The organism is Xenorhabdus miraniensis (assembly GCF_002632615.1).
Window position 1 is genome coordinate 113,747 of record NZ_NITZ01000008.1, and the last position, 88,832, is coordinate 202,578.

Here is an 88,832-nt window from a genome sequence, read left to right on the forward strand (position 1 = left end):
ACGTGGATAGGCTGGGTGTGTAAGCGTTGCGAGACGTTGAGCTAACCAGTACTAATGAACCGTGCGGCTTAACCTGACAACACCGAAGGTGTTTTGGGTGAGGGTGAGAGAGATAACCGTTTCAGAGAAAGAAAAGCAGCTTGTTCGGGATTGAATACAGGATTTGTCTGGCGGCAACAGCGCGGTGGTCCCACCTGACCCCATGCCGAACTCAGCAGTGAAACGCCGTAGCGCCGATGGTAGTGTGGGGCCTCCCCATGCGAGAGTAGGACACTGCCAGACATTCAATTAGCCAGAGAAGCCATCCTTAACCGGGTGGCTTTTTTGCATTTGGGGAAAATTATTTCAGTGCCTGATATAATTTTCCTTCTGTATTTCTGCATTAACCGATTTATGATCCTTGGCTGTTTTTGCGTGTATAAGCAGCAAGTATCGTCCTTTCTGATAATTCTAAATATTCTTTCATCTTATTAGCCGCGAGTTCATTCTGCCCGGCATTAAACAGTTCCAGAATATGGGCATTTTTATCGATATAGGGCGCATACAAAAGCTCAGGATTGTTCAAGATGCCAAAAGCCAGACGAAGTTCTGCGGAGATATTGCGATAGAAAGCGATTAACCTTTCACTGTCAGTTAATTCCACAATTGCGGTATGAAAACGCATATTTTCCGTTCCGGCACCAATCCAATCTTGTTTTTCACGGCATTGCTGAGCTATTTCAACGGCTTGTTTCATTTTTGCAACGCTGGGGTGCATTGGATAAGCCTGAGCTAGAGCCTGACATTCAATCAATTGCCGAATTCGATAAATATCAATAATTGATGCAATATCGGGGATTGCAACAAACACACCACGGTTAGTCTCATGTTTCAGCAGCCCTTCTTGGGTGAGAAGGCGAAACACTTCACGTAACGTATTTCGTGAAATCTCAAGTTGTTCACTCAGTGCAGCCTCTGATAGCCGTTGCCCCGGTAATAACTCCCCAATAACCAGCTTATTTCTTATCGTTTCGGCGATTCTTTTACTCAAAATTTGGGGAGAATGGTCTTTTTTCATAGTTATCCATTAGATCAGTTGCTGATAACAAATACTTTCGAAGCGAATAAAAGAGAATCTTCACATATTCCCTGATAACCAGCAAGTTATCGACATTGAACCAATATAGGGCAATTTCATGGTGTGTTTTGCACCTGAAATGTGCATTTCGATAATAAATTCAACAGAAAATGTTAATAAAGTGATCTCTATTGGATTTCTGCAATTGATAACACAATTCTGTTTGCTTATTTCCTCAGCAGATCTTATTTATTGTTCAACAATGTACTTGCTGTTATTAAACAATTTTCTATTTTAGTTCCACAATGGTATGGATATTGCTTAGAAAATAATAAATACAATAACGATGACAGGGGAAAATAGCTTATGGTTATGCAGGAGACAGCAAACCAAGAAACGGAAAATTTTGTATCGAATCGACGTTCGTCTTTGATTGCAGCAATTTTTCTGATGGCGACATCAGCGATTGGGCCAGGGTTTATCACCCAAACAGCGACATTTACTGCGACGATGGGAGCAGCTTTTGCCTTTGGTATTTTGGCCTCCATCCTGATTGATTTTGTTGTACAGCAAAACATTTGGCGAATTGTCACATTAACCAGAATGCAATCAGCTGATATTGCGAATGCGGCTATTCCAGGAAGTGGCTATTTACTGGCTATCTTGGTGATTTTTGGTGGATTGGTGTTTAACGTCGGTAATATTGCGGGAGCTGGATTAGGGCTTAATGCTTTGATGGGGCTGGATCCCAAATGGGGTGGGTTATTCAGTGCCTTGATGGCGATTTATATTTTTACTTCCCGTAAAGCAGGTGTCGCCATTGATCGTATTATCGTGATATTGGGACTAATCATGATAGGAATGACATTGTTTGTGGCGATAGTCTCAAACCCGCCAGTGGGAGAAGCTTTACGACAAACGGTACTGCCTGATGAAATCAATTTTGCGACGATAACAACTATTGTTGGTGGAACGGTTGGTGGTTACATTTGTTATGCCGGAGCACATCGTTTACTGGATAAGGGCGCGGTAGGCATAGAAAACATTAAAATTGTTTCCAGTGCAGCAACCAAAGGGATCTTAGTGGTTGGCTTGATGCGATACCTGTTGTTTCTTGCCATATTGGGTGTGGTTGCCAGTGGAGTGACACTTGATGTTGCAAGTGAAACCGCAGATCCAGCCTCGCAAGCTTTTCAGGCAGCCGCTGGAGAATTCGGTTTACGTATTTTTGGTTTAATCATTTGGGCCGCATCAATTACAAGTATTATCGGCGCTGCTTATACTTCCATCTCTTTCTGTAGTGTATTTCGAAAACAATTTACCGAGCGTCAGCGTAATATTGCGACTTTATTGTTTATTGCCGTATCGCTGGCGATTTATCTATTAATAGGAACACCGCCAGCCGCTTTGCTGGTTTTCGCAGGTGGCTTCAATGGGCTTATTCTTCCTCTCGGTTTGACCATTTTTGTTTATGTTGGCTGGAAACGTGCTGATTTGATGGCGGGGTATGCGTATCCCCGCTGGTTGTTGTGGTTGGGCGCGATGACTTGTGTGTTGACATGGTACATGGGAGCCATGTCTATCGATTCAATCTTTGAGTTTTTGAAATCAGCTTAAGGGAATCATCATGATAAAAACAATCGATTTAAATAGTGATCTCGGTGAAAGTTTTGGTCAATGGCACATGGGAAACGATAAAGAAATCTTGGGAATTGTCAGTAGTGCTAATGTTGCCTGTGGCTTTCATGCGGGTGATCCGGTAGGGATTTTGCAGACCTTGAAATCCGCACAGGAAAACAATGTCGCGATAGGTGCCCATGTTTCTTATCCCGATTTGGTCGGTTTTGGGCGGCGCAAAATGGATCTTGCCAGCCATGAACTTACCGCTGATGTTATTTACCAGATTGGCGCTTTGCAAGGACTGGCTGTGGCAGCAGGCACAAAGGTGAGTTACGTCAAACCTCATGGCGCGCTTTATAACACAATCGCGAATGACAAATACCAAGCGATTGCAGTTATTGAAGGTATTTTGGCGATTAATGCCAATCTGGCATTGGTTGGTTTGGCGGGCTCAAACATTCTCAAATTAGCCCAGGAAAGAGGATTAAAAACCGTCGCAGAAGCATTTGCTGATCGTGCTTATACCTCTCAGGGCGAATTAGTCTCCCGCCGTGAAGCAGGTTCTGTGCTACATGATGCGGATCTTGTTGCCCAACGTATGTTGCAACTGGTGACAGAAGGCGGTGTTGAATCGATTGACGGCAAATTTACACCTATTCAAGCGGATTCTATTTGCGTACATGGTGATAGCCCCGGTGCGGTAGAGATGGCAAAACAGGTCAAAACCGTTTTGCAGCAGGCAGGCATTACCATCCGATCATTTATTCATCCATAAATATAGATCGCACTGGCGTGGTTAATGATTTAGGGAGATAGTTTTGCGTTTTTTACCTGTTAATTTCAATACCATCATGGTTGAACTGAGTGGACTGGCAGAAACATTGGCGCTGCTTGATTCACTGAATATTGTCCCTGTTCTGGGGGTTGAAGAAATTATTCCGGCGGCGAGAACGTTGATGATCCGTTTTCGGCCGGCAAAAATATCAGTTCAACTATTGGTGGCAGAAATCAGTAGCCGCGATTTGCGGGCACGTGGTCACACAACGGGAAAACAGATAGAAATCCCGGTGCATTATAATGGTGATGATCTCGCGACAGTTGCTGACATTCTGGGAGTTACTGTTTCGGAAGTTATCCGCCAACATACGGAAAATGAATATACCGTGGCTTTTACAGGGTTCGCTCCTGGTTTTGCTTATATGGTATCAGAGACTTTACAGTGGAATATTCCTCGTCGTAACACGCCTAGAACACGCATTCCTGCTGGTGCTGTTGCTCTGGCGGGAGAATTCAGCAGTGTTTATCCGCAAGCAAGCCCCGGTGGGTGGCAGATCATCGGTATTACAACTGAACGTATGTGGGATCTTTCCCGCTCTTTTCCCGCCTTATTGCAACCGGGTTATCGCGTTAACTTCCGGGATGTTGGGCACACCCCTGCAACGGTCAGTTTGCCGGAAGTTGCGATTAAAAATACGTTTTCTACGCCAGAGACTGACCGCCATTTGGAAATCTTGTCTGTGGGCTTGCAAACTTTATTTCAAGATTTGGGGCGTGTTGGTCAATCAGGATTAGGGATCTCAGAATCCGGTGCAATGGATAAAAGCGCTCTGCGTTGTGCAAACCGTGTTGTTGGTAATTCCTCCGATCAAGTCTGTCTGGAGATAGTGCAGGGTGGGTTTAAGGCTATCGTTCATGGGCAGATGCTGATTGCGATTACGGGAGCATCGTGTCCGATAGAGGTCAAAACGCCATCGGGTGAAATCTTCAATGTGAATACTTACCAACCGATTGATTTAAATGATGGTGATGAAATTTCGTTAGGAATTCCTACGGCTGGTATGCGTTCTTATTTGGCGGTGAGGGGAAGTTTTGCTGTTTCTGCTGTCTTGTCCAGCCACTCATTTGATACGTTGTCCAATATTGGGCCTGCGCCGTTGAAAGTGTCTGATAAATTGGCCATCGGGGAAACATCTCGCTGTGCCGCGGTATCTTTTTCTGAAACGCCGACTTTTAACATGCCAGATAAAAATGAGGTTGTCGTATTAGATATCATACTCGGCCCTCGTACGGATTGGTTTACTCAAGAGGCCGTTGAATTATTGAGTAAGCAGGATTGGCAGGTTACCCCTCAATCTAACCGGATTGGCCTAAGATTAAGTGGTGAGTGCTTACTATCACGTATTCAGCAGCAAGAACTCCCCAGTGAAGGCACATGTGCGGGAGCGATTCAAATTCCCGCCAGTGGACAACCCGTATTGTTCTTGGCTGATCACCCACTGACAGGAGGATATCCGGTTATTGCTTCAGTGGCTGATTATCACCTTGATCTCGCTGGTCAGATCCCCGTCAACGCCAAAATCCGATTTAACCCCATCAGCCAATTCCATGAAATCCAAGGGAGTAAAGATTTGCTATGAACGCTAAAAAAGTGCTGATTGCCAACCGTGGTGAGATTGCAGTCCGTATTATCCGTGCTTGCCGTGATTATGGCGTACAAGCTATTGCCGTCTATGCGGATGCAGATATTAATGCACAGCATGTGCAATTGGCCGATGAAGCTTATGCTTTGGGGGGCAATCGCCCTACAGAAACTTACCTGAATATTCCTCGCTTACTGGCGGTAGCGAAGCAATCGGGAGCAACAATGGTGCATCCGGGCTACGGTTTCTTGTCTGAACGGGCGGAGTTTGCCCGGGCAGTGATAGACGCAGGCTTGATTTGGATTGGTCCTAACCCTGAAACGATTGACGAGCTGGGTGATAAGGTCAGGGCGCGTAAGATTGCTCAGAAAGTGGGAGCACCATTGGTTGTTGGAACCTCAGAGCCAGTCAAAGATGCTCAGGAAGTTATTGCTTTTGCAGAACAGCATGGTTTACCGATTGCTATTAAAGCGGCATTTGGTGGTGGTGGCCGCGGGTTGAAAGTGGCTTGGCGAATGGATGAAGTTGCAGAACTTTATCATTCAGCAGTGCGTGAAGCGACAGCCGCATTTGGGCGAGGCGAATGTTTTATTGAGCAATTCTTGGATAAACCTCGTCATATAGAAGCGCAGGTGATTGCGGATAAACAAGGCAATGTTGTTGTACTTGGCACCCGTGACTGTTCTTTGCAGCGTCGGAACCAGAAGCTGGTGGAAGAAGCGCCTGCACCGTTCCTGAGCCAAGAACAAAGGGAACGTATACATCAATCAGCAAAAGCTATTTGCGCGGAAGCCAATTATGTTGGCGCTGGAACGGTAGAATTCTTGTTAAGTGCAGATGGTACGCTCTCTTTTTTAGAAGTGAATACTCGCTTACAAGTAGAGCATCCCGTGACAGAAGAAACAACAGGTATCGATCTGGTTATTGAACAGTTACGAGTGGCTGAAGGTCATCCGTTGAGCATTCAGGAAACGCCAGTTCCAAGAGGGCACTCATTTGAATTTCGCATTAATGCGGAAGATGCCGGAAAAGGCTTCTTACCAACATCCGGAACGGTCATTGAATTCACCCCGCCTTCTGGCCCCGGTATTCGTTTGGATTCTGGCGTGGTGAATGGTTCAACCATTCCTGCTACTTTTGATTCACTGATGGCAAAATTGATTGTCACAGGAGCAACACGAGAACAAGCGATTGTTCGGGCACGCCGGGCATTGAAAGAGTTTAAGATCCGTGGCGTAGCCTCCGTTTTACCTTTCCATCAAGCGGTGATGGAGCATCCTGATTTTGTTTCTGGTGATAAATTCAATGTCCATACTCGCTGGATTGAAACTGGTTTTGTGAATGAACTAGAGGCTTCGCTGCGTCAGCTTCCTATCGAGGATAAAAATATTACCCGTACGTTTATTGAAATTGATGGCCGCAGGCATGAACTGGGGTTGCCGGCGGATTTATTGGCGGGATTGGCACATTTAGCTCCTGTAGGCGAACAGCAATTTTCCCCGTCTGCCATAACGGAAAAACTGCCGGAAGATCCCTGTCAGGTCAAAGCCCCTATTTCAGGTATCCTGCATTCCTGGATGGTTAAAGAAGGCGCTCAAGTTAAGGAAGGCGATGTGATTGCCGTTATGGAAGCCATGAAAATGGAAGTACAAATCAATGCTCATCGTTCAGGAAAAATCACCTTCTTGGCTCAAGCTGGAGATTATCAGGATGCAGAGAGCGTGCTGGCTCGTATTGAGTAGTGAGATTCATAGAAAAATTGTTCTTAAGTACTCAACAAGATCTCACTAAGGTACTTTATCGCCATCAAATTCTTCACGTTATCTAATAAATAAAGCCCACTTTCGGAGTGGGCTTAGACTGCCGATAAACCTTATTGAAAATAACGGATCTTGAAAGTTATTTACATTTCTATGAGAAATGTAAATAATAACGATTCTCAATAGTATATTTATCTGAAAATCAATGTCTAAAATTACCAAAATTTACGCTGGCCTGGCTAAAAGCGGCTTGTGTGTTCCTCTGATGTCCGCATCTATGCTGACAGTCGCTATTTCTACCAACGCATTCGCAAGTGCTGAAGACACGAATAAAAAATCGCCTAACACTGGCGATACACTTGTTGTTATTGCCGATAATAATGCGCAAGATGCACCAGAAGATAGAAAAATTAACCGTAATGAAATCAAGGTCAAACAAGCACAAAGTGTTGCCGAGATTTTAAAGAATGTACCAGGGGTACAAGCGGGCCACCCTAGTGCTTTAGGGCAACGTTTCAAAATCCGTGGCATGGATGATCAATTCATCAACGTGACGATTGATGGCGCAAGGCAAGAAGGGTATCACTTCCACCATGCAGGAAACTACGGTATCGATCCTGAAATGTTAAAACAAGTTGACATCAAGGTCGGTAGTAACAGTATTACCTACGATACTGGTGCCATTGGTGGCGCATTAAAATTTGAGACTGTTGATGCCGGTGATCTGTTGGCACCCGGTCAATTATTTGGCGCCAAAGGGAAATTAAATTACTCAAGCAATGGTGATGAATTCCAACAATCTTTGGCGACTTATGGCAGATTGGGCGCTGTTGATTTATTAGGTTACTTTACCCATCGCAATATGCACGACTCTAAATCTGGCAGAGATAATATAGGGAGAGATTCAATCCCGACAGATGGAAAGTTATTCAACTACTTATTAAAAGCTAAATTTAATCTGACTGATGAGCAGTATATTAATGTATCGAAAGAACATTATAAAAATGATGCAGTAACTAATCATAGGTTAAATTTTGGTAATGATCTCGGCCCTAAAATAAATAATGGGAATAAAGCGAAGTATGTTATCGATCGCGATACCCATAATATTACTTACGGGTATGCACCCGTTGATAACGACCTTATTGATTTAAAAGTATCCGCTTATCATACGGAACAAACCTCTACCCATATGAAATCTGTAAGCGGAAATGGGAAAGGGTTCGATAGTATTGTTGAAACTCAAGGTATTAAAGTTCGTAATACCTCTAGTTTTGATACTCAGAATCTATCCCATGCTTTAACCTATGGATATGAGTATTTTGATACCAGAATGAGGTACACTAAGGCAGAAAAGAATATTCATAAAAAAGAAGTAGAAAAAGCAAATTCATCATCTGTTTATTTAGAGGATGATATTCGACTTGCAGATTTTCATGTCATACCGGGTATCAGATGGGATCACTATAAATACCATACGATTAATAAACAGGATGAAGCGTTTGAGAGAACCTATTCTCACGTCTCAAAAGCACTCGGTTTGAAGTACGAGCTTGGGGCATCCACAACATTATTTGCCAATTATACCGAACTCTTTAGAGGTCCATTGGGCAAAGAGCTGATGGGATTCTCCAACCATAGCAATAACCTGAAAGCCACAACCGGTTACAACCTGGAAACAGGATTGGCAGGTTCTTACCCTAATGTTTTTGCTGACAATGACTCGCTGGCAGTATCAGGTAAAGTATTCCAGACGAATTTTAAAAACCTGTCTACAACTTTAGCTAAAAATGAACTGCATAATATCCCGAAATCCAGACTGGAAGGGTTTGAATTAGCAACCGGCTATAAACTGGGTAATTTGTCCTTAAAAACGACTTACGCTAAGGTCGATAACAAGATTACTCAAGGTAATGAACTGATTAACAAAGCATTTACCAACGGATTAGAGTTTACGCCATCAGTCGGTGACTCTATCACTGTGGGTGGTAGCTACTTATTTGATAAAACTGATGTTGAACTCGGTTGGAATACTCGCTTTGTTCTGTCAAAAAATTCAAAAGGTAAGACCCAAAACGATAAGAAAGAAGACATTATTGTTGATGTACATAAATCTGGATATGGCGTAAGTAATATGTATATTTCTTGGGCACCAAAATCAGGTGTAATGAAAAATGCAGAACTCCAGTTTGGTATCGATAATGTCTTTGATAAACGTTACAACGAACACTCTTACTATTTGAATACTACACGAGGACAAGAAGAGAAAGGCCGCACATATAAAGCGACAATCTCTTATAAGTTCTGATGAAAACGTCTTAAGGGTATTCAAAAATATCCCTTGTAATAAGTCTGCGGTTTATCCGCAGACTTATCCTGAGATTGCTCTCCAATTATCGCCATGAGAATTACAACGTAAAAACCCCAATCAAAGCGACAACAGTCAAAATAGCTGCTGCACCATAAAATACCCATTTACTGGCAGGGACATGAATTTTCAGATCATGCATTCCGTGGTGAATACGGTGCATTCCGCACCAGATCGGCAGGCTGATCATCAGCAGCAAAAAGATGCGACCAATAAAACTCTGGCAAAATGTCAGGATACGCTCATAAGAAAGCGCTTCTGGTGCCAAACCGAATGGTATCAGTATGCCCAGCAGCAGAATAATTGACGGTCCAACAATAGCGCTCCACATCCCGCCGGCACCAAATAAGCCCCAGAAAATCGGTTCATCGGAACGCTTAGGTACTTGATTCATCAGATCCTCCTTGGGGTCAGAAAAGTAATGCCACGCCGAGAATCACGGCAGTCGCAATAATCGTGGTTGCCCACAGCAATTTGACAATTGGCCCCGGGGGCATTTTCTCATTTTTGACGATGAGATTGAGTGCCTTTGGCGCCAGTTCAAACCAAGTTTTCGTATGTAACAAGGCTGCCAGCAGGGTGATGATATTAATCAGCAACACGATCGGATGTTGCAGGAAAGAGACAAAATCTGCCCAGCTTTCCGGGCCGTTTTTCAAGGCAAACAAACCATAAAGCACCAGTAAACTGAACCACGTGGCAGGAACTGATGTTCCTTCCCGCAGCATGTAAAAACGGTAAAATCCGAGTTTGCGCCACCAATTCGCTTCCATGCCGCGCACATAAGGTTTACGTTTCGTTGTCATTATTCTCTCCTTCCTTATTGTGGTTTCAGCATAGAGATAATGAAATCTTTGGCACTTTCAGCCTTGCTCTGCTGAATGGCACCTGCCGGATCAACATGTTTCGGACAAACTTCAGAGCAGTAGCCTACGAAAGTACAAGACCAGACACCGTTGTCGCTGTTGATGTGTGGCATACGCTCTTTCTTGCCACTATCGCGGTTATCAAGATTGTAACGATGTGCCAATGTGACCGCAGCAGGCCCGATGAACTCAGGATTCAGGCCAAATTGAGGGCAGGCGGCATAGCACAGGCCACAGTTGATACAACCTGAAAATTGATGGTATTTTGCCATTTGGGCCGGCGTCTGCACGTTCGGCCCATCTTCAGGTTTACGATTATTGCCGATGATATAGGGCTTGATCGCTTCCAGACTCTCAATAAAGTGGGTCATGTCCACAACCAAATCCCGTTCAATCGGGAAATTACCCAGCGCTTCGACTTTCATTCCTTGTGTGTACTCACGCAGGAACGTTTTACATGCCAGTTTTGGCACGCGGTTTACCATCATGCCGCAGGAGCCGCAGATTGCCATGCGGCAAGACCAGCGGTAAGAGAGGTCGGGAGCCAGATTGTCTTTAATATAACCTAACGCATCCAGCAGTGAGGTTTGCTCATCGTAAGGCACTTCATAAATGACAAAATGAGGTTCACTGTCAATTTCCGGGTTATAGCGCATGACCTCCATTTTCAGCGTTTGCATCTCAGCCATTCGCCTGCTCCTTCTGTTTTTTCTCTTGTGCCGCCGCTTCGCCACCATATACACGCTTAGCTGGTTGAGATTTGGTGATCTTCACATCACTGTATTCCAGACGAGGGGCACCTTCAGGGTTATAGAAAGCCAACGTATGCTTCAAGAAATGGGTATCGTCACGTTCGGTACAACCTTCATCGAGGCGCTGATGGGCACCACGTGACTCTTTACGGTTCATGGCGGAATGAGCCATACACTCAGCAACCTCTAAACTGAATCCCAATTCGATGGTATAGAGCAGATCCGTATTGAATACGCTGGAACGATCGCTAATTTGGATATGTTTGAAGCGTTCTTTTAATTCAGCAATTTTGTCGATGGTTTTCTGCATTAGCTCTGGTGTACGGTAAATACCGCATCCTTCTTCCATTGACGTCCCCATTTCATCGCGGATTTTCGCCCAGTTTTCACCGCCTTTCTGGTTTAGCAGCTTATTGAGTTTATCTTCGACATCACGGGCTTGAGCATTCAGTACGTTGTCGTTGGCGGGTTTGACGCCCTGAATATGTTTGACTGCCTCTTCACCTGCCAGACGGCCAAAAACAACCAATTCTGCCAAAGAGTTAGAACCGAGGCGGTTTGCCCCATGTAAGCCAACAGAAGAACATTCGCCGATGGCAAACAATCCCTTGATTCGGGTTTCACATTGCTGATTGGTTTCGATCCCTCCCATCGTGTAATGCGCAGTTGGACGAACGGGAATGGGGTCTTTGACAGGATCAACGCCAACATAGGCTTTCGCCAGCTCACAAATAAACGGCAGGCGTTCAAGCAGTTTTTTCTCCCCCAAATGACGCAAATCCAAATGCACCACATCACCGCGTGGCGTGGCGATGGTGCGCCCTGCCCGCCATTCATGCCAGAATGCCTGAGACACTTTGTCACGTGGGCCTAATTCCATATATTTGTTTTCAGGTTGCCCAAGTGGTGTCTCTGGCCCCAGACCATAATCCTGTAGATAACGATAGCCGTCTTTGTTCACCAGAATGCCACCTTCACCGCGACAGCCTTCGGTCATCAGAATACCGGAACCAGGCAGACCTGTCGGGTGATATTGCACAAATTCCATATCGCGCAATGGGATGCCGTGACGGAATGCGATTCCCATTCCATCACCGGTAACAATGCCGCCATTGGTATTGTAGCGGTATACGCGCCCCGCACCGCCTGTCGCCATAATGACCGCATTAGCACGGATCTGAACTTTGGTTCCTTCCATCATGTTCAGTGCAACCAAACCGCGTACCTGCCCGTCATCCACCAGAATATCGAGAACAAAATGTTCATCAAAGCGCTGGATTTGAGGGTACTTAAGGGAAGTTTGGAACAGGGTATGAAGCATATGGAAGCCGGTTTTATCAGCGGCAAACCATGTGCGTTCAATTTTCATGCCTCCGAAACGACGAACATTAATAGAACCATCTTCCTTACGGCTCCACGGGCAACCCCATTGTTCCAGTTGGATCATTTCGGTCGGGCAATGTTTGACGAAATATTCAACCACATCTTGTTCACACAGCCAATCGCCACCGGATACCGTGTCATTGAAATGAAAGTCATAGGAATCATGTGATTGAGTGACTGCGGCTGAGCCACCTTCTGCTGCCACAGTGTGGCTGCGCATGGGGTACACTTTTGAAATCAGGGCGATCTTGAGTTGAGGATTGGCTTCAGCAGCAGCAATGGCTGCTCTTAGCCCTGCACCACCGGCTCCGATAATTGCGAGGTCGACATTGATGGTTTGCACTGCGCTTCTCCATTGTTCAAGTATTGTTCAAGTGAAACAATTTTTCTTTTTTAACGAAGTATTGAAGATAATTTTCTATACCTTAACGAGTCAGGGGCGATAACTATTACTCTTTATAAGGTTTAATTATAACGAATTATCCAGGAAGTAAATTTGACATGAATGCGGGTTTTGCAGGATTTTGCTGACAAAACGTGATCTATCGCATATTTTTTGCTCAAGTGGATTGAGCCATCGACAGCATTTTCTACAAATGAATAAGAGCTTATATAAAAATAAATGATGAATATAACGATTTAATAATATTTATTGATTTATGGATGGGTTTAATTTATTTATACTGCAAATAAATCATGATCTTTCTAAATTTATTTTTATGTTATTAGCATGAGGAAGACATATTCAAGGAAGAAAATATTGTTATATTTATCTCTTGGTATACATTTTGTTTATAACTCACTTCGTTATAAGATGTAGTCTATTTTCAGTTAAATGTTTATTGTTCTTCTTAATCAATTATGATCGCATATGTAAGAACCCTACCATAGGGCAAACATGGCTATCCTTTGTTTTCTGTGTCTGTCCTATTAACGCAGGATTATTTTTTTCCTGTCAGAAATTAAAACGATAAGTCACCAGTAACAAGTTTCAAGTTTAATGCAATACAGACAATGATTTGTCTGGCAGGCTTGATGCGGGTAAACTGCGCGTTTTGTTTTATTTTGGAGTCATCGAAACATGAACGAAGTCGCGAATTGGCAGCCAAGTGCCCCTATCGCCAATTTATTGAAAAGGGCGGAGATTTTAGCAGAAATACGGCGCTTTTTCGCAGATCGTGGGGTGTTGGAAGTTGAAACACCTGCCATGAGTCAGGCGACTGTGACTGACGTCCATCTGGTCCCCTTCCAGACCCAATTTGTTGGGCCGGGTGCAGCAGATGGTTTGACTCTATACCTGATGACCAGCCCTGAATACCACATGAAGCGTCTTCTGGCGGCAGGAAGTGGCTCCATTTATCAGATGGGGAAAAGTTTCCGTAATGAGGAAGCGGGTCGTCATCATAACCCAGAGTTCACCATGCTGGAGTGGTATCGTCCACATTATGATATGTATCACTTAATGAATGAAGTGGATGATTTATTGCAGCAAATCTTGGATTGTGAAAGTGCAGAATCACTTTCTTACCAACAGGCATTTATTCGATATCTGGATATCGATCCTCTTACTGCAAGTAAGGAGAAATTGCGTGAAGTGGCGGCAAAACTCGATCTCAGCAATATCGCTGATCAAGAAGAAGATCGTGATACTTTGCTGCAATTGCTTTTTGTGATGGGCGTGGAAACACAGATTGGTATTGAAAAACCGACATTCATCTATCACTTCCCTGCATCTCAGGCGGCGTTGGCAGAGATCAGTAAAGAAGATCATCGGGTTGCACAGCGTTTTGAAGTTTATTTCAAGGGCATGGAATTAGCGAATGGTTTCCGTGAGCTAACTGACAGTCATGAACAGCGTTTGCGTTTTGAGCAGGATAACCGTAAGCGTGAAGCAATGGGGTTGCCTGTTCAGCCGATTGATGAATATTTGCTTGCGGCGCTTGCTCATGGAATGCCAGATTGTTCTGGTGTTGCATTGGGCGTTGATCGTCTGATTATGCTGGCATTGGGTGCTGAGCGGATGAGTGAAGTTATTGCTTTCCCGGTAGGGATCTCGTAATTGTGATTGTGGGGCAGTTCTGGACTGCCCTCATATTATCTACGTCCGTCGATTAAAGTTCGTAAATTATTTGTGTTCATGATGCTTTTTCAGAAACTTCACTGCTAAATCAGGGAAGTCAGTGAATGCGCCATCAACATTCGCTTTATCGAAAACGATATCAAATAATTGATTGCCGCTGGTGGCATATTTTGGCAGTTGATCGATACGGATAGTATATGGATGAACTGCCAAATGGCTGGCGTGAGCCTCTTTCACCATACCGGTCAACTTAATGTGATTTGGCGTAGAATCATTGTCGATAATCATGTGGTAATCAGGGCCAATACCGTCGGCATATTTTGCCACTTCTTTCATCGCACCCGGCTTAAACATCCATTCATAACTATAGTTTTGCCATGAACCATCTGACTTTTGCTCGTAGGTTTCGTTCCAGTCGGTGTAAGCGATTAGCTGAATCAGTTTCAGATCCATCCCCAATGTCGGTTCCAGCTCATTTTTGATGCGTTTCAGTTCATTGGCATCAAAACATTGCAGGTACACCTTATCGCTTTTCTTGGTGTAGCCATATTGTTTCAGCACTTCCAGCACCTTGGTCGTGATATCCTTGCCCTCTTGGCGATGGAACCACGGTGCTTTGATTTCAGGATAAATACCAATGTCTTTGCCGGTGGATTTATTCAGGCCTTGGATAAATTCCAACTCTTCCTGAAAGGTATGAATGTGGAAATTTGATTTCCCCATAGGGAAACGTCCCGGATAGCTTTGGATTTTTTTGCCATCTTTGATATCAAAACCTTCGGTGAATTTCAGGGATTTAATTTCTGGTAAGGTAAAATCTATCGCATAATAGCGGCCATCGGCACGGGCACGGTTTGGAAAACGTTCTGCAACATCGGTTACTCGATCTAAATAATGGTCGTGTAGCACAATGAGCTGGTCATCTTTAGTCATTACTAGATCTTGCTCAAGATAATCAGCACCTTGTGCATAAGCCATTGCTTTAGCGGGCAGGGTATGCTCAGGTAGATAACCACTGGCCCCACGGTGGGCGATAACAATCTTATCTGCTGCATGTGCAATGCCTGACATTGATGATGCTAACAGAATACCTGCCATGATTGCCTTAATAGGGGTCTGCATTGGGATTCTCCATTTATTTGTAATAAAAATCTTAAACAAAAATTATGTTACTTATTGTGTAGCTTTGTGTAGCTGATTTTTAGCCAACAGCCAGAAGAAATAAGGTGAATATCCAAACCGCTTTTTATATAAAATACTGACATAACACAATCCTGCATATTGATTTTAGTGGCAGTACATCACAGTTTTATGACAGAAAAATGGTTATTTAGGTTCTGTTTATCTCTCACCTTATTTAGTCATGTCATTAAATGAACAAATTTATTAAATCGTCTGGAGCATTTTGAATTTAATTAAGAATAAAATGGTAAATGTAAATGATATAAGTGAATCAAAATAAAGCATGAGTTTTTTAAAATTAAGGTCTTGCTACCGATGAAAGACTTACAAGAAGGGCATTGGTTTGCAAGATATAAAAATAGAATTCTTCATTCAGGAGAGTTTGGAAAATTTTTGAAGTCAGAAGGTTACTAATAAAGTATGGAAATAAAGAATATACCTGTGAAGTAAAAGGAAATAGCATATTCAAAAGTGAGCGACAGACTTCATTGTCCTTATTTTTAAGGGGTTATATAGAATAGTGATAATTTATTCTATGAGAAAAATTTTAGATATTTTTCATAAAATCGCAGTACAACTTGGTGTTGTACTGCGATTGACATCGTGACTAATCAGCGTCTTTAGTTAATGTTATTTACTCTGACTCGCTATTTCCTGCTTGTGTTTCTTTTCACTCAACATGACAAACAAAAGCAGAATGACAGAGAGTGCGCTGCCGCCGATCATCACCATAAAGCCACCGTCCCAACCGAAGAAGTCAACGGTGTAACCAACGATGGCGCTGGCTGCGACTGAACCACCCAGATAGCCAAACAAACCGGTAAAGCCTGCTGCTGTTCCCGCTGCTTTTTTCGGTGCCAGCTCAAGCGCGTGCAGACCAATCAGCATGACAGGGCCATAAATCAGGAAGCCGATAACCAGCATACAGATCATATCAATATTTGGGTTTCCTGCCGGGTTCATCCAGAATACAACGGTGGCGATAGTCACTAATGCCATAAAGAATACACCGGTTGCACCACGGTTGCCTTTGAACACTTTGTCAGACATCCAGCCGCACAATAGCGTACCCGGAATACCTGCGTACTCATACAGGAAATAAGCCCAGGAAGATTTATCTAACGCAAAATGCTTCACTTCTTTCAAATAAGTTGGTGACCAGTCGAGAATACCGTAACGCAACAGATAAACGAACACGTTGGCAATCGCGATCATCCACAGCAATTTATTAGGCAGGACATACTGCATGAAGATCTCTTTTGCAGTCAGTTCTTTTTCATCTTTCTCGGTGTAATCGAGTGGATAATCATTTTTGTACTCTTCGATTGGCGGTAAACCACAAGATTGTGGGGTATCACGCATCAAAGTGAAAGCGATTATCGCCACGAGGATAGCGGCAAATGCAGGCATATAAAGCGCTGCTTTCCAGTCATTGAACCAAGCCATACCCAGCAGGAACAACAATGGAGGCAAACCCCCACCAACGTTATGGGCACAGTTCCAGACTGAAACAATCCCGCCACGTTCTTTTTGTGACCACCAATGAACCATGGTGCGTCCGCAAGGAGGCCAGCCCATACCCTGGAACCAGCCGCAGAGGAACAGCAGAACAAACATGATAGCAATGCTGGATGTTGCCCATGGTACGAAGCCCATAAACAGCATGACAGCCGCAGCCAGTATTAGACCGGCAGGCAAGAAAACACGCGGATTCGAGCGGTCGGAAACGGAACCCATGATGAATTTTGAGAATCCGTATGCAATTGAAATTCCCGACAGGGCAAACCCAAGATCTCCTCTGGAGAAGCCTTGCTCTACTAAAAAAGGCATTGCCAGGGCAAAGTTTTTCCTTACCAGATAGTAGGCTGCATAGCCAAAGAAAATCCCCATAAAAATTTGCCAGCGCAAGCGGCGATAGAGTGGATCTATTTCTTGCGCAGGCAACCGGGCTTTATGGGGAGCCGGCTTGAAAATACTTAACATGTTTGTCTCCACATGACTTTTGTATGAGCGCTTTATCACCGCTGGACAGTGATAGTGTTAAACGAGCATAATTATGTTAAACGAAAAATTTGGACTAAATTATTTTCTATATCGAAGAGAATATTAGCTAAAACAACCTAATATATCTATGAGGTATCACTAATATATAGATATAATTTCGTAAGATGGCGATTTTGAGTGATTTTCTGTTTTTTTTAAATGCAATTTATTTATATTATCGTGATGAATATCACAATAAATAACTTTTCTGGTTATTTTTGTACGTTTAAAGTTCGTTTATGTTCCTTATCACACAAAGGCTCATTATTTTCAGGGGAATTTTTCTGGTGCAGTAATCATAAAGTCATACGAATATAATCCGCATAAATATAACGCCATATAAACGTAATTTAATAAATTAACGGTCACATTACTCCGCCCAAACTTTAGCTAAAGTTGCTATTTAATTGATAATATGATTTAAATGGCGTTTTTATTTATTTATGGAATCTGCTCTTTATTTACCTGTTTGGCGTTTTTTATAACAGGATTACAAATAAAATGTTTGAAATTAAAATTCAAAATAATAGATATTACTACAAATAGTTATTCATGCTCATGATAGTGGTTTTCATGCGGTGCCGAATAACTGTTTATGATGTAAAATATAATAATATCAATGTGTTAAATGGTCTTGGTGCAGCGTGTATAGGCGTAATACATTCTGTCCCACTATGAAGACCGGATGTTTATAAGTTGATTATTTAATTAATCAAAGATTACAAAATAATACTAATTAATATATTTATTAAATTCGCACGAAATTTTTTGCAATTTATTTTTATTATTCAGTTAAAGTCTACATAAGGTATTTGTAAATGCTGAATGTAGGCCAAAACTGCAAAATAACGACTACCAGCATTGATGCCTCCATTCATCATGAAAAATGATGATACAAGTGGAGCTCAGAATGAGAACATCATTATGAATACTTACACACACAAGGCAATATTACACACAGCATTTACTGGGCAAAAATCTTCTCCTGCTGATGATACTGAAATAGATAGTAATATCAGTCACATGATATCCACTCTAGAACCGTGGTTTAAAAATGTCCCTTCTCAGTTGGCTGAATTGGCAAAAGTTGTACCGGATGACATCGCAGTTTCAGACCCACATGAAACGTTGACATTTGGTGAACTCAATCAGCGCATTGATAATGCAGCACATATTTTGCGTCACCACGGCGTCAAAATGGGAAGCAATGTTGCCATTGCGGCCCAGCGGGGTATTTCATGGTTTGTTACTATGCAGGCAATTTGGCGGATAGGGGCAGTATATATCCCCTTGAACACCATGATGCCGGAAAAACGCCTGAATGATATTCTCGCCAGTCTGCCGGACAGTATCTTGATATCTGATGATACGGTGTCGGCCGGGCTTAAGGCGTCAACATTAATTCCCATGAAGGCTATCTTAAGTAATATCAATGAGATATCTGAAATGGCTGAAGGTATCGGGATCCCTGAGCTAGGCGATCATCCTGCTTATGTGATGTTTACCTCTGGCTCTACGGGGTTGCCAAAAGCAGTACAAGTACAACATGACAATCTGGCTGCTTGCTTATGTAGCTTTGGTAAGCTGCTGTCAATCAGTCAGCGTGACCACATGTTGGCACTGACGACGTTCTCCTTTGATATTTCAGTTCTGGAATTGCTGCTGACCGTGGTTCATGGTGGCAGTATCTACATTACTTCAATTGATACCCAACGTGATGCGATAGCATTGTCCGAAACGTTGTCAGATCCGCGGTTTACTTTTGCCCAAGCCACACCTGTTACCTGGTCAATGGCTTTGAATGCGGGCTGGAAACCGCGTTCTGAAATGGGCATGCTTTGCGGTGGGGAAGCGCTGTCACAGGATCTTGCGGATCAATTGACAGACACGGGAGGAACGTTATGGAACGTTTATGGCCCGACAGAAACAACTATCTGGTCAACTGCGTTCCGCATGAAAAAAGGCGATAAAGTTCAATTGGGCGGGCCTATTCCGGGCACCAGTATCACTATTGTGGATAAATATCTGCGTCCTGTTCCTAAAGGAACAGTGGGAGAGATACTCATCGGTGGGCTGGGCGTGACCGCGGGTTATCGCAATAACCCGACTGAAACCGCGAAAAGATATGTTCCCGATATGACACAGAGAGGTAACAGGGCATATTTGACGGGGGATATGGCACGCATGCTTGACGATGGTTCTCTCATTTACATGGGCAGACAGGACGATCAGGTCAAAGTGCGTGGATATCGAATCGAGTTGGGTGAGATAGAAATTGCTCTAAGAAAACAAAATGGCATACAGGATGCCATTATCCGGGTGGCTGGCAGTGGCGACTTTGCCAAGATCCAGGCATTTGTGCTGTTCAATCCAAATATGGTTGTGTCGGAAGACTGGGTGCGTGCAACACAAATATCGCTCAGAGAAGTATTGCACGAAGCCTGGATACCGACTGAATATTATCGTATCCCTTATATTCCGCTGACAAGCAGTGGCAAAAGAGACAGAAAGCGGTTAGAAGAAGTTGCAGAACGATTGAATGCCAGTTATGACGTGGTACAGCCACAAACAGAAACGGAAAAACGCGTTTATGCCATCTGGCGTGATTTATTGGAGACGGACGCATTTGGAATTACTGATGATTTCTTCCAGATCGGGGGACACTCCATCCTTGTTGCCCGTATGGTAGAAAATATTGAGAAAGCATTTTCACTGCGGGTACCGATTTCCGGCATCTATGTTGAACCGACAGTTGCCAGAATCGCTGCCATTTTGGATGAAATGCAAGCTGTATATCAGGCAAATCCTGTTCAGAATATGGGAAATTATCATAGCGAAGCACTAATCCGTCAGCATGCTGAAACGCTCAAAAATGATGTTTATCTGAAAGAAAGTATTCGTCCCGATGGATTGCCCCGGGCGAACTGGTATCAACCAGAGACGGTATTGCTGACAGGCGCGACCGGATATCTTGGTCTGCATTTACTGGAGCAATTATTGAAACAAACTTCGGCCAGAGTCATCTGCTTATGCCGAGCATCTGATGAAAAACATGCCCGTGACAGAATCAAGGCCGGCTTCAAACATTACCAGATTGATGTAGGTAATGGTCTTGACCGTGTGGATTTCATTACCGGTGATTTGGGGCAGCCACGTTTTGGTTTGCTACCGGAGACATGGACACAGGTTGCAGAAAGTGTTGATGTTATTTATCACAACGGGGCGTTGGTTAATTTCATTTACCCCTATAGTGCACTGAAGGGGATCAATGTCGATGGTACCAGAACGGCATTGGAACTCGCCTGCACTGCGCGCTTGAAACACTTCCATTATGTTTCCTCCGTGAATGCACTGTTTGCGACAGAATCACCCCGTCCTTATCTGGAAGATGATCGTGCCATGAGTGAATCGGTGCGTGATCCTTCTGGCTATTCGGGGAGTAAGTGGGTATCAGAAGGGATCATCAATATTGCTCGCAAACGGGGCGTACCCGTGAGTATTTACCGGCCTGGCCTGATTCTTGGACACACCCGCACGGGAGCTGCACAGGGCAATGATTATCTGATTGCATCTTTGAAAGGCTATCTGGCAATGGGTTTTTATCCTGACCATGCTCTGTTGCTTGATATTGTACCGGTGGATTATGTGGCGGCATCGTTAGTCCATATCTCCAAAAAACCAGAATCCAATGGAAAATTCTTCAACTTGTTCAACCCAGAACAAGTTTCTATCCGGCAATTTTTCGACTGGGTGAAGGAATTCGGCTACATCCTCAACCCCGTACCGTTTAATGAGGGTAAAGAGAAGATCCTTGCGTTGGATGATACGCACCCGCTGTATCCGCTTATCCCCCTGATCAGGGATATGACGAAGAGACCTTATCGTGCTCTGGACCCCGCTTATGTTGATGAAATTCATCCTGAATTGGAGTTGAAAAATACGCTGTCAGGGTTAGCAGGAAGTGACATTCGCTGCCCGGCGATTACGGCTGAATACGTTCATCAAGTATTACGTTATCTGATTGGCACTGGATTTTTACCGGCCATCTTGGCAGAAAGTTTCAAAAAGGAGGCTGTAGCATGAAACAGTCAACAGGAAATGATGCTATGAATTGGATGGTCGTCATCAATGCCAAAAAACGGTATTCAGTCTGGCCTGCTGAGTATGATATCCCAATGGGATGGATGACAATTGGCAGGATGGGATCAAAAGAAGAGTGCCTGAGCCACATTGCTGCCATTTGGCCAGAGCCGACAAAATAGATTACTGGCTTATTATCAATCTTTATTAATCACTGTCATGGGTATGCTTCTGCGGGAGCATGCCCATTTTTTTACTTCCATTTTTCATTTTGTCTGCGCCCTTATCTGATTATCAAAGCGTGATATTTATCACGATACGTATTTTTTTTACGCTATTCCATGAGCGTTTCTCGCTCGTTATTGTTCCTTATCAAACAAAAAACACGGGTGTTGTATATATTTTATCTATCCCAACAAGACATTGACTAGCCGGATATGTGACTGGCATAGAAGCGAAAGAGGAGCATCTTCAATGAACGGCTCTCCTGTAACAGAAACCGATGTCATTATTATCGGCGGAGGCGCGACAGGTGCAGGAATTGCAAGGGATTGTGCCCGCCGCGGTTTACGCTGCATTTTACTGGAGCGTCATGATATCGCCACGGGGGCGACAGGACGCAATCATGGTCTGCTGCATAGCGGGGCGCGTTATGCCGTAACGGACAGTGAATCGGCAAAAGAGTGTATCAAGGAAAATAAGATCCTCAAGCGCATTGCCCGCCACTGTATTGAAAAAACGAATGGCTTGTTTATTACCTTGCCGGAAGATTCTCTGGAATATCAGCAAACTTTCATCACCGCGTGTGAAAAGGCGGGGATTGATGTACAAGCGATGGAACCTGAAGAAGCCCTGCATCTGGAGCCTTCTGTTAATCCTGATTTAATTGGCGCGGTGATGGTGCCGGATGGCACAGTCGATCCATTCAGGTTGACCGCTGCCAATATGCTGGATGCTAAAGAACACGGCGCGCAAGTACTGACCTATCACGAAGTCATGGGATTGATTCGGCAGGGAAGCAAAATTACCGGCGTTCATGTCTATGATCATCAACGTGCGCGCCTGTATGACATTCATGCTCCGATCGTTGTAAATGCGGGAGGCATTTGGGGACAAAGGATCGCGGAATATGCCGATTTGAAGGTACGGATGCTTCCGGCAAAAGGGGCTTTGCTGATCCTTGGTCACCGGATCAACAATATGGTTATCAACCGTTGTCGCAAGCCTGCTGATGCCGATATTCTCGTACCTGGTGACACCATTTCATTGATTGGCACAACCTCCACACGTATTGAATATGATCAGATCGACAAGATGTTCGTGACACCGGAGGAAGTCGATATTCTGATCCGTGAAGGCTCGCAACTCTCTCCTCAACTTGCGAAAACGCGCATTTTACGCGCTTATGCCGGTGTACGTCCTTTGGTGGCAAGTGATGATGATCCTTCTGGCCGCAATATCAGCCGGGGGATCGTGCTGCTCGATCATGCCCAGCGTGATGGTCTGGAAGGGTTCATTACCATTACTGGCGGTAAATTGATGACTTATCGGCTCATGGCTGAAAGGGCGACAGATAAAGTCTGTGAAAAACTGGGTGTGACAGAACGTTGTACGACAGCACAGGAGCCTCTGCCCGGTTCATGGGATACTGCTGAACAAACGTTGCGCACGGCGGTTGGCGTCCCTGCACCGATCCGCGGGTCGGCCGTATATCGTCATGGTGATCGTGCGGCCAAGTTGTTGAGTACAGAACGGTTGGACAAAAGTTTAGTGTGTGAATGTGAAGCGGTAACAGCAGGGGAAGTACGTTACGCGACAGAATCTTTAACGGTCAATAACCTGCTGGACTTACGTCGCCGGACGCGCGTTGGCATGGGAACCTGTCAGGGAGAACTGTGTGCTTGCCGTGCCGCAGGGTTACTCAATCGCCTCGGTGTCACAACGGAGCAGGAAACTGAACAGCAACTGGCCCATTTTCTGAACGAGCGCTGGAAAGGCATTCGCCCAATCGCTTGGGGAGATGCCTTGCGGGAAAGTGAATTTACCCGTTGGATTTATCAAGGACTGTGCGGTTTGGATGAAGAAATCATCAAGAACCCACCAACCGCGGAGGTTAACGATGAAATTTGATGTGGTGATTATTGGCAGTGGATTGGCAGGGCTGACGTGTGGTATCCGGCTGGCAGAGGCAGGGAAGTCCTGTGCGATCGTCAGTGCTGGTCAAAACTCACTCTATTTTTCATCGGGTTCAATGGATTTTCTTTCCCATTTACCTGATGGCCGTGAAGTTGCACATCCTTTGGCAGCTTTATCTGAACTGGCTGAACAAGCACCGGCACATCCTTATAGCCGCATGGGCGAAAAAAATGTGGCTTCGTTGATTTATCGTGCTGAAAGCCTGCTTAAGGAAAGCGGATTAGCCATGAAAGGATCGGCTTCCCAGAATCACTATCGCATGACACCGATTGGTCGTCGGCGCATGGCATGGTTAAGTCCGGCACGTGTTCCTACCCACGAATTGGAACGGTCGTTTCTTTGTGAAAAATCGTCTTGGGAAAATGTGGCTGTCATCGGCATTGAAGGTTTTCTGGATTTTCAACCCAAAATGGTTGCCGGCGCATTACAAAAGCAGGGGATAAAAGCACAAGCAACAGAAGTTCATCTGTCTGTGTTGGACAAATTACGCGATAATTCCAGTGAGTTTCGTGCGGTTAATATCGCCCGACTGCTGGATTTGTCAGAAAATTTATCTCTGCTGGCAGAAGAAATTAACCGACTATCGACAGGGCATGACGTCATTATTTTACCGGCTTGTATCGGGCTGGCGTCTGATGAAGTTGTCGGAAACTTACAGATACAGGTGGGAAAACCGATTTATTTACTGCCGACATTGCCACCTTCCTTGCCTGGTATCCGTGTTAATCAGGCAATGAATGCCCGGTTCCGCCAGTTTGGCGGTATTGTGATGGCGGGTGATAAGGTGAATCGCGTCGAGATAGAAAATAACTGCATCACCGGCGTTTATACCCGCAATCATGGTGACATTCCTCTGCGCGCTTCTCATGTGGTTTTGGCAACAGGCAGCTTTTTTAATAACGGCCTGAAAACCGAATTTAATCGTGTCTATGAACCATTGCTGAATCTGGATTTGCTGGGGGATCCTGAGCGTGGGCAATGGACACGAAAAAACCTCTTTGCTCCACAGCCTTACCTGAAATTCGGGGTTAACACGGATGAATATTTGCGGCCACTGAAAGAGGGCAAAGCGCTTAAGAATCTCTATGCAGCAGGAGCGGTATTAGGAGGATATGATCCGCTGGCGGAAGGTTGCGGTGCAGGGGTTTCTTTGCTGAGTGCACTGTTTGTTGCTGAACAGATCGAAGCGGATCAGACCATCAAACCATCGATGATATCCGGGCAAATTGAGGCAAGGGAGGTGACGCAATGAGTCTTCTCGACAACAGTTTCGAAAGTTGTATTAAGTGTACGGTGTGTACGACTTATTGCCCGGTTGCTAAGGTAAACCCGCTATATCCGGGACCAAAACAGGCCGGCCCGGATGGAGAACGTCTGCGCCTCAAAGATCCTGCGCTCTATGATGAAGCGTTGAAATACTGCACTAATTGCAAACGGTGTGAAGTGGCCTGCCCATCTGATGTAAAAATTGGTGATATCATCCAGCGGGCAAAAGCCCATTACAGTCCACATCGTCCTAAACTGCGGGATGCCATCCTCAGTCATACGGATCTGATGGGAACCTTATCCACGCCGTTTGCGCCTGTCGTCAACGCCGTCACCCGCCTGAAACCGATGCGTCATCTGCTGGATAAGGCCTTAAAAATTGACCATCGGCGTGAACTGCCAAAATATTCCTTCGGGACATTTCGCCGTTGGTATCGTAAGCAGGCTGAAATTCAACAGCAATTTAAGGAACAAGTGGCCTATTTTCACGGCTGTTTCGTCAATTACAACCATCCGCAATTGGGAAAAGATCTGCTGAAAGTCTTTAATGCGATGGGGATTGGCGTTCAATTGCTGACACGGGAAAAATGCTGTGGCGTGCCATTGATTGCTAACGGTTTTATTGAACAGGCAAAGCGCCAGGCGCGCGTTAATCTGGCTTCTTTAACAGAAAGCGTCATTGAGCGTCAAATCCCTGTGGTGGCGACTTCATCCAGTTGCACCTTCACCCTGCGAGATGAATATCCACATATTTTAGATGTTGATACCCGGCTGGTACGTGATCACGTGGAATTGGCAACGCGCTATCTCTATCGTCTGCTGGATAAAGGGTGTACTTTGCCCTTGAAGCATACACCGCTGAAAGTGGCCTATCACACGCCATGCCATATGGAAAAAATGGGCTGGGCTGCCTATTCTATTGAATTGATCAAGCGTATTCCGGGTGTTGAATTGATAATCCTTGATTCCCAATGTTGCGGCATTGCAGGTACGTATGGCTTTAAGGCGGAAAACTATGATGTTTCCCAAGGGATCGGCGCGAATTTATTCCGCCAGATTGAAGTGAGTGGTGTCGATTTGGTGATTACGGATTGCGAAACCTGCAAATGGCAGATTGAGATGTCTACCAGCAAGAAATGCGAGCATCCGATAAGTTTATTGGCGCAGGGGGTGGATTCAGGGGTATAGGTTTCGCTTGATGAGTCAATTAGGTGAGCTATTCGCCTCATTTCGTGAGGCGAATAGCGTTGTTATTCGCCTCACAAGATGAGTAGAATGGTCCGATAGTTGGCATCATAAGGTGAAATTTAATGTGGATATGGGAACAAGAAAATTGGCCTGACTTTAAATGGAATGAGCATGTTCTGACGCCCATATTGCGGGAAATTCATTTTAATCAGGGATTGTTGCTGGGAAGAGCAAGTGCTGAAAACACAGAGCAATCAACATTGGATAATCTTCTTGCCAGTATTCTCTATTCTTGCGAAATCGAAGGTGAAAAGCTGAATGCGGCATCAGTTCGTTCTTCATTAGCAAATCGACTAGGCATCAGTGAAACGAAGCCTTATCCAACAAGCGAACAATCGGATGGCATGGCTGAAATAGCCTTTGATGTGGTGGAAAGGTATAACGAACCATTGACGCTTGAACGCATTTTGAAATGGCATGAGTTGATGTTTCCCGGGGGTTATACCTTGTTTAACCCTATCCAAGGAGGGAAGTTGAGGCATGGAGGAATGGAAGTTATCTCTGGCAGAATAGACAAACCGATTATTCATTTTGAAGCGCCACCTGCCAAAAGGTTACAGGAGGAGATAACAAAACTTATTGCTTGGTTCAATCAATCTCGTTATGAATTCAATCTTGATCCCATCTTGCGGGCAGCCATCATACATTTATGGTTTGTTACACTGCATCCAATGGAAGATGGTAATGGGCGTATTACCCGTTTCCTGACCGATTTGGTATTGGCGCAAGGAGAAAACCGCTCAATCCGGTTTTATGCCATGTCAGTGAGTATTTGTGAACGCCGTAAACAATATTATGAAATATTGGAACAGACACAGCGTAATGGCTTGGATATTACCGATTGGATGCTATGGTTTCTGCAAACATTGAATGACACGCTGATTGCTAAATTGAAGCAAATTGATAATACGGTGAAAAAGACCCGGTTCTGGCGTTGTATCGATCAAAGTCAGTTGGGTGGGGAACAGATCAAAGTCCTGAATAGAATGTTGGATGGTGATTTTCAGCAAGGCATTAACAGTAGCCAATATCAGAAAGTTGCTAAAGTAAGCCGCGCAACAGCGACCCGGCATTTAAACCATCTGGTGGGACTTGGCTGTCTGGAAAAAACGGAGGCTGGTGGCCGTAGCACGCGTTATATTATTCATCATATTTGAATTGATTTTGAGAAAAGTGCCTCACTATGATTGATACACCTATCACTGTATATACAATGATAGGTGGTTTAATATCATACAAATAACATTATTTGGCTGTCCTGTGGGGAAAGATCTCACGTTAATTATTATCGCAATCACTTAATACAACCAATCCTGCCCCATTCGGTCTGCGGCCAAAATCGCGGCGTAAACCTGCTCTGGTGTCACAGTAAATGGCATATTGTGAATGGTTTCCCCTTCCGCACAACTCGCTATGGCAACCTGCATGATTTTCTGATTCAGTTTTTCATTATCACGCAGACCCAATTGTTCCAGCGTGACTGGCAAACCTACCTGTACACAAAAATCGAGCACGGTTTCCAGCTCTTCACTTGAACTGTTTTCCAAGATCAATTGTGTCAGAGTACCAAATGCCACTTTTTCTCCGTGATAGAGATGATGACACTCTTCCAACACCGTAAAGCCATTGTGGATGGCGTGAGCGGCAGCCAGACCCGCACTTTCAAAACCGATGCCGCTGAGGTAGGTATTCGCTTCAACAATATTTTCAACCGCAGGCGTGCTGACACCCGCTTCCACTGCCAGTTTTGCCTTGTAACCTTCTGCCAGCAAGGTTTCATAACACAGTTTTGCCAGGGCCAGACCTGTGGTGGATGTTGCACCGCCAGCCATAGTGGGTTTGTGGGCTGCACTGTTGGCTCGTGCCTCAAAATAGGTCGCGAGCGCATCCCCCATTCCTGCCACAAACAGACGAATTGGCGCTTTGGCAATAATATTGGTGTCCATCAACACGACATTCGGGTTTTGTGGGTAGATCAGGTAGCTGTCAAACTCACCCAGTTCGGTATACAGGACAGAAAGGGCACTGGTCGGCGCGTCGGTTGAAGCAAGGGTAGGAGAAATAATCACCGGTATTTTGGATTCGTGTGCAATGGCTTTGGCTGTATCAAGAGTTTTTCCACCCCCTAGCCCAACCACAGCCTGACACTGATTACTGACTAGAATGGCAGACAGGCGCTGGATTTCACTACGGCTGCACTCACCGTTAAAAATTTCGAAGTGGCTGGTGACTTCGTGTTCCTCCAGGCTTTTACCGACGGTATCCCCAATAAGGCTCATCACGAAATTATCGGCAATCACGAAGACGTGGTCAGCAAGCATTTTGGTGTATCGACCAATGTGAGATAACGCACCTGGCCCCTGAATATATTTGGATGGAGACTGGATCACTTTCAGCATAAGAAATATTCCTTCTTCACTGGAAACTAGGCATAGAGTGTCACAATACTGGCATGGAGCAGGTTATAAACAGTGTTATGTCAAAGTCTGTGTTTACCCGCCCATCAACACGATACATCAACACTATACGGCAAAATATACAGAGGGGTTATGAGTAAAAGCAGGAAATGTGTGATTCGGTAGGAAAAACGGGAAGAGGATTGATGCAGGGTATGGCGATGCGAGACACAGTTAAGAAGAGCCTATCCTTTGTAGACTCTTCGGATTGTTCGGCGGCGGTGTTCACGAGAATGCTCTGTATTTCACGGTGATCACTGAGCGTTAATCCTTTAACTGGTCATGATTTTCTCAGCATTGTTACGTATGTATTCTGTGCGTCTTTCCTCTGTTTTTTAGTGGAATTTAACCAGTGTCTTACTTGCGGTTTGATTGAAAAAAAATTTCAGAATTAAATTCAACAGAATGCCATACGCCGGTAGGAAAAAAAGCATACAGATAAATAGCTTGAAAGCATAATCCACTAAGGCAATTTCCACCCAATTCGTTGCCATAAAAGCATCGGTACTGCGATAAAACGCGATAAAGAAAAAGGCCAGTGTATCGAGCATATTACCGAAAAACATAGCGGCAGCCGGGGCTATCCACCAGCGGCTTTTTTGGCGCAGGCGATTAAAGACGCCGACATCCAATATCTGACCAAGCACATAGGCCATAAAACTAGCGGCCGCAATGCGGGCAACAAACAAGTTAAAGGTTCCCAAGGTTTCGAATCCTTGCCATGTGCCCTGAAAAAACAGAGCTGAAATCAGGTAAGAGATCAACAAGGCGGGAAGCATGACGGAGATAATGATCCGGCGCGCTAATGGAGCACCATAAATACGCACAGTCAGATCGGTCGCCAAAAAGATAAAGGGAAATGTAAATGCTCCCCAAGTGGTATGGAAACCAAAAATGGAGATGGGGAGTTGCACCAGATAGTTACTGGAAGTAATGATCAGAATATGGAAGAGCGAAAGCCAGGCCAAAGCCGTGGCTCGCTGCTGCGCAGTCAATTGGAACATATTGTACCTTTTTGGTGAATGGGGTGAGGGAACCCAAAAAATAAATGTGCCTGAAAAATCAGGAGAAGTTGATCATACGCGTGTTGCGCAATAAAAGTAAAGTACGGCAGTTGGCGATATTTTGTAATATAATCCACGGCCATAGATTGTTTGAACCTACAGAGATTGTTATGTCCGATGTTTTTGCCAATCCCGATAAAACGCTTGATACGCTAGGATTACGCTGCCCGGAACCCGTCATGATGGTACGTAAGACTGTCCGCCATATGAGCGCCGGCCAGACGTTATTAATCATTGCAGATGATCCGGCAACAACCCGTGATATTCCCGGTTTCTGTCGTTTTATGGAACATGTATTGATTGCGCAGGAGACAGAAGAAACCCCTTATCGCTATCTTCTCAGAAAAAGTGAAAATGCTTGATTGAAAAATATCGCGTAATTGACTGGCAGAAAAAAGGAGCCGTGCTAGGCTTTAAGTATGGTGTTTAGTCACAACTTATCACCTCACTGAATACCATATTTTCTTTTTCCTTAATAGCAATCTTGAGTAATTGTAATTTTGAAAAGGTGCGTAGTATGCACCTTTTCAGTTTGTTGTTTTTATCTCACCCGGTTTATCACTTTTGCAGCTTTACTCTCAGCAGCCGGATGGCGTTTGCAGTGACGAGTGCAGTAGCGCCTGAATCGGCCAGAACCGCCATCCATAGTCCTGTGATACCCAATAGGCTGGTGATAAGGAATATCGCCTTTAAGCCTAATGCAATAGTGATATTTTGGCGGATGTTGTAATGGGTTGTGCGAGACAGGGCGATAATTTCAGCTAAACCGGTCAGCCGATTGTGTGTCAGTGCAGCATCAGCCGTTTCCAATGCAACATCAGTTCCGCTGCCCATGGCAACGCCGATACTGGCGGCTTTCATTGCCGGAGCGTCATTGATTCCATCACCAACCATCATGGTGTGGTGATTTTTATTCAACTCAGTCACTGCCTTCACTTTATCTTCCGGTAATAATCCTGCGCGATAATCAATGCCCAACTGACCTGCAATAGCGGCCGCAGCACGAGGATTGTCTCCCGTAAGCATGATTGCCTGAACACCTTGTTTTTTCAGGAGACGGATGGTGTCTATGGCATCCTGACGCAAGGTATCCTGCATGGCAATCAAACCCATGAATTGCTTGTCCTGCATAACTGCAACCGCAGTTTTGCCACTACTTTCCAGATCGGCGACTCTTTGCTTCCAGTCTGCGGACAACGTATTTTCCGGTAATCGTTCAGGGGCGGAGACAAGAATTCTTTGTCCTGACAATTGCCCTTCAACGCCAATTCCTGCTAGCGCTTTACGCTGTTCAGCCTCAACAATGGTCACGCCTTTCCTTTCAGCGGCTTCAAGAATGGACTTTGCCAATGGATGATGAGAGCCGCTTTCTACAGCCCCTGCCAGTGCCAGTACAGTTTCTGTGGTGATGTTTTCTGCTGGTTCAATATCAGTAACTTGTGGTTTGCCTTCGGTCAGTGTGCCGGTTTTATCCAATGCTATTGTGGTCACTGCTCCAAGTTGCTCCAGTGCTGCTCCACCTTTGATTAGGGAGCCACGACGAGTCGCTGCTGCCAAGGCGGAAGTAATTGCGGCAGGTGTGGAGATAACCAGTGCACAAGGACAGCCAATTAACAATAGTGTCAGGCCGCGGTAGATCCAGTTTTCCCACGATCCGGCAAAGAACAAAGGCGGGATCAGTACCACGAGTGCGGAGAACAAGATAATCAGCGGCGTATAGATACGGCTGAACCGGTCAATGAAACGTTCAATGGGAGCGCGACGTTCTTCTGCCTCTTCGATCAATTGAAGAATGCGGTCAATGGCGTTGTGCCCCGGCTCAGAGATCACCCTCATCTGCACGGCGCTATCGACAGAAAGGCAACCCGCCGCGACCTTTTCTCCTTGTTGCCGCTCAACAGGAACAGACTCACCTGTCAGGGCGCTTTCATCGAAGCTGGCAAATGGACTGAGTAATTCGGCATCGGTGGGTAAACGGGCTCCCGGAGCAACCTCAATAATATCACCGGGACGCAGTTCGGCTGCCGATACGGTTTTCTTTTTCCCATCCTTAACTAATAAAGCCTGATCAGGGACTAATGCCATCAAGGCGCTGACACCACGGCGAGCACGTCCGGCGGCATAGGACTCCAGAATCTCGCCTAATTTGAACAGCAGAATGACCATAGCGGCTTCCGCGGTCGCATCAATGAACAAGGCACCGATGGCGGCAACACTCATCAGTGTTTCAATGGCAAAAGGAGTACCTGAACGAATCAATTTGATGGCTTTGGTTGCGACCGGATATAACCCAATCAGCGTGGTAATGATGAAAGCAATTTGCCCGGCGGGTGCATTGATGCTTGATATTCCCCAGCTGGCGAACATCAGGGCAGCGAGAATCAGGATCGGGGAAAATGTTTTCCAGTGATTGGTTGCCGGAGGCAGTTTGGGTGACGAATCCGTTTCCTTGATTTCAAAACCCGCTTGTTTTACTGCTTTTTCGACAGCGGCGCGAATATCAACATCAGAATCAACCACCAATTTTTCTGTCGTAAACAGAACCTTGACCTGTTTGGCTTCCGGGAGTTTTTTTACAGCATTCTCGATTTTCCCGGCACAGCTTGGGCAATCCATACCGTGGATGATCCAATTAAAGCGCTGGTTTGCTGTTAATTCGAGGGGGGAGGTTTCCTGTACAACATGGTCATGATCGTGTGAGCAATGTGCTCCGTTATGTTTATGAGTATGCTCATGTTCATGGGAATGCTTATGGGAATGTATCTTGTCATGATTTTCATGAGCGTGACTATGGCCTGTCTCATGGGGATCATGTTGTGATTGCTTATGTTTTGTGTCGGTGGAGAACATAGGCGCCCTCTTAGAATAGAGTTAATCCGGGTTAATTAAGAACAACTCTACACTCTGGAGTTAACTCCAGAGTCAAACTTAATAAGAGGAATTTTTTTGATGATTAGTGCCATCCAAAATAGATTTTCACCATCAATGTCCTTCCTCTTAAGTGTGTGTTCAATAAAACCTATGTTCAATAAAGCGGAGGCATTACAAGAATAGTGAACGAATAATCAAAAAGTGCCCGATAAAACCACAGGCAGCAACAATCGCTTTTGATAGTTTAAAAGAGAAGCGATACCGATCAATGAGGTTGATAATATGTGCAAGGAGTAACAGGATGGCGCCTGCCATAACAGAAAAACGGCTTTCATTACTGAGTGAAAAATATTGTTCTCCGGCGATCCAAACCATCAGCAGTGCTATCACGAAGCTATCAACGACCCGCCAACGCATATTATCCAGACGAGTCCAAATAACGACCATAACCACAATGCCAACAGCCAATAAAATCAAAGGTAACGGGAAGAAGAGGCTGAAACTCATGTGCCAGGCAAAACTGATGGTATATAGCAAGTAACTCAGGAACAGCGCGATAAATGAGAAAAGTAAATATTTACCGGGGAGCATACGGATCGCATCAGAGAGCAAAGCAGTCACTAGACCCGCAATGATGAGATAGCCAGAAACCTCAAGATTAGGTGCCTGACATGCCCACAATAACAAAAGCAGCATCGTGACCGGACGAAAAACCCATTGCTGCCATTGGGTGCCACGGTAGGCGGCATCAATATATAACCATCCGGAGAAAAACACAGCAAGAAATGGCCAACTCATATTTTTCTTTTCCTTAATGTTCAACGCCCGTTTTATCAGGCATTACTATTCATGATGGGGGTTGTGTGGAGAGTATACTGATTTATCAACGTTAATTCGTTATTAACGAATGGATAACGTTTTATTATCAAAAATGGAGCTCGTCAATGAGTAATTAACGGGATTACTCATTAACGACATTTTCTTTTAATAAGAAGAAAACAAAACGGTGAAATGGCAGTGACTGAGCGCTCTACTGCTTTTTATTCTGCTGTTGCTTTTTCTGCCAAGCCAACAGCTCAAAAACACCGAAAAAGAAGATCTTGGTTTGGAGAAAAGCAGAGAGTTTTTGATCTTTAGGCTGGGAATTTTTCAGCAGTAATAGTTGAAATGCGTGCATTACCACGGTGAATGCCATGGCGATATCCATAAAATATTTCAATGGCTTAGGGAAAGGGTGAATGAAATTGAAGATCATGACTCCCCAGACTAAGATCATGATAACTCTTCCTAATTGAACAAACATCATCGACTCCAAAATCGTGTTTTAAGCAGGTCTGACACCAGATTACTGGTGACGGATATATAATCGATAAGCCACTTGTCCGGCAACCTTTTCCCTATGTAACCGCCAGTTTGCAGGAACTTCTGTCGCAGCGGACTCTGATTCTGCTTCAACATAAATCCAGCTTTCTTCTGCCAGCCAGCCATTGGCTTCTAATAAACGGATCGCTTCCGTGAGCATATCCTTGCGGAATGGTGGATCGAGAAAAACGACATTAAATGGTGTTCCCGCTTCATTGAGGTATTGTAGCGCATCCCCTTGTACCACATTGGCATTTTCAGCTTTCAGCAAGGCTAAATTAGCCGATAACTGTTTCGCTACATTGCGATCATACTCAATTAAGGTTGCGTAGCCTGCATAACGTGATAACGCTTCAAACCCGAGAGCACCGCTACCTGAAAAACAATCCAAACAACGGGCTCCCTGAATCGTTGGCATAAGCCAGTTAAAGAGTGTCTCACGGACACGATCAGTGGTTGGACGCAGCCCATCACTATCAGGAACGGGTAATTTTCTCCCGCGCCATTTTCCGCCAATAATGCGAATTTGTCCTAAAGACGTGCGCTGTGGTTTTTTAGCCATAATTTACATAACTTAATTGTTTGTCATCTGGTGCCATTAAATCACATCTGGCAAAGACAAAAAGTGAGTGAAAATGAAGAAACCTATTGATTAATTTACCATGAAATCCGCGATAGATATGTGTTGTGGTGTGATGAAAATGTTAGACTGGATTTTATCACCGTTAGAACCTATCTCAGTGGGCATATTTATTGATAACGCCATAATTAACCGCGAGGAGTGTAGTGGCCGATGGCAAAAGAGAAAAAAAAAGGTTTCTTCTCTTGGTTTGGACTTGGTCGTCAAGATAAGAAACAGCAAGAAGAACAAGCTGAACAAGAAAAATTAATTGCTGAGGAAGCGGCCCGTCGCGCAGCAGCAGAAGAGGCAGAACAGCAACGTTTGGCGGAAGAAGCCGCCCGTCGTGCAGCAGCAGAAGCAGAACAGCAACGTTTGGCGGAAGACGCGGCCCATCGCGCAGCAGCAGAAGAGGCAGAACAGCAACGTTTGGCGGAAGACGCGGCCCGTCGCGCAGCAGCAGAAGAAGCAGAGCAGCAGCGTTTGGCAGAAGAAGCGGCCCGTCGCGCAGCAGAAGAGGCAGAACAGCAACGTTTGGCGGAAGACGCGGCCCGTCGCGCAGCAGCAGAAGAAGCAGAGCAGCAGCGCTTGGCGGAAGAAGCCACCCGCCGTGCAGCAGCAGAAGCAGAGCAGCAGCGCTTGGCGGAAGAAGCGGCCCGTCGTGCAGCAGCAGAAGCAGAGCAGCAGCGCTTGGCAGAAGAAGCGGCCCGCCGTGCAGCAGAAGAAGCAGAGCAGCAGCGCTTGGCGGAAGAAGCCGCCCGCCGTGCAGCAGAAGAGGCAGAACAGCAACGTTTGGCGGAAGAAGTGGCCCGCCGTGCAGCGGAAGAAGCAGAACAGCAACGTTTGGCGGAAGAAGCGGCCCGCCGTGCAGCAGAAGAGGCAGAACAGCAGCGTTTGGCGGAAGAAGCGGCCCGTCAGGCCGAGGAACAAGTGGCATTGCCTAAGGAACAAGAACGCCCGACCAAAGAAGGGTTTTTTGCCCGCTTGAAACGCAGTCTGGTAAAAACTCGCCAGAATCTTGGTTCCGGTTTTTTGAGTTTGTTCCGTGGCAAGAAAATTGATGATGATCTGTTTGAAGAACTGGAAGAACAGTTATTGATCGCGGACGTGGGCGTTGAAACGACGCGCAAGATCATTACCAGTCTGACAGCTCATGCCAGCCGCAAGGAACTGAAAGATGCGGAAGCGCTTTACGCTAAACTGAAAGAAGAGATGTCAGGCATTCTGACAAAAGTTGATAAGCCGTTGGAGATTGAAGGTAAATCTCCTTACGTCATCTTGATGGTGGGGGTGAATGGTGTCGGCAAAACCACCACGATTGGTAAATTAGCACGCCAATACCAGTCTCAGGGCAAATCTGTCATGTTAGCGGCAGGGGATACTTTCCGTGCAGCGGCAGTGGAACAGTTACAAGTTTGGGGCGAACGCAACAAAATCCCTGTAGTTGCTCAACATACGGGGGCCGATCCTGCCTCAGTGATCTTTGATGCCATTCAGTCAGCCAAGGCCAAAGGTGTTGATATCCTGATTGCGGATACCGCAGGGCGTTTGCAGAATAAATCCCATTTGATGGAAGAGCTGAAAAAAATCGTTCGGGTGATGAAAAAACTGGATGAAAACGCACCCCATGAAATTATGCTGACACTGGATGCCAGCACAGGCCAAAACGCAGTAAGTCAGGCTAAACTATTCCATGAGGCTGTGGGATTGACGGGTATTTCACTGACCAAACTAGATGGTACTGCAAAAGGTGGTGTTATCTTCGCCATTGCCGACCAATTTGAGATCCCGATTCGCTACATTGGCGTTGGGGAAGGCATTGAAGATCTCCGTCCATTTAAGGCAGACGATTTTATTGAGGCTCTTTTTGCCCGAGAGGATTAACTATTAATGATTCGCTTTGAACAGGTTAGTAAAGCCTATCTGGGAGGGCGGCAGGCGCTGCAAGGGGTGGATTTTCATCTCCTTCCAGGAGAAATGGCATTTTTAACAGGTCATTCAGGGGCGGGTAAAAGTACGCTTTTGAAACTTATCTGTGGTATTGAACGTCCCAGCGCGGGTCATATCTGGTTTTCCGGTCATGACATCAGCCGATTAAAATCGCGGGAGATCCCTTTTCTGCGTCGCCAGATCGGCATGATTTTTCAGGATCATCACTTGCTGCTGGATCGCACAGTATATGAGAACGTCGCCATGCCGTTGATTATCTCAGGGGCCAGTGCTGAAGACATTCGCCGGCGGGTATCTGCGGCGCTGGATAAGGTCGGCCTGTTGGACAAAGCGAAAAATTTCCCTATTCAACTTTCCGGTGGAGAACAGCAGCGCGTTGGCATTGCCCGCGCTGTGGTAAACAAGCCAACCGTTCTGTTGGCGGATGAGCCGACAGGCAATCTGGATGGAGAATTATCCGAGGGGATCATGCGGTTGTTTGAAGAATTTAACCGGGTCGGGGTGACAGTTCTGATGGCGACCCATGATATTGCCCTCATTGAACGAAGAAATTACCGCATCCTGACCCTGAATCAGGGGCGTATGCAAGGAGGGCATCATGGCTAAGAATGTCCGCCATTCAACTAAAAAAGCACTGTCCCCAAAGTCGAAATCCAAGTCATTGAAAGGAGGATGGCGTGTACAGTGGCGTTATGCGTGGAAAAGCACTCTGTCAGATATGTTGCGTCAGCCATTGGCAACACTGCTGACCATTATGGTCATTGCCATTTCCCTGACCCTGCCGAGCGTGTTCTATATCGTTTGGAAAAACGTCAATCAGGCGGCGGTACAGTGGTATCCCATTCCACAGCTTACGGTTTATTTGGATAAGTCGTTGAATGACAACAGTGCCAGACAGGTGATCGATCAGCTGAAAGATCTGGACGGCGTAAAATCGGTGAATTACCTTTCCCGCGAAGAAGCTGTGAGTGAATTTCGTGTCTGGTCAGGATTTGCCAGTGCTTTGGATATGCTGGAAGAAAATCCTCTGCCAGCGGTTGCCATTGTCTCTCCCAAACTGAATTTCCAAGACCCACAAGCACTAACGACATTGCGTGATCAAGTTTCTCAGATTGCAGGCATTGAAGAAGTCAGAATGGATGAGAGCTGGTTTTCCCGCCTGACAGCGCTGACCGCACTGATTGGCCGGATTGCTGCCGTGATAGGCGTCTTGATGGTGGTTGCCCTGCTTTTGGTTATTGGCAATAGCGTCCGGTTGAGCATCTTCAGCCGCCGTGAAACCATTAACGTGATGAAACTGATTGGGGCAACAGACGGCTTTATTCTGCGACCTTTCCTCAATGGTGGCGCTTTGCTGGGGATGTTAGGCGCGATTTTTTCTTTAATCCTCTCATCCCTGCTGGTGTGGAAACTTGCTGATGTCGTCACAGAAGTGGCGAGTGTCTTTGGAACGAGTTTTAAACTGCATGGATTGGGATGGGATGAATCACTATTGTTGGTGCTCATTTCGGGTATGATCGGTTGGATTGCCGCGTGGTTTGCGACAATTCAGCATTTGCGTCGCTTCAGGCCAGAATAAAGTGATTTTCGGGTTTTGAGGTGAACTTTTGGGCTGAATTGCTGTCGAAATCACAGTTACAGATTTGTATTGATATCCATACAATCGAGACAATTTGAATATGATCTCTATGATGGTAAAATAGACGTATCTTTGGCTTGAAAAAACCTTATAGGTAGATTCGGGCAAACTTCAAAAACCATCAATTTGAATCTGATTTTGAGAGAATTTGAATGACAAAAGAAATGCAAACTTTGGCACTAGTTCCACAAGGTAGTTTGGAAGGATACATCCGTGCCTCCAATGCTTATCCTATGCTCTCCGCAGAGGAAGAGAAGGAACTGGCAGAAAGGCTGCATTACCAGGGGGATCTGGATGCAGCGAAAAAGCTGATTCTTTCTCACCTGCGCTTCGTTGTTCATGTTGCTCGCAGCTATGCTGGTTATGGCCTGCCACAGGCGGATTTAATTCAGGAAGGCAATATTGGCCTGATGAAAGCGGTCCGTCGATTTAATCCAGAAGTGGGTGTGCGTCTGGTCTCTTTTGCTGTTCACTGGATTAAGGCAGAAATCCATGAATATGTATTGCGTAACTGGCGTATTGTGAAAGTCGCAACGACAAAAGCCCAGCGCAAGCTGTTCTTTAATTTGCGCAAGGCGAAACAACGTTTGGGATGGTTCAATCAGGATGAAGTTGATCTGGTCGCCAAAGAACTGGGTGTGACCAGCAAAGACGTCCGAGAGATGGAATCCCGTATGTCAGCGCAGGATATGGCATTTGATATGTCTTCTGATGATGACAATCACGATAGCCAACCCGTGGCTCCGGTGCTGTATTTGCAGGACAAAGCTTCTGACTTTGCTGATGGCATTGAAGAAGATAACTGGGAAAACCACGCTGCGGATAAACTTTCTGTAGCAATGGAAGGACTGGATGAGCGTAGCCAAGGCATCATTCGGGCTCGTTGGCTGGATGATGACAACAAAACTACCTTGCAGGAACTGGCAGATAAATACGGTGTATCTGCTGAGCGTGTTCGACAGCTAGAAAAAAACGCAATGAAGAAATTGCGGTTGGCTATCGAAGCGTAACTACACATACTTTTAGTGAAAAAAGCGATAATCAATTTATCGCTTTTTTTATGCGCTCAATTTGTCTGGATGAGGAGGCTGTTGGTTTTTTCATGTGGGTCCCCGATGCTGATCAAAGAATAACAATTTGGCGGTTTATAGGGGATAAAAACCATCAAAACAAGGGGATTGCGGGTCTGTTCATAATATGTGTAAAATGCGGGCGTAGTAAAATAACTGCAACGGACTCCCCCTTGATTATGGATGAGGATTATACCGGGAAACCTGCCGCCCCGGTAACGATAGAGTGTTACTTTTCTGATACCCAGATTTTCTGCTATCTCGTTTACACTTAGCTCACCTTTTGCATACAAGGCCTTAGCTGCAATAAATAGCCTTCTTTTTCGCTGTTTCGTTTAGCCCCTGAGCATTCGTTGTGTCCACAGGATTCTGAAAGTTTTTCAGACCAACACAACATCTTTTTCCATCAACTAACTACCATCAACTAACTAACTTATCTACCGGCCGTGAGATAGCTAACATTGGTCAATAAAACAGCCGGCTTCTAACAAAAACAGGTAAAGGATCACCGCAATGACTTCTATGTCCAAAGACTTCACTCATTTGCTCAATACTCTGATCGATCGACAAATCATGGCGTCGGGTCGTCAGACCGAATGGTTCAACATGAGCCCCGACGAACGGTCCGACTACATCAGGCAGGTAGACGAGCGGTTGCAGGAAATGCAACAAAGCACCCTGAGTGTGCTGGCTGCCCAGTATTTTCAGATGCAGGATACTCCCGTTTCTGTCGACGACCAGTTGCAGATGCTGCAACAAAGACGGCAGCAGATGAACAATAAGTCCAACACACCAGCGATCAACGCCTACAAGCAGCAATTGGACCGCGACATCCGGTTATACCAGCGCCAGCAGGCGGCCATGCAGCACTTTGAAAGTACCTGGGACAAAGCGTTAACCATGCTCAGCCCCGGCAAACCCCTAAATGCGCAGACCTTGAGTGAGGGAGTGGCGGACAAGCAGGCCAAACTGGATACCAATATCCAGCGTCTGGAACAGCAACTGGCCACACAGGTGGCCGATTCCACGTTTACCCCAAAATACGTGACACTGTTTTCCGAGCTACAAGCCTATAAGGACGTTAATGCCCGCTACAATACCTGGCTCAATGTACCCGCTGCGCAAAAGGCTGCCGCCCTCAGCGCGCTGACTACAGTGCCTCGGGCCTCCGATGATCTGCCGGTCAATATTTCACTGCTGATGATGGAAGAGCGTCCTGGCTACATCCGCATGAACGTTGCGCTGGTCAATGCCAGCACTGATGGCCGCTTCAAGGACTTCTTCCTGGAGAACGGTAGGTTGGTCGTGCCGACGAATGGGGTACTCAACTTCTCCTTCGGTACTGCCGCCCGCTCCTTGGCTTGGCAACAACAATATCGGCTCAAAAGTGAGCCGCCATCCTTCCGTTCGCCGACCTATGCGCCAATTCGCTCGGTGCTGGTCAAAACTGAATTCGTTGAGAAGTGCTTTGCCAGTTACTTGGTTTCGGAAAGTACCTTGCGCGAAGGTTTCAAAGCACAGTTGCTGAGTGACGGTCACAAGATGTTGCTGACCAACGTTGACCGCAAGGTGCCGAACCAGATTGGGGTACAGGTGTCTGGTCAATCTCTGAATACCACTATCACCCGTGAAGTGCCATTGCCAGGTGCCTTAAGTGACCTAATCAACCAGAATGCTGATATCTCCAGCTTCCAGACTATCGGCTTGGAGGGATTTCGCCAGAACAGTTACCATCCAGACCGTGACGGGCTTTTCGTCAATATCCATGAGCTGGAACGCTCGGTCGGTTTTGCTGGTCGCCAGTACTTGCTGGAAATGCCACAGGGCAAAACCCCGAGTAAAACTTACCTGTCTGCAACGCCCTTTGTCGTGATGAGCGTTGACGGCGACAAGATGAGCAGTAGTCACTTGAGCAAGGCACAGACCGCCGAATTGTATCAATACAACGCCGCATTTTTTGAGAAGCTGGATCAATTGCGAGATGATGGTGCGAAGGCCAGTCGTTTGTTTAAAGGCAGCAGTGAACGCACAGCGTTCGAGCAGCAATTGGTGCGTTTGCTCGAACGCAACCACATTACCCCCGCAGGAGTGCTGGAGTCGGAGTACACTTATGACAGAATGCGCGATATCAAGGGCAATAATCTGAACAAGGTGTTGTGGGAACAGGCGTTCGCCGCTTCGGTCTGGCAGAGCGTCGATAACGACCCGCTGCTGTTTGAGTTAGCGGCGAGCCTGGTGAAAAACCCGGCTGTGGACAAGATCCTACAAGGTGGCTATGTACAAAATGATATTGCCCAAGCCAAGAAGTTGTTGGTGCCACTGTACGAACAGTGGCGCATTCAGGCTATCGAAGCGGAGACCCAGCGGGTCGCCAGTGCCAATGCAGCACAGCATCCAAGTAACCCGAAAAAACAGGTTTTCGATCAGGTGGCCGTTGAGCGTTCATTGGATGGCAAGTTGCTCACCCTGTTATTGGCCGGTCCCAAGGGCCTTGAAAGCGACGATGTACAACTGCGTCTGACGGTTAAAAAGGCGTTGTTGAGTCATGAGGGCAGGAGTCTGCGCAAACAGGCCTTGTTCCATGTTTTGCGTCCGGTAGCCGATGGCCTTTCCAAAACCGCAGTCCCGGTCAATCCCCACGCCGAGCTGGGTGCCGGTAAGGTTATGATCAATAACCGATTGAATCAGCCTGACCCGTATCTGATCCTCAATACCAGCCCTGAGGAGCTGGCGTATCACGATGGTTCGTACTTGATTAAGGACGATAAGTACCGCAGTTACAACCAGTTCCGTTCAGACGTCAAGCATGACGCCACACGCTACATGAATGACTTGGATACCCCGTTCATGGGGGGAATTTCTGGGACTACCCAGACTGTTAGCAATGTCTTGCCGGAATTGTTCGGTGGTACGTTGAGCGTCAAACAGTACTGGCAGTTCCAGATGGCCAATGCAGCCTTCATGATTCGTAACGGCTATCACTCGTTCTTCGAAACCTTCTACGTCGCTGCGCGTTACGAACCGGAGGGTGCGGACAGTATCGGCAAGGATATATTGCGGATGTTCGACAAGTACCGCGCTGAAGGCAGCAAAAGGGCGTTGCAAGGTGAACTGTATGATGGGGTGATGGCACGAGTCTTACCCATCGTCAATCAGGGTTTGTCGGCGGCAGACGAGTTCCATCCACCGCGCTTTACCCAAATTGGCCCTATGCCGGCGTTGCTGGGGCAGGCAGTGAAAGACTTGCAGCTCAAGACCGGGTTGCCATCTCTGGGAGCTGGATTCGAGTTCCGCGAGGGCAGCGCCAATATTCAGCAGTTTGCCAACAATCCTAAATTATTCGCTAAATCCAATACGATCAGTGCCGAAGCATTGGTTGGAGCAGGGCAACTCCCGGCAGAGGGGCGGGCCCAGTTGGTGAAGATTAAGGCGGGTTTATATGAGGTCGAATACTCTGCTCAAAGCACGAATGATGTTGTTGAAAAGGAAACTAACAGCGTGCCCGCATATTTCCTCGGCTACAACGGGGCAAATCAGGACAATACCTTGCCAGCTTATATCGATATTCCTAAACATGCGGCTCCGGGAAGTTTTCTGTTCACGGGGTCGTTGTCGGGAAGTTCGGTTGTAGTGACCAACCTTGATGAGAACACTTACCGAGTTTACCACGACGGCCGCGTCAACAGCTCGCTGCTGTACGACAACGTGGTCATGGCCGTGGACTATAAGGATTATCAAGTAGCTGGCACCGTTGAAGGCTTTGCAACGACATACATGCAATATATCAATGACGAATGGCAACTGGTATCCCAGCGTCAGGAGTATCAGCGTGACGGTCAGATGCTCTGGCCGAGGTTACGCAATGGTGAAGAGCCAATCTTGATCCAGATTGCTGACAATCAAAGGGCTAAGCATAACCAGATCCAATTCGCAACTTACCGTGAAAGTATTCATCAAAAACTCAAAAAGATCGCTACTCAGTTCGGAATAACCAGCGAAGGCGTCTCTGATAAGGCATATGAAGCGGGAGAATTTTCTCCTCATCATCCGGCGATTGCAGCGTGGATTGAGCTGTGTGATGAGATTCAAGCCAAGATCACAACAGACACTCAGAAGTTAGTGGACAAGCGAGACGAACTCTATAAGACCTGGAGTAGCACCAGAGACGAGCAGATAAAACAGCTCAATATCACGTTGGAATTCTACAAGGAACAATACGATTCCGTCTTACGTGAAGTACTCTCTGTCGAACAAAGCTGGTTATGGCAGCAGATTAAGTCCAAGAACGGTATAGATGCGGTGTTGCAGATTAATGATACATCTATTCAAGGTGGCGGTCGGGAACGCAAGAATAGCTTGGGCGAGCGTTATGCTATTGCTGAAGCTTATCAACAAAGATGGCCGAGTCCCGGGTTTATTGATGGCCTGAGCAACTTCCAGGATATTAGTATCCCAGGGTTTAACGATAAAATGTCGGTTCTGGAGATGAAAAGCCTGTTTTTAGACAGTCAGCTTACTCCTAAACAACGGGGTGCCTTGAGTGGTCGTATCGCTGAAACCAGCCAAGCCGAATACATCGACAAGGTACTGAAACAGACGGCGGTATTCAGTGAGAATTTTCAGCGTGCCGGTAGCAGTTTCAGTCAACTTGCGCCACAAGATTTTTATCTGTCATTAGTCGGTGATGTTTCCGGTGGTCGTTGCTATCCCTTAGTCAGAGCGATGGCGGTGGCAGTAGCCAACTCTGGCAAAGCAGGGATCAACCGTCTGGTGGAAAAACTCTTTTTGGCTGCGGCTTCTCCTCAGGAAGGCAGTTCCATATTGTTAAAAAACAGTCTGGCAAAACTACACTCTAATGTTGAGGCTGTGCAGGCATTGACGGCTCGAGGGAAGTTTACGTTACAGAATGTTGTGTCTCTGTTGAAGGAAAAGACCGGGACTTCGATGTTTGCCCTCAACACCCGGAATCACGCGATGATGGTAGGGGTCACTATCGGAGATGAAGGGCGTCGTTACTATTTTTATGATCCAAATGTCGGAATTTTTGCATTTAACAATTCAGACAATTTCTTTCAAGCCATCAATAAGCATCTGGTGAAGCGCAAGATGGCGGTTTATTACGGTTCGCTTGGCAGTGAGTCGAATCCTGAATTTAACTTGATGGAAATCGATCCGGATAAGATGGCAAGAGTGTCGTTGGGTAACGGGTTGGACGTCGCTGACTTGAGCAGTACCGATGAACTAGCTACTGTCATAGAGCAACGGCAATGGGTCAAGCAAACAGTCATTGCCCAAGAGAAAATTACCAAGGATGCCCAGTTACGTACTGCATTGGTGACTCTTGATGCTGAGCAGTGGGGGGCAAAATTCGATGAATCTATTACAAGGCTGGCTCAGGAAAATAAACTCGACCAGCATTGGATGCCAATAATCGGCAATACCGAGGAAACGAAAGAAGGTCATTATCGCGTCCAATTCATCAATCGTGATCGGCCTGAAGAAATTCGTTGGGTAAATAGCAACGATGCCACCTTTGTGGAGTTCCGCCGCTTCGTTGATGAACATATGTCCACTTTGGGCCAGCATTTCACACTGAAAAATGGCCAGATACAGCCTAAGGGCGGTGTCAGTGAGGGAGCTCCGATTGATGGGTTGAATGCCGGGTTTGCAGTACAAACATTGATCCAGTGGTTTGCCGACAAGAATCGCCACGATGCAGCACATGGGATTGCTTCGCCTGATCTGGCTACCGCCCTCAAGATCCACAGTTACTTGAATTATGCTCAGATGGTTCACAGTGGTTTAAATGATGTTGCTAAAGTGACCGAGCTGGTGACCACTGCATTGCGCGGTGGAGTGGTAGGTGCTAAGACTTCGCTTAATGAATTTTCTTCTGCTCTGGCTCACACCGCCAATGAAGGGGTAGGTTTACTTTTGGGTGGGGCTTTTGTTGGGTTGGACGCTTATGAATTGGCCCATGCTGAAACAGATACGCAGAAAGCGGTATATGGAACTCAGTTAGCTTTCGATTCGGCCAGCTTCGTCACGGGTGCTGCCGGAGTCGGTGCTGGATTGGTTGGTGCCTCGACAACAGCGGCTGTACTCGGTGGAGCTGGCGTGATCCTAGGGGGGCTTGCGGTGGGTTTTACAGCGCTGGCTCAAGCTTTTGGTGCTGTCGCCGAGGATGCGAAGGCAGTAGGCTGTTACTTCGATATGCTCGACAAGGCTTACAAGGATCATGGCTATCGGTATGACAATGAGAAGGGAGTATTGATTCCTCTGCCTGGCGCTGTGATCAAAACCCTGGATCTGCGTAATGGTCAGATAGGCTTCGACAGTCAGTACATTTATCGCACCCATTCTGGTTCTACTGGCTCAGGGGAAATCAATTATTTCTTCTGGGTCGGCGATTTTCCAAAGATGGTTCATGACCGTAAACAAGCAATCGAAGTGCGCAGCGGGATCGGTTACAAGGAAACGGCCCATAAACTCGACCACAGTGATAGCAATGTGCTGATCCTGCCGGGTACACCGAAATCTTACATCAGGTACGAATACATGATACTCCCTGGCGCAACTACGCGTCATGATACGGGTTTCGATGTGATTCGCAGGCTCGAAAAGGACAAGCGCTTTGACTACGACTTCTACATTTTTCCGAGTGAACAAACGATCCGTAGGATACATCAGGAGTATGTGAAAACATCGATCGAAGTGATACTCGATCAGAATGACAGGAAACTGATAGTGCCTAAGCTACCCAAGGAACTGCATGGTTACCTGAATTACGAGATCAAAGGTGCCGGCGGGAGGTACTTGATCGGGCTGAACAAAGGCACCAAAGTGAAGCTTACGAGCGATGATTCCAAGACGGATGGCAGTGGTAATATGCCATCGCGCTGGATTATCGATAGCAGCCAGCTTACCGATAAAGATAAAGATATTATCAAGGTCTCGAAAAACCAATTGGAAGTCGGTGGCGTGGTCGTTGAACTCGATTCATCCCAGAACGGGCAGATACTGGTGGTTAACGGCGATAACGAAGTGCGCGAAGTCGACTTCTCCAAATTGACAACCACAGTAGTAAGCGAAGATGCGAGCAAATGGAAAGTATCCGGTCAGCAAATTGAGCAGCACCTGAATGATTTGGCTGATGCGCATCAGTTGCATGGGCAGTATGTGGTCGTGGAGAACTACAAGTACAACGAGCGTGATGTTGGTCGGGCTTTTTACGATGTAACCAAGAAACGGATGCTGTTTACCGATACGACTATCGAACAGGCCAAACATGCCCAATTGGGGGCGGTGGTTGGTGATTATGCCTATTTCTATGATGCTGACAATGCAGTCGCGTGGCGGGTAGATATTGCCACTGGACAGGTCAATGCCCAGTTTGAACCATGGTTCAATGACAATGAAGGCAAGATCAGCCATCTATGGCAAGAAGGGAATGACGTCTATCTGGCGCGCCGTTACCGACTGAAAGAGAAAGAAGCGGAATTAAGCTATCGGATTATCGGTGATCGAATGGAGTTAGTCAGTGCAGTCGGGGATGATGATCTGCTCCAGCTTTCGGCGCGTACTGCCCAGCATAGTCGTGATCTTAAGTACGTATTCCGAGGCTATGAGAGTAATCGTACTCCGCGTGAAACTCTGAAATATACGTTAGGTACACGGATAATCCAGCCAACTAGAGAGGGTGCAGAGTTGGTCACCGTATTCGGCAAGGATGCGGCCGGTGTAGCGCACCGTTACTGGATACGTACCAGCGATGGCACGCTGATCAAGCCAAATCTGGCACCACCGAAAGAACAGACCCTGGACTTTACAGGAGTCGAACAGAACCGCAGTGCATGGCAGATCCCTGCCGATCTCGTATTAGCAGGCAGTATTTCCCGGCCTTCTGACACGGAAGTGTTCTTCTTCTACAGTAGGAAGGAAAAGGCTCTATTCCGTCAAGAAGGCTCAGGTCAGGTAATGCTTAATGCTAACCGTCCTACAGCATTGCGCGTCAGCACTCCACCATTGGCGAATGTGGTCAACCTGGAGGGTAACTTGATTGCTGTCACCGAGGATGGTCGTGTGGCTCAGCTTAATGATCAAGGGAGGCTGAGTTATGAAGCGGTCAACGAGCATTGGCTTAAGGGACGAACACACTGGTGGAAGGCGTTGAGCAACGTCACCGATGGCAGCGCTACTCTGGCTGTGTTTGGGGTCAAAGGTTCTGATGGCAAAAGCCTGCTTCCGGTGTGGTACCACACCGGGCAGGTGGTGGTGGCTTCGGCGGAACTGCAAGGCAAATCACTGCAATTTCTGGGATTTGAAGCGAATGGTACCTCCGCCCGGCTTTTCGAGCCTGAAAGCGGTCAGTTGTATCTTCAGCCCGTCATGACTGACGATGCGTTGGCCGCCGCCTTTGGGACTGACCAAGTGCTTAACATCTCGGCGCAACTTCCCACTGCCCGCGAATTAATGTCTGGAGTGCATTTCAAAGCGGTGCAACAGGTCGATGTCGGCATACGCCTGACCACGGACAAAGGCGAAATCTTGTTGCGAACCAATAATGGTGAATTGCGGTTAGTTGGTGTTGATGAAAGCTGGAAGCAGAGCAATATGCCCCATTTGTCACAAGCACTGACTAAACTTGCGAATCAGTGGCAGCAGGATAAAGGCGTACTGACCTTGCAGGACAGCAATATGCGAAGTTGGTTCGATATTGACAGTGGTCAGATATTTTCAGGTAATGGAATCCCTGCCTCGAACAATCTGCGCTTTATAGGCACCAATGTAAAAAATCAGACGGCATATGTGTATAACCAGACTTCTCAGAAGTTATATGAAATCAATGGCAGCAGGGTAAAAGGGCTCAATAGTTTCACTGGAATGGAACGCATCAATTCGTCCCTGATACTTCAAGGAGGGAAGAAGTCTGATGACAATCTGACGCTACCGCTCATTGATGGTGTTGATAGTCTGGTGCTACATGGTGGGGCGGGTGGAGATACCTATCGACTCAATAAGGAGATGTGGAACCACTACCGTGCGGTAATCATCGATAATGACGATCCGAATCAAACCTTGGATCGCTTGTGTTTACCGATAGCCAATCCGGAGAGCATCTTGGTGAACCGATACGATGATGATCTGATGTTGACTGATACCAGTAATGGTACGGCATTGATAGTGCGTCAGGTATTTGGCAGCAAAGCTGAGGAACATCAGCATCTGCACATCAATCTGGAAGGCGCTTCGTCGTTCATCAATGTGGAGCACTTAGTTAAGAGCATAAGTAAACAGGATAATATCAATGGAGCGTTGATGGATTTGTCCTGGGCCAGCGGGCAATCAGCCATAACGGCTAACGCAGTGACCACTGATTCAGAAGCTCAAAATCGGAGTCTGGCGAATTTGATTGGGGCTATGGCCTCATTCCCTGATGTCGGCAGTTCCCACGAAAACCTGCTGCAAGGTTTTAAGCCTGCCAAGGCCGAACAGCAGTTTTTTTCGCCTGATTTCAATTCAGTTATAATATAAGGACGAAAATAACAAGAGAGGTTAATTGCCTCTCTTGTTTCAAATTGCTGACAAAGTGCTGGTGTTCTGCTCATGAAAAACCGGGCACTTTTTTTTGGACGGTTCCAGATTACAGCTCCATCTTTGGCGTATTCGGTTTTGCTGGCCAGAGATGTCAGAGGATATTCACCCAAGCGATAGAGGTACTTGTCATGAAAATTGTGATTGCTCCTGATTCATTTAAGGAAAGCCTGAGCGCTTTACAAGTGGCGCAAGCAATAGAGCAGGGATTTCAGGAAATTTTCCCGCAGGCGGATTACATCAAGTTACCGATGGCGGATGGTGGGGAAGGAACAGTGGAATCACTGGTTGCGGCAACAGGGGGAAAATATATTACATGTACCGTTACCGATCCGTTGGGGCAACCTGTTGAAGCATTTTTCGGTCTATTGGGTGATGGAAAGACGGCGGTGATTGAAATGGCTGCTGCTTCGGGTTTGCATTTGGTGCCGGCAGAACAGCGTAACCCTTTGATAACGACAAGCTATGGCACGGGCGAGCTTATTCTGGCTGCATTGGATCATGGGGCACAGAAACTGATTTTAGGCATTGGCGGCAGTGCGACCAACGATGGTGGTGCAGGTATGATGCAGGCACTTGGGGCAAATCTATTGGATGGGGATGGCCGAACCCTGCCATTTGGCGGTGCAGCGTTAACTCGCCTGGAAAGAATCGATTTAACAGATCTTGACCCTCGCCTTAGTCAAATTGAATTCACCGTGGCTTGTGATGTGAATAATCCGCTATGTGGAGAATCAGGCGCCTCAGCGGTGTTTGGCCCACAAAAAGGGGCAACGCCGGAGATGGTGAAAGCGTTGGATTCTGCATTGCTTCATTATGGGATGAAGATTGAATCGCTAACAGGCAAAAACGTGATTGATGAAGCAGGCGCGGGAGCGGCTGGAGGCATGGGGGCTTCTTTGCTGGGTTGCCTTGGAGCGAAATTGCAGTCAGGTATTGAGATTGTTGTCGATACCCTGAAATTGGAAGAGGCAGTTCAGGGGGCAGATTTGGTCATTACGGGAGAAGGTCGTATAGATAAGCAGACGATACAGGGTAAGACGCCGATTGGCGTTGCTAAAGTTGCCAAAAAATTTGGTATTCCGACGATCGCTCTAGTGGGTGGAATGAGCCAAGATTACTCTGTCGTGCATCAACATGGGTTGGATGCAGTATTTTCCATCGTACCGGGAGCTTGCTCTCTGTCAGATGCTCTTACCAATGGTGCCGATAACTTGCAGGTAACGGCACGTAATGTTGCGGCGGTTTGGGCTATATCTCATCAAAAGGCATAAAAATCAGTTTAAAATAGTGTATTGAATGTTGTCCTTTATAAAGGAGAGATTGCTGGATTATTCCTTTAATAAAGTAAATCAAGTTGAGTTGGTTCATCAGTTATTTCTATAACCCCTGAACTCATTTTTTCAAATTCAACTCGATATTTTGCTACGTTAATTCCCGTAACAATATTATCCAAATAAGAATATGCAACTCTGACTGATTTATTTTTAGCCCATTCAGGCAATGACTCTATATAATAATTAAAAATAATAAATCCTTTTTTTTCGTCTATATGAGTAATACTTTCAATATTTTTCACTATGATTCTACCATAACAGAAATCACCACTCCTTTTAAATTCCTTTGAACCTAACAGGGTTAAAAACCATACTTTATTATGGCCTTCAATACTGGATTTCACTAATCCTGCATCAACAAGAGATTCCATCTTTGCATTAATCCAGACAGAACTGCCATTTTTAACTGAAACAGGCCACTGGGTTTCACCAAGACATAAAGGTGTTTGATTATCAAGTTTTTTTTGTATTTTATCCATATATTCATAGTTATTAATAGCATAACAAAGAACAGATGAAAACGATAATAAAATAAAAATAATAAACCTCATAAGCCTCCCTCCAAATTAAATTCCATAAAAGCTTCATCGACACTTTTATATTTATTTTTAGTAATATAAGAACTGGTATAATCCCAGTAAAAAATAGAAACACCTGGTACTTCATGATTAGTTTTTATATCATATCTGCTAAATTTAACAGGTAACTCATCAAAAACGTTATCATTTGTTAATTTATCATATATTTTATGGGCAATAACTATATAGTAATATCCTTTTTCTTTACGTAACTCGTAATCAGTTATTTTTATGGGCGATGCCGATAAACGGAAATCAAACCAAGTAAAACCTACATCATGTGGAATAGGAACAATATTATAATTCCCATTTTTATTTTTTATGAAAATAGTTAAAGTATTACTAGGGTGAGAAGTATTATTATCAAATTCGGCATGAAAAATGACATCTTTTATGCCATCACCATTCAAATCTATAAAATTTACACCATCCTTAAGCGCAACCTTAGAGCTACCATGAGCAAAAAAGTTGAATGATAAAAAGATTAATAGTATAAAAAATATTTTAATTTTCAATTATATGGCTCCTGGCTAACCTAAATCCGATATCAGGCATAAAAAATCCTGCGCTATGGTTATCACAACTTACCAAAGTAGTTGAGTGAGAAAGATAACTTCCTCCACAGAAATAATACATTTTAACTTTTCCTAAATTATAACTATCATAAACCCATTCAGAAACATTACCACTCATGTCATATAACCCTAAAGCATTGGGTGATAGTTTACCAACAATATTCGTGCCAAAATTATTAGTATTCAATTCAGGATACCACGCAACTTTTTTGGCATTATCACTACCAGAATGACGGTATCCATATGTACCAGATTTTAATGCTGGTTTTCCACCTCGTGCAGCGACATGCCATTCATTTAGGGTAGGTAAGCGATATCCATTCGCCTGTTTATTTATGAGTATATCTATATCTTTAGCACTTTTTCGGATGGGGGCATTGTTTTTTTGTAAATATACTGGTGTTAAGTTTGACTTTTCACTTAACGCATTGGCGAAAATAACAGCATCCAACCACTCAATATTTGTCACAGGATGTTGACCTTCATCCCATTCAGGAGGAAGGCAGTCTTCATAAGTTGCGCCATTGCAGCCATCATGAAATTCATAACCATTCAAAATTGCCCATTCATATACTTCTTGATACAGAGAATAAGTGACTTCATTTTTCAGAATGTAAAAAGAATTTAATTCTACATTTGAATGTGATATGTAATCTTGATTCCCAAAAACAGTGCCAACATAAAAATGCCCACCTTCAACAAAACTTTCACTAATATTATTATTTGAATACGCTTGAAACGACATAATAAAATATAAAAATGAAATTATATATCGCATATTATCCTCATGAAATTTCAATATTCCCTTTAGGAAATGAGCAGCATGCCAGAATATACCCTAATGAAATATCTTCTCGAGATATTCCTCCAGAATGGTCAAGATGAACCTCACCAGAAATAAGTTTTATTTTACATTTTCCACAATGCCCAGAAGCACAATGGTATTTTAAATTAATATTGTTTTTGTATGCGCATTGTAAAATTGATTCATGTGACTCGATGTCAAATGTATTCTCACCAATTTTTAATTTAAAAATCTCATCTTTCATTTAATGCTCCTTCTAATTCTTGATATTATCTCCTTTCTTATGATTGTATTTTCTCTCATAAAGGTATCTATAGATACAGCATTTTCATTTATTCTTCTTAACAAATAGGGTAATGATTTATTAAATGGCCCATATGGTAAATATTTACATACTTTAGCGCCGCTGTTTACTAAATTAGATGAGATGTGATCTCCAATACCGTATAATTGCCCCATCCAACATGGCTTATGTTTCAACATATCTTCGTTCAATATGTTTGATATACTTACTTCATTATGAGTGGCAAAGAAAGGAGAGAAAAAACCGATATTTTCGGCAATGTATTTTACTGCAACATTATAGTTATAATCTGTTTCTTCTTTTTTTGAAAAGACAGATCCAATTGCTCTTTCATGATTTATAATCTCTTCTTCTAAATATGCACCTCTCACAAGTTTTACTCCTACCTTAATTTTGTTACCAACTGCAATAACGTGGAGATCTTTTAAAATGCTAAGCGATTCCTTTTTATAACATTGTATGGTTAATGTTATAATTGGTTCTTTTTTATTATAGTTAATCATGCTATTTATTGCAATTGTATCAACGGCGGATTGTACCCAAGATTGTTCTGCATCAATCATTATACGAACAGACTTCTTATACGCATAAGAAAATATTTTCTCATAGCGAGCCAACACCCGTTCCCAAGCATCTGAATTTTCTTCTAAAAATGTCCGGCTTTTTGTTCTTTCTTCATAAATATGAATGGCTCCTAATGACGATGGTTTAATAACAACATAAGGTATCTTTTTTTCATTACTGGAAAAGTTAATTAATTTTAGTGTTGACTCAACTGCATCATCAAAAAATTGTTCATTATTTTCTCCTTCTATTGCGTAATCCAGTACACTGTAAATATTATTTTTACCTAAAAAATTGACAATTTCCTTAGCTTCGGTGAGGGTTTCACCTCCAAAATAGACGTTGTTTAAAAATTTTGTTATGAATTTTACTTTTCTATTAATTGTGAAATTAACTAACTTTAAAGATATATTCTTTGTGAATTTATTTGTAAGTAATAATGTTGCAATGAATTTAAGTAAAAGTGTTAGAGTACTATATCTTGAATATAGTGATATTTTTTCTTGATATTTCAATAAATGCTCCATTTTTAATTTTAGCCGAGCTCATGCCCGGCTTTTTATTGATGAAATTAGATATCTGCGGTTTGCCCACGGTAAAGACGACGAATAATCTTGTCATCGTCAAACTCTTCCCTTTCATGAATAACTCTTCTGTTATCCATGATAATTAAATCTCCTGCTTCCCAATAGTGTTTATAATAGTAACGGGGTTTTTTCATAAATGAGGTAAGTTCTGTGAAGAATCTCTTTGTTTCCTCTGTTGTAAACCCAACAATCCTAGGTTCCCAACTAGCGGGCTGATTTTCATCGAATGGGAAATATATCAACATTTTTCTTACCCACCCAAGATCAGTGAATACAGGAACTTTAAACCATCCGGCAGGAGAAACATCTACATAATAACCACGTTCCAATACCCTGACTTCAAAAATTTCATTCTCTAGTACCTTCAATAAGTGTTCAGGCATCTCCTTGCACGCGAGAACATGGTCACATACAGTAGTTGCACCACGGAATTTCATATTTTTTATTTCTGCTGCGTATAAAAAAACTTGGTCTACTTGAGACAACAATAAACCACCATCGGCGTGAAATGGCAGTTGCCCACGTCCAGTAACAATTTTTCCCTTCTCTCCTTCAAGTTTTAGTGTGTCACGATAACCAAAACCAACCTCGATCTTTTCATCAACATATTCAACTATTGTTCCATACTTGCTGTATATATCACGGAATTCATTAGCATCGATATTAAGTTGATTGACTATGACAAAACCTTGGCGCATAAGAAGGTTTTTGATTACTTCAGTGTCTGTTTTTAGAAAATTATCCGCATTAATTTTGGCACCAAAACCCGATTTCATTATTGGTGACCATTGTAAATTATTATTCATATAATTCCTTTGATTAATATTTTTCACCAAGTACTTTTTGGAAATGCTTTTGTGCATCTCTAGCACCAAACGAATTTTTATGGACTAGTTTCGATTCCTGCCTGCATTTTTCCAATGCGTCAATGAACCGCTTATTCATGAATTTCTTTGTATTTGAGTATGAAGCTTCTGGATACGTTGTAAGTAAATGGGCTCGCTCTATTGCTGCCTCTAAAAGTACTTCTTTATCTGTTACTTGATTTACTATATTGTATTTAAGGCATAATTCAGATGAAAGTTCTTCGCACTCGAATACAATTTTCCTCATTAAATTATAACCATGTGTGAAGTTAAGAATAGTCGCACCAACAGAACAACCAATACCATGTTTTAGCTCAGGCATTACGAAGCGGGCTTCATTTGACATAATCCTCTGGTCAAACATCATAGCAAATTGAAATCCCATTCCTATCGCATAACCATCCACTGCTGCTATTGTTGGTTTTTTTATGTTTAATACTGCATTATATAGATCAATAACTCGATCTATCCAATGTTCTACATTTTCCCCTATTAATTTCTTAACTTCATTGAAATCACCTCCAGAAGAGAAGGAGCGATTTTTACCACCATAAACAACGATAGCCTTAATATTAGTATCTAAATCAGCTTTATTGAGTATATCCTTAGTTACATTTTCTAGCTTTTCATTGAATGGATTATGTTTGTTTTCATGATTCAGAATCAAGACTCTGACTGAACCAAAATCTCTTTCTATAATCATGCTTAATTTCCTTTTACAATTTTACGTAATTTAGTCGTGCTGGCTTCTTCAAGTGCTAATCTGCCAGTTAAAAATTCTCTGTATATCGCATAACTAAACCTTGTTTTTTCTTGATAATTACTTACTTTTGTTCCTATTATTTTTGCAAAAGATTTATTCATAGATGAACCTTCATGAATACCTATTTTCTTTCGCCAGACAATGTTTTCAGGAAGAACATTTAAACTATCTGCGTACTCACGCAAAATATTCTTCACTTCATTATTTCTAATTTTAAAGGTTGGATCTAAATTATGACATAAAGATATCAGATTGTTATTCCAAAATGGATGATATACATTCAACCCGTAACTCCTAGCGCCATGAGTAGAAAACTCACCTGTCCATTTAGTGCGGTAGAGTTGCTCAGATAATATTTTATTTGGATTGTTATAAGACTTTAATGGATCCAATATGCCACCAAATAATAGATCAGAGCCATATCCTGTTATTAACGAATTCACCTTTCCTTTTGCTAATTCATAAACATTGAATAGTCCTGATTGAATCTCTGAAGATAACCCATCAAAGATCTCATTGTGATAAATCGCTTTTACTACACCTGAAATAATTTCATCTTCGCTCAGGATTTTAACTTCATGCTCAGTCCCTAATGCGTCTGAAACAATTTGAGAAAATTCAAACTCATTGCTTAATTCTGTACCTATAGACCATGTCTTTACTTTTTTGAAATATTGACATGCCAAAGCAGTTACTAGACTTGAATCTAGCCCACCGGATAGTGGAATCCCTATAGACTCATTATTACTGGCTAGTCTAGAAATTGAATACCTCAAATCCATATCAATGATTTCTAAAATAAGACTTTCTTTTATTTTTAAGACATTATTTTCTATCGGTGAGGTAAATTTTTTACTTTCTATATAAGGATAATTCTGCTCGTCAAAATTTAGTGTGTTTATTGTTCCTGGTTTTAATCTTAATACATTTTTTATTGGAGAAAAGTCATCGGATTTTAGGGTGTCTCTAATAACTTCTTCTTCGGAACGGAAATCAAAAGAATTCTCATTCTCAATACTACCAACAATTTTCAAGCTATTCGTAATCCAAAGTGTGTCAGTTTTCACTAGGCTTACTAGATTTAAACCTCGAGACTCCGTTATTATCTCTATCTTACCTTTCTTATCCTCAATAAATAAGCAAAAATCACCTTCAGCCAGAGAAAGAGAAGCGTTTCCTAATCTTTCTCGCATTAATAAAAGTACTTCGGCAGCATTTAATGCCCAAGCATTTCCTTCTATTTTCCCTAAAGTAGATCTCAAAATAGAGATGTTATAGATATCACCAATTAAAAACACGGTATATTGGTCATTCTTACTTTTGGATATATCGGAACTATTTCTAAAGAAAATAGTTCCTTTTAATAATTCCTCTGCATTGAATGAATTCGTTAATTTACTAAGTTTTTTATCATGGCTGTGTTTAACAAAACAAAACTCGGTACTCAATTTTTAGATCCTCGTTACAGTAGTGTTATATGGAATTACATAATAAAATTATTAGCCTTATAAATATTGAAATAACCTAAGTCACGAAAAAAATAACAAATAAAATTAATATGATCAATATAAAATTATTGCATTTTTTAATAAAAAATTGTTTTTTAAATCAATTTAGCAAAATTAAATATTGCAATTAATTAAATAAACGTTAAAAACAACGAGTTATATTTCATTGCAACTGTTGAAGGTTGAATTTACTTATAAGAATAATTGATATGTCATATTGCATAATGAAAATAATTCATTATTTAAATAAAATAGAAATACATTGAATAATGTTACTTTTATTATTAATTTATTAGTGAAAGAGTAAGTATATGAATATTTTTTCCATTGCAATCATATTAGAGGTACTCTTTACTGATCAAACATAAATCGCCTCATCAAAGGTGCTTTATGGTTTATCGCGCCAGTGAGTCATAATGGCAGTAACACCAATAGACAAGGCAAATAACAAGGCCCCCACTAAAAATATCCATTCATAGCGATTATTAAATAACAAGAAACTACCAACCATTGGGCCAACAGCCATGCCTGTGTACCTGATAAAATTATAAAGCCCAATCACAGTTGCTCGCTCTTCCACAAACTTTGCCAACAGTAAGGTGGCATGTGTAGGTGTTGATAGTCCCAAAGTAAAACCGTAAAAAGCCGTGACAATGATTAAAGTGGGAATACCCAATTGGTATGTTATGGAAAAAAGCAGGATTAAGAGCAAATTTAGCAAGCTGCTGATAATAAGCCCATTTTCTTTAGAAAATCGATGATTAATCAAGCGATAGCTATAACTACCAGCAACCATTGCCAAAGACATGGGGAGATACATCCAACCAATATCAGCAGGGCTGAAATCATATTCATTATTTAAGATGATGGGTAAAAAAGTCAGAAAGCAGAAATAACAATAGAACAGCATAAAGCTAACGAAGAAAACAGATTGCGTGGTGCGGTCGGATAGAATTTTACGGAAGTGAAAGGCTGTTTTTTGATTGTTTTCTTGTTGTTCAGGTTTAGTTTCCGGTAACCAAAACAAATTTCCGATGAGCACCAATCCACCAATAATGGCAATAAACTGGAAAATAGCAACATACCCATCTAATTCAGCTAAATAGCCACCTATCAATGGCCCCGTCGCAGGAGCAAGTGTTAATAACATTTGATAGGTACTGATGGCTTTTGCACGATCCTGTCCTTCATAAAGATCGCCAATAATTGTCGCAGCAATAACGGGAATGGCAGCAATTCCAATTGCTTGCACTATCCGAAAGAAAATCAGCCAATAAATATCGGAAGTCATGGCACAGCCGATTGAACCGATAATGGAGATAGCGAGGGCAGGCAGCAGAATCGCTTTGCGGCCCTTTCGATCAGCGAGTGGGCCATATACGATTTGCATAAAAGCTAAAACGAATGTGAATGCTGACACAGTGAGATTGACTAATGGCAAGGAGGTATTGAACAACTCTTTGATGGTAGGAATAACGGGAGCATAAATATTCTGAGCCAGAGAGCCTAAAAGGGCGCTGAAGCACACCAGATAGAAGACCATTTTTACATTACGGACTGAAATATACTTATTCATCTTTTTCTCCACATTGTTTCCTTGGAAACAATGTGGAGATTAATAAATTGGCAGATTTTGTAAAGATCTTTTTTTCCTTTTTTTGCTATGATGTCGGAAATAGTTTCCTGAGAAATAATCGTAAATGACCAACAGCACAGCCCACCAACGCGAGATCCTTGCCGCCGTTAACCACTTGATACACCTGAGAGACAATATTAAGCAAAGACATGATGAAAAGACACTCCGTGAGTATGGAATCAGTGATTATTCATTGTCTGAATTACATGTCATTCAATGTATCGGGGAATCAGGGCTATTGAATATCACCGCTATCAGTCAAACGGTGAAAATGACCAAGGGGGCGATCTCAAAAGTGTGTGCAAAACTTCTTCAACGTTCTATGGTTGAGAAACTGAAAATGGTGGATAACCAGAAAGAAACCTATTTCAGACTGACTCGCGAAGGGAAACGGCTATTTGATATCCATGAAAAACTGCATCAACAAGCGGAAGCAAGGTGGTTAAAAAAACTGGAAAGCTATTCTGCGGAAGAACTGAGAATTATCAAACGATTTGTTATGGATGTCATTGGGATTGTTGAGCACCCTTGACAGTGACACAATGCAGAAACACTAACGAACAAGAGTCAGAAGCCTTAAATGCGAACAATTAAATCAGTCTCATAGCAGGCTTCTGACACGTTTATCTCGTCCCATTTAACAACCATTCTTCCCTATAATTGTTTCAGCAATGGGAATATATTGATCCGCGAGTTTATTAACGGAGTTATCCTCTTTTTTGTGTTTTGGGAAACAATCTTCAAAAAACCACTCAATTGGGGTATCTAATATAGTAGAAATAACAACAAGATGGTCAATATTAATTCGATTTGTCCCTCTTTCGTAACGTGACAGTTGTTGTTGACTGATACTGAGTTGCTTTGCCAGAGCTGTTGCCGTAATGCCCAATTCTTTCCTTTTGGTTTGAATACGTCTTCCGACTAATAAGTTCGCATCTTCCATATTTTATCCTTTTTAAGTCAGTAAGTTATGGCGTTATCAAGAATAATTGCCCGTAAAATAGAGCCTGCCTTGACGGATTCACTACCGTTCACGGTATGCCTATTGTTATCACCTGATTCGCCGTTTTGTTTTCTGACATTCGTATGGTTTTTTTAATGACATGATCTTTTTATTAACGTTTTGTAAAAAACAGCCCCTTACCGAGGCAAGGTGTGTTCTTCCATGATACGAATTATGTTTCTTTGTTCTGTCGTTATCTCTGCATCTCTCGGCTGCTTGATTGACGCAGGCTAAACAACACATTTTTGTTTTCCTTACGTGAGAGATAACTCATATTCTCCTAATTTTCACTTTGTGGGTTTTTATAAAAATTAATAACTCAACTAATGGATTTTTAGTAATTTTATAGACAATAAATAAGATAAATACGCAGTTAATAATAAATTCATTACTAATATTATATTAATAAGCATATATAGTTCTTATTGGTGACTTTCTTGAGGCTATAAACTGGACAAAATATACCAAACTGTCTAGTTTAGATTTATAATCCGTAATATTGTTATTAAGTGGAATTAAATTTTGGATATGTAATTTTTTTGAAATATTAATGCTGATCAATCTTGCAAAAATTGATTAAAATCAATTAACAACTTTTAACCAATGATACTATCTTGGCGCAATAAAATGTATGAATAACAAAAAAAATTCATATATTATAATTGCTTAAGACAAATGTTTTGTAGTATGTAATGAAATTTGACTTAGGTTATATTATGTAGGATTATGTTTACAGTTTGGTATAAAATGTTTTGTTTTTTAATAAAATTTTATTGATTTGACTTACATAAACAGATTTGAACATTTTGGTGTATAACTATTGTCAAATTAGTATATTTTCATTAAAAAATATCACTTAATATTACTTTTTCCACTAAATAAACTTAAAAATTATTAAAATTTTGGTTTCACTCGCACTTGTGATTACTTAGAGAAAAAAGATTTTTCTGGTTTAATGTTGAAACTTTTTTAATAAAAACAACTGGATGATAATTTGTGTCCAACGGCGTTTTTTTACCAACTTGTATTATTTTTTTCTTTGGTAATTGAACCATGAGGAACCACGATATTGAGGTTTTTTAGTGGGAAACAACAAGGTGGAAGACGTGTTTATGAATGGTGCTAAATTAAGCGAAAAATCACCTAATAAGGCGCTATGTTGGGTGGAAAGGGGGGAAAGGAAAAGATGTTTGCTCTTGAGAAGATCATGATAAATGTAGTCAAGTAATGATAGGGGGGAGTTGTTGTGGAATTGCATTTGGTGCTTTGAACAAAAAGAAGTATGTCATTACCCCCCACAAAAATGGGATCTTTTTACTCACTCGGTAGTGATCACTGGCGGTAGCCAACTTTTATACCCAAAAACACGACGGCCCAGAATAATCAGAACTATCCCTATAATAAAAGCGAATGAGAGAATAATCCCTATAATTTCCAGTGGACTGAAATAACTGGCTAAAAATGTGACTGCAACACCACTTGCAGGGACAGAAGACATATTCATTAGTCCAATTAAGCCAGTTGTTTTTCCGAGGTGTTCTTGAGGAATTATTTGACTTCTGACGGATCGTAAATAGACGCTAAATACACCATCAAAAGCCATCAATATTACGTAGCCAAAAAGATACATGACATAATAGGCGGAAACTGTCATCAATATTCCAGCCAAGATCATTGCACAAAAAGAAATTGTTCCTAATGTTGATAATCCAAAGCGCTTAACAAATCGGGGAACAAAAAAGAAAGCCACAATTGTTGCTATGGCTGCCGAAGATTGCAAAATACCAAAATAGCGTTCAGCCATATGAAATTCTTCGAGAATTACCGCTGCACTCACTACCAAGGCTGCACCATATACTAGATTAACAACCCATGTTAATCCACACAGATGCAGAAGAACCTTATTCTTCCAAAGTACTTTTGCTCCTAGCTTATTAGAGTCAATCAAGGACGTGAAACTTAGCTTATCTTTAACATTGACAGTACGTGATTTAAGAAAAAGATAATTGATTGCTGAAATAGCAAAAAGTCCTCCTGCAACAACCAATATGGCATGAATACCACCATACAGAGATATAATAGCTGCTAGCGTTGGCCCCAGGATCTGAGTAATTTGATCAACTCCTTGAACCATAGAAAGTGCTTTAGGTAATTCTTCAGCAGGAAGATTTCGTGGCAAGAGAGATTCTGTCGATACAAAATTGAGAACATAAGCAATAGAGAGTAGTGCCATCATTATCGCTAACACAGGGAAGGTCATATTGGGATAGAAAAACAGCACCAAAAATGCAATCAGCATTAGTAAAGTGCGTCCAATTTCAACATTAAAAAATATTGATTTGGGATTGACCCGATCGGCAATAAATCCAGATAAGGGGAAAAAAATCAGACGCGGTAACCATTCAATGACAAAGGCTAAAGAAGCGAACATTAATGAGCCCGTAGCCTGTAGTATCGCTAGTGGTACTGCAAAAAGTAAAAATTGGTCACATAATGTTCCAAGAAAGCGAGAGCAGATAAAACGTTTTAGGCCAAACTCATTATTATTCATTGTATCCACCTGATAATATAGAGCCGTATTTACGGCTCATGACTCATTGTTTAAACGTAAATAATGATTCTGAATATTGTTTGGTAATATTAACATGCTCTCTAAAATTTTTCTCTGGCTTACGATTTTTCCAGAAAAACTCAATGGATCCTTCTCTTGTTTTCCAGGATACTAGAGGATGTGAAATATCCAATGGTTTAGCAGTTACCTGCATATTCGTAATATATTCAGGAAGTGATGAAGGTAATATTACTTTCTCAATAATCCCTTCTTTTGCTTTTATAAAGGCAACAGCACTTAATCCTTTTGGGGAGAGTATAAATGAATCAGTGCTAAGTTTATTTAGGTGACTACTTACATGTAATTCATATGGATTGATACCATATGTTCTCTCAATGAGATCCATAATGGTATCTCCACCTGTGCGAGCACCTACTTCAATAATTTTTACGTGTCCTTCGGGGGTAATTCGTGCTTCAAAATGAGCAATCCCAAACTTAATGCCTAAAGCTCCACAGGCGCGAATAGCAATATTTCTTAGTTCATGATCATCACTATAAACAGATGGCATGCTGTGTCCAATTTCTACGAAATGTGGTTCATCACCCAAATATTTATCAGTTACTGCTAATATTTCGTGATAATCTCCTTGATTTATTACTTCCACGCTGACTTCTTGTATCGAATTTATATATTCCTCGACCAGAAAAAGATCTTCAGGGGCATGAGCTTCACCATTAAGTGAGATAACATCTTTCACACACTGAGAAAAAGCAGACTCTATATCTTCTTCACGAGATATCTTAATCACTCCTAAACTACCTGCCATTTCACTTGGTTTAATCACTACAGGAAGACCAATATTAGAAATGTGTTTTTTCAGTTCATCCAATTTTTGGAATTCTGCAAACTCAGGGACGGGGAGCCCGGCCTCTTTAAGTATTTTTTTCATTAAATATTTATTGCGGCATCGTTCAATAACCTTTGTATCATTCCCGTACAAATGATAATGCTCAGTTAAGAGTGCTGAAGCTCGTACTGTGAAATCATTCATAGGAATAACAGCTACAGGAGTTTCACCAGTTTCCTTTTCATGCTCTACCACTCTATTAAGCACTTGTTGTGCATCAGCTACATCTCCTGATAAGTAACCATCAAAAAACTTGATAACTGAGTTTGTTCGATTTTTAGCCATGGTTATAATACGCATTCCTCCAGAAGCTCGTAGTGCTCCTGCAAATACACGCTCTCTTAAAGAGAACTCACCACCTAAAATTAAAATATATCCTTCAGGCATAAACACCTCCTAATTAATGAAAAAAGATAGATAAGAATTACTATAAACTAAAGATCTTTTCCGATTGTCCAACCTCCATCAACAATTAATGTTGATCCTGTGATAAAACTGGCACCTTTTGATGCTAAAAAAGAGGCTGCTTGAGCTACATCTTCAGGCATTCCCAGAGAGGGTAGAAACTGCCCCTTATAAATTTTTTCTAACTGAAATTCGTCATGATAGTAACTTTCAGTTAAAGGAGTTCTAATAACCCCTGGGGCAATAGCATTGACTCTGACGTTATAACGGCCATACTCTAAAGCTAATTGTTTAGTCAGCCCTATTACTGCATGCTTAGATGATACATAAGCAGTACGGTTAGGCTCTCCTAATAATCCAGATACTGAAGCTATATTTATCACACAACCATTTAGTTTTCTTTTGATAATATTTTGACAAAAAGATTTACCTGATAAAAAACTGGCAGTAACATTAACAGAGAAAATCTTTTCCCACAGAGATAATGTTAATTCATCAATAGGACAGATTTCTCTAGTACCTGCACAATTGACTAGCACATTATTTTCATTACTATACTCAATATTATTAATTAAATATTCTAGTTGATGAAATTTAGTCACATCTAGTTGATGATGTTTATAGTTTTGGTGTGAAAATGCTCCATTATCAGATAAATCTATACCTTCAATATCATATCCGTCATCAAGAAATTTTTTAACTATCTCCTTGCCTATTCCACTGGAACTCCCTGTCACAATAATTTTTCCGTAATTCATATTTCTTACCCATTAACTTTTTGGAAAGTTACTAAAATAATATCTCTTGTTGCAATTTCTCCATTTATACTGCAGCCAACAGGAGTTACAGCATGGTATTTATCATGGTTGACAACTAGCGTATCAAAAGGGTTCTGTAAACGAAGCACCCTTTCAATTTTTTTAGGAGTACTTGCAATAAGATTATCGCCGCCTAACATATTGGAAGATGAGTTAATTAAATGAACGAAAACAACATCTTCATCATCTTTATGTAACCAGACAGGAGAGCTGTATGCCGGTGAATCAAATTTTGCTTGATATCTAAAAAGATGAATTCCAATAGTTAGATTATTTAAATTTCCAATTTTTCCATATTTTTCTATAAATCTAATGTCATCTTTTAATAAAAACTGTAAAATAATATTTTCTGTTATGGATTTAGGTAAAAGTGGATAATTTCGAACAATATCTCCTGTGTCAGGATTATATTTTTTTGTTTGTTTATATGGTGTAAAATGACCAAATATTAATGTTCCGTCTTCTAATTGTTTACATTGAGAGTATCCTCTCCAGCGATTACCTAAAGAATATGGATCCAAAGTTAAGTTATTATACCCATTTCTTAATTCTTGTAGATAATTATCTTTAATATATTTGTTAATTTCATTTAAGTTTGTATAGTATTCACCTGGAATATAGGAGTAACCTTCTGAAGAAAGGTGATTTATATAGTTAGTCATTTTAATCTACTCCATATTTAATATAATTATTTATGTCCAGTATATTACTTTTTGATCATTTAATTTCCCTATAAAACGTCCCGCAGTTAATCTATGTCCTTGATTAACACTACTAACTCCATGTAAATAGCATGCATTCATGAAGTAGATATCACCAACATTTAATTTGACTGACAGGCGTTCAATATTAGTTAACATTTCGGGAGGATATGGATAACCAGTATCAGTAACACCTAGTCGTTTTCTACACTCATCGTCTGGTGATAGGTTCCAGATTTGTAATTCACCTCCACCTGTTGCAGCTTCTAAACATACATTATATGCAGTCACTGTCTCAACCGCTCCAATCTCAAAATTATCCATATCTGCAAATTTTAGTTGTGCTTTATCTTCGTGAGGCATCAGAGACATGACCCCATTATCCAACCAGCGCCGAAAAGTTGCAAAGCATGAATATGAGCTTTTAAATCTTGCAGGCCCAAAATGAATATTTTCTTGAAGGAATATCTTTTCTAATATTTTATTAAAAAATAGATGATCAACTTCAGAATGGTTAACGCTTGAAAGTAAATTCATAATTTCCTGATTCAGAGAGTTTACTTCTTTTGCATATTGTTCTCCGTTTCGGGAAAATTGCGTTGCACCGATTTGATTAGTTAGAACAAAACCATCATCTGGTCGATTACCACCGCTTTTTTTTACCTCTCTGTCAAAAGATTTTGCGATTCTTGAACATATATCCTTATCAGCATAATTACGTATTATATATAATACGTTTCCTTTATGATTACCATTCAATATTATATTTTTCACAATATCAATATCGAAAATTCCATCTATACACTCCAAATAACCAAAGTTATCAACATGGTTTCCAGATAACAGTATTTTCTGATGTTTATCAAAAGTTATTTTACTCATCAAAAACTCCCTTGTTGATTTAATAATAGATTAAATTTTAGATAAATAATGGAGAGTAAAGCATACCACCTTCTGCCCATGGTTTGTTTTTTCTTCTTTCTTGATTTAAAATAGAATTTTTTCCTAAATTACGTTCGAATATTTCACCATAGTTACCAATTTCACTTATTATTTTATAAGTAAATTCTGCTTGTAAACCTAATTTATTGCAGAGTTCTTTTGATGGTTTGAGAAATCTGTTTAGGTATCCTGTGGATATATTATATTTTTCATGTATGTTATGCTTGTTTAAGCCCAAATTTTCTGCCTCAACTAAAGACTTCATAACCCAACTCACTGCTGAGTGCCACAATGGATCATATGATGATACTGTTGGTGACATAGCTTCTAAAGAAATCCTATCTTTCAGCAAGATATGTTTTTCTTTCTCTTCGAGTTGTATGCGTTCTCCAGAAAGTAAATATGAGTCTAAACAATAAATATTGCATATCCCTTTTTGATAGGCTTCTCGTGCATGTTTAGGAGATTCAAAGAGCTTAACTTCACAGTTTAATCCTAATTCGCCAAAATAACGTTCTAGATTTTCCTGTGTCGTAGAGCCTCTCATAGCTGCAATACAACGTTTTTTAGTTGCCTTAGCTTCAGGTACCGCATTTATTAGATTATCCATATGTGTCATTAAAATTTCACCATCAAACAGCATAGGGTGAACAAAACTGACATAATGTATAATTTCGCGTTGGAAAGTTATACTGGCGTTGAAGCACCCCAAATCAATGATATTTTCTTTTAATGCTTGAAAACGATCACCTGACTGTAGTGGAATAAAGTTAATTCTTTCGCTATTACCTAAAACAGCAATTGCAACAGCTTTAGCTAAATCAATATCAAATCCTTCCCAATCGGAATTATGATCCTCACGAAAAGATAACCCAATGAAACCAAGACTTACCCCAACATTTAATACATCATGGGTTTTAATTCGCTGTATTACCGCTCCTGCACTCATAGTTAAGCCTCTCAATTTAATTATATGGGTTTTTATTAATAATTATATGTTTTGATGATTGAGTATCATAAGATTAAATGATAATTTGACCAGATGCTCCATCTGCAAAAGACTTATGCATGAAGAACAAAAATGAATTAACTGGGTTTATTCCAGCCCTATTTGTCTTTATCAAGACAGTTGAAACAGGAAGTTTTTCTGCTACAGCTCGGATGATGTCTATGTCTCCATCATCTGTCAGCAGGATTATTGATCGTCTTGAAATACAACTAAAGCAACGTCTTCTTATTCGAACAACACGCAGACTGCGAGTAACTGAGTGTGGTCAGGAGATATATCACTATGCTTTAAATGTTATTTCTGCAACTGATGACTTATTTTCACAGGCAGAAAATTTTAGTAATATACCTCGAGGGATTCTAAGGATAACGGCACCTAACACGTTGGGGAAAATATTACTTACGCCATTTTTATCTGATTTTCTGAGGAATTATCGTGATATTAATGTGAAATTATTTCTTACCGACAATATTGTGAATATTGCTCATGATCAGTTTGATCTGGCATTACGTATAACTGAAACTCCTCCCGAAAATATGGTTGCTAGGTTATTAATGCCTATTGATTATGTTCTTGTTTGTTCAATAAACTATCATCAAAAACTTCCTCAGGATCCTTGCTCACTCATTGAACACAATATTTTTTTTCCTGATGAACAAAAAATGTATAGTGGTTGGTCTTTCAGAAATGGAAGGGGGTCTATCAGAGTATCTTTAACGCCACGGTTGATCATTAATAATAGTGATGCAATGTTAGATACAATTCTTCAAGGAATGGGAATAGCCCTTATTCCGACATTCATTGCTAGTATTTATCTCTCTAAGGGGCAGCTACAAAAAGTGCTTCCTGAGTGGAAAATTGATAATCTATACCCGAGAAATGCTTATATAGTGACACTTCCACAACGATTATTACCGTTAAAAACAAAAGTATTCATTGAAGGCTTTATGCAATGGTTGAAGCAGAAAGAGATTCATTAGGGTGGCGGGTTCAACTAAGAAGTGCAATTTTTCAGAAGGGTGGTCAATTGTTATAGTAGATATCTTTCCCGCCACAGGAAAATTATACCCAACTGACCGATATCAGATTTCCAGTTTAAAAAAACAGTTTTTCACAGCTTCTTATTGCGAAATTACTCAAGCGAATCCTGTCAACCATTAGTCGAGAATTGATTAGAAGTCAGGGAGGTATAGCAGAATCAATATAATTTGGCATAATCAATGTGTTGCATAAACAACTCATCCACTGGACATCTTTCTCGTCTTCTTATCGCTTTTGCTCCGGCCCATTTGGGTTCGATGGGGTTCAAATCCGGGCTGTAAGGGGGGAGCCATTCCAGTTGGCATCTGCTGTCTGCTATCGCTTGTTTCGTGTCATGTCGTTTATGGAAAGGGGCATTGTCCATGACTATCACTGCGTTACCCGGAAGCTTTGGCAGCAAATCTTGTGTCACCCAGGCATGAAAAACATCCGCATTGATGTTCCCGGCAAACAAGCTCACGGTGACGAAGGTCTTTTCGATGATCGCGCCAATAACATTAATACGCCCTTTAGCGTGCCAATTGTGTGTACCAAAACAACGCAGCCCTTTCTCTGAATAACCGTGCAGGCGGGGCATTGACTGGGCAAAGCCGCTCTCATCCAAATAAACAATCGGTTTTCCCGCCTGTTCATAGTCGCTGATGCGTGCGATAAACGCTTGACGAGCCTGAGGATCAGCTTTGGGGTGTTTTAGCGTTTTTTTTACAAGTAATATTGAGCCGTTTCAACGCGTAATGAACAGCAGACTGCGAGACCCCTAAGCGTTTTGCTCTTTCCCATTGATAATCATCAGGGAAATTTTGCACATCCGTGATGAGCACCTCATCACGGATTTTAGTGGGAGGTTTATCACGCGTCATACAAGGTTCTATTTTATGGCTCCACCGAAACAAGGTGCGCATAGAGATATCAAAGTGGACACTTGTTTGTTCAAAAGTCAACGAATGCTTTTCTTTGTATGCCAGGACTCTTTTTCGAAAATCTAGACTGTAACCCATCTCATTTTATGCCTTGTCATGTGAAGGCAAACATTATGCCATATTAATATGATTCTGCTATATCTTAAACCGTCTCATATTAATATGTTGAATCGCCATCATTTTGCGAAGAAAGCCCAGAAAATTACACCAAAAATAACAAAATGGTAATCTGGAAAGAATTAAGCCCTGAACAAGTTATTGATCACTTGAGGCAATGGTAATATAAAAACATATCCTTACACCATGAGTCGATTTATAGACTGATTTATAAAGATAAAATAAATGGTGGTGATTTGTGGCAACATCTCCGGATTTCCAGAAAACCCTATCGAAAACGTTACGGTAGTTATGAAAGAAGAGGAAAAATTAGAAATAGGGTCAGATTAGCTCATTGCTACCGTTTGACACTTAACTTTGTAGCGTTTTGCTGTGCCTGCTGACATATCAATTTTCGCACTATTTTTGCTGACCATTTGCGGGATTTAAGGCGTCACTTTTTGCAGGGTTACCGCTGAAAGTGACGCCGTAGCAAAAGGGCAACATGGCTATTACAGGCGGCAGTACAACGTATTGTCTCTATGTTTTCCAGTGAATTTTTATGCTGAGGATTTTTACGTGGGGTATTTGGTGGGGTACTTATAAAGAAAAAAGCACTTTCCCAAAAGAGAAAGTGCTTCTTAAACAGCAAATTACTGGACTAGGATCAGTTCATGCCGTATTTTTTCAGTTTCTTACGCAGAGTACCACGATTGATTCCCATCATCAGTGCTGCGCGGGTTTGGTTGCCACGGGTGTACTGCATCACCATGTCCAACAGTGGCTGTTCTACTTCAGCCAGTACCAGCTCATACAGGTCATTAACGTCTTGACCGTTCAGTTGAGCAAAATAGTTCTTCAGTGCTTGTTTAACTGAATCACGCAGAGGTTTTTGAGTTACCTGATCTTGTGAATTTACAGTAGCAACGGTTAGTACATCAGAATTTACGCGTTGTTCGAACATAGTTCTGTCAGCTCTTTTCTTTATTTACGCAAAAATTTTCGAAGTATGCCTCCAACGCCTCCAGCTGTTCGCTGGCATCCTCAATGGCGTTGAATGTGCGCCGAAACTGGTCATCAGGAGCATGTTCCTTGAGATACCAAGATACATGCTTACGTGCAATACGAACTCCTTTGCCTTGACCGTAAAAATCGTGCAGTTCTCGTACATGCTCGTTCATTAAACGCTGCACGTCGCCAAGTGGCATCGGTGACAGCAGTTCTCCTGTTTCCAGATAATGCTGGATTTCCCGAAAGATCCAGGGTCTTCCCTGAGCAGCGCGGCCTATCATTAGGGCATCAGCCCCAGTGTATTCAAGCACTGCTCTGGCTTTTAGCGGGTCAGTAATGTCGCCATTAGCAATAATTGGTATGGCAACAGTCTGCTTAACTGTCCGTATATTGTCGTACTCAGCCTCGCCATTAAACAGGCAAGCTCGTGTCCTGCCATGTATCGTAAGAGCCTGAATACCACAACGCTCGGCCAATTGGGCAATTTCTACACAGTTGCGTTCTTCCGGTGACCATCCAGTACGAATCTTCAAAGTAACAGGCACATCAACCGCATTGACTACCGCAGAAAGGATTTTTTCAACCAGTTCTGGATAACGCAGTAATGCAGAGCCTGCCAGCTTGCGATTCACTTTTTTGGCTGGACACCCCATATTGATATCGATGATTTGAGCGCCATTGTCGACGTTGATTTTCGCCGCCGCCGCCATCTCATCGGGATCACTACCGGCAATTTGTACAGAACGCACTCCGGGTTCGTCGCTATGAACCATACGCAGCCGAGATTTATCCGTCTTCCAAACCTGAGGATTAGAAGAAAGCATTTCTGAGACTGTCATTCCTGCTCCCATGTGATAGCAAAGAGATCGAAACGGGCGATCTGTTATGCCTGCCATAGGGGCCGCAATAAGACAGTTTTTCAACTGGTATTGTCCGATACGCATAGGCGAAGAAAGAGTGGTCAACTGTGACTAAGGGCGCGTATATTACGCATTTTTCACAAGATATGAAAGGCCAAACTTTGAGCGAATCGACATTTATAACGGATTTTTTCCAGTTGATTTTTTCAAAAATGGTTAATTATCTTTAAATAACATATAGTTACGTTTTATTGACGAAATTTATTATTACTTATATTTCTAATCACAAAGAGAGCGGATTATCACCAATTGACCTCCTGGGTGATCATTTTAGTGGATAATCTCGCTTTTCCATAGGCATTAAGTGATTATTTTTTAATCCCTGTGATGCGGCACCATTCTTCTTGTTCAGCTATCGGATCGATAATGAATTCATTGTCATAGGCTTGGGCAACCCCTTCTGCCTGACTTGCCAGAACGCCAGACAAGCCCAATAATCCACCAGATTTAGGCAGTGAGCCGATAACAGGGGCGAGTTCACGCAATGGACCAGCCAGAATATTGGCAATGACGATATCGCATTCGAGGTCTTTAGGCTGATCTTTAGATAAATAGAGGGTTAATTGGTCAGATACACCGTTACGTTCAGCGTTATCCCGGCTGGCTTGGATGGCTTGTGGGTCGATATCAATACCGATGGCGTGTTTTGCACCCAATTTCAGGGCCGCGATAGCCAAGATGCCAGAACCACAACCGAAGTCGATAATGGTTTTTCCCGCCAGATCCAAACCATCAAGCCATTGCAGGCACAGTGAAGTGGTTGGGTGAGTCCCTGTCCCGAACGCCAAACCCGGATCAAGCATGACATTAACGGCATCGGGTTCTGGCACTTCGCGCCAACTAGGGCAAATCCACAGACGCTTGCCAAAACGCATTGGGTGGAAGTTGTCCATCCATTCGCGCTCCCAGTCTTTATCTTCTAACTGCTCAATTTTGTGGATGAAGTTCGTGCCCAGTTGTGGAAGCTGTTCCAGTTGGCTTACAACCGCCTTCATATCCATTTCAGCATCATATAGGCCGATAACATCGGTATCGCCCCATAAACGGGTTTCACCCGGCAGAGGCTCAAAAATCGGGGTATCGTGGCTATCTTGAAAAGTGACTGATACTGCGCCACTTTCCATTAGCTCATCACCCAGTGCTTCAGCTTGTTGTCCCGTGGTGTTAAGTCTTAATTGTATCCAAGGCATAAAAATTCTCTTTTTGTGGAGATAAAATCACACTGCGATTATTGAGAAGCAGCGGTTTGTTGTGTGTGTTTATGGCCCATCATATTGCCTATTCCGAATGCCAATAAACTCAGCAACAGTGATGGCACGATGGGATGGAAACCGAGAAGCTGGATATTGAACGTTGCCAGCAGAGCATAGCTTGTGGCACCGATCAGCATTGAACAGATTGCTCCGTGGGCATTGGCTTTTTCCCAGTATAACCCCAGCACCAGCGGCCAAAGGAAAACGGCTTGCAATCCACCAAATGCCAACAGGTTCAGCCAGATGATCATCTCAGGTGGACGCCATGCCGCCAACAGCAGTAATGCACCTAAAAATAGGGTGGAGTAGCTGGAGATACGCGAGAGTTTTTTCTCTTGGCTGATCTGATGCGGAAACAGGTTTAAATAGAGATCCTTGACGATGGTGGCCGAAGATTGCAGCAGTTGGGCATTAATCGTGGACATAATCGCGGCCATAGGCGCAGCCAAAAAAATTCCGGCGGCGACAGGCGGCAGTACGGTGATCATCAGGGTTGGGATAACTTGATCGGGAATGGTCAGATCAGGAATGATCGCCCGCCCCAAAGCGCCGGCAAGGTGCATGCCGAACATCAGGATTGCCATGACGATGGTGCCGAGAATAATACCGCGATGAACCGCCTTGCTGTCTTTGTAGGAAATGCAACGCACAGCGGTGTGTGGCAGCCCGATGACGCCAAAGCAGACCAATACCCAGAAGGATGCCATAAATGGTCCTGTAAGGATATTATCCGCCCCATGAGGAGAGACCAGATTCGGGTCAATGGCACGCAAAGTGGTGATTGCGGTTGATAACCCGCCGGCTTTGTAGATAATGCCTGTCAGCAGTAACACAGTTCCCAGCAGCATCACCAACCCTTGCAAGGCATCGTTGAGGACACTGGCCCGAAAGCCGCCAAATGCGGTATACAGGGCTATCGAAACACCAAAAATCAGCAATCCGGTATCGTAAGGGATGCCCGCAGCAGTTTCGAGTAAACGCGCCCCGCCAATGAATTGCACTGTCATTGCACCGATAAAAGCAACCAGCAGGCTTATGCTGGCAAACCAGACCAGAAAACGACTTTGATAGCGCGCATACAGCATATCGTTGAGTGTGACCGCATTGTAACGACGGGCGAGGATGGCAAATTTTTTCCCCAGTACGCTCAGTGAGAGCCATATCGCTGGCAGTTGGATCAGGGATAACAACACCCAACCGATCCCGTACTTATAGGCGGCGCCGGGGCCACCGATAAATGAGCTGGCACTGATATAGGTGGCTGTAATGGTCATTGCCAGTACAAATCCCCCCATAGAACGATTACCGAGAAAATACTCATTCAGGAATTCGCCTGTTTGCCGACGGCGATAGGCATAGATTGACAGTATGAAAACCAATGCCAGATATCCCACGAGAGGCAGAATCACTTCACTTTGCATCAACATCCTCCAGCGGAATTTCCTTGAATATAAACTTCACCATCAACCAGCAGAGGATGATAAATAAGGCGGGTAGCAGCAGGCAAGCCAGTTCAAACCAGCGGGGTAATCCCGTTAAGCCAACGGCATCACTGGGTAAATAGGCACATAGCAGCCAACCAACAAGATAAGCTAACGTCAGGAATACTGCCCAACGTGCTTCTTTGTGGGATTGAACAAATCGTCTGTCCATTCGTTCTCCGGGTAACTTACATGAAACAATATGGGGGGAATTGTACGGTAATGCGTAGATTTATTCAGAGGAAAATGTGCCGTAGGAATGTTGAATAACAGCAGAAGATTATTCAAAGGGGAAACAAAATAATAGTTGATTGGTGCCTGTCTGTATTGTAGCGGTATAAGAATCTTGGAAACCTCAAAAGATTGCTAATTTTATTCACATGACAAAGATTTTGTGATGTCTTCTATTTGTAAAAAAGCCGTAAATAGCAACGAAGTGAAGTAAAAAATCCCACCTTAAAAAGATGGGATTTTTTTACTCAAAGCAATGATGCTTGAACGCTAGAAAGAAACTTTACTTTTCGTGCAAACCCAGTTTCTTCTCCAGATAGTGGATATTGGTGCCGCCTTTCTGGAAGTTCTCGTCGTTCATAATCGCCAATTGCAGATCAATATTGGTTTTGATGCCATCAATGATCAACTCGGCCAGCGCATTCTTCATACGCGCAATAGCGACTTCACGGGTTTCGCCGTAAGTGATCAATTTTCCGATCATGGAATCATAGTAAGGCGGTACGGTATATCCTGCATAGATATGGGATTCCCAACGCACACCAAAGCCACCCGGTGAATGAAAATGGGTGATCTTGCCCGGGCTTGGCAGGAAGGTTTTCGGATCTTCCGCATTGATACGGCATTCGATCGCATGACCTTTGATTTCGACATCTTCCTGTTTGATAGACAGCGGCATCCCTGCGGCGATACGTAACTGTTCTTTGATCAGGTCAACGCCGGTGATCATCTCAGTCACAGGGTGCTCAACCTGAATACGGGTATTCATCTCAATAAAGTAGAATTCACCGTTTTCGTACAGGAATTCGAATGTACCCGCTCCGCGATAGCCGATTTCAATACAAGCATTGGCACAGCGTTCACCGATGCTGCGGCGCAGTTCCGGAGAAATACCCGGTGCTGGTGCTTCTTCCACCACTTTCTGGTGGCGGCGCTGCATGGAGCAGTCACGTTCAGCCAGATAGAGTGCATTACCCTGACCATCAGCCAAGACCTGAATTTCAACGTGACGTGGATTTTCAAGGAATTTCTCCATGTACACCATGTCGTTGCTGAACGCCGCTTTCGCTTCTGCGCGGGTCATAGCGATGGATTGTTCCAGATCTTTGTCGCGGCGTACAACGCGCATACCACGACCACCGCCGCCGCCCGATGCCTTGATGATCACCGGATAGCCGATGCGGTTTGCAATCGTTTTGTTTTTCTCAGCATCGTCACCCAATGAGCCATCAGAGCCGGGAACGCAAGGTACACCGGCTTTTTTCATCGCGCTGATAGCGGAAACTTTATCCCCCATCAAACGGATAGTATCCGCTTTCGGGCCAATGAAAATAAAGCCGGAACGTTCAACTTGCTCAGCAAAGTCAGCGTTTTCAGACAGGAAACCATAACCGGGATGGATCGCTTGTGCACAAGTGATTTCCGCCGCAGAAATAATGGCGGGAATATTCAGGTAGCTTTTTGCTGATGCCGCAGGGCCGATGCAGACGGTTTCATCTGCCAGCAGGACGTGCTTCAGGTCACGGTCTGCCGCAGAGTGTACAGCAACGGTTTTGATCCCAAGCTCCTTACAGGCTCTCAGGATACGCAGTGCTATTTCACCGCGGTTAGCAATGACAATTTTTTCAAGCATGGGGACGCCTCGTTATTCGATGACGACCAATGGCTCGTCGAATTCAACAGGTTGACCGTCTTGAGCCAGAATCGCTTTCACTACGCCGGTTTTATCCGCTTCGATCTGGTTCATCATTTTCATGGCTTCGACGATGCACAGGGTTTCGCCCTGAGTGACATGCTGGCCGACTTCAATGAAAGGTTTCGCATCTGGGCTTGGTGAACGGTAGAACGTACCGACCATTGGGGAGCGGACTGTGTGACCGCTGATTTCTGCCGGTTTGTCAGCAGCGGCTGGCGCAGCCGGAGCAGCGGCTTGTACCGGCTGATGAACAGGTGCAGAAATATATTGTTGAGTCACTGGCATCGCGGGTGCTACCGTCGCGCGGCTGATGCGTACTGACTCTTCACCTTCAGAAATTTCCAGTTCAGAAATGCCAGATTCTTCAACCAGCTCGATCAATTTTTTTATCTTACGAATATCCATGAGTGTGATTCCGTACTCTTATATAATTAGTTTAATGTTGACAAGCGGTTGACCGCTGCCTGTAATGCGAAACTATAACCATCTGCACCTAACCCGCAGATTACGCCTACTGCAACATCGGAAAGATATGAGTGGTGGCGGAATGGCTCACGGGCATGCACATTGGAGAGATGAATCTCAATAAATGGGATATTCACTGCCAGAAGTGCATCGCGTAGTGCCACGCTGGTATGCGTGTATGCCGCAGGGTTAATCAAAATAAAATCAGCATTGCCCCGCGCTGAATGAATTCTCTCTATCAGTTCATATTCTGCATTGGATTGCAGATGGGATAATTCGGCTCCCGATTGGTGAGCTTCTTTTGACAGTTTGTTAACGATATCATCGAGCGTTAACTTGCCGTAGGTCTCTGGCTCTCGTGTTCCCAACAAGTTCAGGTTGGGGCCATTCAAGAGTAAAATGCGAAACTTGTCTGCCATTGTGCGGGTATCTCCGGCAATCTGTCAACAATCGACCAAGATAACTCGATGTCAACGGTTTGTCATCTCTTTCTGATAACTAGATTTGTAAATTTGACGATAAAGCCCGACATTATAAACATATCGTGGCATTTAGCAGCTAAATACTGGTCTTATCAGCACATCTTCCCCTTCACCTCACCTTCACGACTGTTCTGCCAGTGACCTGATTGTTAATCAGTTTATTGGCATATTCGATAACCTGATCCAGAGTGATTTCATTGGCTGTCTGTTGATAGAAAGAATCAGGCAGCAGCGTTTGCAAGCGTTGCCAAATGGCGGGGCGTTCTGAAGCCGGCACTGTCACGGATGCCACACCTTGCAAACGGACGTTACGCAGGATAAAAGGCATGACGGTGGCGGGCAAATGGCCATCACTCGCCATACCGCAGGCGGCTACTGTACCGTTATAGTTCACCTGTGCCAGTAAGGCCGCTAATATATTGCCTCCGACGGTATCAATTACCCCTGCCCAACGCTGTTTTTCTAATGGACGTGACGGCTGGTTAAAGTCACTGGCAGGCAGAATCGCTTTTGCGCCAAGTGAAAGCAGGTAATCTTGATTATCGGATTTGCTGCTAATCGCGACGACAGAATAACCCAGTTGTGACAGCAGAGTAATCGCCGTGCTGCCAACACCACCACTGGCACCTGTCACGGCGATATCTCCGCTTTCAGGTATTACTCCGCCTTGTTCCAGCGCCATGACGCATAACATGGCCGTAAAGCCCGCCGTGCCGATGATCATTGCTTGCCGGGCAGTTAATGCTTGTGGCAATGGAGTCAACCAGTCACCAGACACGCTTGCTTGTTCTGCCAGCCCGCCCCAATGTGTTTCTCCCACACCCCAGCCGGTCAGTAAAACGTGCTGGCCAACATGAAAACGCGGATCTTCGGAATGATGAACAACACCGGCAAAATCGATTCCCGGTACCATTGGAAATTGTCGGATGATCTTACCTTTACCTGTAATGGCAAGGGCATCTTTATAATTGAGTGTTGACCAATGAACATCGACGGTCACAGCACCTGAGGGTAATTGAGATGTATCAATATCCTGAATAGACGCTGTTAATGTCTCGTGTTGGTCAAGCAATAAGGCTTTCATGGTCATTCTCCCTTGCTGAGTATCTCGCTGATACCATTACCTGTTTGGCATCATCACAACTTTTTTTGATCACAATTCTGCTTCACCACAAAATTCTGCTTCACCACAATATAGATAAAATCAAATAAGCTGAAACGGGCAGGCAACGATATTGTGATAGAGAGTGGCAAAACTGTAGTTACTTATTTTTATTCAGGATGGCACTGTAAAAGATAATAATATACAGGAAACAATAAGGAGAGTGCTTTTGATAACCGGCTCGGAATAATCCTTATTTTCGTTACTTGCCGTTGACAGTGACGATATTTTTTTCAAATCCAATCCTCAGCCTCACAAATTCATCTATTACTTTTATACTTAGGAAACTATTCCTGACGACAGCAGGAAGAAGAAAATTTTTAAGAAAAAGTGAATATTGGTTGAACTTACTGAAATGATTATAGAGCAATATGGAAGCTCGAAAAACGCGGTGGTAGCTCCACAATATGCACTATAATGTTGGTTTTTTGGTGCATCAGGTGATTTTGGAATGCGGTGTTGAGGTTATTGGTGAAATTAACCCATTTTTATGCAGTTTTTTTCTGCTCCGTCAGAGAAAAGTAACGTAGAATATCGTGTTTCTGATGTGAATAACGTAGCCACTTTTATTGAAGTAGTAAAAGTAGTTAATTATGCGCCTTGTCGCTGCTTCATGTGGTTGGTAGAGTAGACGGACAATCTCCGTCCCCAGCTTGCAGGATTATCCTTTCGTTATGTTAAAGAAATTTCGTGGCATGTTTTCCAACGATTTGTCCATTGACTTGGGTACTGCCAATACCCTTATTTATGTCAAAGGTCAAGGAATAGTATTGGATCAACCCTCTGTTGTTGCCATTCGCCAAGACAGAGCCGGTTCACCAAAAAGCGTTGCAGCCGTAGGGCTGGAAGCAAAGCAGATGCTGGGACGTACTCCGGGTAATATCGCAGCTATCCGTCCTATGAAGGATGGTGTTATTGCTGATTTTTATGTCACGGAAAAGATGTTACAGCATTTTATTAAGCAGGTTCACAATAACAGTTTCATGCGCCCAAGCCCGCGCGTGCTGGTGTGTGTGCCTGTCGGGGCGACTCAGGTTGAGCGTCGCGCCATTCGCGAATCTGCCCAAAGTGCAGGTGCCCGCGAAGTATTCCTGATTGAAGAGCCAATGGCGGCCGCAATCGGTGCAGGTTTGCCTGTTTCCGAAGCAACAGGCTCAATGGTAGTGGATATTGGTGGAGGAACCACCGAAGTTGCTGTTATCTCCCTGAACGGTGTGGTTTATTCTTCTTCTGTGCGTATCGGTGGAGACCGTTTTGATGAAGCCATTATCAATTATGTTCGCCGTAATTATGGTTCCCTGATCGGGGAAGCAACAGCAGAGCGTATCAAGCATGAAATTGGTTCTGCTTACCCGACAGATGAAGTACGCGAAATTGAAGTGCGTGGCCGTAACCTTGCAGAAGGTGTACCCCGCGGCTTTACCCTGAATTCCAATGAAATTCTTGAAGCCCTGCAAGAACCGCTGACCGGCATTGTTAGCGCTGTCATGGTGGCTCTGGAGCAGTGCCCACCAGAATTGGCTTCTGATATTTCTGAACGTGGTATGGTACTGACTGGTGGTGGTGCGTTACTGCGTAATCTTGATCGTTTGTTGATGGAAGAGACTGGCATTCCTGTTATTGTGGCTGAAGATCCTCTCACCTGTGTTGCCCGTGGCGGCGGCAAGGCGCTGGAAATGATCGACATGCACGGTGGCGATCTGTTCAGCGAAGACTGAAAGTAACTCTGCGAGCTGGGAGGCCGGTATATGTTCTTGTAGCCTCCTTGCTGATTATTCCGGAGTTTTATCATTAATGAGACAACACAGCCCAACAATGCGCAATTTATGAAGCCGATTTTCAGCAGAGGGCCTTCTCTGCAACTACGACTCTTTTTTGCTGTTATTATTGCCATTATTCTGATTGTGGCAGACAGCCGCCTCGGTGTTTTCAATAAAGTCCGTAGCTATATGGATACGGCTGTGAGTCCGTTTTATTTTCTTGCCAATGGGCCGCGCCAATTTTTGGACAGTATTTCTGAATCTCTGACCAGCCGCAACCAACTTGAATTAGAAAATCGAACCCTGCGTAATGAATTACGATTGCAGAGCAGTAACTTGTTACTGTTGGGGCAATTGAAACATGAAAACGCCCGTTTGCGTGAATTATTGGGATCGCCTTTGCGTAGTGATGAACATATGATGGTATCGCAGGTGATTTCAGGAGGTATGGATCCCTACCGCGATCAGGTTGTCATAGATAAAGGCGCTAAAGATGGCGTCTATGAAGGGCAGCCTGTTATCAGTGATCGGGGGGTTGTGGGGCAAGTCATTTCGGTCAGCCAATTGAGCAGCCGGATATTACTGATTTGCGATCCGACTCATGCACTGCCTGTACAGGTACTGCGTAATGATATTCGCGTTATTGCTGGCGGAGCAGGATGTACAGACGATCTCCAGCTAGAACCTCTGCCGAGTGATACTGATATTCGCGTAGGTGATGTATTGGTGACATCGGGTTTGGGCGGGCGTTTTCCGGAAGGTTATCCTGTGGCGGTAGTTTCCTCTGTTAAAATTGATAACCAGCGGGCTCAAGCAGTGATTCAGGCTCGTCCATTGGCTGAATTGCGACGCTTGCGCTATCTGTTGCTGTTATGGGGTGCCGATAACAATCCATCTGAGCCATTGCCGCCTTCGGAAGTATACCGTGCCGCTAATGAGCGGCTGATGCAGATGCTACCGCAGGTATTGCCAAATCCATCGGATGAGGCACCGCAGTTGCTGACACCGAAATCAGGCGAAGCGAAAGATGAAAACCAAACATCATCTGCAATAAATCCGGTTGAAAAAACAAGGCCAGCCGAAAAGCCATCACTAAAACCATCATCAACAGGAAATCGTTAATGAGTCAGTACCATAGCCGAAGAAGTTGGGTTATTTGGTTATCTTTCCTGATTGCGATAGTGCTGCAAATTATGCCGTGGCCGGAGCAGTTCTTTGTATTCCGGCCTGCTTTATTATTTTTGTGCTTAATATACTGGTTACTGGCACTTCCTCATCGCGTCAGTGTGGGGACCGGGTTTGTATTGGGGGTTATCACTGATTTGCTGCACGGAAGTATTCTGGGCGCACATGCCCTGGCGTTCAGCATGATCAGTTTTCTGGTGGCTTTCAAATTTCAGCTTATCCGTAATATGTCACTCTGGCAGCAAGCTCTGGTCGTGTTGGGTCTTTCAAGCCTGGTGAACCTCTGCGTTTTTCTAGCCCACGTTGTATTGCCGAAGACAGTATTCCATCCGGAAGTGTTCTGGAATGGGGTCGTCAATGGTATTCTCTGGCCTTGGCTGTTCTTATTAATGCGGAAAATCCGCCGTCAGTTTTCAGTTCGTTAAAAGCGGGCAAAGTTATGTCATATTAAAACCATGTCATATTAAAACCATGACAAATTAAAACGATGACGAATTAAAATAGCCGGTTGAGATCAACTCTAAGGATGACCCACGATGAAAACCATTTATTTAGCTTCTGGCTCGCCAAGACGGCGTGAGCTGGTGGAATTGTTAGATTTTAATTTTGAGATCCTGAGACCTCAGGTTGAAGAAAAATGGCGTGAAGGGGAGTCTCCAGAGCAATATGTCACTCGATTAGCCAGAGAAAAATCACAGGCTGGGGTCGCCATTGCGCCACATGATCACCCCGTTCTGGGAGCTGATACCATTGTTGTATTGAATAACCGCATTCTGGAAAAACCCCGCGATCAACAACACGCCGCTGAAATACTGAACGCTTTGTCAGGCCAGTGCCACCAGGTTATCACGGCTGTCGCTTTATCGAACAGTCAACAGACCTTGAGTGAGAAAGTCATTACAGATGTGATATTCCGCCAGTTATCCCAACCGGAAATACAGGAATATATTGCAACTGGAGAACCAATGGATAAAGCCGGGGCTTATGGCATTCAGGGTAAAGGCGGCTGTTTTGTCAGAAAAATTAATGGCAGTTACCATGCTGTTGTCGGCTTACCATTGGTGGAAACGAACGAATTAATCACACGGTTTTTAGCGTTAGCTGATGGGAAGAATTATTCATGACAGCAGAGTTATTAGTTAATGTAACACCATCCGAAACGCGGGTTGCTTATATTGATGGCGGTATCTTGCAGGAAATCCATATTGAACGGGAAGCCAGAAGGGGCATTGTAGGAAATATTTATAAAGGGCGCGTGAGCCGGGTTTTGCCCGGAATGCAGGCGGCTTTTGTGGATATCGGGCTGGAGAAAGCCGCTTTTTTGCATGCTTCGGATATTATGCCCCATACTGAGTGTATTGCCGGTGAAGAGCGGAAGAATTTTCATGTCAGGGACATCGCCGAACTGGTGCGTCAGGGACAGGATCTGATTGTACAGGTGGTGAAAGATCCTCTGGGCACAAAAGGCGCTCGTTTAACGACAGATATCACTTTACCATCACGTTATCTGGTATTTATGCCGGGGGCATCGCATGTGGGTGTTTCACAGCGGATAGAGAGCGAAGAAGAGCGTGACCGTCTGAAAAGCATTGTCATGGATTATTGTGATGAGCATGGCGGGTTTATTATCCGTACTGCTGCCGAAGGTGTGGGAACCGAAGAACTGGCGCAAGATGCGGCATTTTTGAAGCGCTTGTGGAGTAAGGTGATTGAACGTAAGAAACGTAATATCACAAAAAATAAAGTCTACGGTGAATTGGCGCTGGCCCAGCGTATTTTGCGTGATTTTGTCGGGGCTTCCCTTGATCGCATTCGGGTTGACTCCCGCCAGACATTTACCCAATTACAGGAATTTATTGATGAATATATTCCTGAAATGAACGCCAAATTAGAACATTATCAGGGCAATCAGCCGATATTTGATCTGTATGGTGTGGAAACTGAAATTCAGCGGGCGCTGGAACGTAAGGTGGAATTAAAGTCGGGTGGTTATCTGATTATTGATCAGACGGAAGCCATGACAACAATCGATATTAATACCGGTGCTTTTGTTGGACACCGTAATCTGGAAGAGACTATCTTTAATACCAATATCGAAGCAGCACAAGCGATCGCCAGGCAATTAAGGTTACGTAATTTAGGCGGCATTATTATTATTGATTTTATTGATATGAGTAATGGAGAACACCGTCGCCGCGTATTGCTTTCCTTAGAGCAGGCATTGAATAAAGATCGTGTGAAAACCACCATCAATGGTTTTTCCCAATTGGGATTGGTGGAAATGACGCGTAAGCGTACACGAGAAAGTATTGAGCATATTCTGTGTGATAACTGCCCGACCTGTCAGGGGCGTGGGACGGTGAAATCCGTTGAAACCGTATGTTATGAAATTTTACGCGAAATTGTGCGTGTTAATCGTGCAATTAATGCAGATCGTTTTCTGGTTTATGCCTCTCCAGCCGTAAGTGATGCCCTGAAAGGGGATGAATCTCACGTGTTGGCGGAAGTGGAAATCTTTGTGGGAAAACAGGTCAAAGTACAGACAGAACAACTTTACAGTCAGGAGCAATTTGACGTTGTGATGATGTAAGGCACCCATTTGCAGCGAGTCTGTTTTTAAATAGATTCTGTTTTTTCAAATAAATCGCGCTGACAACCAAGGAGAAATGTGTGAGGCGACTGCCGGGGATATTATTAGCGACAGCCGCAATAGCCATTATCATTGTGGCTTTGCTTGTCAGCGGGTTACGTTTCTTCCTGCCACATATCAATGAATATCGTCAGCAATTGACAGAAAAAATTGCTGCCGCGACGGATATCGCTGTCGATATTGGTTACATCACTGGTCATTGGGAGCCATTTGGCCCCAGTCTGGAAATCCGGGATATCAGTGCGAAGTCGGAGCATATCGGCATTGATGCTAAAAAAATCACACTTTCTCTGGATATCTGGCGTTCACTTTTGCAGTGGCGCTGGTATTTTCGGGATTTGTCTTTTTATCAGCTTCAGGTGAATTATGACAAGGGACTGTTTGGGCAAGATGGCGAAAGCATGCTGTCTGAACCGAATAGCCTTTCTTCTCTGTTTCTGGAACAGTTCAATCATTTTAATTTGCATGACAGCAGCCTGGTTTTTCTCACGCCATCCGGTGAAAAGGCGGAACTGCAATTACCGCAACTAACATGGTTGAATAAAGATCATCGCCATCGGGCACAAGGCAGTGTCAATCTTTCTTCACTTAATCGTCAGGAAGGCCTTAATAGTCAGGAAGGTATTGTACAAGTCAAGTTGGATCTGAACGATATCAATGGCGTTCTGGATAATGGCGTTATTTATTTACAAGCCGATGATATCGATACGCGGCTGTGGTTAAGCCGTTGGTTAAAGGATAATACAGGGCTGGAAAATGCCCGTTTCAGTCTGGCGAGTTGGATTACCTTAAAGAAAGGGCGAATTGATAGTGGGCGTTTGCAACTAAAGCAAGGGGAAGCCAACTGGCATCTGGAAAATGAAAAACACCAGCTTGTGGTGAATGATTTACTCTTACAGATGCGTCGTCAGGATGAAGGATGGCTGTTTAATGTTCCAAATCTGGCAAACCTGAAAACCAACGGTCAGCAGTGGCCGACGGGGCATATCTCAGCGTTCTATCTTAAGGACGCTCGTAAATATCAGGATAAAGACCATTGGCGGATACGGGCTGAGAATATCCGGCTGGAGCGTTTAAATGGGCTATTGCCAATACTCTCTTTTGTGACGCCGGATATCGTCAAGGATTGGCAGCACTGGCAACCGAAAGGTACGTTAAATAGTTTTGCCCTCGATATTACCCCTGAATTGCCTGATGATTTGGGAATTCGCATGAAATGGCAGGATGTGAGCTGGTTACGCTGGAAAGACCTGCCGTCAGCCGACCATTTCAGTGGTATGTTGGAAGGCAATAAACAGTGGGGTAATCTCACCTTTGGCTTGAAAAACAGCACCATTGATTATGGCAGTATGTTTCAGGCCCCGCTCAATATTGCCAGCAGCGAAGGGCAGATTATTTGGAAAGATAGCCAGAATGGCTTGGAAGTTTGGAGCCAGGGGCTGGATTTGCAAGCAAACTCACTGTGGCTTAATGGAAACTTTCACTACCTGAAACCACAAAATGATCAACCTTTATTGAAAATGCTCGCCGGGGTTCGGGTGAATGATATCGGTGAGGCATGGCGTTATTTTCCCAAACCACTGATGGGGGAATCCCTGACTGACTATCTGACGGCCTCTTTGATCAAGGGAAAGGTCGATAATGCCACTTTGGTTTTTCGGGGCAATCCCCATGATTTCCCTTTTAAACAAAACAACGGCCAATTCCAGATTTTTGTACCTCTGCGCCATGCGACATTTCAATATCAACCCGATTGGCCAGCCCTGTTTGATTTAGATATTGACCTGAATTTCCAAAATAACGGATTACAGATGCAGGCAATGAAAGCGCAGCTGGGGGACGTGGATGCCACCGAAGTTTCAGCAGTGATTCCAGATTATGGTAAGCAACAGCTATTTATCGATGCCGGAATATCCGGGGATGGACAGAATATCCATGATTATTTTAACCACAGCCCGATGGCGGATTCGATTGGCAGCGCACTGGATAGCCTGCAACTTGATGGTAAAGTGGATGGCAGGCTTCACTTGGACATTCCTTTGAAACACGGTGAAGTCAATGCCAGGGGAGAGGTGGCGCTAGAAGATACCAGTCTCTTCATCAAGCCATTAGATAGCAGGATGGAACACCTTAGCGGCAAATTTCGCTTTGAAAATGGCAACTTAAAAAGTGACAATCTATCTGCCCACTGGCTTGGAAACCCTTTGTCACTGCGGTTTTCCACTCAGGACTTAGCAAAACATTATCAGGTGGATGTCAATTTAGATGCACGTTGGACAGCGAAGACATTACCGGAACTTCCTGCTGAAATTCGCCGTAAGTTGTCCGGTACGCTGAATTGGCAGGGGAACGTGAATATTACGATACCGCCAAGTAATCGAGCTTCAAAGAACGACGTAAAATATCGTGTTGCTGTCAATGCAGATTTGTCACATATCAAGAGTACATTGCCTGCATTGGACACAGAATCCCTGCAAGAATGGAATAAGGTTAATGTTTTTGCAGAAGGCAATATCAACCAATTCCAGATGAAAGGCTCAATAGGCAGACAATATGCGTTCAATAGCCAATGGAAGTTGGAAGAAAAGTTGGAAGAAAAGTTGGATGAAAAGCATGTCCGGCTGCAAAGAGGTATTTTTCATTCGAATGGTGTTGAAATTCCTGTCCTGCCAGAAAAATCACTGTTGGCGTTAAAACTACCGGCAATTGACGGTGAAAAATTATTGGCGCTGATTGCGCCGCTGAATTGGAATTCATCAAATGATGATGGCTTCCGGTGGCCAAGTGTATTCGAAATTTCGTTGCCTTCACTGGATCTTGCCGGGCAGCGCTGGGATGATCTCACATTCAATATTGTTCAACACGCTGATGGTACTAGCGTCAATGCCGTGGGGCAGGATATTAGTGGCAATCTGTGGATTCAAGATAATAAACAGGTTCGGGCGTTAATCGATTATCTTTATTACGATCCCTCGTTTGCAACGGATCCGTCGGTTGAGGCCAATAAGTTAACGTCGGATAAGGCGTCACCTCCCCATTATTCCCTGAGCAGTTGGCCGGAATTGAATGTTGAATGTACAGAATGCTGGATCGCCGGGCTAAAACTCGGCAAAGTATCAGCATCGTTTATACCGCAAGGTGATTCCCTGATCCTGACCAACGGGAAAGTAGAAAATAGCGCAGGAAAACTGACACTGTCCGGCAGTTGGCATGAAACCAACGCAGGAAATTATACCCAAGCCAAAGGGCAACTCTCGGGGAAAAAATTCGATGATATGGTGGCTTATCTCGGATTTATTGTCCCGATAGTTGATGCACCTTTTAAGTTTGATTTCAATTTGAAGTGGCAGGATGTCCCGTGGCAACCCGATCTTAAAACCCTGAATGGGACGCTGACCGCAAATATGAAAAAGGGCGCCATCGCCAAATTGGGGGGCGGCAGAGCAGGGCAATTACTAAGACTTATCAGTTTTGATGCGTTGTTGCGTAAATTACAATTGGATTTCAGTGACACATTCAGTAATGATTTTGCCTTTGATTCCATTCGTGGCGATGCAACGATAAAAAATGGGGTCATACATGCCGATAATTTTCTCATTGATGGATTAGCAGCGGATATCAATGCCTCGGGGGTGACTGACTTAGTTCGTCGTCAGATCAATATGGAATTAGTCATTACGCCAGAAATTTCGGCAACGGTAGGGGTCGCGACAGCCTTTGCGGTCAACCCTGTGGCTGGTGCTGCGGTTTTTGCAGCGACAAAAGTGCTGGGGCCGCTATGGAGCAAGATATCAGTGATTCGCTATCGGCTAACGGGCAGCTTCGAACAACCTAAAATTGATGAAGTTTTACGTCAGCTTAAGGAGAATAAAGGGCCATGAGAAATGTCAATGTTGCACTCTTACAATTATGCAGTGGGACAAACGTTAAACATAACTTAGCGCAGATTGAACAACAGATTAAGCAATTGCCAGACACAGTACAATTGGTGCTGACGCCAGAAAATGCTTTATTGTTTGCGGATGCCGATACCTACCGTGAATATGCAGAAGTGCAGGGAAGTGGCCCATTGCAGCAGGCTGTGAGTGAAATGGCACAACGTTACGGTATCTGGTTGTTGATTGGTTCTATGCCGATGATCAGCCGGGAAGATCCCTCTCGCATCACAAGCAGTAGCTTATTGTTTGATGATCAGGGCGAAATCCGTGCCCGTTACGATAAAATCCACATGTTTGATGTCAATATTAACGATGAGCATGGTTCCTATAATGAATCTACTATTTATCAGCGTGGGGAACACATTACCGTTGTCGATACCCCTGTGGGACGTTTGGGGATGACTATCTGTTATGATCTGCGTTTTCCGGGGTTATTTCAGGCATTGCGTGAACAAGGTGCGGAACTTATCTCCGTTCCGGCGGCTTTCACCCGCCTGACAGGTAAGGCGCATTGGGAACCCTTGCTGAGAGCCCGTGCCATTGAGAATCAATGTATTATTCTGGCACCCGCTCAGGTTGGCGTACATGGCACTCGCAGGACATGGGGGCACTCAATGGCGGTGAGTGGTTGGGGAGAAGTCATCAAGAAAAATCCTCTGACCGTCAGCGCATTACAGCTTAATATCCGGCCGGATAGTCTGACTCATATGCGTGAGCAGATCAAAGTGGTGAAACACAATCGATTCCGTCCACAACTGACTTCTTTGATAAAAAAGAATACAAATTAAGGTAAAGAGTAATTACTATGAGTTTAACTTATGTCAGTGAACATTTACTGGCTGCTAATAATCTGAGTCATCAAGATTTATTCTCTGTTCTGGGTCAACTGGCGGAACGTCGTCTGGACTATGCCGACCTCTATTTCCAATCCAGTTTCCATGAAACATGGGTACTGGAAGACCGCATCATTAAAGATGGCTCCTATAATATCGATCAAGGTGTGGGAGTCCGCGCGGTTAGCGGAGAAAAAACAGGGTTTGCTTACGCTGACCAAATCACACTGAATGCTCTACAGCAAAGTGCACACGCAGCACGCAGCATTGTGAGAGAAGCGGGCAATGGCATTGCACATACATTAGGTGCAGTGACACATAAGGCACTTTATCCGGCAGTTGATCCTTTGCAGAGCATGAGCAGGGAAGAGAAGATTGCTTTGCTGCACCGGGTTGATCAAATCGCACGAGCAGAAGATCCCCGGGTACAAGAAGTTAATGCCAGCTTGACCGGTGTTTATGAGCAGGTGCTGGTGGCGGCAACAGATGGCACATTGGCCGCAGACATTCGTCCGTTGGTGCGTCTTTCCGTTAGCGTCTTGGTAGAAGAAGATGGTAAGCGTGAGCGCGGAGGCAGTGGTGGTGGTGCTCGTTACGGTTACGAATATTTCCTGCAAACCGAAGATGGTCAAGTTCTGGCAGAACAATTTGCCCGTGAAGCGGTACGCATGGCACTGGTCAACTTATCGGCGGTTGCGGCACCTGCGGGAACTATGCCAGTTGTATTGGGTGCTGGCTGGCCGGGCGTTTTACTGCATGAAGCAGTCGGTCATGGTTTGGAAGGAGATTTCAACCGTCGGGGAACGTCTGTTTTCTCCGGTCAGATTGGGCAAAAAGTGGCTTCTGAGCTGTGCACAGTCGTGGATGACGGCACGATTGAAGGCCGCCGTGGTTCACTGT

General features: G+C 43.7%; 69 protein-coding genes, 1 rRNA gene and 1 pseudogene. 31 read left to right on the forward strand and 40 right to left on the reverse strand.

Features of this window, described 5'->3' with window-relative positions:
• Positions 1–166 precede the first annotated feature (166 nt).
• A 5S ribosomal RNA gene (gene rrf / locus Xmir_RS09835) occupies positions 167–282 on the forward strand.
• A gap of 109 nt (positions 283–391) precedes the next feature.
• On the opposite strand, the gene Xmir_RS09840 is transcribed toward rrf, so the two are convergent.
• Positions 392–1,057 carry a GntR family transcriptional regulator gene (locus Xmir_RS09840; protein ID WP_099114196.1) on the reverse strand — a complete coding sequence of 222 codons (666 nt, stop codon included), beginning with the start codon at positions 1,055–1,057 and terminating at the stop codon, positions 392–394.
• A gap of 366 nt (positions 1,058–1,423) precedes the next feature.
• Here Xmir_RS09840 and Xmir_RS09845 point away from each other — a divergent pair, with 366 nt between their 5' ends.
• The 5 genes from Xmir_RS09845 (at position 1,424) to Xmir_RS09865 (ending at position 9,165) form a co-directional block, all read left to right on the forward strand.
• Complete coding sequence (locus tag Xmir_RS09845; protein WP_099114197.1) at positions 1,424–2,674, forward strand: NRAMP family divalent metal transporter; 1,251 nt, start codon at positions 1,424–1,426, stop codon at positions 2,672–2,674.
• A 10-nt stretch (positions 2,675–2,684) separates the two neighbouring features.
• Entirely contained in the window at positions 2,685–3,452 is a 768-nt protein-coding gene (locus Xmir_RS09850) for a LamB/YcsF family protein (RefSeq protein WP_099114198.1), read from the forward strand.
• Positions 3,453–3,495: 43 nt separating this feature from the next.
• Complete coding sequence (locus tag Xmir_RS09855) at positions 3,496–5,094, forward strand: 5-oxoprolinase subunit B/C family protein (protein WP_099114199.1); 1,599 nt, start codon at positions 3,496–3,498, stop codon at positions 5,092–5,094.
• Complete coding sequence (locus Xmir_RS09860; protein ID WP_099114200.1) at positions 5,091–6,839, forward strand: acetyl/propionyl/methylcrotonyl-CoA carboxylase subunit alpha; 1,749 nt, start codon at positions 5,091–5,093, stop codon at positions 6,837–6,839. The genes Xmir_RS09855 and Xmir_RS09860 overlap by 4 nt, the downstream gene beginning before the upstream one ends.
• Positions 6,840–7,062: 223 nt before the next feature.
• The gene (locus tag Xmir_RS09865) at positions 7,063–9,165 is read left to right on the forward strand and encodes a TonB-dependent receptor domain-containing protein (protein ID WP_099114201.1); all 2,103 of its coding nucleotides are present in this window, start codon (positions 7,063–7,065) and stop codon (positions 9,163–9,165) included.
• 100 nt (positions 9,166–9,265) lie between these two features.
• Here Xmir_RS09865 and frdD read toward each other — a convergent pair whose 3' ends face one another.
• Genes frdD through frdA form a run of 4 tightly spaced genes read right to left on the reverse strand, consistent with a single transcriptional unit; the run spans position 9,266 to position 12,569 of the window.
• The gene (frdD, locus tag Xmir_RS09870; protein WP_099114202.1) at positions 9,266–9,619 is read right to left on the reverse strand and encodes a fumarate reductase subunit FrdD; all 354 of its coding nucleotides are present in this window, start codon (positions 9,617–9,619) and stop codon (positions 9,266–9,268) included.
• Positions 9,620–9,635: 16 nt separating this feature from the next.
• Complete coding sequence (frdC, locus tag Xmir_RS09875; protein WP_099114203.1) at positions 9,636–10,031, reverse strand: fumarate reductase subunit FrdC; 396 nt, start codon at positions 10,029–10,031, stop codon at positions 9,636–9,638.
• A 14-nt stretch (positions 10,032–10,045) separates the two neighbouring features.
• Complete coding sequence (locus tag Xmir_RS09880) at positions 10,046–10,780, reverse strand: succinate dehydrogenase/fumarate reductase iron-sulfur subunit (RefSeq protein ID WP_099114204.1); 735 nt, start codon at positions 10,778–10,780, stop codon at positions 10,046–10,048.
• The gene (gene frdA / locus Xmir_RS09885) at positions 10,773–12,569 is read right to left on the reverse strand and encodes a fumarate reductase (quinol) flavoprotein subunit (protein WP_099114205.1); all 1,797 of its coding nucleotides are present in this window, start codon (positions 12,567–12,569) and stop codon (positions 10,773–10,775) included. The genes Xmir_RS09880 and frdA overlap by 8 nt, the downstream gene beginning before the upstream one ends.
• Before the next feature lie 738 nt (positions 12,570–13,307).
• On the opposite strand from frdA, the gene epmA reads away from it, so the two are divergent.
• On the forward strand, positions 13,308–14,285 hold the full coding sequence (gene epmA / locus Xmir_RS09890) for an elongation factor P--(R)-beta-lysine ligase (RefSeq protein ID WP_099114206.1): 978 nt from the start codon (positions 13,308–13,310) through the stop codon (positions 14,283–14,285).
• Positions 14,286–14,351: 66 nt separating this feature from the next.
• Here the strand turns inward: epmA and glpQ are convergent, their stop codons facing one another.
• Together glpQ and glpT are read right to left on the reverse strand one after the other, a co-directional pair.
• Positions 14,352–15,428, reverse strand: a complete 1,077-nt coding sequence (gene glpQ, locus Xmir_RS09895) for a glycerophosphodiester phosphodiesterase (RefSeq protein WP_099114207.1) — start codon at positions 15,426–15,428, stop codon at positions 14,352–14,354.
• Positions 15,429–16,118: 690 nt separating this feature from the next.
• Complete coding sequence (glpT, locus tag Xmir_RS09900; protein ID WP_099114208.1) at positions 16,119–17,471, reverse strand: glycerol-3-phosphate transporter; 1,353 nt, start codon at positions 17,469–17,471, stop codon at positions 16,119–16,121.
• Between the two features lie 984 nt (positions 17,472–18,455).
• On the opposite strand from glpT, the gene Xmir_RS09905 reads away from it, so the two are divergent.
• From Xmir_RS09905 to Xmir_RS09930, 6 genes are all read left to right on the forward strand, one after another.
• Positions 18,456–21,614: a thioester reductase domain-containing protein gene (locus Xmir_RS09905; protein WP_244170911.1), complete on the forward strand. Its 3,159-nt coding sequence runs from the start codon at positions 18,456–18,458 to the stop codon at positions 21,612–21,614.
• Positions 21,611–21,793, forward strand: a complete 183-nt coding sequence (locus Xmir_RS09910; protein WP_099114209.1) for an MbtH family NRPS accessory protein — start codon at positions 21,611–21,613, stop codon at positions 21,791–21,793. The genes Xmir_RS09905 and Xmir_RS09910 overlap by 4 nt, the downstream gene beginning before the upstream one ends.
• 292 nt (positions 21,794–22,085) lie before the next feature.
• Positions 22,086–23,741 (forward strand): anaerobic glycerol-3-phosphate dehydrogenase subunit A, encoded by a 1,656-nt coding sequence (gene glpA / locus Xmir_RS09915; RefSeq protein ID WP_099114210.1) that lies wholly within the window; start codon positions 22,086–22,088, stop codon positions 23,739–23,741.
• On the forward strand, positions 23,731–25,059 hold the full coding sequence (glpB, locus tag Xmir_RS09920) for a glycerol-3-phosphate dehydrogenase subunit GlpB (protein ID WP_099114211.1): 1,329 nt from the start codon (positions 23,731–23,733) through the stop codon (positions 25,057–25,059). The genes glpA and glpB overlap by 11 nt, the downstream gene beginning before the upstream one ends.
• Positions 25,056–26,261 carry an anaerobic glycerol-3-phosphate dehydrogenase subunit GlpC gene (gene glpC / locus Xmir_RS09925; RefSeq protein WP_099114212.1) on the forward strand — a complete coding sequence of 402 codons (1,206 nt, stop codon included), beginning with the start codon at positions 25,056–25,058 and terminating at the stop codon, positions 26,259–26,261. Before glpB ends, glpC begins: the two co-directional genes overlap by 4 nt.
• A gap of 122 nt (positions 26,262–26,383) precedes the next feature.
• A complete protein-coding gene (locus Xmir_RS09930; RefSeq protein ID WP_099114213.1) occupies positions 26,384–27,478 on the forward strand; it encodes a Fic family protein in 1,095 nt (364 codons plus the stop codon).
• 141 nt (positions 27,479–27,619) lie between these two features.
• Here Xmir_RS09930 and Xmir_RS09935 read toward each other — a convergent pair whose 3' ends face one another.
• Both Xmir_RS09935 and Xmir_RS09940 read right to left on the reverse strand, forming a co-directional pair.
• Positions 27,620–28,720: a glycerol dehydrogenase gene (locus Xmir_RS09935; protein WP_099114214.1), complete on the reverse strand. Its 1,101-nt coding sequence runs from the start codon at positions 28,718–28,720 to the stop codon at positions 27,620–27,622.
• A 392-nt stretch (positions 28,721–29,112) separates the two neighbouring features.
• Positions 29,113–29,781: a 7-cyano-7-deazaguanine/7-aminomethyl-7-deazaguanine transporter gene (locus Xmir_RS09940; protein WP_099114215.1), complete on the reverse strand. Its 669-nt coding sequence runs from the start codon at positions 29,779–29,781 to the stop codon at positions 29,113–29,115.
• A gap of 170 nt (positions 29,782–29,951) precedes the next feature.
• Here Xmir_RS09940 and tusA point away from each other — a divergent pair, with 170 nt between their 5' ends.
• Positions 29,952–30,203 (forward strand): sulfurtransferase TusA, encoded by a 252-nt coding sequence (gene tusA, locus Xmir_RS09945; RefSeq protein ID WP_099114269.1) that lies wholly within the window; start codon positions 29,952–29,954, stop codon positions 30,201–30,203.
• Positions 30,204–30,399: 196 nt separating this feature from the next.
• Here the strand turns inward: tusA and Xmir_RS09950 are convergent, their stop codons facing one another.
• From Xmir_RS09950 to rsmD, 4 genes are all read right to left on the reverse strand, one after another.
• The gene (locus Xmir_RS09950; RefSeq protein ID WP_099114216.1) at positions 30,400–32,691 is read right to left on the reverse strand and encodes a zinc/cadmium/mercury/lead-transporting ATPase; all 2,292 of its coding nucleotides are present in this window, start codon (positions 32,689–32,691) and stop codon (positions 30,400–30,402) included.
• Between the two features lie 192 nt (positions 32,692–32,883).
• Positions 32,884–33,510, reverse strand: a complete 627-nt coding sequence (locus tag Xmir_RS09955) for a lysoplasmalogenase (RefSeq protein ID WP_099114217.1) — start codon at positions 33,508–33,510, stop codon at positions 32,884–32,886.
• Between the two features lie 232 nt (positions 33,511–33,742).
• The gene (locus Xmir_RS09960; protein WP_099114218.1) at positions 33,743–34,015 is read right to left on the reverse strand and encodes a DUF1145 family protein; all 273 of its coding nucleotides are present in this window, start codon (positions 34,013–34,015) and stop codon (positions 33,743–33,745) included.
• A 42-nt stretch (positions 34,016–34,057) separates the two neighbouring features.
• Complete coding sequence (gene rsmD, locus Xmir_RS09965) at positions 34,058–34,636, reverse strand: 16S rRNA (guanine(966)-N(2))-methyltransferase (RefSeq protein ID WP_099114219.1); 579 nt, start codon at positions 34,634–34,636, stop codon at positions 34,058–34,060.
• Between the two features lie 231 nt (positions 34,637–34,867).
• Here rsmD and ftsY point away from each other — a divergent pair, with 231 nt between their 5' ends.
• The 6 genes from ftsY to Xmir_RS10000 all read left to right on the forward strand — a co-directional run bounded on the left by ftsY (position 34,868) and on the right by Xmir_RS10000 (position 50,220).
• The gene (gene ftsY / locus Xmir_RS09970; protein WP_099114220.1) at positions 34,868–36,577 is read left to right on the forward strand and encodes a signal recognition particle-docking protein FtsY; all 1,710 of its coding nucleotides are present in this window, start codon (positions 34,868–34,870) and stop codon (positions 36,575–36,577) included.
• Between the two features lie 6 nt (positions 36,578–36,583).
• Positions 36,584–37,249, forward strand: a complete 666-nt coding sequence (ftsE, locus tag Xmir_RS09975; protein WP_099114221.1) for a cell division ATP-binding protein FtsE — start codon at positions 36,584–36,586, stop codon at positions 37,247–37,249.
• Positions 37,242–38,222: a permease-like cell division protein FtsX gene (gene ftsX / locus Xmir_RS09980; protein WP_099114222.1), complete on the forward strand. Its 981-nt coding sequence runs from the start codon at positions 37,242–37,244 to the stop codon at positions 38,220–38,222. The genes ftsE and ftsX overlap by 8 nt, the downstream gene beginning before the upstream one ends.
• A gap of 212 nt (positions 38,223–38,434) precedes the next feature.
• Positions 38,435–39,292 (forward strand): RNA polymerase sigma factor RpoH, encoded by an 858-nt coding sequence (rpoH, locus tag Xmir_RS09985; protein WP_099114223.1) that lies wholly within the window; start codon positions 38,435–38,437, stop codon positions 39,290–39,292.
• A 573-nt stretch (positions 39,293–39,865) separates the two neighbouring features.
• Positions 39,866–48,886, forward strand: coding sequence for a TcdA/TcdB pore-forming domain-containing protein (locus tag Xmir_RS09995; protein WP_099114225.1), 9,021 nt, complete (start codon positions 39,866–39,868; stop codon positions 48,884–48,886).
• A gap of 191 nt (positions 48,887–49,077) precedes the next feature.
• Positions 49,078–50,220 carry a glycerate kinase gene (locus Xmir_RS10000; RefSeq protein ID WP_099114226.1) on the forward strand — a complete coding sequence of 381 codons (1,143 nt, stop codon included), beginning with the start codon at positions 49,078–49,080 and terminating at the stop codon, positions 50,218–50,220.
• Between the two features lie 65 nt (positions 50,221–50,285).
• On the opposite strand, the gene Xmir_RS10005 is transcribed toward Xmir_RS10000, so the two are convergent.
• From Xmir_RS10005 to Xmir_RS10045, 9 genes are all read right to left on the reverse strand, one after another.
• Positions 50,286–50,834: a CpmK protein gene (locus Xmir_RS10005; RefSeq protein WP_099114227.1), complete on the reverse strand. Its 549-nt coding sequence runs from the start codon at positions 50,832–50,834 to the stop codon at positions 50,286–50,288.
• Complete coding sequence (locus tag Xmir_RS10010; RefSeq protein WP_099114228.1) at positions 50,831–51,376, reverse strand: carbapenem self-resistance protein CarG family protein; 546 nt, start codon at positions 51,374–51,376, stop codon at positions 50,831–50,833. Before Xmir_RS10010 ends, Xmir_RS10005 begins: the two co-directional genes overlap by 4 nt.
• Positions 51,366–52,214 (reverse strand): SUMF1/EgtB/PvdO family nonheme iron enzyme, encoded by an 849-nt coding sequence (locus tag Xmir_RS10015; RefSeq protein WP_099114270.1) that lies wholly within the window; start codon positions 52,212–52,214, stop codon positions 51,366–51,368. Before Xmir_RS10015 ends, Xmir_RS10010 begins: the two co-directional genes overlap by 11 nt.
• A gap of 7 nt (positions 52,215–52,221) precedes the next feature.
• The gene (locus Xmir_RS10020) at positions 52,222–52,485 is read right to left on the reverse strand and encodes a 2Fe-2S iron-sulfur cluster-binding protein (protein ID WP_099114229.1); all 264 of its coding nucleotides are present in this window, start codon (positions 52,483–52,485) and stop codon (positions 52,222–52,224) included.
• Positions 52,482–53,624 (reverse strand): proline dehydrogenase family protein, encoded by a 1,143-nt coding sequence (locus Xmir_RS10025; RefSeq protein ID WP_167385966.1) that lies wholly within the window; start codon positions 53,622–53,624, stop codon positions 52,482–52,484. Before Xmir_RS10025 ends, Xmir_RS10020 begins: the two co-directional genes overlap by 4 nt.
• A 56-nt stretch (positions 53,625–53,680) precedes the next feature.
• Positions 53,681–54,502, reverse strand: a complete 822-nt coding sequence (locus Xmir_RS10030; protein WP_099114231.1) for a TauD/TfdA dioxygenase family protein — start codon at positions 54,500–54,502, stop codon at positions 53,681–53,683.
• A 13-nt stretch (positions 54,503–54,515) separates the two neighbouring features.
• Positions 54,516–55,265, reverse strand: a complete 750-nt coding sequence (locus Xmir_RS10035) for an enoyl-CoA hydratase/isomerase family protein (RefSeq protein WP_099114232.1) — start codon at positions 55,263–55,265, stop codon at positions 54,516–54,518.
• Between the two features lie 2 nt (positions 55,266–55,267).
• Positions 55,268–56,773, reverse strand: a complete 1,506-nt coding sequence (locus Xmir_RS10040; protein ID WP_099114233.1) for an asparagine synthase family protein — start codon at positions 56,771–56,773, stop codon at positions 55,268–55,270.
• A 448-nt stretch (positions 56,774–57,221) separates the two neighbouring features.
• Positions 57,222–58,409, reverse strand: a complete 1,188-nt coding sequence (locus Xmir_RS10045) for an MFS transporter (protein ID WP_099114234.1) — start codon at positions 58,407–58,409, stop codon at positions 57,222–57,224.
• 124 nt (positions 58,410–58,533) lie between these two features.
• Here Xmir_RS10045 and Xmir_RS10050 point away from each other — a divergent pair, with 124 nt between their 5' ends.
• The gene (locus tag Xmir_RS10050) at positions 58,534–59,001 is read left to right on the forward strand and encodes a MarR family transcriptional regulator (protein WP_099114235.1); all 468 of its coding nucleotides are present in this window, start codon (positions 58,534–58,536) and stop codon (positions 58,999–59,001) included.
• 105 nt (positions 59,002–59,106) lie between these two features.
• Here Xmir_RS10050 and Xmir_RS10055 read toward each other — a convergent pair whose 3' ends face one another.
• The 7 genes from Xmir_RS10055 to Xmir_RS10085 all read right to left on the reverse strand — a co-directional run bounded on the left by Xmir_RS10055 (position 59,107) and on the right by Xmir_RS10085 (position 66,748).
• Positions 59,107–59,412, reverse strand: coding sequence for a helix-turn-helix domain-containing protein (locus tag Xmir_RS10055; RefSeq protein WP_099114236.1), 306 nt, complete (start codon positions 59,410–59,412; stop codon positions 59,107–59,109).
• Positions 59,413–60,790: 1,378 nt separating this feature from the next.
• Positions 60,791–62,023 carry an MFS transporter gene (locus Xmir_RS10060; protein WP_099114237.1) on the reverse strand — a complete coding sequence of 411 codons (1,233 nt, stop codon included), beginning with the start codon at positions 62,021–62,023 and terminating at the stop codon, positions 60,791–60,793.
• A 43-nt stretch (positions 62,024–62,066) separates the two neighbouring features.
• Positions 62,067–63,320 (reverse strand): ATP-grasp domain-containing protein, encoded by a 1,254-nt coding sequence (locus Xmir_RS10065; RefSeq protein ID WP_099114238.1) that lies wholly within the window; start codon positions 63,318–63,320, stop codon positions 62,067–62,069.
• A 47-nt stretch (positions 63,321–63,367) separates the two neighbouring features.
• On the reverse strand, positions 63,368–64,096 hold the full coding sequence (locus Xmir_RS10070) for an SDR family NAD(P)-dependent oxidoreductase (RefSeq protein ID WP_099114239.1): 729 nt from the start codon (positions 64,094–64,096) through the stop codon (positions 63,368–63,370).
• Positions 64,097–64,101: 5 nt separating this feature from the next.
• The gene (gene hilB / locus Xmir_RS10075; protein WP_099114240.1) at positions 64,102–64,818 is read right to left on the reverse strand and encodes a 3(1)-hydroxy-L-isoleucine 4-dioxygenase HilB; all 717 of its coding nucleotides are present in this window, start codon (positions 64,816–64,818) and stop codon (positions 64,102–64,104) included.
• A gap of 30 nt (positions 64,819–64,848) precedes the next feature.
• Positions 64,849–65,739, reverse strand: coding sequence for an L-isoleucine 3(1)-dioxygenase (gene hilA, locus Xmir_RS10080; protein ID WP_099114241.1), 891 nt, complete (start codon positions 65,737–65,739; stop codon positions 64,849–64,851).
• 37 nt (positions 65,740–65,776) lie between these two features.
• A complete protein-coding gene (locus Xmir_RS10085; protein WP_099114242.1) occupies positions 65,777–66,748 on the reverse strand; it encodes a transporter substrate-binding domain-containing protein in 972 nt (323 codons plus the stop codon).
• A 119-nt stretch (positions 66,749–66,867) separates the two neighbouring features.
• Between Xmir_RS10085 and Xmir_RS10090 the strand changes: the two genes are divergently transcribed.
• Complete coding sequence (locus tag Xmir_RS10090) at positions 66,868–67,788, forward strand: LysR family transcriptional regulator (RefSeq protein ID WP_099114243.1); 921 nt, start codon at positions 66,868–66,870, stop codon at positions 67,786–67,788.
• Between the two features lie 218 nt (positions 67,789–68,006).
• On the opposite strand, the gene Xmir_RS10095 is transcribed toward Xmir_RS10090, so the two are convergent.
• Together Xmir_RS10095 and Xmir_RS10100 are read right to left on the reverse strand one after the other, a co-directional pair.
• The gene (locus Xmir_RS10095; protein WP_339373880.1) at positions 68,007–68,564 is read right to left on the reverse strand and encodes an IS630 family transposase; all 558 of its coding nucleotides are present in this window, start codon (positions 68,562–68,564) and stop codon (positions 68,007–68,009) included.
• Positions 68,524–68,847, reverse strand: coding sequence for an IS630 transposase-related protein (locus tag Xmir_RS10100; RefSeq protein WP_099114245.1), 324 nt, complete (start codon positions 68,845–68,847; stop codon positions 68,524–68,526). The genes Xmir_RS10095 and Xmir_RS10100 overlap by 41 nt, the downstream gene beginning before the upstream one ends.
• A 72-nt stretch (positions 68,848–68,919) precedes the next feature.
• Here Xmir_RS10100 and Xmir_RS10105 point away from each other — a divergent pair.
• Positions 68,920–69,215: pseudogene (locus tag Xmir_RS10105) on the forward strand (IS30 family transposase); the annotation flags it as partial.
• 317 nt (positions 69,216–69,532) lie between these two features.
• On the opposite strand, the gene fis reads toward Xmir_RS10105, so the two are convergent.
• The 9 genes from fis to acuI all read right to left on the reverse strand — a co-directional run bounded on the left by fis (position 69,533) and on the right by acuI (position 77,488).
• The gene (gene fis / locus Xmir_RS10110) at positions 69,533–69,829 is read right to left on the reverse strand and encodes a DNA-binding transcriptional regulator Fis (protein WP_010847912.1); all 297 of its coding nucleotides are present in this window, start codon (positions 69,827–69,829) and stop codon (positions 69,533–69,535) included.
• A gap of 7 nt (positions 69,830–69,836) precedes the next feature.
• Entirely contained in the window at positions 69,837–70,820 is a 984-nt protein-coding gene (dusB, locus tag Xmir_RS10115; RefSeq protein ID WP_099114246.1) for a tRNA dihydrouridine synthase DusB, read from the reverse strand.
• Positions 70,821–71,104: 284 nt separating this feature from the next.
• Positions 71,105–71,986, reverse strand: coding sequence for a 50S ribosomal protein L11 methyltransferase (gene prmA, locus Xmir_RS10120; RefSeq protein WP_099114247.1), 882 nt, complete (start codon positions 71,984–71,986; stop codon positions 71,105–71,107).
• 38 nt (positions 71,987–72,024) lie between these two features.
• Positions 72,025–73,470 carry a sodium/pantothenate symporter gene (gene panF, locus Xmir_RS10125; RefSeq protein ID WP_099114248.1) on the reverse strand — a complete coding sequence of 482 codons (1,446 nt, stop codon included), beginning with the start codon at positions 73,468–73,470 and terminating at the stop codon, positions 72,025–72,027.
• Positions 73,460–73,702, reverse strand: coding sequence for a YhdT family protein (locus Xmir_RS10130; RefSeq protein WP_099114249.1), 243 nt, complete (start codon positions 73,700–73,702; stop codon positions 73,460–73,462). Before Xmir_RS10130 ends, panF begins: the two co-directional genes overlap by 11 nt.
• Positions 73,703–74,044: 342 nt before the next feature.
• Positions 74,045–75,394 carry an acetyl-CoA carboxylase biotin carboxylase subunit gene (accC, locus tag Xmir_RS10135; RefSeq protein WP_099114250.1) on the reverse strand — a complete coding sequence of 450 codons (1,350 nt, stop codon included), beginning with the start codon at positions 75,392–75,394 and terminating at the stop codon, positions 74,045–74,047.
• A gap of 12 nt (positions 75,395–75,406) precedes the next feature.
• Positions 75,407–75,862, reverse strand: a complete 456-nt coding sequence (gene accB, locus Xmir_RS10140) for an acetyl-CoA carboxylase biotin carboxyl carrier protein (protein ID WP_099114251.1) — start codon at positions 75,860–75,862, stop codon at positions 75,407–75,409.
• A gap of 26 nt (positions 75,863–75,888) precedes the next feature.
• Entirely contained in the window at positions 75,889–76,341 is a 453-nt protein-coding gene (gene aroQ / locus Xmir_RS10145; protein ID WP_099114252.1) for a type II 3-dehydroquinate dehydratase, read from the reverse strand.
• Between the two features lie 172 nt (positions 76,342–76,513).
• Complete coding sequence (gene acuI / locus Xmir_RS10150) at positions 76,514–77,488, reverse strand: acrylyl-CoA reductase (NADPH) (protein WP_099114253.1); 975 nt, start codon at positions 77,486–77,488, stop codon at positions 76,514–76,516.
• 752 nt (positions 77,489–78,240) lie between these two features.
• On the opposite strand from acuI, the gene mreB reads away from it, so the two are divergent.
• The 8 genes from mreB to tldD form a co-directional block, all read left to right on the forward strand.
• Entirely contained in the window at positions 78,241–79,284 is a 1,044-nt protein-coding gene (gene mreB / locus Xmir_RS10155) for a rod shape-determining protein MreB (protein ID WP_099114254.1), read from the forward strand.
• Positions 79,285–79,392: 108 nt separating this feature from the next.
• Positions 79,393–80,448, forward strand: coding sequence for a rod shape-determining protein MreC (mreC, locus tag Xmir_RS10160; RefSeq protein ID WP_099114255.1), 1,056 nt, complete (start codon positions 79,393–79,395; stop codon positions 80,446–80,448).
• A complete protein-coding gene (mreD, locus tag Xmir_RS10165) occupies positions 80,448–80,936 on the forward strand; it encodes a rod shape-determining protein MreD (RefSeq protein ID WP_099114256.1) in 489 nt (162 codons plus the stop codon). Before mreC ends, mreD begins: the two co-directional genes overlap by 1 nt.
• 111 nt (positions 80,937–81,047) lie before the next feature.
• Positions 81,048–81,635, forward strand: coding sequence for a Maf family protein (locus Xmir_RS10170; RefSeq protein ID WP_099114257.1), 588 nt, complete (start codon positions 81,048–81,050; stop codon positions 81,633–81,635).
• Positions 81,632–83,101, forward strand: coding sequence for a ribonuclease G (rng, locus tag Xmir_RS10175; RefSeq protein WP_099114258.1), 1,470 nt, complete (start codon positions 81,632–81,634; stop codon positions 83,099–83,101). Before Xmir_RS10170 ends, rng begins: the two co-directional genes overlap by 4 nt.
• An 80-nt stretch (positions 83,102–83,181) precedes the next feature.
• A complete protein-coding gene (gene yhdP / locus Xmir_RS10180) occupies positions 83,182–87,042 on the forward strand; it encodes an AsmA2 domain-containing protein YhdP (protein WP_099114259.1) in 3,861 nt (1,286 codons plus the stop codon).
• A complete protein-coding gene (nit1, locus tag Xmir_RS10185; RefSeq protein ID WP_047963560.1) occupies positions 87,039–87,887 on the forward strand; it encodes a deaminated glutathione amidase in 849 nt (282 codons plus the stop codon). The genes yhdP and nit1 overlap by 4 nt, the downstream gene beginning before the upstream one ends.
• Positions 87,888–87,904: 17 nt before the next feature.
• A partial coding sequence (gene tldD, locus Xmir_RS10190) for a metalloprotease TldD (protein WP_099114260.1) occupies positions 87,905–88,832 on the forward strand: 928 nt, incomplete at its 3' end.

What these genes read in the sequence shown, in the direction of transcription:
- Xmir_RS09840 (WP_099114196.1), bottom strand. Translation starts at nt 1,057, where the DNA reads ATGAAAAAAGACCATTCTCCCCAAATTTTGAGTAAAAGAATCGCCGAA.
- Xmir_RS09845 (WP_099114197.1), top strand. Translation starts at nt 1,424, where the DNA reads ATGGTTATGCAGGAGACAGCAAACCAAGAAACGGAAAATTTTGTATCG.
- Xmir_RS09850 (WP_099114198.1), top strand. Translation starts at nt 2,685, where the DNA reads ATGATAAAAACAATCGATTTAAATAGTGATCTCGGTGAAAGTTTTGGT.
- Xmir_RS09860 (WP_099114200.1), top strand. Translation starts at nt 5,091, where the DNA reads ATGAACGCTAAAAAAGTGCTGATTGCCAACCGTGGTGAGATTGCAGTC.
- Xmir_RS09865 (WP_099114201.1), top strand. Translation starts at nt 7,063, where the DNA reads ATGTCTAAAATTACCAAAATTTACGCTGGCCTGGCTAAAAGCGGCTTG.
- frdD (WP_099114202.1), bottom strand. Translation starts at nt 9,619, where the DNA reads ATGAATCAAGTACCTAAGCGTTCCGATGAACCGATTTTCTGGGGCTTA.
- frdC (WP_099114203.1), bottom strand. Translation starts at nt 10,031, where the DNA reads ATGACAACGAAACGTAAACCTTATGTGCGCGGCATGGAAGCGAATTGG.
- Xmir_RS09880 (WP_099114204.1), bottom strand. Translation starts at nt 10,780, where the DNA reads ATGGCTGAGATGCAAACGCTGAAAATGGAGGTCATGCGCTATAACCCG.
- epmA (WP_099114206.1), top strand. Translation starts at nt 13,308, where the DNA reads ATGAACGAAGTCGCGAATTGGCAGCCAAGTGCCCCTATCGCCAATTTA.
- glpQ (WP_099114207.1), bottom strand. Translation starts at nt 15,428, where the DNA reads ATGCAGACCCCTATTAAGGCAATCATGGCAGGTATTCTGTTAGCATCA.
- glpT (WP_099114208.1), bottom strand. Translation starts at nt 17,471, where the DNA reads ATGTTAAGTATTTTCAAGCCGGCTCCCCATAAAGCCCGGTTGCCTGCG.
- Xmir_RS09905 (WP_244170911.1), top strand. Translation starts at nt 18,456, where the DNA reads ATGAATACTTACACACACAAGGCAATATTACACACAGCATTTACTGGG.
- Xmir_RS09910 (WP_099114209.1), top strand. Translation starts at nt 21,611, where the DNA reads ATGAAACAGTCAACAGGAAATGATGCTATGAATTGGATGGTCGTCATC.
- glpA (WP_099114210.1), top strand. Translation starts at nt 22,086, where the DNA reads ATGAACGGCTCTCCTGTAACAGAAACCGATGTCATTATTATCGGCGGA.
- glpB (WP_099114211.1), top strand. Translation starts at nt 23,731, where the DNA reads ATGAAATTTGATGTGGTGATTATTGGCAGTGGATTGGCAGGGCTGACG.
- glpC (WP_099114212.1), top strand. Translation starts at nt 25,056, where the DNA reads ATGAGTCTTCTCGACAACAGTTTCGAAAGTTGTATTAAGTGTACGGTG.
- Xmir_RS09930 (WP_099114213.1), top strand. Translation starts at nt 26,384, where the DNA reads ATGTGGATATGGGAACAAGAAAATTGGCCTGACTTTAAATGGAATGAG.
- Xmir_RS09935 (WP_099114214.1), bottom strand. Translation starts at nt 28,720, where the DNA reads ATGCTGAAAGTGATCCAGTCTCCATCCAAATATATTCAGGGGCCAGGT.
- Xmir_RS09940 (WP_099114215.1), bottom strand. Translation starts at nt 29,781, where the DNA reads ATGTTCCAATTGACTGCGCAGCAGCGAGCCACGGCTTTGGCCTGGCTT.
- tusA (WP_099114269.1), top strand. Translation starts at nt 29,952, where the DNA reads ATGTCCGATGTTTTTGCCAATCCCGATAAAACGCTTGATACGCTAGGA.
- Xmir_RS09950 (WP_099114216.1), bottom strand. Translation starts at nt 32,691, where the DNA reads ATGTTCTCCACCGACACAAAACATAAGCAATCACAACATGATCCCCAT.
- Xmir_RS09955 (WP_099114217.1), bottom strand. Translation starts at nt 33,510, where the DNA reads ATGAGTTGGCCATTTCTTGCTGTGTTTTTCTCCGGATGGTTATATATT.
- Xmir_RS09960 (WP_099114218.1), bottom strand. Translation starts at nt 34,015, where the DNA reads ATGTTTGTTCAATTAGGAAGAGTTATCATGATCTTAGTCTGGGGAGTC.
- rsmD (WP_099114219.1), bottom strand. Translation starts at nt 34,636, where the DNA reads ATGGCTAAAAAACCACAGCGCACGTCTTTAGGACAAATTCGCATTATT.
- ftsY (WP_099114220.1), top strand. Translation starts at nt 34,868, where the DNA reads ATGGCAAAAGAGAAAAAAAAAGGTTTCTTCTCTTGGTTTGGACTTGGT.
- ftsE (WP_099114221.1), top strand. Translation starts at nt 36,584, where the DNA reads ATGATTCGCTTTGAACAGGTTAGTAAAGCCTATCTGGGAGGGCGGCAG.
- ftsX (WP_099114222.1), top strand. Translation starts at nt 37,242, where the DNA reads ATGGCTAAGAATGTCCGCCATTCAACTAAAAAAGCACTGTCCCCAAAG.
- rpoH (WP_099114223.1), top strand. Translation starts at nt 38,435, where the DNA reads ATGACAAAAGAAATGCAAACTTTGGCACTAGTTCCACAAGGTAGTTTG.
- Xmir_RS09995 (WP_099114225.1), top strand. Translation starts at nt 39,866, where the DNA reads ATGACTTCTATGTCCAAAGACTTCACTCATTTGCTCAATACTCTGATC.
- Xmir_RS10000 (WP_099114226.1), top strand. Translation starts at nt 49,078, where the DNA reads ATGAAAATTGTGATTGCTCCTGATTCATTTAAGGAAAGCCTGAGCGCT.
- Xmir_RS10005 (WP_099114227.1), bottom strand. Translation starts at nt 50,834, where the DNA reads ATGAGGTTTATTATTTTTATTTTATTATCGTTTTCATCTGTTCTTTGT.
- Xmir_RS10015 (WP_099114270.1), bottom strand. Translation starts at nt 52,214, where the DNA reads ATGCGATATATAATTTCATTTTTATATTTTATTATGTCGTTTCAAGCG.
- Xmir_RS10020 (WP_099114229.1), bottom strand. Translation starts at nt 52,485, where the DNA reads ATGAAAGATGAGATTTTTAAATTAAAAATTGGTGAGAATACATTTGAC.
- Xmir_RS10030 (WP_099114231.1), bottom strand. Translation starts at nt 54,502, where the DNA reads ATGAATAATAATTTACAATGGTCACCAATAATGAAATCGGGTTTTGGT.
- Xmir_RS10035 (WP_099114232.1), bottom strand. Translation starts at nt 55,265, where the DNA reads ATGATTATAGAAAGAGATTTTGGTTCAGTCAGAGTCTTGATTCTGAAT.
- Xmir_RS10045 (WP_099114234.1), bottom strand. Translation starts at nt 58,409, where the DNA reads ATGAATAAGTATATTTCAGTCCGTAATGTAAAAATGGTCTTCTATCTG.
- Xmir_RS10050 (WP_099114235.1), top strand. Translation starts at nt 58,534, where the DNA reads ATGACCAACAGCACAGCCCACCAACGCGAGATCCTTGCCGCCGTTAAC.
- Xmir_RS10055 (WP_099114236.1), bottom strand. Translation starts at nt 59,412, where the DNA reads ATGGAAGATGCGAACTTATTAGTCGGAAGACGTATTCAAACCAAAAGG.
- Xmir_RS10060 (WP_099114237.1), bottom strand. Translation starts at nt 62,023, where the DNA reads ATGAATAATAATGAGTTTGGCCTAAAACGTTTTATCTGCTCTCGCTTT.
- Xmir_RS10065 (WP_099114238.1), bottom strand. Translation starts at nt 63,320, where the DNA reads ATGCCTGAAGGATATATTTTAATTTTAGGTGGTGAGTTCTCTTTAAGA.
- Xmir_RS10070 (WP_099114239.1), bottom strand. Translation starts at nt 64,096, where the DNA reads ATGAATTACGGAAAAATTATTGTGACAGGGAGTTCCAGTGGAATAGGC.
- hilB (WP_099114240.1), bottom strand. Translation starts at nt 64,818, where the DNA reads ATGACTAACTATATAAATCACCTTTCTTCAGAAGGTTACTCCTATATT.
- hilA (WP_099114241.1), bottom strand. Translation starts at nt 65,739, where the DNA reads ATGAGTAAAATAACTTTTGATAAACATCAGAAAATACTGTTATCTGGA.
- Xmir_RS10085 (WP_099114242.1), bottom strand. Translation starts at nt 66,748, where the DNA reads ATGAGTGCAGGAGCGGTAATACAGCGAATTAAAACCCATGATGTATTA.
- Xmir_RS10090 (WP_099114243.1), top strand. Translation starts at nt 66,868, where the DNA reads ATGAAGAACAAAAATGAATTAACTGGGTTTATTCCAGCCCTATTTGTC.
- Xmir_RS10100 (WP_099114245.1), bottom strand. Translation starts at nt 68,847, where the DNA reads ATGGGTTACAGTCTAGATTTTCGAAAAAGAGTCCTGGCATACAAAGAA.
- fis (WP_010847912.1), bottom strand. Translation starts at nt 69,829, where the DNA reads ATGTTCGAACAACGCGTAAATTCTGATGTACTAACCGTTGCTACTGTA.
- dusB (WP_099114246.1), bottom strand. Translation starts at nt 70,820, where the DNA reads ATGCGTATCGGACAATACCAGTTGAAAAACTGTCTTATTGCGGCCCCT.
- prmA (WP_099114247.1), bottom strand. Translation starts at nt 71,986, where the DNA reads ATGCCTTGGATACAATTAAGACTTAACACCACGGGACAACAAGCTGAA.
- panF (WP_099114248.1), bottom strand. Translation starts at nt 73,470, where the DNA reads ATGCAAAGTGAAGTGATTCTGCCTCTCGTGGGATATCTGGCATTGGTT.
- Xmir_RS10130 (WP_099114249.1), bottom strand. Translation starts at nt 73,702, where the DNA reads ATGGACAGACGATTTGTTCAATCCCACAAAGAAGCACGTTGGGCAGTA.
- accC (WP_099114250.1), bottom strand. Translation starts at nt 75,394, where the DNA reads ATGCTTGAAAAAATTGTCATTGCTAACCGCGGTGAAATAGCACTGCGT.
- accB (WP_099114251.1), bottom strand. Translation starts at nt 75,862, where the DNA reads ATGGATATTCGTAAGATAAAAAAATTGATCGAGCTGGTTGAAGAATCT.
- aroQ (WP_099114252.1), bottom strand. Translation starts at nt 76,341, where the DNA reads ATGGCAGACAAGTTTCGCATTTTACTCTTGAATGGCCCCAACCTGAAC.
- acuI (WP_099114253.1), bottom strand. Translation starts at nt 77,488, where the DNA reads ATGAAAGCCTTATTGCTTGACCAACACGAGACATTAACAGCGTCTATT.
- mreB (WP_099114254.1), top strand. Translation starts at nt 78,241, where the DNA reads ATGTTAAAGAAATTTCGTGGCATGTTTTCCAACGATTTGTCCATTGAC.
- mreC (WP_099114255.1), top strand. Translation starts at nt 79,393, where the DNA reads ATGAAGCCGATTTTCAGCAGAGGGCCTTCTCTGCAACTACGACTCTTT.
- mreD (WP_099114256.1), top strand. Translation starts at nt 80,448, where the DNA reads ATGAGTCAGTACCATAGCCGAAGAAGTTGGGTTATTTGGTTATCTTTC.
- Xmir_RS10170 (WP_099114257.1), top strand. Translation starts at nt 81,048, where the DNA reads ATGAAAACCATTTATTTAGCTTCTGGCTCGCCAAGACGGCGTGAGCTG.
- rng (WP_099114258.1), top strand. Translation starts at nt 81,632, where the DNA reads ATGACAGCAGAGTTATTAGTTAATGTAACACCATCCGAAACGCGGGTT.
- nit1 (WP_047963560.1), top strand. Translation starts at nt 87,039, where the DNA reads ATGAGAAATGTCAATGTTGCACTCTTACAATTATGCAGTGGGACAAAC.